At 63.1% G+C, this 111,558-nt stretch carries 113 protein-coding genes, 1 other RNA gene and 1 riboswitch (1 of these 115 cut by a window edge); of the genes, 44 read left to right on the top strand and 70 right to left on the bottom strand.

The features are described 5' to 3' along the window. The 5 genes from NKJ67_RS07180 to NKJ67_RS07160 form a co-directional block, all read right to left on the bottom strand. On the bottom strand, positions 1–691 hold the start of the coding sequence (locus NKJ67_RS07180) for an efflux RND transporter permease subunit (protein ID WP_352580910.1). 2,489 nt of this gene lie to the left of the window's left edge; 691 of the gene's 3,180 nt are visible here — the first part of the coding sequence; the start codon lies at positions 689–691; its stop codon lies off the left edge, out of view. A gap of 82 nt (positions 692–773) precedes the next feature. Then, positions 774–1,946, bottom strand: a complete 1,173-nt coding sequence (locus NKJ67_RS07175; RefSeq protein ID WP_127266906.1) for an efflux RND transporter periplasmic adaptor subunit — start codon at positions 1,944–1,946, stop codon at positions 774–776. A 154-nt stretch (positions 1,947–2,100) separates the two neighbouring features. Further along, positions 2,101–2,709: a hypothetical protein gene (locus NKJ67_RS07170; protein ID WP_352580909.1), complete on the bottom strand. Its 609-nt coding sequence runs from the start codon at positions 2,707–2,709 to the stop codon at positions 2,101–2,103. Continuing rightward, positions 2,706–4,979 carry a xanthine dehydrogenase family protein molybdopterin-binding subunit gene (locus tag NKJ67_RS07165; protein ID WP_352580908.1) on the bottom strand — a complete coding sequence of 758 codons (2,274 nt, stop codon included), beginning with the start codon at positions 4,977–4,979 and terminating at the stop codon, positions 2,706–2,708. Before NKJ67_RS07165 ends, NKJ67_RS07170 begins: the two co-directional genes overlap by 4 nt. Positions 4,980–4,981: 2 nt before the next feature. Beyond that, complete coding sequence (locus tag NKJ67_RS07160; protein ID WP_352580907.1) at positions 4,982–5,443, bottom strand: (2Fe-2S)-binding protein; 462 nt, start codon at positions 5,441–5,443, stop codon at positions 4,982–4,984. Between the two features lie 122 nt (positions 5,444–5,565). On the opposite strand from NKJ67_RS07160, the gene NKJ67_RS07155 reads away from it, so the two are divergent. Then, positions 5,566–6,162 carry a TetR/AcrR family transcriptional regulator gene (locus NKJ67_RS07155; protein ID WP_127322484.1) on the top strand — a complete coding sequence of 199 codons (597 nt, stop codon included), beginning with the start codon at positions 5,566–5,568 and terminating at the stop codon, positions 6,160–6,162. Positions 6,163–6,195: 33 nt separating this feature from the next. Here NKJ67_RS07155 and NKJ67_RS07150 read toward each other — a convergent pair whose 3' ends face one another. From NKJ67_RS07150 to NKJ67_RS07140, 3 genes are all read right to left on the bottom strand, one after another. Next, entirely contained in the window at positions 6,196–7,329 is a 1,134-nt protein-coding gene (locus NKJ67_RS07150) for a patatin-like phospholipase family protein (protein WP_127270167.1), read from the bottom strand. Positions 7,330–7,375: 46 nt separating this feature from the next. Next, positions 7,376–8,158, bottom strand: a complete 783-nt coding sequence (locus NKJ67_RS07145) for a 3-hydroxybutyrate dehydrogenase (RefSeq protein ID WP_352580906.1) — start codon at positions 8,156–8,158, stop codon at positions 7,376–7,378. A 186-nt stretch (positions 8,159–8,344) separates the two neighbouring features. Further along, complete coding sequence (locus NKJ67_RS07140; RefSeq protein WP_352580905.1) at positions 8,345–9,433, bottom strand: citrate synthase/methylcitrate synthase; 1,089 nt, start codon at positions 9,431–9,433, stop codon at positions 8,345–8,347. 92 nt (positions 9,434–9,525) lie between these two features. Between NKJ67_RS07140 and NKJ67_RS07135 the strand changes: the two genes are divergently transcribed. Beyond that, positions 9,526–10,665 carry a citrate synthase gene (locus NKJ67_RS07135; RefSeq protein ID WP_127270162.1) on the top strand — a complete coding sequence of 380 codons (1,140 nt, stop codon included), beginning with the start codon at positions 9,526–9,528 and terminating at the stop codon, positions 10,663–10,665. 21 nt (positions 10,666–10,686) lie between these two features. On the opposite strand, the gene phaR is transcribed toward NKJ67_RS07135, so the two are convergent. Beyond that, positions 10,687–11,298, bottom strand: a complete 612-nt coding sequence (gene phaR / locus NKJ67_RS07130) for a polyhydroxyalkanoate synthesis repressor PhaR (protein ID WP_027037157.1) — start codon at positions 11,296–11,298, stop codon at positions 10,687–10,689. Positions 11,299–11,599: 301 nt separating this feature from the next. Between phaR and NKJ67_RS07125 the strand changes: the two genes are divergently transcribed. From NKJ67_RS07125 to NKJ67_RS07100, 6 genes are all read left to right on the top strand, one after another. Then, positions 11,600–12,778 (top strand): acetyl-CoA C-acetyltransferase, encoded by a 1,179-nt coding sequence (locus tag NKJ67_RS07125; RefSeq protein ID WP_352580903.1) that lies wholly within the window; start codon positions 11,600–11,602, stop codon positions 12,776–12,778. A 127-nt stretch (positions 12,779–12,905) separates the two neighbouring features. Beyond that, positions 12,906–13,631, top strand: a complete 726-nt coding sequence (gene phbB / locus NKJ67_RS07120; protein WP_023814310.1) for an acetoacetyl-CoA reductase — start codon at positions 12,906–12,908, stop codon at positions 13,629–13,631. Positions 13,632–14,350: 719 nt separating this feature from the next. Then, positions 14,351–17,776, top strand: coding sequence for a helicase-related protein (locus tag NKJ67_RS07115; protein WP_352580902.1), 3,426 nt, complete (start codon positions 14,351–14,353; stop codon positions 17,774–17,776). Positions 17,777–17,792: 16 nt separating this feature from the next. Beyond that, on the top strand, positions 17,793–18,179 hold the full coding sequence (locus NKJ67_RS07110; RefSeq protein ID WP_127297242.1) for an RNA-binding S4 domain-containing protein: 387 nt from the start codon (positions 17,793–17,795) through the stop codon (positions 18,177–18,179). A 234-nt stretch (positions 18,180–18,413) separates the two neighbouring features. Next, entirely contained in the window at positions 18,414–18,752 is a 339-nt protein-coding gene (gene fdxA / locus NKJ67_RS07105) for a ferredoxin FdxA (RefSeq protein WP_013529180.1), read from the top strand. 367 nt (positions 18,753–19,119) lie between these two features. Continuing rightward, positions 19,120–19,701, top strand: a complete 582-nt coding sequence (locus tag NKJ67_RS07100; protein WP_013529179.1) for a CarD family transcriptional regulator — start codon at positions 19,120–19,122, stop codon at positions 19,699–19,701. A 175-nt stretch (positions 19,702–19,876) separates the two neighbouring features. Here NKJ67_RS07100 and NKJ67_RS07095 read toward each other — a convergent pair whose 3' ends face one another. Further along, complete coding sequence (locus NKJ67_RS07095) at positions 19,877–21,646, bottom strand: ATP-binding protein (RefSeq protein WP_352580901.1); 1,770 nt, start codon at positions 21,644–21,646, stop codon at positions 19,877–19,879. A gap of 129 nt (positions 21,647–21,775) precedes the next feature. Between NKJ67_RS07095 and NKJ67_RS07090 the strand changes: the two genes are divergently transcribed. Next, the gene (locus tag NKJ67_RS07090; protein ID WP_352580900.1) at positions 21,776–22,435 is read left to right on the top strand and encodes a response regulator; all 660 of its coding nucleotides are present in this window, start codon (positions 21,776–21,778) and stop codon (positions 22,433–22,435) included. A 144-nt stretch (positions 22,436–22,579) separates the two neighbouring features. Continuing rightward, positions 22,580–23,197, top strand: a complete 618-nt coding sequence (locus NKJ67_RS07085; protein WP_127267254.1) for a LysE family translocator — start codon at positions 22,580–22,582, stop codon at positions 23,195–23,197. Between the two features lie 184 nt (positions 23,198–23,381). On the opposite strand, the gene NKJ67_RS07080 is transcribed toward NKJ67_RS07085, so the two are convergent. The 3 genes from NKJ67_RS07080 to NKJ67_RS07070 form a co-directional block, all read right to left on the bottom strand. Next, positions 23,382–24,152, bottom strand: a complete 771-nt coding sequence (locus tag NKJ67_RS07080) for an amino acid ABC transporter ATP-binding protein (protein ID WP_292658635.1) — start codon at positions 24,150–24,152, stop codon at positions 23,382–23,384. Continuing rightward, a complete protein-coding gene (locus NKJ67_RS07075) occupies positions 24,149–24,829 on the bottom strand; it encodes an amino acid ABC transporter permease (protein WP_127267252.1) in 681 nt (226 codons plus the stop codon). Before NKJ67_RS07075 ends, NKJ67_RS07080 begins: the two co-directional genes overlap by 4 nt. Positions 24,830–24,967: 138 nt before the next feature. Next, positions 24,968–25,741 carry an amino acid ABC transporter substrate-binding protein gene (locus tag NKJ67_RS07070; RefSeq protein WP_127267251.1) on the bottom strand — a complete coding sequence of 258 codons (774 nt, stop codon included), beginning with the start codon at positions 25,739–25,741 and terminating at the stop codon, positions 24,968–24,970. A gap of 323 nt (positions 25,742–26,064) precedes the next feature. Here NKJ67_RS07070 and NKJ67_RS07065 point away from each other — a divergent pair, with 323 nt between their 5' ends. Continuing rightward, positions 26,065–26,928, top strand: coding sequence for an RNA polymerase factor sigma-32 (locus NKJ67_RS07065; protein WP_023814301.1), 864 nt, complete (start codon positions 26,065–26,067; stop codon positions 26,926–26,928). Positions 26,929–26,952: 24 nt separating this feature from the next. Here NKJ67_RS07065 and NKJ67_RS07060 read toward each other — a convergent pair whose 3' ends face one another. From NKJ67_RS07060 to thiB, 4 genes are all read right to left on the bottom strand, one after another. After that, positions 26,953–28,422 carry a M48 family metalloprotease gene (locus NKJ67_RS07060; protein WP_127267258.1) on the bottom strand — a complete coding sequence of 490 codons (1,470 nt, stop codon included), beginning with the start codon at positions 28,420–28,422 and terminating at the stop codon, positions 26,953–26,955. 257 nt (positions 28,423–28,679) lie between these two features. Next, a complete protein-coding gene (thiQ, locus tag NKJ67_RS07055) occupies positions 28,680–29,462 on the bottom strand; it encodes a thiamine ABC transporter ATP-binding protein (RefSeq protein ID WP_352580899.1) in 783 nt (260 codons plus the stop codon). Beyond that, a complete protein-coding gene (gene thiP, locus NKJ67_RS07050) occupies positions 29,455–31,080 on the bottom strand; it encodes a thiamine/thiamine pyrophosphate ABC transporter permease (RefSeq protein ID WP_127270156.1) in 1,626 nt (541 codons plus the stop codon). Before thiP ends, thiQ begins: the two co-directional genes overlap by 8 nt. 251 nt (positions 31,081–31,331) lie before the next feature. Further along, a complete protein-coding gene (thiB, locus tag NKJ67_RS07045; protein WP_352580898.1) occupies positions 31,332–32,330 on the bottom strand; it encodes a thiamine ABC transporter substrate binding subunit in 999 nt (332 codons plus the stop codon). Positions 32,331–32,373: 43 nt separating this feature from the next. After that, positions 32,374–32,488: riboswitch (TPP riboswitch) on the bottom strand. An 87-nt stretch (positions 32,489–32,575) separates the two neighbouring features. Here thiB and NKJ67_RS07040 point away from each other — a divergent pair. Genes NKJ67_RS07040 through NKJ67_RS07025 form a run of 4 tightly spaced genes read left to right on the top strand, consistent with a single transcriptional unit; the run spans position 32,576 to position 35,642 of the window. After that, positions 32,576–33,220, top strand: coding sequence for a thiamine diphosphokinase (locus NKJ67_RS07040; protein ID WP_352580897.1), 645 nt, complete (start codon positions 32,576–32,578; stop codon positions 33,218–33,220). 1 nt (position 33,221) lies between these two features. Further along, positions 33,222–35,042, top strand: a complete 1,821-nt coding sequence (locus tag NKJ67_RS07035; RefSeq protein ID WP_127380673.1) for an ABC-F family ATP-binding cassette domain-containing protein — start codon at positions 33,222–33,224, stop codon at positions 35,040–35,042. A gap of 58 nt (positions 35,043–35,100) precedes the next feature. Then, positions 35,101–35,343: a type II toxin-antitoxin system CcdA family antitoxin gene (locus NKJ67_RS07030; protein WP_127270148.1), complete on the top strand. Its 243-nt coding sequence runs from the start codon at positions 35,101–35,103 to the stop codon at positions 35,341–35,343. Then, positions 35,343–35,642, top strand: coding sequence for a CcdB family protein (locus tag NKJ67_RS07025; RefSeq protein WP_127327637.1), 300 nt, complete (start codon positions 35,343–35,345; stop codon positions 35,640–35,642). The genes NKJ67_RS07030 and NKJ67_RS07025 overlap by 1 nt, the downstream gene beginning before the upstream one ends. A gap of 11 nt (positions 35,643–35,653) precedes the next feature. Here the strand turns inward: NKJ67_RS07025 and NKJ67_RS07020 are convergent, their stop codons facing one another. Both NKJ67_RS07020 and NKJ67_RS07015 read right to left on the bottom strand, forming a co-directional pair. Next, the gene (locus NKJ67_RS07020) at positions 35,654–37,279 is read right to left on the bottom strand and encodes a hypothetical protein (RefSeq protein ID WP_352580896.1); all 1,626 of its coding nucleotides are present in this window, start codon (positions 37,277–37,279) and stop codon (positions 35,654–35,656) included. A 75-nt stretch (positions 37,280–37,354) separates the two neighbouring features. Next, positions 37,355–38,653 carry an adenylosuccinate synthase gene (locus NKJ67_RS07015; RefSeq protein ID WP_127267133.1) on the bottom strand — a complete coding sequence of 433 codons (1,299 nt, stop codon included), beginning with the start codon at positions 38,651–38,653 and terminating at the stop codon, positions 37,355–37,357. A gap of 208 nt (positions 38,654–38,861) precedes the next feature. Between NKJ67_RS07015 and NKJ67_RS07010 the strand changes: the two genes are divergently transcribed. Next, the gene (locus NKJ67_RS07010; protein WP_127267134.1) at positions 38,862–39,767 is read left to right on the top strand and encodes a DMT family transporter; all 906 of its coding nucleotides are present in this window, start codon (positions 38,862–38,864) and stop codon (positions 39,765–39,767) included. Between the two features lie 151 nt (positions 39,768–39,918). Next, positions 39,919–40,383, top strand: coding sequence for a DUF2231 domain-containing protein (locus NKJ67_RS07005; RefSeq protein WP_352580929.1), 465 nt, complete (start codon positions 39,919–39,921; stop codon positions 40,381–40,383). A 57-nt stretch (positions 40,384–40,440) separates the two neighbouring features. Here NKJ67_RS07005 and serA read toward each other — a convergent pair whose 3' ends face one another. The 5 genes from serA to glmM all read right to left on the bottom strand — a co-directional run bounded on the left by serA (position 40,441) and on the right by glmM (position 46,919). Continuing rightward, positions 40,441–42,042: a phosphoglycerate dehydrogenase gene (gene serA, locus NKJ67_RS07000; protein WP_127380670.1), complete on the bottom strand. Its 1,602-nt coding sequence runs from the start codon at positions 42,040–42,042 to the stop codon at positions 40,441–40,443. Between the two features lie 67 nt (positions 42,043–42,109). Then, positions 42,110–43,285 carry a phosphoserine transaminase gene (locus tag NKJ67_RS06995; protein WP_352580895.1) on the bottom strand — a complete coding sequence of 392 codons (1,176 nt, stop codon included), beginning with the start codon at positions 43,283–43,285 and terminating at the stop codon, positions 42,110–42,112. Positions 43,286–43,487: 202 nt separating this feature from the next. After that, on the bottom strand, positions 43,488–44,252 hold the full coding sequence (locus NKJ67_RS06990) for an outer membrane protein (RefSeq protein ID WP_127267137.1): 765 nt from the start codon (positions 44,250–44,252) through the stop codon (positions 43,488–43,490). Between the two features lie 206 nt (positions 44,253–44,458). Continuing rightward, entirely contained in the window at positions 44,459–45,295 is an 837-nt protein-coding gene (locus tag NKJ67_RS06985; protein ID WP_127322289.1) for an outer membrane protein, read from the bottom strand. Between the two features lie 271 nt (positions 45,296–45,566). After that, a complete protein-coding gene (gene glmM, locus NKJ67_RS06980; protein WP_127267139.1) occupies positions 45,567–46,919 on the bottom strand; it encodes a phosphoglucosamine mutase in 1,353 nt (450 codons plus the stop codon). A gap of 367 nt (positions 46,920–47,286) precedes the next feature. Between glmM and NKJ67_RS06975 the strand changes: the two genes are divergently transcribed. Both NKJ67_RS06975 and NKJ67_RS06970 read left to right on the top strand, forming a co-directional pair. Beyond that, positions 47,287–48,123, top strand: coding sequence for a hypothetical protein (locus NKJ67_RS06975; RefSeq protein ID WP_127809023.1), 837 nt, complete (start codon positions 47,287–47,289; stop codon positions 48,121–48,123). A gap of 245 nt (positions 48,124–48,368) precedes the next feature. Further along, positions 48,369–48,821 (top strand): hypothetical protein, encoded by a 453-nt coding sequence (locus NKJ67_RS06970; protein ID WP_127267141.1) that lies wholly within the window; start codon positions 48,369–48,371, stop codon positions 48,819–48,821. 421 nt (positions 48,822–49,242) lie between these two features. Here NKJ67_RS06970 and ftsH read toward each other — a convergent pair whose 3' ends face one another. From ftsH to ybgC, 10 genes are all read right to left on the bottom strand, one after another. Further along, positions 49,243–51,171 carry an ATP-dependent zinc metalloprotease FtsH gene (ftsH, locus tag NKJ67_RS06965; RefSeq protein WP_023811859.1) on the bottom strand — a complete coding sequence of 643 codons (1,929 nt, stop codon included), beginning with the start codon at positions 51,169–51,171 and terminating at the stop codon, positions 49,243–49,245. 125 nt (positions 51,172–51,296) lie between these two features. After that, positions 51,297–52,691, bottom strand: a complete 1,395-nt coding sequence (gene tilS / locus NKJ67_RS06960) for a tRNA lysidine(34) synthetase TilS (RefSeq protein ID WP_352580894.1) — start codon at positions 52,689–52,691, stop codon at positions 51,297–51,299. 57 nt (positions 52,692–52,748) lie between these two features. Then, the gene (ybgF, locus tag NKJ67_RS06955) at positions 52,749–53,858 is read right to left on the bottom strand and encodes a tol-pal system protein YbgF (RefSeq protein WP_127327632.1); all 1,110 of its coding nucleotides are present in this window, start codon (positions 53,856–53,858) and stop codon (positions 52,749–52,751) included. A gap of 224 nt (positions 53,859–54,082) precedes the next feature. Continuing rightward, a complete protein-coding gene (gene pal / locus NKJ67_RS06950) occupies positions 54,083–54,589 on the bottom strand; it encodes a peptidoglycan-associated lipoprotein Pal (protein WP_013529149.1) in 507 nt (168 codons plus the stop codon). A gap of 245 nt (positions 54,590–54,834) precedes the next feature. Continuing rightward, positions 54,835–55,212 (bottom strand): four helix bundle protein, encoded by a 378-nt coding sequence (locus NKJ67_RS06945; protein ID WP_292334499.1) that lies wholly within the window; start codon positions 55,210–55,212, stop codon positions 54,835–54,837. Between the two features lie 36 nt (positions 55,213–55,248). Next, entirely contained in the window at positions 55,249–56,559 is a 1,311-nt protein-coding gene (gene tolB, locus NKJ67_RS06940) for a Tol-Pal system beta propeller repeat protein TolB (protein ID WP_127270138.1), read from the bottom strand. A 41-nt stretch (positions 56,560–56,600) separates the two neighbouring features. Beyond that, a complete protein-coding gene (gene tolA, locus NKJ67_RS06935; RefSeq protein WP_127327924.1) occupies positions 56,601–57,758 on the bottom strand; it encodes a cell envelope integrity protein TolA in 1,158 nt (385 codons plus the stop codon). 7 nt (positions 57,759–57,765) lie between these two features. Next, complete coding sequence (tolR, locus tag NKJ67_RS06930; RefSeq protein ID WP_023811855.1) at positions 57,766–58,218, bottom strand: protein TolR; 453 nt, start codon at positions 58,216–58,218, stop codon at positions 57,766–57,768. 10 nt (positions 58,219–58,228) lie between these two features. Next, on the bottom strand, positions 58,229–58,939 hold the full coding sequence (gene tolQ / locus NKJ67_RS06925) for a protein TolQ (protein WP_013529145.1): 711 nt from the start codon (positions 58,937–58,939) through the stop codon (positions 58,229–58,231). Between the two features lie 421 nt (positions 58,940–59,360). Next, the gene (ybgC, locus tag NKJ67_RS06920) at positions 59,361–59,831 is read right to left on the bottom strand and encodes a tol-pal system-associated acyl-CoA thioesterase (RefSeq protein ID WP_127269539.1); all 471 of its coding nucleotides are present in this window, start codon (positions 59,829–59,831) and stop codon (positions 59,361–59,363) included. A gap of 57 nt (positions 59,832–59,888) precedes the next feature. On the opposite strand from ybgC, the gene NKJ67_RS06915 reads away from it, so the two are divergent. Beyond that, positions 59,889–61,139 carry a glycoside hydrolase family 5 protein gene (locus NKJ67_RS06915; RefSeq protein WP_352580893.1) on the top strand — a complete coding sequence of 417 codons (1,251 nt, stop codon included), beginning with the start codon at positions 59,889–59,891 and terminating at the stop codon, positions 61,137–61,139. 102 nt (positions 61,140–61,241) lie between these two features. Here the strand turns inward: NKJ67_RS06915 and ruvB are convergent, their stop codons facing one another. The 7 genes from ruvB to NKJ67_RS06880 all read right to left on the bottom strand — a co-directional run bounded on the left by ruvB (position 61,242) and on the right by NKJ67_RS06880 (position 65,590). Beyond that, entirely contained in the window at positions 61,242–62,279 is a 1,038-nt protein-coding gene (gene ruvB / locus NKJ67_RS06910) for a Holliday junction branch migration DNA helicase RuvB (protein WP_023811851.1), read from the bottom strand. A gap of 43 nt (positions 62,280–62,322) precedes the next feature. Then, entirely contained in the window at positions 62,323–62,943 is a 621-nt protein-coding gene (gene ruvA / locus NKJ67_RS06905) for a Holliday junction branch migration protein RuvA (protein WP_013529140.1), read from the bottom strand. Between the two features lie 27 nt (positions 62,944–62,970). Beyond that, positions 62,971–63,390 carry a type II toxin-antitoxin system VapC family toxin gene (locus tag NKJ67_RS06900; protein WP_127268491.1) on the bottom strand — a complete coding sequence of 140 codons (420 nt, stop codon included), beginning with the start codon at positions 63,388–63,390 and terminating at the stop codon, positions 62,971–62,973. Then, positions 63,368–63,637 carry an AbrB/MazE/SpoVT family DNA-binding domain-containing protein gene (locus NKJ67_RS06895; RefSeq protein WP_352580892.1) on the bottom strand — a complete coding sequence of 90 codons (270 nt, stop codon included), beginning with the start codon at positions 63,635–63,637 and terminating at the stop codon, positions 63,368–63,370. The genes NKJ67_RS06900 and NKJ67_RS06895 overlap by 23 nt, the downstream gene beginning before the upstream one ends. Positions 63,638–63,693: 56 nt before the next feature. Next, entirely contained in the window at positions 63,694–64,203 is a 510-nt protein-coding gene (gene ruvC / locus NKJ67_RS06890) for a crossover junction endodeoxyribonuclease RuvC (protein WP_127268489.1), read from the bottom strand. Positions 64,204–64,278: 75 nt separating this feature from the next. After that, the gene (gene rcdA / locus NKJ67_RS06885) at positions 64,279–64,812 is read right to left on the bottom strand and encodes a protease adaptor protein RcdA (protein WP_127320883.1); all 534 of its coding nucleotides are present in this window, start codon (positions 64,810–64,812) and stop codon (positions 64,279–64,281) included. Positions 64,813–65,209: 397 nt separating this feature from the next. Continuing rightward, the gene (locus NKJ67_RS06880) at positions 65,210–65,590 is read right to left on the bottom strand and encodes a hypothetical protein (protein WP_352580891.1); all 381 of its coding nucleotides are present in this window, start codon (positions 65,588–65,590) and stop codon (positions 65,210–65,212) included. A 324-nt stretch (positions 65,591–65,914) separates the two neighbouring features. Between NKJ67_RS06880 and NKJ67_RS06875 the strand changes: the two genes are divergently transcribed. Then, positions 65,915–66,466: a DUF2269 family protein gene (locus tag NKJ67_RS06875; protein ID WP_352580890.1), complete on the top strand. Its 552-nt coding sequence runs from the start codon at positions 65,915–65,917 to the stop codon at positions 66,464–66,466. 94 nt (positions 66,467–66,560) lie between these two features. On the opposite strand, the gene NKJ67_RS06870 is transcribed toward NKJ67_RS06875, so the two are convergent. From NKJ67_RS06870 to NKJ67_RS06850, 5 genes are all read right to left on the bottom strand, one after another. Further along, a complete protein-coding gene (locus NKJ67_RS06870) occupies positions 66,561–67,286 on the bottom strand; it encodes a hypothetical protein (protein ID WP_352580889.1) in 726 nt (241 codons plus the stop codon). Further along, on the bottom strand, positions 67,220–68,293 hold the full coding sequence (locus NKJ67_RS06865; RefSeq protein ID WP_352580888.1) for a hypothetical protein: 1,074 nt from the start codon (positions 68,291–68,293) through the stop codon (positions 67,220–67,222). Before NKJ67_RS06865 ends, NKJ67_RS06870 begins: the two co-directional genes overlap by 67 nt. A gap of 232 nt (positions 68,294–68,525) precedes the next feature. Continuing rightward, positions 68,526–69,296 (bottom strand): sulfite exporter TauE/SafE family protein, encoded by a 771-nt coding sequence (locus tag NKJ67_RS06860; RefSeq protein ID WP_352580887.1) that lies wholly within the window; start codon positions 69,294–69,296, stop codon positions 68,526–68,528. A 117-nt stretch (positions 69,297–69,413) separates the two neighbouring features. Beyond that, a complete protein-coding gene (locus NKJ67_RS06855) occupies positions 69,414–70,142 on the bottom strand; it encodes a class I SAM-dependent methyltransferase (protein WP_352580886.1) in 729 nt (242 codons plus the stop codon). Positions 70,143–70,205: 63 nt separating this feature from the next. Then, positions 70,206–70,685: an Lrp/AsnC family transcriptional regulator gene (locus NKJ67_RS06850; RefSeq protein WP_127268483.1), complete on the bottom strand. Its 480-nt coding sequence runs from the start codon at positions 70,683–70,685 to the stop codon at positions 70,206–70,208. A 134-nt stretch (positions 70,686–70,819) separates the two neighbouring features. Here NKJ67_RS06850 and NKJ67_RS06845 point away from each other — a divergent pair, with 134 nt between their 5' ends. The 9 genes from NKJ67_RS06845 to NKJ67_RS06805 all read left to right on the top strand — a co-directional run bounded on the left by NKJ67_RS06845 (position 70,820) and on the right by NKJ67_RS06805 (position 78,814). Beyond that, positions 70,820–71,725, top strand: a complete 906-nt coding sequence (locus tag NKJ67_RS06845) for a DMT family transporter (protein WP_352580885.1) — start codon at positions 70,820–70,822, stop codon at positions 71,723–71,725. A gap of 134 nt (positions 71,726–71,859) precedes the next feature. After that, positions 71,860–72,507, top strand: coding sequence for a thiamine phosphate synthase (locus NKJ67_RS06840; protein ID WP_127272276.1), 648 nt, complete (start codon positions 71,860–71,862; stop codon positions 72,505–72,507). Between the two features lies 1 nt (position 72,508). Next, complete coding sequence (locus NKJ67_RS06835; protein ID WP_352580884.1) at positions 72,509–73,549, top strand: tetratricopeptide repeat protein; 1,041 nt, start codon at positions 72,509–72,511, stop codon at positions 73,547–73,549. Positions 73,550–73,722: 173 nt separating this feature from the next. Further along, a complete protein-coding gene (efp, locus tag NKJ67_RS06830; RefSeq protein ID WP_013529127.1) occupies positions 73,723–74,289 on the top strand; it encodes an elongation factor P in 567 nt (188 codons plus the stop codon). Positions 74,290–74,374: 85 nt separating this feature from the next. Next, positions 74,375–75,175 carry an inositol monophosphatase family protein gene (locus NKJ67_RS06825; protein ID WP_013529126.1) on the top strand — a complete coding sequence of 267 codons (801 nt, stop codon included), beginning with the start codon at positions 74,375–74,377 and terminating at the stop codon, positions 75,173–75,175. A gap of 123 nt (positions 75,176–75,298) precedes the next feature. Continuing rightward, complete coding sequence (trhA, locus tag NKJ67_RS06820; RefSeq protein WP_352580882.1) at positions 75,299–75,985, top strand: PAQR family membrane homeostasis protein TrhA; 687 nt, start codon at positions 75,299–75,301, stop codon at positions 75,983–75,985. 104 nt (positions 75,986–76,089) lie between these two features. Beyond that, positions 76,090–77,115 carry a MotA/TolQ/ExbB proton channel family protein gene (locus tag NKJ67_RS06815; protein WP_027037204.1) on the top strand — a complete coding sequence of 342 codons (1,026 nt, stop codon included), beginning with the start codon at positions 76,090–76,092 and terminating at the stop codon, positions 77,113–77,115. Position 77,116: 1 nt separating this feature from the next. Next, on the top strand, positions 77,117–78,148 hold the full coding sequence (locus NKJ67_RS06810; protein ID WP_127327624.1) for a peptidoglycan -binding protein: 1,032 nt from the start codon (positions 77,117–77,119) through the stop codon (positions 78,146–78,148). A gap of 237 nt (positions 78,149–78,385) precedes the next feature. Then, positions 78,386–78,814: a hypothetical protein gene (locus NKJ67_RS06805; RefSeq protein WP_352580881.1), complete on the top strand. Its 429-nt coding sequence runs from the start codon at positions 78,386–78,388 to the stop codon at positions 78,812–78,814. Positions 78,815–78,889: 75 nt separating this feature from the next. Here the strand turns inward: NKJ67_RS06805 and NKJ67_RS06800 are convergent, their stop codons facing one another. Further along, positions 78,890–79,243: a DUF1304 domain-containing protein gene (locus tag NKJ67_RS06800; protein ID WP_352580880.1), complete on the bottom strand. Its 354-nt coding sequence runs from the start codon at positions 79,241–79,243 to the stop codon at positions 78,890–78,892. A 142-nt stretch (positions 79,244–79,385) separates the two neighbouring features. On the opposite strand from NKJ67_RS06800, the gene NKJ67_RS06795 reads away from it, so the two are divergent. Further along, positions 79,386–80,870 (top strand): carboxypeptidase M32, encoded by a 1,485-nt coding sequence (locus NKJ67_RS06795; RefSeq protein ID WP_352580879.1) that lies wholly within the window; start codon positions 79,386–79,388, stop codon positions 80,868–80,870. Between the two features lie 31 nt (positions 80,871–80,901). Here NKJ67_RS06795 and NKJ67_RS06790 read toward each other — a convergent pair whose 3' ends face one another. Beyond that, on the bottom strand, positions 80,902–82,701 hold the full coding sequence (locus NKJ67_RS06790; protein WP_352580878.1) for an ABC transporter transmembrane domain-containing protein: 1,800 nt from the start codon (positions 82,699–82,701) through the stop codon (positions 80,902–80,904). Positions 82,702–82,907: 206 nt separating this feature from the next. On the opposite strand from NKJ67_RS06790, the gene rpmE reads away from it, so the two are divergent. Next, entirely contained in the window at positions 82,908–83,129 is a 222-nt protein-coding gene (rpmE, locus tag NKJ67_RS06785) for a 50S ribosomal protein L31 (RefSeq protein WP_023811830.1), read from the top strand. A gap of 129 nt (positions 83,130–83,258) precedes the next feature. On the opposite strand, the gene NKJ67_RS06780 is transcribed toward rpmE, so the two are convergent. After that, positions 83,259–83,900 (bottom strand): TetR family transcriptional regulator, encoded by a 642-nt coding sequence (locus tag NKJ67_RS06780; RefSeq protein ID WP_352580877.1) that lies wholly within the window; start codon positions 83,898–83,900, stop codon positions 83,259–83,261. Positions 83,901–84,004: 104 nt separating this feature from the next. On the opposite strand from NKJ67_RS06780, the gene NKJ67_RS06775 reads away from it, so the two are divergent. Genes NKJ67_RS06775 through NKJ67_RS06765 form a run of 3 tightly spaced genes read left to right on the top strand, consistent with a single transcriptional unit; the run spans position 84,005 to position 85,490 of the window. Continuing rightward, positions 84,005–84,838, top strand: coding sequence for an NAD(P)H-binding protein (locus NKJ67_RS06775; RefSeq protein WP_352580876.1), 834 nt, complete (start codon positions 84,005–84,007; stop codon positions 84,836–84,838). A gap of 1 nt (position 84,839) precedes the next feature. Next, complete coding sequence (locus NKJ67_RS06770; protein ID WP_352580875.1) at positions 84,840–85,319, top strand: anthrone oxygenase family protein; 480 nt, start codon at positions 84,840–84,842, stop codon at positions 85,317–85,319. A 21-nt stretch (positions 85,320–85,340) separates the two neighbouring features. Continuing rightward, positions 85,341–85,490, top strand: coding sequence for a glycine zipper domain-containing protein (locus NKJ67_RS06765; RefSeq protein WP_352580930.1), 150 nt, complete (start codon positions 85,341–85,343; stop codon positions 85,488–85,490). Positions 85,491–85,502: 12 nt separating this feature from the next. Here NKJ67_RS06765 and NKJ67_RS06760 read toward each other — a convergent pair whose 3' ends face one another. The 3 genes from NKJ67_RS06760 to NKJ67_RS06750 all read right to left on the bottom strand — a co-directional run bounded on the left by NKJ67_RS06760 (position 85,503) and on the right by NKJ67_RS06750 (position 87,119). After that, positions 85,503–85,799: an Rdx family protein gene (locus tag NKJ67_RS06760; RefSeq protein ID WP_127218697.1), complete on the bottom strand. Its 297-nt coding sequence runs from the start codon at positions 85,797–85,799 to the stop codon at positions 85,503–85,505. 40 nt (positions 85,800–85,839) lie between these two features. Then, entirely contained in the window at positions 85,840–86,589 is a 750-nt protein-coding gene (locus NKJ67_RS06755; protein WP_023811824.1) for a YebC/PmpR family DNA-binding transcriptional regulator, read from the bottom strand. 206 nt (positions 86,590–86,795) lie between these two features. After that, positions 86,796–87,119: an ArsR/SmtB family transcription factor gene (locus tag NKJ67_RS06750; protein ID WP_127399198.1), complete on the bottom strand. Its 324-nt coding sequence runs from the start codon at positions 87,117–87,119 to the stop codon at positions 86,796–86,798. A 52-nt stretch (positions 87,120–87,171) separates the two neighbouring features. Here NKJ67_RS06750 and NKJ67_RS06745 point away from each other — a divergent pair, with 52 nt between their 5' ends. Genes NKJ67_RS06745 through NKJ67_RS06730 form a run of 4 tightly spaced genes read left to right on the top strand, consistent with a single transcriptional unit; the run spans position 87,172 to position 88,981 of the window. After that, positions 87,172–87,654, top strand: coding sequence for an SRPBCC domain-containing protein (locus NKJ67_RS06745; protein WP_352580874.1), 483 nt, complete (start codon positions 87,172–87,174; stop codon positions 87,652–87,654). Positions 87,655–87,682: 28 nt separating this feature from the next. Then, positions 87,683–88,075 (top strand): VOC family protein, encoded by a 393-nt coding sequence (locus NKJ67_RS06740; protein WP_127269213.1) that lies wholly within the window; start codon positions 87,683–87,685, stop codon positions 88,073–88,075. Between the two features lie 49 nt (positions 88,076–88,124). After that, entirely contained in the window at positions 88,125–88,487 is a 363-nt protein-coding gene (locus NKJ67_RS06735; protein WP_127269214.1) for a hypothetical protein, read from the top strand. A 26-nt stretch (positions 88,488–88,513) separates the two neighbouring features. Next, complete coding sequence (locus NKJ67_RS06730; protein WP_127269215.1) at positions 88,514–88,981, top strand: SRPBCC family protein; 468 nt, start codon at positions 88,514–88,516, stop codon at positions 88,979–88,981. A gap of 16 nt (positions 88,982–88,997) precedes the next feature. Here NKJ67_RS06730 and NKJ67_RS06725 read toward each other — a convergent pair whose 3' ends face one another. The 4 genes from NKJ67_RS06725 to ssrS all read right to left on the bottom strand — a co-directional run bounded on the left by NKJ67_RS06725 (position 88,998) and on the right by ssrS (position 91,567). Next, positions 88,998–89,759: a TerC family protein gene (locus NKJ67_RS06725; RefSeq protein WP_127269216.1), complete on the bottom strand. Its 762-nt coding sequence runs from the start codon at positions 89,757–89,759 to the stop codon at positions 88,998–89,000. 74 nt (positions 89,760–89,833) lie between these two features. After that, positions 89,834–90,658 carry a TIGR00282 family metallophosphoesterase gene (locus NKJ67_RS06720; RefSeq protein ID WP_127270387.1) on the bottom strand — a complete coding sequence of 275 codons (825 nt, stop codon included), beginning with the start codon at positions 90,656–90,658 and terminating at the stop codon, positions 89,834–89,836. 69 nt (positions 90,659–90,727) lie between these two features. Then, on the bottom strand, positions 90,728–91,315 hold the full coding sequence (locus tag NKJ67_RS06715; protein ID WP_127270386.1) for a 5-formyltetrahydrofolate cyclo-ligase: 588 nt from the start codon (positions 91,313–91,315) through the stop codon (positions 90,728–90,730). 96 nt (positions 91,316–91,411) lie between these two features. After that, positions 91,412–91,567: non-coding RNA, 6S RNA (ssrS, locus tag NKJ67_RS06710), on the bottom strand. 148 nt (positions 91,568–91,715) lie between these two features. Between ssrS and NKJ67_RS06705 the strand changes: the two genes are divergently transcribed. The 4 genes from NKJ67_RS06705 (at position 91,716) to msrB (ending at position 95,042) form a co-directional block, all read left to right on the top strand. Further along, positions 91,716–92,555 (top strand): AAA family ATPase, encoded by an 840-nt coding sequence (locus NKJ67_RS06705; protein WP_352580873.1) that lies wholly within the window; start codon positions 91,716–91,718, stop codon positions 92,553–92,555. A gap of 86 nt (positions 92,556–92,641) precedes the next feature. Continuing rightward, complete coding sequence (locus NKJ67_RS06700) at positions 92,642–93,088, top strand: GNAT family N-acetyltransferase (protein WP_127270385.1); 447 nt, start codon at positions 92,642–92,644, stop codon at positions 93,086–93,088. Positions 93,089–93,095: 7 nt separating this feature from the next. Continuing rightward, positions 93,096–94,286 (top strand): vWA domain-containing protein, encoded by a 1,191-nt coding sequence (locus tag NKJ67_RS06695; RefSeq protein ID WP_352580872.1) that lies wholly within the window; start codon positions 93,096–93,098, stop codon positions 94,284–94,286. Between the two features lie 351 nt (positions 94,287–94,637). Further along, the gene (gene msrB, locus NKJ67_RS06690; protein ID WP_127270383.1) at positions 94,638–95,042 is read left to right on the top strand and encodes a peptide-methionine (R)-S-oxide reductase MsrB; all 405 of its coding nucleotides are present in this window, start codon (positions 94,638–94,640) and stop codon (positions 95,040–95,042) included. A gap of 86 nt (positions 95,043–95,128) precedes the next feature. On the opposite strand, the gene NKJ67_RS06685 is transcribed toward msrB, so the two are convergent. From NKJ67_RS06685 to NKJ67_RS06625, 13 genes are all read right to left on the bottom strand, one after another. Then, the gene (locus NKJ67_RS06685) at positions 95,129–95,440 is read right to left on the bottom strand and encodes a hypothetical protein (protein ID WP_127270382.1); all 312 of its coding nucleotides are present in this window, start codon (positions 95,438–95,440) and stop codon (positions 95,129–95,131) included. 7 nt (positions 95,441–95,447) lie between these two features. Continuing rightward, positions 95,448–95,888: a hypothetical protein gene (locus NKJ67_RS06680; RefSeq protein WP_352580871.1), complete on the bottom strand. Its 441-nt coding sequence runs from the start codon at positions 95,886–95,888 to the stop codon at positions 95,448–95,450. Between the two features lie 175 nt (positions 95,889–96,063). After that, complete coding sequence (locus NKJ67_RS06675; RefSeq protein WP_013529099.1) at positions 96,064–96,324, bottom strand: DUF2312 domain-containing protein; 261 nt, start codon at positions 96,322–96,324, stop codon at positions 96,064–96,066. 156 nt (positions 96,325–96,480) lie between these two features. Further along, positions 96,481–99,939 (bottom strand): pyruvate carboxylase, encoded by a 3,459-nt coding sequence (gene pyc, locus NKJ67_RS06670; protein WP_256747323.1) that lies wholly within the window; start codon positions 99,937–99,939, stop codon positions 96,481–96,483. Between the two features lie 284 nt (positions 99,940–100,223). Next, entirely contained in the window at positions 100,224–101,342 is a 1,119-nt protein-coding gene (locus NKJ67_RS06665) for a branched-chain amino acid ABC transporter substrate-binding protein (RefSeq protein WP_027037229.1), read from the bottom strand. Between the two features lie 137 nt (positions 101,343–101,479). After that, positions 101,480–101,827: a DUF6867 family protein gene (locus tag NKJ67_RS06660; protein WP_023811804.1), complete on the bottom strand. Its 348-nt coding sequence runs from the start codon at positions 101,825–101,827 to the stop codon at positions 101,480–101,482. Between the two features lie 112 nt (positions 101,828–101,939). After that, positions 101,940–102,668, bottom strand: coding sequence for an ABC transporter ATP-binding protein (locus NKJ67_RS06655; RefSeq protein WP_027037230.1), 729 nt, complete (start codon positions 102,666–102,668; stop codon positions 101,940–101,942). Beyond that, positions 102,668–104,236 carry an ATP-binding cassette domain-containing protein gene (locus tag NKJ67_RS06650; protein ID WP_352580870.1) on the bottom strand — a complete coding sequence of 523 codons (1,569 nt, stop codon included), beginning with the start codon at positions 104,234–104,236 and terminating at the stop codon, positions 102,668–102,670. Before NKJ67_RS06650 ends, NKJ67_RS06655 begins: the two co-directional genes overlap by 1 nt. Beyond that, the gene (gene livM / locus NKJ67_RS06645; protein WP_127267456.1) at positions 104,236–105,831 is read right to left on the bottom strand and encodes a high-affinity branched-chain amino acid ABC transporter permease LivM; all 1,596 of its coding nucleotides are present in this window, start codon (positions 105,829–105,831) and stop codon (positions 104,236–104,238) included. Before livM ends, NKJ67_RS06650 begins: the two co-directional genes overlap by 1 nt. Before the next feature lie 4 nt (positions 105,832–105,835). Beyond that, a complete protein-coding gene (locus NKJ67_RS06640; RefSeq protein WP_127267457.1) occupies positions 105,836–106,738 on the bottom strand; it encodes a branched-chain amino acid ABC transporter permease in 903 nt (300 codons plus the stop codon). Between the two features lie 334 nt (positions 106,739–107,072). Then, complete coding sequence (locus tag NKJ67_RS06635) at positions 107,073–108,074, bottom strand: 4-hydroxyproline epimerase (RefSeq protein WP_352580869.1); 1,002 nt, start codon at positions 108,072–108,074, stop codon at positions 107,073–107,075. Positions 108,075–108,105: 31 nt separating this feature from the next. Continuing rightward, on the bottom strand, positions 108,106–109,443 hold the full coding sequence (locus NKJ67_RS06630; RefSeq protein ID WP_352580868.1) for an NAD(P)/FAD-dependent oxidoreductase: 1,338 nt from the start codon (positions 109,441–109,443) through the stop codon (positions 108,106–108,108). A gap of 45 nt (positions 109,444–109,488) precedes the next feature. Then, positions 109,489–110,382, bottom strand: coding sequence for a dihydrodipicolinate synthase family protein (locus NKJ67_RS06625; RefSeq protein WP_352580867.1), 894 nt, complete (start codon positions 110,380–110,382; stop codon positions 109,489–109,491). A 69-nt stretch (positions 110,383–110,451) separates the two neighbouring features. Here NKJ67_RS06625 and NKJ67_RS06620 point away from each other — a divergent pair, with 69 nt between their 5' ends. Next, a complete protein-coding gene (locus NKJ67_RS06620; protein WP_502905181.1) occupies positions 110,452–111,144 on the top strand; it encodes a GntR family transcriptional regulator in 693 nt (230 codons plus the stop codon). A gap of 54 nt (positions 111,145–111,198) precedes the next feature. Here NKJ67_RS06620 and NKJ67_RS06615 read toward each other — a convergent pair whose 3' ends face one another. Further along, the gene (locus tag NKJ67_RS06615) at positions 111,199–111,498 is read right to left on the bottom strand and encodes a hypothetical protein (RefSeq protein ID WP_352580866.1); all 300 of its coding nucleotides are present in this window, start codon (positions 111,496–111,498) and stop codon (positions 111,199–111,201) included. Between the last annotated feature and the right edge of the window lie 60 nt (positions 111,499–111,558).

Raw genomic sequence — 111,558 nt, 5'->3', positions numbered from 1 at the left:
GCGACGGTACCTTGACGGCGTATTTGCCCTCCGAGCCTTCGATATTGCCGGCGGCGACCAGGCTGTTGGAGTTGCCGACCGCACCGATCAGTTGATCGAGTTGCAGCCCATAGGAAGACAGCTTCATCGGATCGATGACGACCTCGACGAGATCGTCGCGCGCACCCTGCAGCGAGCCCTCGAGAACACCGGGAACCTCCTCGATGCGGTCGCGCAGTTCACGCGCGGCGGCGGTCAGCACGCGTTCGGGCAGATTTCCCGAGAGCGTGACGACGAGCACGGGAAATTCGGAAATGTTGACTTCGGTGACGACGGGTTCTTCCGCCGCCTGCGGCAGGTCGGCCTTGGCGTCCTGCACCTTGCTGCGCGTGTCCTGCAGCGCGGTGGCCAGATTGGTCTGCGGCTGGAATTCGACCAGCACGTAGCCGCCGCCCTGGAAGGCGGCCGAACGCATCTCCTTGAGGCCCTTCAGGCTTTTCAGCTTGCTTTCCATCGGCCGCAGCAGAAGCCGCTCCGAATCCTCGGGCGAAATGCCCTGGTAGATCAGGCTGACATACATCATCGGAATCGGAACGTCGGGCTCCGCTTCCTTTGGCGTCGCCTGATAGGCGACCCAGCCCGCCAGCAGAAGGAAGACGAGGACCGAAATGGTCAGGCGGGCATTGTTGATTGCGAGTCTGACGATATCCATGGCTAACGCCTGTTCTTGAATTTTCACGAGCTGCGTCGCAGCCGATTGTCCCCGCCTAGGGCTAGTCCGTCGCGATCTCTTGCTACTGCGTGCCGGCCGTCGCTTCGCCGAGCAGCTTCTTGATGATCGCCTGGTCGGCCTCGACCGGATTGACCAGATCGCCTTCCTTCACCAGTTCCTGGCCGGCGACGATGATGCGGGCGTCGGCCGGTATGCCGCCGAGGACGAGGCCTGTCGGCGTGTCGTCGACGAGGTCGATGGGGAAGAACGCCACCTTGTTGTCCTTGCTCACGGCACGGATGCCGAGGTCGCCCTTGTCGCCGAGCGTCACAACCGAGCGCGGCAGCAGCACCGCGTCGGTCGGCTGTGCGTTGAGCGCGATTTCCGCCGTCATGCCGGCCGGCACGGAGCCGTCGGCATTGGGGACGGCAACCTCGACGCGGAAGGTGCGGGTCGCCGACGAGGCGTCGCGGCTGATGTAGCGCACGGTGCCTTGGACGGTCTGGCCGCTGACCAGCCGTATGGTGGCCTTGTCGCCGAGCTTGAGGTAGCCGAGATCGCGCTCGCTGACTTCGCCGCGGGCAATCACCGGATCGAGCTTGAGGATGGTCGCCACCTCGCCGCCTTGCATGATGGAGCTGCCAAGTTCCACCGGCACCCGGTCGATAACGCCGTCGAAAGGCGCCTTCACCTCGTTGCGGTCGAGTTCGGCCTGTGCCGTTTCCAGTTGCGACTGCGCCGAGGTCAGGTTCGAGCGCGCGGTGTCGAGCTGCAGCTTCGGCAGATTGCCTGATTTCATCAGCCGCAAGGCTGCGTCCAGCTCGGCCTGACGCTGCACCACCAATTGCTTGGCGTTGTCGACCATCGAGATCTTTTCTTCCGCCGCAAGCATCAGCACCAGATCCCCCGTCTTGACGTGATCGCCTTGCTTGACAGGCAGCTTGTCGATGACACCGGCGACGCGCGTCGCCAGCACCGCCCGCTTGTCGGCTTCGGTCAGCCCGGAAATGCGGATGGCGCGTGCATAGGTCTTGCGTGGCGGCGTCACCACAGCGACCGTGCGCAGCGGTGCCTTCGGCTCGGCTTCCGCCTGCTTCGGCTTCGCCGCATCGGGCGCCTTGGCCTGTTCGGCTTCGGCTGCCTTGGCTTTGTTGGCGGCTACGCTGCCGACTGACGAAAACTCGCCTGTCGCCATCCACGCCGCGAAACCAATGAGCACAACAACGGCTGCAAGCTTGTGAAACCTGATTCTCATCGTCGTTTTTTCCACTGCGGGTTCGGCCAGCGTCCTCATAACGCGGGCGCGTCGCCGATATGGGTGCGCGCCGGGCCGTGTTCAATTTGCCGTGATCGGCGAAGCGCGCTTCTACATCAAAGTTGCACCGCAATATAGTCTGAAAGTTGCAAGATCATTGCGCCACCGGGCAAGATGCGCCCGCCGCCGCCCAGTTTTCGATCGCTTGATAGGTCGCTTCGGCGGAGCCCGGAGCCGGTTCACGACCCCATCCCGGCGCCCAGCCCCAGGCGACCAGTCTGTCGTCGCGAACATGCACCGCGATGTCCTTCAAGCTGCGGTTGCCGTTGCGCAAGGGATCCTTGATCTGGGCGCAGATTTCGGCCGAGGACTTGCCGAACCAGGCCATCTCGGCTGGCGCCAGATGCCAGTTCTCGGCCCCGGGCGGCCCGTGCAATGCCTTGGAATTGCTGGAGAAATGGCAAGTCATGCAACGCAGGCCCGGACTGCCGAAGCCCGACCCGTCAGCACCGCGCTGGACATTGAAGGCGTGCACGCGCGTGCCGCCGTAATGCGCACCCGACCAGCGCGGTCGCTCGTCCGCGACATGACAGTCAGCGCAGCGCGGATGCGAGAACACCGCATAGACCTTGTCCCATTCGGACAGGGCTTTTGCTGTGTCGACTGCCACCGGCGCCGGCGTCTGGCTCTCTTGCGCGATCGCAAACGGTGCTGCGAGCACAAGCATGGCAGCAGGCGTCAGCATGATGACGAGCTTCTTCATGCGAAGGCTACCGCTTTCGACAGCGGCAGCGTGCGGATGCGCTTTCCGGTGAGCGCGAAGATGGCGTTGGCGAGCGCCGGAGCCGCCGGCGGTGTGCCGACCTCGCCGACGCCGCCCATCCTGTGGAAGTTTTCCAGGATGGCAACTTCGAATACCGGGCACTGGAAGATCCGCATGGCGTCGAAATCGTGGAAGTTCGACTGTTCGACCATGCCGTCGGCGAAGGTGATTTCCTGCCCCATCGCCGCCGAAAGACCGTAGATGGCCGCCGAGATCAACTGCGCCTCGATGATGCCGGGGTCGAGCGCGGTGCCGACATCGGCGGCGATCCACACCTTCTCGATGCGGATGCCGGCCGGCGTGTCCGCCACCTGGACGATCTCGCCGACCCAGCTGCCGAAGGACAGCGTGAAGGCCATGCCCCTGGCCTTGCCGGCGGGCAGCGCCTCGCCCCATTTCGCCATCGCGGCGACTTTCTCCACCACCTTCACCGCCGAGGGATAAGCGGCCATCAGTCTCTTGCGCATCTCGACCTGATCGATTTTTCCGGCAATGGCGATCTCGTCCATGAAACCCTCGTGGAAGAAGCCGTTGACCGAGCTGCCGACCGAGCGCCAGGAGCCGACGGGGATGGAGACCGGCGCCGCAACACCGCTGACCCGGTAATTCGGGATGGTGTAGGGTTGGTCGTAAGCGCCATCGACGATGGTCTTGTCGGGACCGAGCGGCGATATCGAAGGGAACAGCCGGCGCAGCATGCCGGCAATCACCGATGGTGAGGCCATCTTCATGTCGACGGCCACCGGCATGCCATCGTCGCCAAGCCGCGCCTGGAACTTGCCGATAGCAGCCGGCCGGTAGGCGTCGTGGCGCATGTCTTCCTCGCGCGTCCAGGTTACCTTGATCGGACGCCCGCCCGTCTCTTTCGCCATCAACGCGGCACACAGCGCGTAATCCGTCTCGACGCGCCGGCCGAAACCGCCGCCCATGAAGGTGGTGTGCACATTGACCTTACCCTGCTCGATGCCGACCGCGTTGGCGCAAAGCTGCCGCACCAGGGTCGGCGCCTGGTTGCCGCACCAGATGTCGAGCGCACCGTCCTTGAACTGTGCCGTGGCGTTCATCGGCTCCATCGTCGCATGCGCCAGATAGGGCACGGCATAGTCTGCCTCGACGATCCTTTCGCGCGGCGCGTCGGCAAAAGCGGTATCGACGTCGCCATTGTCGCGCATCACCGACCCCTTGGTGGCAAGCGCCTGCTTCAGCACATCTGAAATGGCAGCGCTGCCGAGCGGGTATTCGGGATCGAACCACTGGGCGTCGATCGCCTCGGCCGCCTTGAATGCCGCCCATGTGTTGTCGGCGATGATGCCGAAGCCATGGCCATAATTCGTCTCAAGCGGCACGATCTTGATCACGCCGGGCATTTTTTCGGCCCTGGAAAGGTCCGCCTTGACCGGCTTGGCCCAGAAGCGCGGGCTCATCTTGACCGTGCCGTAGAACATGTCCGGCAGCCTGACATCGATGCCGAAGATCGGCGCCCCGGTGACCTTGGCCAGCATGTCGATGCGCTTTTGCGGCTTTCCCAGCAGCTTCCAGTCGGCTTTGTCCTTGAGCCTGACTTCGTCCGGCGGCGCCATCGCGGCGGCGGCCGCGGCGACCGCGCCATAGGTCAGCGACTTGCCCGACGCCTTGTGCAGGATCGAACCGTCGGCCGTTTCCAGATCGGCTGCGGCAACACCCAGTTCTTGCGCCGCAGCCGCGATCAGCATCTGCCGGGCAGCGGCACCCGCTTGCCGCATCTTGTCAAAACCATCGCGTGTCGAAGCCGAACCGCCGGTGCCCTGCAGGGCAAGGAACTTGCCAACCACGCCGAGACCCGAGCGCACCGCTTGCGCCGTCATGCTCTCGTCGAAGAAGGCGAACGGACCGCCCTGTTGAAGGATCGCGGCGTTGTAGTAGGCATGGGATGCTGGTCCATGCTCGACCTTGACCCGGTCAAGGCCGACATCGAGCTCTTCGGCGACCATGGCGGCAAGCGTCGTCGAGATGCCTTGCCCCATCTCGGCGCGCGGCGCGACGATGGTGATGGTGTTGTCGGCGCCGATCTTCACATAGGGGTTGAACGTCGCCTCGCCCTTGCCGAGTTCGGCCTCGAGCGGGTTCGGAAAGGGCTTGCGATAGTAGTAATAGCCGACGGCAACGCCGCCCGCGACAGCGGCAGCGCCAATCAGGAACGTGCGGCGGGCGATCTTTCCGACACTGGCCATGGTCAGAGACCCGCCGTCTTGAGTGCCGCGGCCTTCTTGATGGCCGAGCGGATTTTGGGATAGGTGCCGCAGCGGCAGAGATTGCCGCCCATGGCGTTGTCGATGTCGGCATCGCTTGGGTCGGCGACTTCATCGAGCAGCGCCACCGCGCTCATGATCTGGCCGGCCTGGCAGTAGCCGCATTGCGCGACCTGTTCCTCCAGCCATGCCTGCTGCACCGGATGCAGCTTCCCCGCCGTGCCGATGCCTTCAATGGTCGTGATAGCGCCGCTGACCTGCCCCACCGGGAGCGAGCAGGAACGCACCGGCTGACCGTCGATATGCACCGTGCAGGCGCCGCAGGCGGCGATGCCGCAGCCGAATTTCGGCCCGGTCTTGCCAATGAGATCGCGCAGCGCCCACAGCAGCGGCATGTCCGGATCGGCATCGATATCGAAAGACTGCCCGTCGACGGTAAGGCGCATGGGGATACCCTTTGTTGTCGTCCGCTGCCAAGGGCGAAGCGTCCTCTCGGCCATTTCACCTAATACAGATTGACAAATTTCGTCATTTTGTCAAATAGGATTTTGCAGGATAGAATTGCTCCATGAACCAGATCGAAGACATCACCGCCACAGACCCCAAACGCGTCCGTATCCTGGATGGCGCGATGAAGGTGTTTTTGGCCTATGGTTTCTCGCGCACCACCATGGACGATATCGCCCGCGCCGCAGACATGTCGCGCCCGGCGCTCTATCTCCTGTTCAAGAACAAGACCGACATTTTCCGCGCCATCGCCATGATGATCCTGTCACGCTCGGTCGAGGCGGCAAAGATTGCCCTATCCGGCGATGGCCCTTTCACCGAGCGCATGATGCGGGCCATCGACGAGGCATTCATCTCGATGATGGGCGCGGTCGTTGCTTCGCCGCACGGCGCCGAATTGCTGGACATGAAATCGAGCCTTGGCGATCTGGTAGGCTGCTGGCGCGGCGGGCTTGGCCAACACATCGGCGCCGCGATCGAGCGCGAGGCAGCCAGGAACGGCGTCGACCTGGCGGCCAGAGGCCTGTCGGCGCAACTGCTTGCCGACATGCTGCTCGACGGGCTGGAAGGCATGAAGGCGCGGATCAGAGATCCGGAGGGACAGCGGCAGGCGGCCGCTGCCCTGATCAGGGTGATCGACCTGACCTTGAAGGCATGATTGCGGACCAATCGATGCACATTGATTGGTCGCTCAGGCGCGCCGGCGCTCTGCCTCCGGGTTCTTGCGCGCCGCAAGAAATTCCTTGACCCGCCGGCCAGGTGCCGGACCGCGCACCGGCTTGAAGCCGTCATCGAGTTCGCCGGAGAGATCGAGCGTCGGTCGCTTGCCGACGGCCTCGTAATTCTCTTCCAGCCAGTCGCTGGCGGCGGTGCGGCCGAGATCACGCAGGTAGGTCAGAAACGCCCATTCGGCGTTGACCTTCGAGGACGCCGACAGGTCCTTGAACGCCTCGTCGGCATCGATGCGGTGCATGCGGATGTCGCGATACTCGCCATGCGGCAGACGGCCGGCGGCGATCAGTTCCTTGACGAAGGCGATCGAGCGGAATTCGCGCAGCAACCCGGCGTTGAAGGCGATCTCGTCGATGCGGTTCTGGATCTCGTTGGCGCTTCTTGGTGTTCCCTCCCGCACCACCGGATTGATCTGCACCAGAAGCACGTCCTCGGTCGCAGCCGTCTTGAAGAACGGATAAAGCGCCGGGTTGCCGCCATAGCCGCCATCCCAATAGGGCACCCCCTTGATCTCGACAGCACGGAACAGTTGCGGCAGGCAGGCCGAGGCCATCACCGTGTCGAGGTCGATCTCGCCATCGGAAAAGACGCGCAACTGTCCGGTCTCGACATTGGTCGCCGAGATGAACAGTTCCATCGACTTGCAGGCGCGGACATTGTCGAAATCGATCTCCTGCTGAACCACGTCGCGCAGCGGGTTGAAGCCGAGCGGATTGGCGACATAGGGCGAGAACACCCGCGACATGGTGTCGAAGAAGACATAGCCAGGCGTATTCTCGATCGACCAGTTGCCCCAGGCGACATCCCACGGCATGCGGTGTACCGGGCTGAACCGGCCCTTGGCCGCCACCGCGCGCCAGAAATCGTCAAGTTTCTGCCGCGCTCCCTCGACACCTCCGCGCACATATCCGTCGGCCAGCGCCACCGCGTTCATGGCGCCGGCGCTGGTGCCGGACACTGCTGATATCTCCAGCCGTCCGTCCTCCAGCAGGCGGTCGAGCACACCCCAGGAAAAGGCCCCGTGCGAGCCGCCGCCCTGAAGCGCGATGTTGATCTTCTTCTTTGTCTCCTCCGCCTTGCCGTTTTTGGTCATGGCGTCGTCCTTGGTTCGTTTTGGATAGATGAGAAGATTTTGCGCCTCACGCGGCGGTCCAGCCGCCATCGACCGAGAGATGCGTGCCGTTGATCTGCGCTGCCGCGTCCGAGCACAGGAACACCGCCGCTGCCGCGATCTGCTCCACCGTGACGAATTCCTTGGTCGGCTGCTTGTCCAGCATGACCTCACGGATGACGGTCTCGCGATCCATCTGATGGGCTTTCATTTGGTCGGGGATCTGCGCCTCGACCAGCGGCGTCAGGACATAGCCCGGGCAGATGGCGTTGCAGGTGATTTTTTCGCGCGCCAGTTCGAGTGCGACCGTTTTGGTCAATCCCATGATGCCGTGCTTGGCTGAGACATAGGCCGATTTGAACGGCGACGCGACCAGGCCGTGCGCCGAGGCGATGTTGACGATCCGGCCACCGCCGGCCTCCTTCATCAGCGGGATCGCGGCTGCAATGGTGTGGAACGCCGACGACAGGTTGATGGCGATAATGGCGTCCCATTTCTCGATCGGAAAGTCCTCAACCGGCGCGACATGCTGGATGCCGGCATTGTTGACGAGGATATCGACCGATCCGAATGTCTCAGCCGCCTTGGCGATCAGCGCCCGGCATTCGGCCGGTTTCGACATGTCGGCCTTGATGTAGGCGGTTTTCACCCCGTGGTGTTTGGCGATCGCATCAGTGATGGCGTGGTCGGCGGCCGTGTCGGAGAAAGAGTTGACGACGACATTATGGCCTTCGGCCGCCAACGCCTGGGCGATGGCCAGGCCAATGCCCGATGTGGAGCCGGTGATGACTGCGGTTTTTCTGGCGGCCAAGGGCGGAGTCCTCTGGTTGCGGCAAGAGCGAGCTTATGTTGCACTGCAGCATATATGCTCAATGCGACGCAATAACAGCGGCCAGAGTTTTTGAGGAGATGAAATTTTCGTCATGAGCGGCCACACGGCCGCTCACCAGGAGGATATCGTTTGGATCGCCGGTCGCTCGCCAGGCGCCAAAAGACCTCAGGCAACCAGGTCCGGCACCGGCCCGACATAGTGCGACTGCGGGCGGATCAGCCGCCCGGTCGTCTGCTGTTCACGCGCATGCGCGATCCAGCCGGCGACGCGCCCGGCGGCAAAGACATTGCTGAAAGCTTGTGGCGGAAAACCCGCCGCCTCCAACAGCAGCGCGGTGTAGAACTCGACATTGGTCTGCAGCGAGCGCGACGGCTTGGCGATCCGCAGCACCTCGAGTGCCGTTTGCTCGACCGTCTCCGCAAAGGCCAGCCGGCGGCCAGTTTCGCCCTCGCCGCCGAGTTGCCGCACGACGGCCTTCAGCACATCGGCGCGCGGATCGCGCACGCGATAGATGCGGTGCCCGAAGCCCATGATGCGCCTGCCCTGCGCGATCTCGTCGCGAAGCCAGCCGGCGGCATCGCCATGCGCCTGGATCGCATCCAGCATCTCGATCACCGGACCGGGCGCGCCGCCATGCAGCGGCCCCTTGAGCGCGCCGAGCCCGGCCAGCACGGAGGATGTCAGCCCGGCCTTCGTCGAGGCGACCACGCGGGTGGCGAAGGTCGACGCATTGAGGCCATGATCGCAGACGGTCACGAGATAGGTATCGAGCGCCTTCGCCAGCGCCGTCGAGGCGACGCTGCCGCTCAGCATCTTCAACATGTCGGCGGCATGATCGGCGCGGCTGTCCGGCGCGATCGGCTGCTCGCCGCGCTGCAGGCGCAGCAGGGCCGGCGTCAGCACGGCGGGCGCTGCGATGAGCAGCAAGGCATCGGCCAAGGTCTCGCCGTCCGGCAGCAGCGCCATGCCGGCGCGCATGGCGCTGTAAACATCGAGCGACGCCAGCAGGGGCAGCGAGGGCAAGAGCCGTTCGAACACCTCGGCGCGTGCCTGGCCCAGTGCCCGCGTCAGTTGCGCCTCATCGGGAAGGTCGTCGAAGAAGCCGTCGAGCAGCAGCCGCATCACCTGGGCATAGTTCAAGCGGCCGGCCAGCTCCGGCAGCGAATGACCTCGGATCGTCAGACGGCCACCAAGACCATCCACATCGGAAAGCACGGTTTCCGCCGCCACCACGTCATCGAGCCCATTCGCCATAGCCTGTCTCCTTGAAGCATTTCCGGATCGGAGATAGAGATGGGCAACGTTTCCATCAATCTTGATCAATACAATCAATATCAGGGCTCGATATGTCCGAGTGGTTGTCCCGGGAAGAGGCGCTTGAGCGCCTCAAGGTGCGGGCGCAGACGCTGTACGCCTATGTCAGCCGTGGGCGCATCGGCATGCGGCCCGACCGCGCCGATCCGCGCCGCAGCCAGTACCGCGCCGACGATATCGCCGCACTGGCGACCCGCCGGGCGCGCGGACGGAGCCCATCAGTCATCGCTGAAAGCGCCATTGCCTGGGGCGAACCCTCAATCGCAACGGCGATTTCGACCGTCTCGCACGGTCGGCTCATCTATCGCGGGCAGGACGCCGCAGTGCTCTCCGGGCACGCCACACTGGAAGAAGCCGCCGCCATTCTCTGGGCTCTGCCGGAACCGGTGGCTTTCGAAGCACCGTCGCCGGATGTGCCCCATCAAGCCGGCCGGGCCTCGGCTTTTGCGCAACTTGCCGTGCTTGCCGGCCAAGGGCGCCCGTCGCTTGGGCGCAACCGGGCCTCGCTGCATGCCGATGCCGCGCACGCTGTCGGCGTGCTGGTCGCCGCGCTGGGCGCACCGGCAGGACCAGATCCCGTCCATCAGCGGCTGGCGCAGGCCTGGTCGGTGGACGCCGGCGGCGCCAATGCGATCCGCCGCGCGCTTGTCCTGCTTGCCGATCATGAACTGAATGCGTCGACCTTCGCCGCGCGCGTCGCAGCCTCGACCGGCGCGCCGCTGGCCGCTTGCCTGCTGGCCGGGCTCGCGACGCTGTCAGGCCCTCGCCATGGCGGTGCCGGCGAGGCGGTGATGCAACTGGCCGAGGATGCGGCCCGACATGGCGCCGATGCGACGATCCGGCGCTGGCTCAGCCACGACCGGCCATTGCCGGGGTTCGGTCATCAGCTCTATCCCGACGGCGATCCCCGGGGCGCCGCGCTGCTGTCGGTGATCGAGGTTGACGGCACACTATCGTCGCTGCGCGATGCTGCCCTTGCCGCGACCGGCGCGCTTCCCAACATCGACTTTGGGCTGGCAGCGCTGACGCGCAGCCTTGGCTTGCCGCGCGATGCGCCGTTTCGCCTGTTTGCGCTCGCACGCAGCGTCGGCTGGGCCGAGCACACGGTCGAACAGATCACAAGCGGAAGTGTCATCAGGCCGCGCGGCCGCTATGAGGGCGTGCTGGTGTAGGGTTGCAAGAGCGCCAAGCGCTCAGGACATCGTGTCGAGCTTGCGCTGCATGGCCGCGATCTGGTCCTTCAGTTCCTGAAGATCGTCGGGTTTTTCTGACGTTTCCTTCCTGGCCGGCTCGGGCGATGGCGCGGCGGCTGGCGCGGTGCCGGCGGGCGGGAACGGCGTGAACAGCCGCATCGCATTCTGGAACATTTCCATGTTGCGGCGTGTCTGTTCCTCCAGCGCCTTGATCGGCGTGGTGATCTTCATCATGTCGAGCGGCGACTTGCCGATCGCCCCCTTCATCTGCTCGCGAAAGCGTTCCTGCTCCTTGGAAAAGGCAAGCATCGACTGTTCGAGGAAGCTCGGCACGATCATCTGCATCTGGTCGCCGTAATAAGCGATGAGCTGGCGCAGGAACGGGATCGGCAGCATGTTCTGCCCGTCCTTGTTCTCCAGTTCGAAGATGATCTGTGTCAGCACCGGATGCGTGATGTCGTCGCCGGTCTTGGCGTCCTGGACGGTGAACTCCTCGCCCTTCTTGACCATCTCGGCGAGGTCCTCGAGCGTCACATAGGTGCTGGTGCCGGTGTTGTAGAGGCGGCGATTGGCGTATTTCTTGATGATGATCGGATCGTCTTTAGCGGCCATCTACATCCTCCCGGGGACACCGGCGCGCCTCTGAGCAAGCCGCCGATAACGATTGTGCCTTTTTTTTGAGGATATGCGCAAAAGCTTCACAATTCCAAGCAGTTTGTGCAGTGCGGGATCACTAAATGCTGCATAGCAGGCAAAATATGCTGCGCAGCAATGGACGAATGGTCGCCATGGCAAGGCACGGCCTGCTTGCGGCGCATGGGCGCCATGCCCATTTCCGGTTTGACTTGGGGTTGGGAAAGGGCAAGAAAAGTCCCCAACGACAGAGCAACACCCTTGAAGTCTGGAGAAGAAAATGTCCGCTTCCATCGTCATTGCCAGTGCGGCGCGCACGCCGGTCGGCTCCTTCAACGGCGCCTTCGCCGCCACCCCGGCGCATGAACTCGGCGCCGTCGTCATCAGGGAATTGCTGTCGCGTGCCGGTGTCGAACCAGGCGAGGTCGATGAGGTCATCCTCGGCCAGGTGCTGACCGCCGCGCAAGGCCAGAACCCGGCCCGCCAGGCATCGATCAATGCCGGCCTGCCCAAGGAAACCACAGCCTGGGGCCTCAATCAGGTTTGCGGCTCGGGCCTGCGTGCCATTGCGCTCGGCATGCAGCAGATCGCCACCGGCGATGCCAAGGTCATCGTCGCCGGCGGCCAGGAATCGATGTCGCTCTCGACCCATGCCCAGCACCTGCGCGCCGGCGTAAAGATGGGCGACTTCAAGCTGATCGACACCATGATCAAGGACGGGCTGTGGGACGCCTTCAACGGCTATCACATGGGCAACACCGCCGAAAACGTCGCGCGTCAGTTCCAGATCACCCGCGAAGACCAGGACCAGTTCGCGCTGGCTTCGCAGAACAAGGCCGAGGCCGCGCAGAAGGCCGGCAAGTTCAAGGACGAGATCGTCGCCGTCACCATCAAGGGCAAGAAGGGCGACACCATCGTCGACCAGGACGAATACATTCGCCACGGCGCCACGATCGACGCCATGACCAAGCTGAAACCGGCTTTCGACAAGGACGGCACGGTGACCGCCGCCAATGCATCCGGCATCAATGACGGCGCCGCCGGCGCGCTGCTGATGAGCGAAGCGGAAGCTGTGAGACGCGGCATCACCCCGCTGGCGCGCATCGTGTCCTGGGCGACCGCCGGCGTCGATCCGCAGATCATGGGCACCGGGCCTATTCCCGCCTCGCGCAAGGCCTTGGAAAAGGCCGGCTGGTCGGTCGGCGATCTCGACCTGGTCGAGGCCAACGAAGCCTTCGCCGCGCAGGCCTGCGCCGTCAACAAGGACATGGGCTGGGATCCCTCGACCGTCAACGTCAATGGCGGCGCCATCGCCATCGGCCACCCGATCGGTGCGTCCGGCGCCCGCGTCTTCAACACGCTGGTCTTCGAAATGCGCCGGCGCGGCGTCAAGAAGGGGCTGGCCACCTTATGCATCGGCGGCGGCATGGGCGTCGCCATGTGCATCGAAGCACTCTGAAAAAGAAGTGAGTAGCAAATAGGGAGTAGTCAATAGGGAAGAATTGCGTCAGCGCGACGGGACGTAGATCCCTACTCGCTATTCGCTACTCCCTATTCGCTCTCCCGACCAAAGGGAGGGAACACGCATGACCAAGGTAGCAATCGTCACAGGCGGATCGCGCGGCATCGGCGCGGCGATCTCGATCGCATTGAAGACCGTCGGCTATTCGGTTGCCGCGAACTATGCCGGCAATGACGCCGCAGCGGCGAAATTCAAGGCCGAGACCGGCATTCCGGTCTACAAATGGTCGGTCGCCGACTATGATTCCTGCGCCGCCGGCATCAAGCAGGTCGAGGCCGATCTCGGCCCGGTCTCGGTGCTGGTCAACAATGCCGGCATCACCCGCGACGCCATGTTCCACAAGATCACGCGCGAGCAGTGGAAAGAGGTCATCGACACCAACCTGTCCGGCGTCTTCAACATGACGCATCCGCTGTGGAGCGGCATGCGCGACCGCAAGTTCGGCCGCGTCATCACCATTTCCTCGATCAATGGCCAGAAAGGCCAGGCCGGCCAGGTCAACTATTCCGCCGCGAAGGCTGGCGACATCGGTTTCAGCAAAGCCCTCGCTCAAGAGGGAGCTCGCGCGGGCATCACCGTCAACGTCATCTGCCCCGGCTACATCGCCACCGAGATGGTCAAGGCGATCGACGAGAGGGTGCTCAACGACCGCATCATCCCGCAAATCCCCGTCGGCCGCCTCGGCGAACCGGAAGAGATCGCGCGTTGCGTCGTCTTCCTCGCATCCGAAGATGCAGGCTTCATCACCGGCTCGACCATCACGGCCAACGGTGGCCAATACTTCGCCTGACGACGTGGCGATGTAAGAGATCGACGGGCCGGCACACCGGCCCGTTTCCGGCACGGTCCCTTTGACGTGCTCGCGACCGTAGCTGACCCAATTCGGCACGCGAAGGTTAACAGCCGGTAGCCGCCCTGTGCAAAAGCTCCTTGGCAACCTGTGGATTCTCGGTGGATAAGCTGTTCACAACACAAGATATTGGGGTGAACAAATCGGGAAAATCGCGCCATCGCTGATTCGTCGCCGATTCGTTCCGGCTATGAGCCGAACGTTAACGACGACAGCCGGAATCGCCTGCCCAACTGCTTAACGCAGGTTAAGAAAGATCAACAATTTCATCATGTTGGTCGAGGCGCGCCTAGCCGCCGTGATTGTTTCCAGGCAAAGGTTAACGGCAACACCCTCTTAGCATGAAACGGGCCAGTTCAGCGATTCAGCATGTGGTGCGACTCGCGGCCGCGAAATCCACATGTAGCCGTGAACAAAAGCTGAATCTGCAGGAGTCACTGATTCGTCGCCGATTCGTTCCAGACTCGTTCTATCCGTTAATCCGCAGCCGATTGGAAGCTTGACAAAACCACCTTCTCGCCGCCGGCGGAACATTCCGCTTTCGCTTCGCGCCCGAAATCCCTATGTGTCGCCTGTCATACGCGCCATTTGAGGCACGCTCCCGACAACCAGAGGCCAGAAGCCTTATTTCCAGGTCCCAGAAGCCTTATTCTAGGTTGATGAACATCCAGCCCAAACACACAGAGCCGCTGATCCTGTCGGGCCGCGACGTGACCGCCGTGCTCGGGCCGACCAACACCGGCAAGACCCATCTCGCCATCGAGCGCATGGTGGCGCATGAGAGTGGGATCATCGGCCTGCCGCTCAGACTTCTGGCGCGCGAGGTCTACGCCCGCGTCTGCGAAAAGGTCGGCGCCCACAAGGTTGCGCTGATCACCGGCGAGGAAAAGATCCAGCCGCCGGGCGCCAGATATTCGGTCTGCACCGTCGAGGCCATGCCGCGCGAGACCGACGCCGCCTTTGTCGCCATCGACGAGGTGCAGCTCGCCGGTGACCTCGAGCGCGGCCACATCTTCACCGATCGCATCCTGCACCTTCGCGGCCGTCAGGAAACGCTGCTGCTGGGTGCTGCCACCATGCATGGCATCCTGCAGCGCCTGCTGAGGGGTGTCTCGGTGGTGACGCGGCCGAGGCTGTCGCATCTTGCCTATGCCGGTTCCAAGAAGCTGACCCGCCTGCCGCGGCGCACGGCGATCGTCGCCTTCTCCGCCGACGAGGTCTACGCCATCGCCGAGTTGATCCGCCGCCAGCAGGGCGGTGCCGCCGTCGTGCTCGGCGCGCTCTCGCCGCGCACCCGCAACGCCCAGGTGGCGCTGTTCCAGTCCGGCGATGTCGACTACCTCATCGCTACCGACGCAATCGGCATGGGTCTCAATCTCGATCTCGACCACGTCGCCTTCGCCCAGAACCGCAAGTTCGATGGCTTCCAGTACCGCAACCTGACCGCGGCCGAGCTCGGCCAGATCGCCGGCCGCGCCGGCCGGCATCTGCGTGACGGCACCTTCGGTGTCACCGGCCAGGTCGACCCGCTCGACGAAGAGCTGATCAAGAAGATCGAAGGCCACGATTTCGATCCGGTGAAGGTGCTGCAGTGGCGCACCGCGCATTTCGACTTTGCCAGCCTCGACGCGCTGAAGCGCTCGATCGAGACCAACGCTCCGGTCGAGGGACTGACGCGGGCATTGCCTGCCGTCGACGCACAGGCGCTCGAGCATCTGTCGCGCGACGAAGACATCCGCGCGCTCACCACCAATGCCAAGCGCGTGGCGCTGCTGTGGGAAGCCTGCGCGCTGCCCGACTACCGCAGGATCGCGCCGGCGCAGCATGCCGACCTCATTGCCTCGATCTACACGGACCTCGCACGCCACGGCCATGTCGACGAGAATTACATGGCCGAGCAGGTGCGCCGCGCCGACACCACCGAGGGCGACATTGACACGCTGTCGCATCGCATAGCCCAGATCCGCACCTGGACATTCGTGTCGAACCGGCCCGGCTGGCTGGCCGATCAGGCACACTGGCAGGAAAAGACGCGCGAAATCGAAGACAGATTGTCGGATGCGCTGCATGAGCGGTTGACGAAACGCTTCGTAGACCGCAGGACTTCCGTCCTCATGCGGCGCCTTAGAGAAAATACCATGCCTGAAGCCGAAATTAGCCCTACCGGAACCGTCCTTGTCGAAGGCCACCATGTCGGCGAGTTGCAAGGGTTCCGCTTCACCGCCGACCAGACCGCCGGCGGCGAAGACGCCAAGGCGGTGCGCACCGCTGCCCAGAAGGCGCTGGCCGCCGAGTTCGAATCGCGCGCCGAACGCTTCGGCGCCTCGGCCAATGGCGACATCGCGCTCGGCTCGGACGGCACGCTGCGCTGGATCGGCGCGCCGATCGGCACGCTTGTATCAGGCGAAGACGCGCTGAAGCCGCGGTTGGTGCTGCTGGCCGACGAACAACTGACCGGCCCGGCGCGCGACAAGGTTGCCGCGCGTGCCGAGCGTTTCGTCAATTTCCAGATCGAGTCGCTGCTGAAGCCGCTGGTCGACTTGAAAAACGCCGACCAGATTTCCGGCATCGGCCGCGGCATCGCCTTCCAGCTGGTCGAGAATTTCGGCCTCATCAACCGCCGCGACATCGCCGAGGAGATGAAGTCGCTCGACCAGGAAGGCCGCGCCGCCCTTCGCCGGCTTGGCGTGCGCTTCGGCGCCTACCATGTCTTCGTGCCGGCGCTGATCAAGCCGGCGCCTGCCGGACTGGTGACGCTGTTGTGGGCGCTGAAGAACGACGGCAAGGACAAGCCGGGTTTTGGCGACGTGGTCCATGCGCTCGCCTCGGGTCGCACCTCGGTGGTGATCGACCCTGCTTTCGACAAGACGTTCTACAAGCTTGCCGGCTACCGCAATCTCGGCCGTCGCGCCGTGCGCATCGACATACTGGAACGGCTGGCGGATCTGATCCGTCCGGCGACCAACTGGAAGCCCGGCCTCGGCCAGCGCCCGGACGGCGCCTATGACGGCCAGTCCTTCATGGTGACGCCGCCGATGATGTCGATCCTCGGCGCCACCGCCGACGACATGGAAGAAATTCTCAAAGGTCTCGGCTACCGTGCCGAGCCCAAGCCGGCCGTCGAGGTCAAGGCGCGGCTCGAAGCGCAGGACAACGCCGCCCGCGAAGCGGCGGTCGCGAAACTGGCGACGGAAGAAGCTGCACGAGCCGAGCAGGCCAAAGCGGCGGAAGCCGCGGCAACGGATGCCGCAGCAGAGGCAGCCGTCGAAGGGTCGGAGCCGGCATCGGACGCAGTGGCCGTTTCGGAAACCACGGTCGAAATTCCCGCCGAAATCACCTCCGACGCCGCGGCGGAACCTGCTGCGCCTGCCGTGGAAGAACAGGCGGACGCTCCAGTCGAAACCGTGCAAGACGAAGCGCCTGTAGCCAAGGCTGCTGCTGAACCGGCACCGGCTGAACCGCAGGCAGAGGCTGAAGCTGCCGAGACTGAAGCCGCAGCGGCAGAAGAAGCCGCAACGGCCGACCTGGCGGCAAATGCCGCGCCCGCAACGGACGCCGCGCCGGACGAACCTGTGGCGGTGACTGAAGCAGCTGTCGGCGAACCCGCGCCGGAAGCCGAAGCACCAAAACCCATCCTGTTGTGGCGTCAGGGCCGCTTCGAACAGCGCCCGCGCAACCGCGATGACAACCGCAGGAACAATCGCCCGCGCAACGGACAAGCGCGCGGCCGAAGCGATGCGCCTGCGGATGCCGCCGGCGCACCGGCCGCTGCTGCACCCGGAGAACGCCCGGCCCATGAAGGACGGCGCGATGGAGCCGGCAAGCCGCGCTTCGACCGCTCGAAATTCAAGCCCAAGCCGCAGGCCGAAGGCGAACAGCGACGTGATGGCAGGCCGCAGGGCGAACGTTCCGACCGCCGCGAAGGCCGTCCCGACTGGAAGGGTGGCAGGCCTGATGGCAAAGGTGGTCCGCAAGGCGGCAAGCCGGCCTTCCAGCCGAAGCCGCGCGAGGAGCGTCCGGTGCGTTTCGATCCGGATTCGCCCTTCGCCAAGCTCGCCGCTCTCCGCGACCAGCTGAAGAAGTAGAACCCGGCTCGCTTCGATGGTTGCCGAAGGCCGCCAGCGCATCGACAAATGGCTGTTCTTCTCCCGCGCCGTGAAATCGCGCTCGCTGGCGGCGAAGTTGGTCGTCGCCGGCCGCGTGCGCATCAATCGCGACAAAGCAGCGCAGGCCTCCGACCAAGTCAAGCCAGGCGACGTCCTGACCATCACGCTCGAGCGTCGCATCTTCATCTGGAAGGTGCTCGGCGCCGGTACGCGACGCGGCCCGGCCGAGGAGGCTCGTACGCTCTACGAGGATATGTCGCCACCGCCCGCACCGAAGGGCGAAGCCCCTCCCGATGCAATTCCGGGGCTGCGCGAGGCCGGCAGCGGCCGCCCGACCAAGAAGGAACGTCGCCAGACCGACCGATTGCTCGGCGAAGATTGATGCCTGGCGTCCAAAAACACGCAGTGGTTCTGGGACAACGGCACGCCTGAGGCGAGAACTGAGCCCGGCAAACAGACGCTCTGCGGGACATGACTGACTTCCGCCGGGCCTGCAGTCTGGAATTCCATTCCGGAAACACCGGCACCGTCCGCAATGGCTACCCTTGCAAGCGGTCGACAAAGGCGTTACCTGACGGAAAAAGCCCAACAAAATGGGACGTCCCGGAGCCGACCGATGACCTATGTCGTGACCGACAATTGCATCAAATGCAAATACATGGACTGCATCGAAGTCTGTCCGGTCGACTGTTTCTACGAAGGCGAGAACATGCTCGTCATCCACCCCGACGAGTGCATCGACTGCGGCGTTTGCGAGCCGGAATGCCCGGCCGACGCAATCAAGCCGGACACCGAACCCGGCCTCGACAAATGGCTGCAGGTCAACACCGAATACGCCGAGAAATGGCCCAACATCACCGCCAAGAAGGAACCGCCGGCAGACGCCAAATCCTTCGACGGCGAGGCCGGCAAGTTTGAGAAATACTTCTCGGCCGAGCCCGGCGAAGGCGATTGACAACACGGCCGCAAAGGCCGGTATTACGCTGGGTAAGAGGCACGTCACATTAACCGGCTTGACAGCCGGCGCTGACCTGTGGCCTTCGCGTATGCAGCAAAACCTTGATTCTTCCGACTTTTTGTGTTACATCAGCGAAACATGCCGGTGACACAACGTCGATTTATGGCGCAGACGCCCCAAATCACTGAAAGGTGAAAATCCCATTCGGACCAGAGCGATCTGGGCCAGGCGGTCGCGATGTTGCGGTTTGCCGGTCCGGCTTTTCCGATGGGTTCATCTGTTGTGCGGCTAACGATCGGCTTCCCCGATCGCGCGAGTTCGGACCGGCAGGACGCCGGTGCCACAACAAGGAGTTCAGGGCGTAATGGCAACGATCACCCCGCAGAAGAAGTCCACCGCTGCGCGTCACGGTTTCAAGACCGGCGAGTACATCGTCTACCCGGCGCACGGCGTCGGCCAGATCGTCTCGATCGACGAGCAGGAAGTTGCTGGACACAAGCTGGAACTGTTCGTCATCGACTTTTCGAAGGACAAGATGCGCCTGAAGGTGCCGGTCGCCAAGGCGACCTCCATCGGCATGCGCAAGCTGTCGGAGGAGGATTATGTCGAGCGCGCGCTGAAGGTCGTGCAGGGCCGCGCCCGCGTCAAGCGCACCATGTGGTCGCGCCGCGCCCAGGAATATGATGCGAAGATCAATTCGGGCGACCTGATCTCGATCTCGGAAGTCGTGCGCGACCTCTACCGCGCCGACAACCAGCCGGAGCAGTCCTATTCCGAGCGCCAGCTCTATGAGGCGGCGCTCGACCGCATGGCCCGCGAGATCGCGGCCGTCAACCGCATGTCGGAAACCGAAGCCGTGCGCTTGATCGAGGTCAACCTCAACAAGGGGCCTAAGCGTGGCGCCAAGGCCGACAATGAAGAGGCCGAGCAGGAAGAAGCTGCCTGATCCTTCTCGCCTTTTCGAGAGATCCTGCCTGAAACGATTGGAGGCTCCGGTTTGACCGGGGCCTCTTTTGCTTTTGGGCGGCAGCTTCGATGTTGATGATGTACTGCGCACCAGCGTGCTGCATCGCGGCTTGCCGGCGCGCCGAACCGTGGTGCCGTCCAGCGCGCATTTTCGTTTAACGTGTGTCCCCACTTGTCGCCTTGCCAGCAAAGCAGGCCGCAGCAATGGTTTCGCGCAATTCCTCGTCGGCGATCGGCTTGTGCAGGATGCGGCTGCCGCTGGCGCTGATCTCCTTGAGGCGCGAAGGCGAGGTATCGCCGGTGATGATGATGGTCGGGACAACGCGGCCGATATGGGCGTGAAGCGCACGGATCGCGTCGGTGCCGGTGCTGTCATTCTCGAGACGGTAGTCTGCGATGATCAGGTCGACCGGCGCATCGCCGGCAGCCAGCGCCGCCGCATGGGCCTTCCGTGCCTCTGCGGCGGAGCGGCCGGGATAGACACGATGTCCCTCCAGGTTGAGCAAGCGCACCATGGCATCGAGAACGCCGCCCTCATCCTCGACCACCATGATGCCGGCGGCACTGCTGGCCGGCGATGTCGTGTCGACCTCTAAGCGAGCTTGCACCGCGCCGGCCTTCGCGACGGTGATGGAAAACAGGGAACCGCGTCCGGACGTCGAAGCCAATTTCAGCGGGTGCCCCAACAGGTCGGCGGTGCGGCGAACGATGGCGAGCCCGAGTCCCAGGCCTTGCGTGCGGTCCCGCGCCGGGTTCTGCAACTGCACGAACTCCTCGAAGACCATCCCCTGCTGATCGGCGGGGATGCCGGGGCCGCTGTCGAGGACCTGTATCTCCACACATGCGCCGCGCCGGCGACAGCCCAGCAGGACACCACCTTGCTTGGTGTAGCGAAAGGCATTCGACACCAGGTTGTTGAGAATGCGCTTCAGCATCATCGGGTCGCTGTCGACGCAGAGGCCGCTGTCGACCACGCGCCACGTAAGTCCGCGCTGTTTCGCCTCGGCGGCGAATTCATTGCGAAGATCACCAAAGAGGTCGCGCAGCGGCACCGCCTCGCTCGCGACCGTGACGATGCCCGCATCGAGCCGGGAGATATCGAGCAAAGCGTTGAGCAGCCCACTGAAGTTGCTGACAACCGATTTCGCCCGGCTGGCCAGGTCGCGCGCCTCGCCGGAGGGTACGTCGCCGCGCTGCCCCAAAACGGCAAGCGTCGAGACCAGCAGGCTCAGGGCATGGATCGGTTGGCGCAGATCGTGACTCGCCGCCGCCAGAAAACGCGTCTTGGCACGGTCGGCGGTCTGCGCCCTGTCGCGTTCCTCTTGCAGATGCTCGACCAGCGTTTCGTTCTCCAGTCGCAGGCTGACGGTTTCGCGCAGCATGCGGTAGGTGATACGGCAGTAGTAGAAATTGATCGCCACCAGCGACGCGAGCAGGAACAGGAAGGCGCCGGAAATATCGCTTTGGGTGGTCAGGCAGCGCAGGGCGACCGGCACCACCGTGGCCAGGATGGAACCAACCAGCGCCGGCGGAAAGGCCGACAGAGACGGCACGGTGCCGCAGACGAGACCAGTCAGGACGATGACCGTGAAGGACAGCACGATCGGCGCCTCGGGCATGAATCCGACCCAGCCAAGCACACCCCACAGAAGGCCTGACATGCAGGAAAATGCCGTCGCCAGCCGTGCCCAGCGCAAGATCGAGTGGCGATCCCGGGCGCGGCTGAAAAAACGGCGCGACGCCAGCACCCGGATAGCCGTCAGCAGATACAGCGCCGCTAGCCAGCCGATCAGCCAATGGGTGGAAACGGCCGTTCTCAGCACATAGACCGCCGCCATCGAGATCACGATGTTGGAGATGACCACGCCGTAGGAATTGCGATACAGGAGTTCGATCAGGGCCTGGCGTATCTTGTCTTCCTGCATCGAATCCCTCCAATTGCCCCAAGTATTCTCCGGGCGGTCTTGCCCGGTACCGTTGATCTACCGGCAACCTGTTTCGCATAAGTTGGCGATCGATCCATATACGCCGCTGCAGTCCTGGATGGTGCCCTGATGAATCGCCCGCTCACCGCCATACTCGCCGACGACCATGCCATCGTGCGCGAGGGGCTGAAGCTGCTCATCTCGGCGATGGACAATGTCTCGGTCGTCGCCGAGGCTGCGGACGGCGAGGCGCTGCTTGGCCAGCTGCGAAGCACGCGCGCCGACCTTTTGATCCTCGACCTCGGCATGCCAGGTGTCGCCGGGATGCAGTTCATCACCACCATCAGGACCTTGGCGCCACACCTGCGCATCGTGGTGCTGACGGCCAATATCGAGCCGAGGACGGTGCGCGCCGCGCTCAGTGCCGGCGCCAGCGCCTACCTGACCAAGGACGGCGATCCCGAGGAACTCGGCGCCGCCATCGAAGCGGTCAAGAACGGGGGCACCTATCTGGCGAAAACCGTTCGCTTCGCGGTCAGCGATATGGGCAGGGGCAGCGAGCCGATAGCCGCACAGGAAATCCTCTCCCCGGTTCCGCTGACGCGGCGCGAACGGCAGATCCTTCAACTGGTGGCGCAAGGCATGATCACGCGCGACATCGCCGAACGGCTGGGTATCAGCCTGCCGACCGCTCGCAAGCATCGCGAAAACCTGATGGGCAAGCTCAATCTCCACAACACCGCCGAACTGACCGCCTACGCGGTTCGTCTGGGATTGCCCGCCGGCTGACATCGCAGCCGCTCGGCAACGTCCCCTTAACCATCGGCAGATTAGCCAAGCCCGATCACGATCCAAATACGGCATCTGCCGTATGTTTTCGGCCTGACCCCCAGCCTACTCCTCCCACGGCTTGATCACATGGGAGGAGCCGTCATGCCGTCGCTGGATCTTTGGATTCCGTTCGCCCTCGCAACGCTCGCCTTCGCCTGCATGCCAGGGCCGGCGATTCTCTACATGACCGCGCAGACGCTGGCCCATGGCCGTCAGGCGGGATTGATGGCGGCACTGGGTGTTCATCTCGGCTGTTACGTGCACATCCTGGCCGCGGCGGTCGGACTCGCCGCACTGATGGAACACGCGCCGGTCGCTTTCTCGATGATCCGATTGGCGGGCGCCACATATCTCATTTCGCTGGGCCTTGCCATGTTCCTGGGATGGAACCGGATGGGCGAGGACGGTGCCAGGCCGGCCCCGAACACATTCCGCGACAGCATGGTCGTCGAGATCCTCAATCCCAAGACAGCACTGTTCTTCCTGACCTTCCTGCCGCAGTTCGTGGATCCGTCAGCCGCCATTGCCGTAGGGTTGCAATTCCTCATCCTCGGCATCGTCGTCAATCTTATCTTCTCGATGGCCGACCTGGCGGCGGTCGGCATCGCCTCGCTCGCCGTTGGCCGGTTCACTGGCGGCGGCGCCGGATGGGTGATCCCCAAGACATGCGGTTCGATCCTCATCGGACTTGGCGTGGCGCTCGTCAGCCATCATATCTGAACCTGCAAATGAAAAGCCGCGGCGTCAGGGGAGAGCCGACGGTGAAATTTTAGCGGCTGCCGGCAGCAAGGGCCAGTATGCCGGAGGGCGCCTCACGGCCTGCTCGCGCACCGGGCAAGATATCCCGGAAACCAGCGCCCCTTTTAGGGCCATCGCCCGAATCAACATACTCTGGGTCGCGCGCTTACGCGCCGCCGCCTTCCTTCTCAGCCTCCTGCTTCAGCGTTGCGATGAACCGCTTCGTCCGTTGCTGCTGCGGATTGTTGAACAGCACCGCGGCCGGCCCCTTCTCGACGACGACGCCGGCATCGAGGAACACCACTTCCTGGGCGATCTTGGAGGCGAGGCGCAGATCATGCGTCGCCATCACCATGGTCGTGCCTTCGCTGGCGAGCTTGCCAAGCACCTCGACCACCTCTTGCGCCAGTTCCGGGTCGAGCGCCGAGGTCGGCTCGTCGCAGAGCAACACTTTCGGCGACGGCGCCAACGCGCGGGCGATCGCCACGCGCTGCTGCTGGCCGCCCGACAGCGTCGCTGGCCAGGCGTCTGCCTTGTGCACCATCCCGACCTTCTCCAGCAGAGCCAGTGCCCGCTCGCGTGCCCTCTCAGGCGGCCATTTCAACACCGTCACCAGCCCTTCCATGACGTTCTCGATCGCAGTGCGATGCGGAAACAGCTGGAAGTTCTGGAACACCATGCCAGTCTGCAGCCGCAGGCGCTGGATATCCCTGGCCGGAACCCTGCCGCCGGGGTGGAATTCGAGCGTCTCGTCGCCAATGCGCACCGTGCCCGAGGTCGGGATCTCCAGGAGGTTGATACAGCGCAGCAGGGTGCTCTTTCCCCCGCCCGACGGACCGACCAGCGCCGTGACGCTGCCTTCGGCAATGGTGACCGTCACGCCCTTCAACACGAGATTGTCGCCGAAGCGCTTTTCGATGTTGCTGAGGCCGATCATGAGCGCGCCTCCAGGAAGCCGCCATAGCGGTTGAGCCGGGTCTCCAGCCGCGTCTGCAAGGCCGACAGCACCGAACTCAGCGCCAAATAGAGGATCGCCGCCTCGACATAGAGGATCAGCGGCTCATAGGTGGTGGCGACGATGCGCTGCGCCGCCTGGAACATCTCCGGCACGGTGATGGCGGCGGCCAGCGACGTGTCCTTGACCAGCGAGATGAAGGTGTTGGAGAGCGGCGGCACCGCGACCCGGCCGGCTTGCGGCAGAATGGTACGCCGCATCGCCTGGCCCCAGGTCATGCCGATCGAATAGGCGGCTTCCCACTGGCCTTTCGGCACCGAGCCTATTGCCGCGCGGATGATTTCCGACGTGTAGGCGCCGATGTTGAGCGTGAATCCGATCAACGCCGCCGTGAAGGCGTCGAGCAGGATGCCGACCGACGGCAGGCCGTAGAAGATGAGGAACAGCTGCACCAAAAGTGGCGTACCCCGGAAGATCCAGACATAGAAGCGCACAAGCGCGACCAGCGGCTTGGGGCCGAACAGCCGGGCAAGTGCTGCACCCAACCCAACGGCCAGCCCCAAGGCGAAGGACAACAGCGTCAGCGGCACGGTGAAGATCAGCGCCGCCCACAGCAGCGAAGGCAGCGACTCCAGCATCAGTTGCAGCCAGTGCGGCACGTATGACCCTCCAGATTGGTCGAAGCAGCTTGGTCAAGGCGAGAATGCGTCTGCCATATCACGACAAAAGCGGCGGGCCGTCAAAGACGGCTCGCCGCTCTATGTGTCTCATGGCCGCGGAGCGGCTCGCCTCGTAGATTACTTCGAAACATCCTGGCCGAAATAGGTGTCGGCGATCTTCTTATAGGTGCCGTCGGCCTTGATGTCGGCCAGCGCCTTGTTGATCGCGGCGACCAGCTCCGGATCGCCCTTGCGCACGATGACGCCGGAATAGTCGGCGTTTTCCTCTTGCGCGGCAATCTTCACATTGGCGTCGGGCTTGTGCTTCTTGAAGTCGAGGAACGACAGGCTGTCATTGATCGTGGCGTCGGCGCGGCCGGTCAGAAGCAGCTGGATCGACTGGTCGAAGCCATCGGTGCCGACCAGTTCAGCGCCGTTCGTTTCGGCCAGCTTGCCGAAATTCGAGGTCAACGACTGCGCCGACTTCTTGCCCTTGAGATCGGCGAAGCTCTTGATGTCGGTGTTGTCGCCGCGCACGATCAGCACCGCCTTGGAGGCGATGTAGGGATCGGAGAAGTCGTACTTGGCTTTGCGGGCATCGGTGATGCCGACCTGATTGATGACGGCGTCGTAGCGATTGGCGTCGAGGCCGGCGATCAGTCCATCCCACTTGCCTTCGAGGAACTCGGCCTGGACACCAAGCTTCTCGGCAATCGCCTTGGCAATTTCGACGTCGAAGCCGACCAGTGCACCGGACGTGTCATGGTAGGTGAACGGCGCATAGGTGCCTTCCGTGCCGATCTTGATGACACCGGCGTGCTTGATCTGGTCGAGATTGGGGCCGGCATGACCTGAAGCGACAGCCAGGGCCTGCAGCGTTCCGGCGATAATGAGCGACTTGAGCCATTTCATTTTTCTGTGATCCCGTCCTTGGCCGGCTGGCCGGCATATTTGTGAGCGCTGGAAACTGACAGATGCAAGCCGAAAAAATAAGGAACAGGATTTCAAAAACGGCGGGTTTATGAAACCATATTCTCTAAACGGCGCTTTTCCACTCGTGATCGCAGCCATCTCAGACCTCCTGAGAATCCTTCAGGCAACACAATCGCGCCGCTGCGGTCGCGGAACCTTTCCCGCGCATGGCAGTTCTGGCTGTTCTAGGGCACGACGCCGGCATTTCAACCCGGGCGGCAGCCAAGTTTGCAAAGTCATTCGCACCACCCAGGGAGCGCCTCATGATGGAAGACACGGCAGGACGGATCATGGTCCGCGCGGCAATGAAGGCTCCCTACCTCGAGCGTGACGAAGAGCATCGGCTTGCATTGCTCTGGAAAGAGGACAACGACCAGAACGCGCTGCACTCAATCACCGTCGCCCATATGCGGCTGGTCATTTCCATGGCCTCCAAGTTCCGCCATTACGGCCTGCCGCTCGGCGATCTGGTCCAGGAGGGTCATGTCGGATTGCTCGAGGCTGCCGCCCGCTTCGAGCCGGAGCGCGAGGTGCGGTTCTCGACCTATGCGACATGGTGGATCCGCGCCTCGATGCAGGACTATATCCTGCGCAACTGGTCTATCGTGCGTGGTGGCACCAGCTCGGCCCAGAAGGCGCTGTTCTTCAACCTGCGACGCCTGCGCGCGCGGTTGGCGAATGGCACGGAGCCGCTCTCCAACGCCACGCTCTATCGCGAAGTGTCGGAGGCGCTTGGCGTCTCCGAAGCCGATGTGGCGATGATGGATTCGCGGCTCTCGGCGCCCGACTCCTCGCTCAACATGCCTATTGCCGACGATGCGGGTTCGACCGAGCGCATGGATTTCCTGATTTCGGACGATCCGCTGCCCGACGAGATCGTCGGCGACAAGATCGATGTCGCGCGCCGCTCGCTCTGGCTGAGGGAGGCGCTTCGCGCGCTCAACGCACGGGAGCTGAGGATCATCGAGGAACGGCGGCTGAACGACGAGGGCGCGACACTCGAAGCGCTCGGCGAAACCCTCGGCATCTCCAAGGAACGCGTCCGCCAGATCGAGGCCCGCGCCATGGAAAAGCTCAAGGTCGCATTGGTGAAGCAGAACCCGGAGTTCATGGCGACTGCCGCCTGAACGGCGGCAGGCGTCCAGCGGCGCCTACTTGTCGGTGACGATCTTGACCTTGTCGCCGGCCGAAACGGCGGCACCGGGCGACAGCGCGTTGAGGACGCGGAACAGGTCGAGCTTGCGGTCGACGCCGACCATCTGCGCCGAAAGTGAACCCATCGTCTGCCCAGGCTGGACGGTGACGACGCGGATGTGCAGCGGCTTCAGCGCCGCCTTTTCGGCAGCACTCAGTATCCGGAACGAGCCGCTTACCGAACGGGCGATCGTGTCCAGAGACGTGCTGGCGGAAGGGGCCGCGGTCAGCAGCCGGTAGACTTGGCCGCCAGCGCGGATCACCGCTATGTCGAATTGCCAGCCTTCGGCGCCGGCATGCGCGGTCGCCGCCTCATTGCCGTTGATGGTTTCCTGCTTGACGCTACTGTCGACGAGACCAGCCACCCAGCCGCTGCGGATATAGTCCGTCAGCGCCCGGTTCTTGTCGATGGAAACGCCATCGAAACGGATCGCTATGTCGCCGGGGCCGGTGGCCGTCACCGCTGCCGCCGAATTGTCGATGATGAAGCCGTCCGGCACCGTGAACGACACGCCAAGGCCCGGGTGCAGGAAGGTTTCGCCGCGCACATAGCCTTCCTCGGGCGTGTCGCCATAGAGCAGGCCGTCTATGCCGGCGAGGAAGGAATCGCGGTCGCGCGTGCCGACGCCCGGCGCGCCGAACTGGCGGGCATGGCGCTGCGCCAGATCGATGCGCTGCGGCGTGTTGGGGTGCGTGGCCAGGAAGTCCAGGCTGGCGTCGGTGGCGCCGCTGATCGAGCGGAAATCGGTATAGGCCGACATCGATTGAAGGAAGCGGCCTGCGGCGAAAGGATCGTAGCCGGCCTCGCCGATCGACTTGATGCCGATGGCGTCGGCTTCCAGCTCCTGGTTGCGCGAAAATTGCGCCAGCCTCAGCTTGCCGCGGATCAACGCCGCCTTGGCGGTCGGGCTGTCGCCGAGCACATCGGAAACCACCTTGGTCGCCAGGCCTTCCTCTGCCTCGAGCTGTTGGCGCTGCAGGCCGTGATTGGCGGTGACGTGGCCCATCTCATGCGCGATTACAGCGGCAAGCTCGGCCGAATCATTGGCCAGCGCCAGGAGGCCGCGGGTGATGTAGAGATAACCGCCCGGCAGCGCGAATGCGTTGACGTTGGGCGAATTTAGAATGGTGATGCGATAGGTCTGTGTCGGGTTGGCGGACACCACCGTCAAACTACCGACCACCTTGGCGACCATTCGCTCGAGCTTGGGGTCGGAATATTCACCGCCGTAAGTCGCCAGGATGCGCGGGTGCTGCGCCTTGGCCAATTCGGCGAGCTTGTTGTTGGCGCCGACATTGTCCACCGTGATCGGCTTGTCGGAAGGCTGGAATCCGGATTCCTGAACTTCCGGCGGCGTGAACATCTGGCAGCTTGCCAACGCCACGGCAAAACCGGCCAGCGCGAGAAAACGCGCCAGCGGTTTCATTCCCAATGTGTTAGCGCCGATCGCCAGAACGGCTTCCTTTCGGGTCCCGGCGCATGACCACGAAAATCGGGGGCGATCTTCGGAACGTGTCATGCGCTATCTCAAACTGCTGCAGCATCCGTTGCCCGTCCCTTAGGGCGGGCGGCGGATACTGCAGGCAAATCACGGCCTGTGCCGGACCGGTAGGGCGACCTAGCCACACTCCCCCGGTCATGGCAAGCAAACGCCACATCGCCTGGAGCCGGTTTGACCGTAAATTATGTCCGCTTCCGGGCAACATCGCGTGATGTGGAATATCCAGCACCCGCGCCGATATAGCGCCGGAACGCCTCCGGACCAGCCCCGGTAAAGAAATCATCAGCCTTGCCGGTTGCGGCCACCAACCCATTGTCGACAAACACCATGTGCTCGCCGATGCGGCGTGCATCCTCGGGCTGGTGGGTGACAAATAGCACCGTCATGGCGCGTTCGGCATGAACGGCAGCAACCAGATCCAGCATCTCGTCGCGCAAAGCGGGTCCGAGCGAAGCGAAGGGCTCGTCGAGCAGCAACACCGGTCGGTCGCGCACCAGCACGCGGGCCAGTGCGACGCGCTGGCGTTCGCCCCCGGAGAGCTCGCGCGGCAGGCGTTTCTCCTTGCCCGCGAGACCGGTGCGCGCAAGCGCCTCGGCGACCGCGGCGCGGTCCGCCTCGGTCAGTCCCAGGGAGGGCGAGCGGCCGAGCCCGACATTCTGCTCGACGGAAAGATGCGCGAAGAGATTGTTCTCCTGGAACACCATCGACACCGGCCGCGTCGAGGCCGGCTCGGCGCTGACATCGGCCCCGCCGATCAGCACGCGGCCCGATTGTGGGGTCTCGAAGCCGGCGACCAGATTGAGCAGCGTCGACTTGCCCGAACCGCTCGGACCCATGATGGCGGTGATCTTCGCCGTGGCGAACTCGACGTCGAAGACAAGTGGCACCTCACCATAACTGAACGACACCTTGTCCAGCCGCACCGGCGCGCCCTTCTCGACCCTGCTGGCCGCCCTCTCACGCATCGCGGACCTTCTCCCTTCCCAGCCAGTGCGCCGCCACGATCAACGCGAGACAGACGAGGCCGAGCAGCAGTGCCAGGCCGGCGGCATCCTCGGTGCGGTAGCTGCCCATCCGTGCCAGAAGAAGGTAGGGCAATGTCTGCACGGAATCACTGCCGAACAGGGCAATGACACCGAGATCGCCCAGCGACAGCGCCATGGCGAAAGCGAAGGCCGTGGCGAGCGGGCGCCGCAGCGACGGCCAGTCGACCAGCATCAGCCGGTTCCAGCCCGCAATGCCGAGCTGTGCGCAGAGCCGTTCGTGACGCTCGCTCGCCGCATCATAGGCGGGACGCACGGCGCGCAGGGCGAATGGCATCGCCATCACCGCGTTGACGGTGACGACCATGACCGGGGCGATGGCAAAGACATCGCCGGCATGGCGCAGCAACAGGAACCAGCCGGCGCCGACGACGATCGGCGGCACGACAAGGACAAAGCCGGCGCCTGTATCGGCAGCGTGTTCGAGCAGTGTCTTTGCGCCGGCACGGCGGTTCAGCGCCAGTGCCCGCCGCGCCATGGTCAGCGCCAGCGACAGCATCACCGAGAGCAGTGCCGACAGGAAGGCCAGCACCACGCTGGTCAGCGTTGCCTGCCGGACAGTGGCCTCACCGGCCAACCGGCCGAGATCCGCACCCAACCCGGCCATCACGGTTGCCGCCATCGGCCCAACGACGAACAGCAGCGCCAGGATGATGAGTAGCGCGTTCAACCAGGTCTCGCTCCGATGGACTGAGAGATACCGACGTTGCGCGACCGGCAAATTGGTGTCGCCGACCACATTGGCGCCCAGGCGCGTCAGGGCCAGCACAACGATAAAGGTCAGGGCAATCTGCAACAGCGTCAGTGTAACGGCCCGCGCGGGATCGAAATCAAAGCGCAGCGCCTGGTAGATGCCGACCTCCAGCGTCGTCGCGGCCGGCCCGCCGCCGAGCGTCAGCACGATCGTGAAGGATGTGATGCAGAGCATGAACACAAGCCCGGCGACGCCGGGCAGTGCGGCGCGCAGCGTTGGCCATTCGATCAGCCGGAACGCCGGCCGCGCCGCCATGCCGAGTTGGCTCGCCAACCGCCATTGGTCGGCCGGTATGGTCTGCAGCGCCTCGAGGAACAGCCGCGTCGCCAGCGGCAGGTTGAAGAAGACATGGGCGACGAGGATGCCGGACAGGCCATAGATACCCGGCCAGCTTCCGCCGCCGATCAGGGCAAGCACGCCGGCGAAATAGCCGGCACGGCCATAAAGCGCCAGAATGCCGAGCGCTGCGACAATAGCCGGCAGCGCCAACGGCACGGCGAAGATCTGCAGGATGAAGGCGCGGCCGAAGAAACGTGGATGTCGCGACAGAGCCCGCGCCACGAACAGCGCCGGGATGGCCGAAAGCAGCGTCGAGAGCGCCGCTTGCCAGAGCGTGAAGCGAATGACGCGAAGCAGATAGGGATCGAAGGCTGCCCAGGCGCCCGAGAAATCATGGGCGCCCTCGAAAAGCAGGCCGGCAAACGCGCCGCCGATCAGCAGCGCGATCGCGGCAAGCGCGACAATGCCGGCGCTGACGCGGGGATCGGCTGGATGGCGCGTACGCATCTCGCGCTATCCAACCCTGCGACGGGTATTGATCGAGGGGAATATCTGGCGAAGGCCGAGCCCACCCCCCTCTGTCCTACCGGACATCTCCCCCTCAAGGGGGGAGATTGCGCACTCAGCCGCCTTCGCTATTCTCAAGAGTGGCAGGACTAAGAGAGGCGATAAAGCTGCCGATATCCCCCCCTGAGGGGGAGATGGCCGGCAGGCCAGAGGGGGGCGGCTTGGCGCAAACATGCGACGCGGCTCGCGCCCTACTTGCTCATCACCGCAAGCCATTCATCGACCCAGGCCTTGCGATTGGCAGCGACCTCTTGCGGGCTGAACAGCAAGGTCTTGGTCGGCTTGACCAGTTTATCAAAGGCCGGATTGAGCGGCTTGTCGGTCTTGCCGGCCGGGAACATCCAGTTGGTCTCGGGAATGGCATCCTGGAATTTAGGCCCGGTCATGAAGGCCATAAACTTGGCCGCCAGCGGATTCTTGGCTCCCGTCGTGGTGATACCCGCCACCTCGATCTGCAGATACTCGCCCTCCTCGAAGGAGGCCGCCTGGTAGCGCCCGGTGTTCTCGGCGATCATGTGATAGGCTGGCGACGTCGTGTAGGACAGCACCATCGGCGCCTCGCCCTTGGTGAACAGCCCATAGGCCTCGCTCCAGCCCGGCGTCACGGTCAGCACCTTCGGCTTGAGCTTGGCCCAGGCCTCCGGCGCCTTGTCGCCATAAACCGACTTGACCCACAGAAGCAGGCCGAGGCCCGGCGTCGAGGTGCGTGGATCCTGGATGACGATCTTGTCGTCGGCACTGCCTTCGACCAGCTCTTTCAGGCTTTTCGGCGGGTTCTTCAGCTTCTCGGTGTCGTAAACGACAGCGAAATAGCCGTAATCAAAGGGGACAAAAGTATCGTCGCTCCAGCCACCCGGCACGTTGACATCAGTTACGCCGCCATGCGGCGCGAACAAGCCTGACGCCTTGGCATCGGCGGTGAGATTGGTGTCGAGGCCAAGCACGATATCGGCCTTGGTCGATGCGCCTTCCAATCTGACGCGGTTGAGCAGCGCGACGCCGTCGGCGACCGAGACGAACTCGACATCGCAGCCGCATCCGGCCTCGAACTCCTTCTTCACCACGGGACCCGGGCCCCAGTCGGCGGTAAAGCTCTCATAGGTGTAGACGGTGAGCTTGTCCTTGGCCAAGGCCGGTCCGGACAAGGCCACGACCGTTGCTGAAACAAGAGCGTATAAAAGCGTGCGCATCGGCGCCTCCTTCGTTCGAATTGAAAGGAATTGAGGCGTCGGACTGTCCGAAACGTCTAATCCCTCCGCCGGTACAAACCGGATCAGGTTCAGCGGGTTGGCGAGACTGCCTCTCAGCCGGTCCGCGAAGATCGCGTCCGGCACCCCGTTAGAGCGTTTCGACACATAGGCCGGGCCGATCCGCCACGCAAGTGGGAGTTTGCCGCCTTCCGTTTCCCGTGCCGGGCTGGTAAGGGCCACACGATATGAGCACATTCACCATCCTGCTTGGCGGCGATCTCATCCGCACGCCACGGCTCGACCGCCAGGCCGAAGGCTCCCGCGTCATCGCCGCCGACGCCGGCATAGGCCATGCGCAGTTGCTGGGCCTCGTGCCGGAGCTGTGGGTGGGTGATTTCGATTCCGTGCCGGCGAACCTGCCGGACGATCTCGCTTCCGTGCCGCGCCGGACCTTCCCGGCGGAAAAGGACCAGACCGATGGCGAACTTGCCATCGCCGCAGCACTCGAGCGCGGCGCGACCCGGCTGGTGCTCGCCGGTGCTTTCGGCGGCAAGCGCGCCGACCACGCTTTCCTGCATCTGGCGCTTGCCTTGCGCCTGGCCGAAGCAGGGACCGATGTGCTCCTGACCAGCGGCGCCCAGGAAGGCATTCCCCTGCTGCGTGGAATGGCCGGCTTCGACTATGCCGATGGCACACTATTTTCGGTGCTCGGCTTTTCCGAACTCGCCGGCCTGACCGTCACCGGCGCCAAATGGCCGCTGAACCACGTCAAGGTGGCCTTCGGTTCGTCGCTGACCATTTCCAACGAGATCAAGGGCCGCCTCGAAATCGCGCTCGGCCATGGCCGCGCGATGCTGCTCGCTCATCCCTATCCCTTACCTGAAAGCTGACATGGCCCCGCCTCTTCTCAACCTCGACGGGATAAAACTGACCTTCGGCGGCACGCCGCTGCTCGACGGCGCCGCCTTGACGGCTTCGGCCGGCGACAAGATCGCACTGGTCGGCCGCAACGGGTCGGGCAAGTCGACCCTGCTGAAGATCGCCGCTGGCCTGATCGAGCCGCAGGACGGCGAGGTGTTCCGCCAGCCTTCGGCAACTGTCCGCTATTTGCCGCAGATGCCCGACATGGAGGGCTTTGCCACTGTCCGCGCCTATGTCGAGGCCGGGCTTGGCCCTGCCGACGATCCCTACCGCGCCAGCTATCTGATGGAGCATCTCGGACTGTCGGGTGAGGAACGTCCCAACGATCTGTCGGGCGGCGAGGCGAGGCGTGCTGCCCTTGCCCGCGTCATGGCGCCGGAGCCAGACATCCTGCTGCTCGATGAGCCGACCAACCATCTCGACCTCTCGGTCATCGAATGGCTGGAAGAAGAACTCATCCGCACCTCCTCGGCACTGATCGTCATCTCGCACGACCGCCGCTTTCTCGAACGTGTGTCGCGCGCCACCATCTGGCTCGATCGCGGCCAGACCCGCAGGCTGGACAAGGGCTTTGGCCATTTCGAGGAATGGCGCGACCTGGTCCTGGAGGAAGAAGAGCGCGAGCAGCATAAACTCGGCCGCCAGATCGTTCGCGAAGAGCATTGGCTGCGCTACGGCGTGACGGCGAGGCGCAAGCGAAACATGCGCCGGCTCGGCGAGTTGCAGACCATGCGCCAGCGTTTTCGCGGCCATCGCGGTGCCGAAGGGTCGGCGACCATGGTGGCGAGCGACGCCGCCGAGTCCGGCAAGCTGGTGATCGAGGCGAAGAACATCGAGAAGAGCTTTGGCGATCTCACCGTGGTCAAGGGGTTTTCGACCCGCATCCAGCGCGGCGATCGCGTCGGCCTGGTCGGGCCGAACGGCGCCGGCAAGACGACGCTCTTGAAGATGCTGACCGGCGAGATGAAGCCGGACGCCGGTTCGGTGCGGCTCGGCACCAATCTGGAGATCGCCACGCTCGACCAGAAGCGCGAGGCGGTCGACCCGCAGGAGACGCTGGCGCAATATCTCACCGACGGGCGCGGCGAGAACCTCGTCATCAATGGCGAGCAGCGCCACGTCGTCTCCTACATGAAGGATTTCCTGTTCAAGCCGGAGCAGGCACGCACCCCGGTGCGCGAATTGTCCGGCGGCGAGCGGGCACGGCTCTTGCTGGCGCGCGTGCTGGCGCGGCCGGCAAACCTTCTGGTGCTCGACGAGCCGACCAACGATCTCGATATGGAGACGCTGGAACTGCTGCAGGAACTGGTCGCTGGCTTTGCCGGCACCGTCATCCTGGTCAGCCACGACCGCGATTTCCTCGACCGCACCGTGACCAGCCTGATCGCACCGGATGGTGACGGCCGCTGGATCGAATATGCCGGCGGCTACTCCGACATGCTGGCGCAGCGCGGCGGCACCAGGCTGGACGACCGCAAGGCGCGCGCGAAGGCCGAAAACGGCGAAGCGCCAGTGACGGCCAAGAGTGAAGCGGCCGCGCCAAAGGGGCCAGCGAAGAAACTGTCGTTCAAGCAGAAATTCGCGCTGGAATCGCTGCCCAAAAAAATCGAGGCTGTGACGGCTTCGATTTCAAGGCTGGAGAACAACATCGCCGATCCGGCCTATTACGAGCGCGACCCGGCCTCGTTCCAAAAGACGATCGCCGCCCTCGACAAGGAGCGCGCTACGCTGGCGGCGCTCGAGGAAGAATGGCTGGAGCTGGAGATGTTGCGCGAGGAAATGGAAGGGTGAAGGATTGCGTGGGGGCTTTTATGCGCCTAGATTATGCGCATAAAAGGAGGCGATCTTTATGCTTCAATCGACGTCAAAACCTCAGCGACAATCTGTGAATACGTCCATCGACTCTCGGTTGATCAGTGATGCGAAAGCTTTGGGCATCAATATCTCACGCGCCGCCGAAGAGGGCATTGCAAAAGCAATCTCGGCAGAAAAAACGCGCCGATGGCAGGAAGAAAATAAGGAAGCCATCGACAGCTCCAATGAGTATGTCAGACGCAACGGACTGCCACTGGCCAAACACCGGCCGTTCTGATGGCGCGTTACGATTTCTATAGGAATGCCGCGGGCGGCGGTTATCTTCTCGACGTGCAATCAGACCTTCTTGAAGGACTAAGCACCAGGATCATCATTCCGCTGATGCCGCCCAAGATAGCCCCGGTTCCTGGTCGCCGATTAAACCCGACCTTCGCCATAAATGGCAAAGATCATGTGATGGTCACCCAGTTTATGTCAGCCTTCTCTGCCTCGGAATTGCCGGATCCAGAGGGAAGCCTTTCCAGGCACCATGACGAGATTGTCTCCGCGCTCGACATGCTGTTCCAAGGCTTCTGAACTGCTCCTTCTCAGCCAGCCGTCTTGGCCTGCCAGGCCTTGATCGCCTCGTCGAACACCTTCTCGCCGGGAATGCCCTTTTCCATGGTCAGCAGTGCCCGCCGTCCGGTCTTGTAGACGACAGGTACGTCGATCCAGTCCTGGCCGCGAAGCAGGGTCATGTTGGCGTCTTCGTCGGCCTTGGTATCGTTGAGCGCGACGAGGAAGAAGCCGTCGGCGATCTTCGCCGGAATGCCGATCAACGGGCTGCCGGCATCCTGTTCCGAACCCTTCATGGCGACGCGCAGGATGTTGTCGACACCGCCGCCCTCGAAACCGTCGGGCGTCAGGAAGATCATCTCGATGATATGGCTGGCCGGCAGTGTCTGATCGGTGTTGCGGCGGATGGTCATGCGCAACTGGATGTCCTTGCCGGGAATGGTGGCCTCGGCACGGATCGCCGGCTCCGGCGGCAGGTCGCCACCGGGCGATTCCTGCACCAGCGACCAGACGATATTGCCGGGCTCGGCGGAGCCCTGGGCGGTGCTGGTGCGCTCCTCGTAGAAGATCGCCTTCTGGCCGACAGGCAGAGCGGTTTCCGCAGGCGCAGCTGCCGTTGCGGGCGGCGTGCCGGCAGCATCGGGCGGCGCTGCCGGGGCAGCTCCGTTGGCAGGCGGCGTTGCGGGGGCGGCACCTGTAGCGGGGGGCGCTGCCGCGGCAGGCGTGCCTGCGGCCGGAGCGGAAATCGCCGGTGCGTTCGTCGCCGAGGGCGGCGTGGTCAGCGCGGCGACCGATTCGCCTTCGCCGATGCCGCTTTGGCCACCGGCCGGACCCGGGTCGACTTCACTGCCCTGCGGCGTCAGCCGCTGCGTGAATTTCGTGCTTTCGGCCTCCGTGCCGCCAGCCGCGGGCGCCGGAGGCGTTGCCGCGGCATCGGTTGCCGGCTTGGCAGGCGCTGGTTTCACCGGCTCGGTCTTGGCGACCTGATTGCCGCCAAGCCCAAGCATTTTGCCGAAGGCATCCTTGTTCAGCCAGATTCCGTAGCCGCCGCCGGCTACGACCAGAAGAGCGACGACGGCCGCGATCAGCCCACCATAGCTGCGCTTGCGCTCGGCGGGACGCAGGCGCTGGAAGGTGTCCGACACCGGCTCTTCGTCGCTGGAAAAGACATCTGCCTCGTCCTCCGCCTCGTCGGCATCCATACCTGGAAGAGGCGTGTCGGCGCGAGCCGGCTGGGAAGGCGCCGGCGTCGCCCTTTGCCAGCTCGGCTCGACCTTGGCGGCAGGTGGTGGCGCGGGCTGATAAGATTCAGGCTTTGCAGCGGGCGGTGCGGGCCAGGCCGATTCAGCCTTGGCCGGCTGCCGTGTATGGCTCGGCTGATTCTTGTTGCGATCGATCGACGAAAAGATGTGTTCCAGCTCCGCCAGCGGATCGGTCTCCGGCAGGCTCTTGGCATAGTCCCGCTCGACACTCGCGATCGCGTCTTCCAGCGAACGCATCTGCGTGGCTATGGCTTCGGCGGCCGGCGGCGGCGAATATTCCTCAAGCTTCTTCGCCAGCATGGTGCGAACGCTGGCATAGATGCGCGTACGCTTTTCCGGCGTCTCGTCGCCATGCTTGCCGAGCGCCTTTTTCAGAATAGCAACGTAATCTGCCATGCTTCAGTCGACCTGTATTTTGTTTCCGCGCCGGCCCCCGCAAATCGGCCGCGATGCCCGGAAAGGCTTCAGAAACTAGTCTTGAAACGGATCGGTCACAAGTATCGTGTCGTCGCGTTCCGGGCTGGTGGAAAGGAGTGCTACCGGGGCACCGATGAGCTCCTCGATGTAGCGGACATACTTGACGGCCTGGGCCGGCAGATCGTTCCAGCTGCGCGCGCCGGCAGTGGTGCCTTTCCAGCCCTCGAGCGTCTCGTAGACCGGTTCGACACGTGCCTGCGCGCCCTGGCTGGCCGGCAGATAATCGATCATCTCGCCGTCGAGACGATAACCTGTGCAGACCTTGATCTCGTCCAGCCCGTCAAGCACGTCGAGCTTGGTCAGCGCGATGCCCTTGATGCCGTTGACAGCGACGGCCTGGCGTACCAGCACCGCGTCGAACCAGCCGCAGCGGCGCTTGCGGCCGGTGACGACGCCGAATTCATGGCCGCGCGTGCCGAGGAATTCGCCGACTTCGTTCTTCTGCTCGGTCGGGAACGGACCCTCGCCGACGCGTGTCGTATAGGCTTTGGTGATGCCGAGCACATAGCCGATGGCGCCTGGGCCGACGCCGGAGCCGGCGGCAGCCTGTCCGGCAACCGTGTTCGACGAGGTCACGAACGGATAGGTGCCGTGGTCTATGTCAAGCAGCGTGCCCTGCGCGCCCTCGAACAGGATACGCTCGCCAGCCCGGCGCTTGTCGTCGAGGATCTTCCAGACCCGGTCCATATAGGGCAGGATGTCGTCGGCGACCGAGGTCAATTCCTGCATGATCGCGTCATGCGTGACTTCCGCATGGCCAAGCCCCCGACGCAGCGCATTGTGGTGCGTCAGCAGCCTGTCGACCTTCACGGGCAGTGTTTCCAAATCCGCCAAGTCCATCACCCTGACCGCGCGCCGGCCCACCTTGTCCTCATAGGCGGGGCCGATGCCACGACGGGTCGTGCCAATCTTCGTCCCGGAATTGGATGCGGCGTCCTCACGGAATCCGTCCAGCTCCCGATGCAGGGACAGGATAAGCGCTGTGTTTTCGGCTATTTTCAGGCGATCCGGTGCGACTTCGACACCTTGCGCCTTGAGCTTGGCCACCTCGGCGACGAAAGCATGCGGGTCGAACACGACGCCATTGCCGATGATGGACAGCTTGCCCTGGCGCACGACGCCCGACGGAAGCAACGACAGCTTGTAAACCTTGCCGTCGACGACCAGCGTATGGCCGGCATTGTGGCCGCCCTGGAAACGCACCACGACATCGGCCCGCTCCGACAGCCAGTCGACGATCTTGCCCTTGCCTTCGTCACCCCACTGCGAGCCGACGACCACCACATTGGCCATGTTTCTTTTCCCTTGAGACGCCGCCAAGCGGCTTGAATATGGTTCGAAACGACAGGCCTCTATAACGTCAAGACCTCGCGAGCGCGACCTTTCTTTGCCGTCGAAAATGCCCTGAGGCACAACAATTTTCGGCTTTGACATCATTTACTTGGGCGAGCGAGGGCAATAGGCCGGCAAACACCGCAGCTCCGGCGACTGGAATCCCGCGATGCATCGAAGCGCCTACATATTCCTGCTGCTCACCACCTTGCTCTGGGGCGGAAATTCGGTGGCCGGCAAGCTGGCGGTCGATCACGTTTCGCCGATGACGCTGGTCTTCCTGCGCTGGGTGCTGGCCGTGGCGATCATGCTGCCCATCGGCTGGAAGACCATCCAGAAGGACTGGCCGGTCGTCCGCAAGCACTGGTTCGTGCTGGTCGCCCTTGGCGCCAGCGGCTTCACCCTGTTCAACACCATCTTCTACACGGCGCTCAACTACACGACAGCGATCAATGTCTCGATCGAACAGGCGGCGATGCCGATCCTGATCATGACTGCCAATTTCGTCTTCTTCCGCCTGCGTGTGAACTGGGCGCAGATTGTCGGCGTCGTGCTGACCATCGCCGGCGTGATCCTCACCGCCTGCCATGGCGACCCGCGCCGGCTGTTGACGCTGGAACTCAATTTCGGCGATGCCATCATGCTGGTCGCCGTGTTTCTCTACAGCGGTTATTCGGTCGGGCTGCGGCTGAAGCCGGTCATGCACTGGCAGAGCCTGATGCTGGCCCTGTCGGTTGCGGCACTCGTCACTTCGCTGCCGTTCTTCCTGTGGGAGGTCGTCGCCGGCAAGGTCATCATGCCCGATGCGCGCGGCTGGACCGTCATCGTCTATACGGCGATCGGCGCCTCCGTCGTTTCGCAGATCTTCTACATCAGAGGCAACGAACTGATCGGCGCCAACCGCGCCGGCCTGTTCATCAATCTGGTGCCGATCTTCGGCACGCTGCTGTCGGTGCTGATCGTCGGCGAGACGTTCCACCTCTATCAGGCACTGGCTTTGGTGCTCGTGCTGGGCGGCATCGGGCTTGCCGAATACAGCGGGCGCAAGATGGCGGTGGCGGACCACCGCAGATGACATGTGGCGGCTGACGCTCTCCCCGTTGCAGCGATTCACGCGAACAGCATGGATCTAGCCAATGGCCCGGAAACAGCGGCATAAACCCTGCCGCGTCCTCACTTGGAACATTTCACCTCCAGCGGAGTTTGAACGGCAGGGAGGCGACATGATGAGCCCGAACCCTCGCAGCACGGCAAGCATTGCCGGTCACCCTATCCATCCCATGCTGATTCCGTTTCCGATTGCCTTTTTTGTCGGCACCTTCGTTTGCGATCTTATCTTCTGGCGAACAGCCGATCCCGGATGGGTCACCGGGTCGCTTTGGCTTCTCGGCGCAGGCCTGATCATGGCTGCCCTGGCTGCGCTTGCCGGCCTGACGGATGTTCTCGGCGATGTTCAGATCCGCAATCTCACGACGGCATGGCTCCATGCCGGCGGCAATGTACTCGTCGTGTTGATCGAGCTTTACAACTGGTACTCGCGGTATGCCGGGGGAGCGGCGGCCGTGATGCCAACCGGCATCGTCCTATCGATGATCGTGGTTCTCATCCTGCTGTTTACGGGCTGGAAGGGCTGGGAACTGGTCTACCGACATCGCGTGGGTGTCTCCGAACGCTCGGACGAGTTGACCTGAAACCGGCTGCCGCGGCGGCCGGCATCAGCGAGGGGGTCGGCAACCGCCTGTCCTCGATCACATCGCGTTGACGTCGAACTGCAGCCGCTTGGCCGAGTCGATCGACTTATGCGCCTTGACCTTTTCCAGCACGGCCTCCGGGAACGGCGCGTCGAGATAGAGCAGCGCTATGGCATCGCCGCCCGGCCGGTTGCGGCCGAGCTGGAAGTTGGCGATGTTGACGCCGTTCTCGCCGCAGACGGTGCCGAGCAGGCCGATGATGCCAGGCGCGTCCGCATTGGTGGTGTAGAGCATGTGCTGGCCGACCTCGGCATCGAGGTTGATGCCCTTGATCTGGATGAAGCGTGGCTTGCCATCCGAGAAGCATGTGCCGGCGATCGAGCGCGTCATGTGCTCGGTCTTCACCGTAAGCTTGATGTAGCCGTCGAACACGCCCGATTTGTCGCGCTTGACCTCGGCGACGATGATGCCGCGCTCCTTCACCATGATCGGCGCCGACACCATGTTGACGTCCGAAACCTGAGGCCGGATCAGCCCGGCGAGTGCGGCGCTGATCAGCGCGCGCGTATTCATCGTCGCGGTGGAGCCGTCGAACAGGATCTCGACCTCTTTGATCGGATCCTCGGTGACCTGGCCGACGAAGGCGCCGAGCACTTCGGCAAGCTTGACGAAAGGCTTCAGCCGCGGCGCTTCCTCGGCGGTGATCGACGGCATGTTGATGGCGTTGGAGACGGCGCCCTTGATCAGATAGTCGGCCATCTGCTCGGCAACCTGCAGCGCGACATTCTCCTGGGCCTCCGTCGTAGAGGCGCCGAGATGCGGCGTCGCCACCACATTCTCCATGCCGAACAGTTCGTTGTTCTCGGCCGGTTCGACCTCGAAGACGTCAACGCCGGCGCCGGCCACCTTGCCGCTCTTCAGCGCCGCGATCAGGTCGGCCTCGACGACCAGCCCGCCACGAGCGCAGTTAATAATGCGCACGCCCTTCTTCATCTTGGCGATCGCCGCGGCATCGATGATGTTGCGCGTCTTGTCGGTCAGCGGCGTGTGCAGGGTGATGAAATCGGCGCGGGCGAACAGCTCGTCGAGCTCGACCTTGTCGACGCCAAGCTCCTCGGCACGACTGTCCGACAGAAACGGGTCGAACGCGATGACGTGCATCTTGAGGCCAACACCGCGCGTCGCGACGATCGAACCGATGTTGCCGCAGCCGATGACGCCCAGCGTCTTGCCGGTGATCTCGACGCCCATGAATCGGTTCTTTTCCCATTTGCCGGCATGGGTCGAAGCGTTGGCTTCCGGTATCTGGCGGGCAAGCGCGAAGATCATCGCCACCGCATGTTCGGCTGTCGTGATCGAATTGCCGAACGGCGTGTTCATCACGATGATGCCCTTGCGGCTTGCCGCCGGGATATCGACATTGTCGACGCCGATGCCGGCACGGCCGATGACTTTGAGATTGGTAGCGGCGTTGATCAGTTTTTCGGTGACCTTGGTCGCCGAGCGGATGGCGAGGCCATCATACTGGCCGATCACTTCGGCGAGCTTTTCCTTGTCCTTGCCGAGATCGGGCAGATAGTCGACCTCGACGCCACGATCCTTGAATATCTGCACGGCGGTGGGGGAGAGTTTGTCTGAGACGAGAACGCGGGGCGCCATGGCGGCCTCCTTGAAATGGATTTGATCCTGATGGGAGTGGGCGGCCCGAAGGCCGCCGCGAATGATCTCAGGCCGCCGCTTTGAGCGACGCCTTCTGCGCGGCGAAGGCCCAGTCGAGCCAGGGCAGCAGCGCCTCGAGATCCGACGTCTCGACCGTCGCGCCGCACCAGATGCGCAGGCCGGGCGGTGCGTCGCGATAGGCACCGATATCGTAGGCGACGCCTTCCTTGTCGAGCACCGACACCAGCCCCTTGGCGAGAGCCGCCTGCCCCTCGGCGTCGAGCGCGGACACGTCCGGGTCGGTGAAGGACAGGCAGACGGACGTGTTCGACCGTGTCGCCGGCTGGACGGCGAGATGACCGAGCCAGGAGGATTTGCCGACAAAGCGATCGAGGACGGCCGCATTGGCATCCGCCCTGGCGATCAGCGCGTCGAGGCCGCCGGTCGACTTCGCCCAGTTGAGCGCATCGAGGTAATCCTCGACGCACAGCATCGAGGGGGTGTTGATGGTCTCGCCCTTGAAGATGCCTTCGATCAGCTTGCCGCCCGAGGTCAGGCGGAAGATTTTCGGCAGCGGCCATGAAGGCTTGTAGGTCTCCAGCCGCTCGACGGCTCGAGGCGACAGGATCAGCATGCCGTGAGCGCCCTCGCCGCCCAGCACCTTCTGCCAGGAGAACGTGACGACATCGAGCTTTTCGAAGTCGAGCCTCTGCGCGAATGCGGCGGAAGTCGCATCGCAGACGGTCAGGCCCTTGCGGTCCGCGGGAATGAAATCGCCGTTCGGCACGCGCACGCCCGACGTGGTGCCGTTCCAGGTGAAGACCACATCGCGGTCGAAATCGATCTTGGTGAGATCAGGCAGTTCGCCGTAGCCGGCTTCGATCTTGCGCACGTCGGCGAGCTTCAACTGCTTGACCACGTCGGTGACCCAGCCGGAGCCAAAGCTCTCCCAGGCGACCATGTCGACGCCGCGCTCGCCAAGCAGCGACCACAGCGCCATCTCGACCGCGCCGGTGTCCGACGCCGGCACGATGCCGATGCGGTAACCCGCCGGGACCTGGAGAATTTCCCGCGTCAGCTCGATCGCCTGTTCGAGCTTGGTCTTGCCGATCTTGGCGCGATGGGAACGGCCGAGCGCGGCAGCCTTCAGCGCCTCGACCGACCAGCCGGGACGTTTTGCGCAGGGACCTGAGGAAAAATTGGGATTTGCCGGACGGAGTCCGGGCTTCGTATGCGTCGTCATCGTGGTCTATCCTTCCAGATAGTGGCCCCTCGTTGGGGAGGGGTGGCCCACGGACGGCGATATGCGTTCAGACTTCGGGCGTCAAGAGGAAAGTTTTTGTCGCTGCCGGGATACCGGCGATCCCTGATCAGGATGTCGTGACTTCAGACGCAAACGGCGGACCCCGAAAGATCCGCCGTTCTGATCCACATGCTCGCTGCGCCTACCAGAGATCGTAGCGCAGCCCAAGCTTGACCTGATGATTGCTGATCCCCTTGCGGATCGGATAGGAATCTAGGCTCTCGGCGGCTACATATTCGGCGTCCGGGGCGGAGAAATACTGATAGCCCAGGTCGACGGAAACGTTCTTCGATACCTGATAGGCGAGGCCCGCATTCAGCGTGTAGGCCAGCGAGTACTGGGTCTTGCTGTCACTTACAGCAAAATCGTCCGTGTCGTCGCCATTGTCGGTGAAATAGCTTGCCGACAGGGTGCGCTTGCTGCGGACGATGCCGATACCGGCGCCGAGATAGGGTGTGATGCCGACATAGGTGCCAAGATCGACATAGCCGTTGAGTATGCCCGACAAGGCGTAGTTCTTAAGGGATGCGGACGCCACGGTCGGCTCTGCTGCAGTCGCTGAATCGTCATAGCCGACGCCGATCTCGTTGCCGGGCAGATAGCCGAGATTGAGGTCGGCGCGCAGATAGTCGTTGAAATGGTAGCCGAAGCCGATGCTGGCAAAGATCGGATCTTCCTTGTCGCTGAAGGCTGCGGTTTCGGTGGCGAAATCATGATTGTCGAAGCTCTTCTGCGCCAGATAGGAGACGTCGCCGCGCAGATACCAGCCGGAACCGACCTCGACCGGGACGTAGTCGGGCGCCTGGTCGACATAGATCGGCGGATCGTAGTCGGCCGCGTGCACCGGCGTCAGCGGCAGGAAGGCCAGTGCACCGAGCGCCAGCGCCATACGCGATGTAAGTTTCATGGTCCCCGACTCCCGAATTTGGCAGCCCGCAATCGCAGCGGCAGCCATCGTTTCAAGGAGCATTGTTAACCATAGTGGTTAAGTGCGGGTTAAGGCTAACAGAGCGTTAGCGAATTCATTTCCCCTGTCGATTCCAGGCGGCCCAACGAAAAACCGCCCGGCTGAGGCCGGGCGGTTTGTGAAGAATTCAAGTAATGTAGATGCTGTTACTTGGTGTAGATCGGCTCGGGTTCGGGCTGGTAGGCAACGACCGGCGCGGCGCAACCATTGTTGCCACCGAACTGGTAACGCAGGCCACCGCGCACTTCATGTGTGTTGATGCCACGATCGAAGCCGGGACCGGAGCTGGTGATGTTCCAGTCGAACATGCGGCCGCCCTGGATATGGGAGAAGCGGTAGCCGGCATCGAGAATGATCTTGTCGGTCAGGCAGTACGAAGCGCCGGCCATCAGACCGTAGGCGAAACGCCAGCTTGATCTGCCGGGATTGAACTCGGTGGTGTTCGGGTCGTAGACATCATCCCACTTGACGCGGGCGCCGCCGATGCCGGCGCCAACGTAAGGCGTGATGCCATGGTAGGTGCCGAGATCGACATAGGCGTTGGCAAGCAGCAGCAGGGCGCTCATCTTCGATACTTCGGTCGAAGTACCGTTGATGTCCGAGGTGCCGCCGTTGAAGTTCGACTTGAACCAATAGTCGGCCGTCAGGTCGGTCCGGAAGTGGTCGTTGATCTTGTAACCAACGCCGGCACCGAGCGAGAAACCGCCCTTGAGCTTGCCGAAATCGAAACTTCTGGTGCCGGGCGTGACCGTACAGTTACAGGGATCGACGGTGTAGGTCATATAGTCGATGCCGCGCACGGTCGACTTGTGATAATCGATATCGCCGCGGATATACCAGCCGCCGACCTCGACCGGCTGCTCGTAGATGGCCTGAGGCGGAGCCTCTTCAACCATCGGCTCCGGCAGATCGGCCGCGAACAACGGCCCTGCCAACCCTGCGAACAGGAAGGCGAGCAGGGCCTTTCTTGCTGTCTTGAACATGCTTGTCACCCCTGAGAAGCTCGGAACGGCGAACCCGCCCGAAATGCGATTGGCTTTCAGTCGTGGATAATGAATTGCAAAGGTTAAAAGGCGTTTAACCCTGTTGCTTAACCACGAATCTCGAAACTTCTAGGGATAGGCGCGAGATTTACGGACACCGAACAAAGTGGCGGCTGACAAGAAAAAGCCCGCCGAGGGGCGGGCCTTGGACCGGTTAAGGGAGCGCGGCGCGCCTGGTTGTCAGATCCACGTCCTGCTGGACGCGCTGGGATCAAGCGGCGCTGCGCGTTTCCGAGATGATGTCCACTATGCCATTGACCACGGACTCGACCAGTTGCGGGTCGTCGCCTTCGGCCATCACGCGGATCAGCGGCTCTGTCCCTGATGGCCGGATAACCAGCCGTCCGGTCTTGCCGAGGCGGTTGCGGGCGTCTTCGATGGCGGCCTTGACCGGCGCCTCCTCAAGCGGCTTGCCGCCGGAAATGTGGACGTTCTTCAGGAGTTGCGGCACGGGTTCGAATTTCTTCGACAGTTCGCTGACCGGCCGCCCCTGCCGCTTGATGCAGGCGAGCACCTGCAGCGCCGAGACCAGGCCGTCGCCGGTCGTCGAAAAGTCGGACAGCACGATATGACCCGACTGTTCGCCGCCGACATTCAAGCCATGCGCACGCATATGCTCGACGACATAACGGTCGCCGACCTTGGTGCGGTGCAATTGCAGCTTCATGTCGCCGAGGAAGCGTTCGAGGCCCAGATTGGACATCACGGTTGAGACGACACCACCGCCGGCAAGCCGCCCGCTCTGGTGCCAGGATTCGGCGATCAGCGCCATGATCTGGTCACCATCGACGATCGCGCCGTTTTCATCGACGATAACGACACGATCGGCGTCGCCGTCGAGCGCGATGCCGATGTCGGCGCGCACTTCGTGCACCTTCTTTTGCAGGCCGGCCGGATGGGTCGAGCCGCATTCCTTGTTGATGTTGAAGCCGTTGGGCTCGACATTGATGGCGACGACTTCGGCGCCCAGTTCCCACAGCGCCTCGGGCGCCACCTTGTAGGCCGCGCCATTGGCGCAATCGACAACGATCCTCAAGCCGGCGAGCGACATCGAGCGCGGCAAGGTGCGCTTGGCGAATTCGATGTAGCGGTCATGCACCCCGTCGACGCGCTTGGCGCGGCCAAGCCCGTCGGAATCGGCGAGCGCCAGTTCGATATCCTTGTCGAGCATGCTCTCGATGCGCTCCTCGATTTCGTCGGAGAGCTTGTAGCCGTCGGGTCCGAACAGCTTGATGCCGTTGTCGTAATAGGGGTTGTGCGAGGCCGAGATCATGACGCCGATATCGGCGCGCAGCGAACGCACCAGCATGGCGACAGCCGGCGTCGGGATCGGGCCGAGCAGGAACACGTCCATGCCGGCGGCACAAAGACCGGCGACCATGGCATTCTCGATCATATAGCCGGAAAGCCTGGTGTCCTTGCCGAGCACGACACGATGTCGATGGCTGCCGCGCTGGAAGGAAAGGCCGGCGGCCATGCCGACCCGCATAGCGATTTCAGCCGTCATCGGAAACTTGTTGGCGCGTCCGCGAATGCCGTCCGTGCCGAAATAATTCCCTGCCATGCTAGTCAGCTTCCTCGACGTTTCTTCCCCGGCACGTCATGCCACAATTGGCCAGGGCGCTATGATCACATTGTGTGATTATACGTTACCAATCCTTAGAAAACCATTGTTGTGCACTGCACACACGTGGCCGCAACCTGACATGCCCAGACTGCCATGTTGCAATATACAAGTCATGCGAGCCTTTCAGCGCGGATGCACCAGGAAAATCTTGCTCTGAACCAGACAACGGACAACGATTTCATCACCTTATCGGGAGAAACCGGTTTTCGGCGATATATACGCCACTTAGCATCTGGCGCAACCGCCCGTTGAGCGATATTGATCTGCAGGGACGTATCATGGGCTGCTGCAACGGAGAAACGCTATGCTCATCCACCGACTTGCCACTTTGACCGGCCTCGCCGTCGCGACCTTGTTCCTGGCCGCGCCAGCCAACGCACTGACGATGGCCGAGTGCAGCACGAAATACAACGCCGCCAAGGATGCGGGGACACTCGCCGGCGCGACCTGGAACCAGTTCCGCAAGGCTCAGTGCGGCACCGACGCCGCCGCGACGACCGACGCCAAGCCGGCCGATACCAAGAAGGCTGCCGAGACGAAGCCGGCCAAGGCGGCCAAGGCTGCCGCCGCTGCGGACGACAGCACGGCCAAGGGCCTGACGGCGAAGGAATGCAGCACCAAATACCAGGCGGCGAAGGCTGCCGGCACGCTGAACGGCATGAAGTGGAACGACTTCCGCAAGTCCGAATGCGCCGCCGGTGCATCCGCCGCTGCCGCCGCCAAGCCGGCAACCACCAAGGCTGCCGCGGCCCCCGCCGACGGCAAGGGTCTGAGCATGGCCGAATGCAGCACCAAGTATCAGGCCGCCAAGACGGCCAACACGCTGAAGGGCATGAAGTGGAACGACTTCCGCAAGACCGAATGCGGCGCCGGCGCATCGGATGACGACACGGTGCCGGCCGCCGACGAGGCCAGCTACACCAAGGAGCCGGCGAAGCCGACGACGGCTGCGCCCAAGGGCGTCAAGTTCCCGTCCGCGATCTCGGCGAAATATGCCAGCGAGACCCCCGGAAAGGGCCGCATGCACACCTGCCTCGACCAGTACTATGTCCTCAAGGACGCCAACGCGCTCGGCGGCCTGAAGTGGATCCAGAAGGGCGGCGGCTTCTACAGCCTGTGCAATGCCAAGCTGAAGGGCTGATCGCTTAGCCATAGTCTCCAAACAAAGGCCCGCGCATCGCAAGATGCGCGGGCCTTTTTTGTTGCGCGAAGACGCACGCTGCCTTGCTCGCATCTGCATGTCGCTGGGCTGCTGGCATCATCAATTCGCCTACACTGCCCACCGCCAAGCTCATCGGTAGTCCGTAAAGATTCTGGTTGAACATATAGAGAACAACAAACCATATACAAAAAGACGCCAAACTTATTATCAACCAGGAGGGTCTTATGCACGGTTTGAAATTGGCGGTATTGGCTGCGACCGCATTTGTCGCTTGGAGCGTCGCCCCCGCAAGCGCACTGACGATGAAGGAATGCGGCGAGACCTATCGAACAGCCAAGGAAGGCGGCACTCTGAACGGCATGGACTGGACGGCTTTTCGCAAGGAGAAGTGCGCGACATCAGCAGCGGACAGTGTCAGCGAGGATACGGTCAAAACCGAGCCGCAGACGAAAAAGGAAACCAGCGCGGCGGTCGCCCCCACTGTAGCGCCCGCGGGCGTGACATTCCCGACCACGCTGGCCGGCGAGTTCAAGACCGAAAAGCCCGCGAAGGCGCGCATGAAGACCTGTCTGCAGGGCTACCATGGCAACAAGGACGCGGGCACGTTGAACGGCCTTCGCTGGATCCAGAAGGGCGGCGGTTATTACAGCCTGTGCAATGCCAAGCTGAAGAGCTGAGCGACAAGACATCTGAAGAAGAGAAGGCCTGCGAACCGCAGGGTTCGCGGGCCTTTTTGTTGCCTTCGAGGGCACGCCAGCGGCGACGTTGCCAATCTCCCCCCTTGCGGGGAGATGTCCGGCAGGACAGAGGGGGGTGCTGTCCCGCCGACCAGTCAACAGTCACAGCCTACGCCTTCATCGATTACGGATAAAGAAAGAACGGGATTAATTGGAAGGGTAGGCGATCCTTCACACCACCTCTGCCCTGCCGGGCATCACCCCCGCAAGGGGGGAGATTAGCTATCACCTAGGCTATCACCTAGGCTTTCGCCAATCGTCACCGTCGCAGATGCGAGGTCGCGGACAACTCCTCCCCAACGCCAAAAACAAAAAACGCCGCGGAGCAAGCCGCGGCGTTCGATGAAATCAGTGGTCAAGCTCAGCTCGACGGTTGCGGTTCCATGCCGCCTTCGGGCTCAGGACCCTTCTTTCGCCGGCCGCCGGACTTCGGAACGGCCGAGCCACGGCTCGGCGGCGTATCGTCGCCGAGGTCGCGCGCGGGCTTGTGGCCGGCGATCAACTGCTTAATCTCCTCGCCGGACAGCGTCTCGTATTCCAGCAGGCCCTGCGCCAGCGCGATCCATTCCTTCTTCTTCTTGGTCAGGATGGACTTCGCCGACGAATAGGCCTCGTCGATCAGGCGGCGCACTTCGGCATCGATGATCTGCGCCGTTTCTTCCGAGACATTCTGCGTGCGCGCCACCGAATGGCCGAGGAACACTTCTTCCTGGTTGTCGCCATAGGCGACATGGCCGAGCTTGTCGGAAAAGCCCCAGCGCGTGACCATGGCGCGGGCCAGCTTGGTCGCCTGCTCGATATCCGAAGAGGCTCCGGAGGTGATGTTCTCCTTGCCGAACTTGAACTCCTCGGCGACGCGGCCGCCCATCATGATGGCGAGACGCGAGATCATGTATTTGTAGCTCATCGAATAGCGGTCGCCTTCGGGCAACTGCATGACCATGCCGAGCGCGCGACCGCGTGGGATGATCGTGGCCTTGTGCAGCGGATCGGCCGATGGCACGTTGAGCGCGAGAATGGCGTGGCCGGCCTCATGGTAGGCGGTCAGCTCCTTCTCGGCCTGGGTCATGGCCGACGAGCGGCGCTCGGCGCCCATCATGATCTTGTCCTTGGCGTCCTCGAATTCGGCCATGGTGACGAGGCGCTTGTTGCGCCGTGCCGCCATCAGCGCGGATTCGTTGACGAGGTTCATCAGGTCGGCGCCGGAGAAGCCCGGCGTACCGCGCGCGATCACCTTGAGGTCGACATTGGGCGCCAGCGGCACGTTGCGCACATGCACCTTGAGGATCTTCTCGCGGCCGACGATGTCAGGGTTCGGCACCACGACCTGGCGGTCGAAGCGGCCTGGCCTGAGCAGGGCGGGGTCAAGCACGTCGGGCCGGTTGGTGGCGGCGATCAGGATGATGCTTTCGTTGGATTCGAAGCCGTCCATCTCGACCAGCAGCTGGTTCAGCGTCTGCTCGCGTTCGTCGTTGCCACCGCCGAGGCCGGCGCCGCGATGACGGCCGACAGCGTCGATTTCGTCGATGAAGATGATGCAGGGTGCGTTCTTCTTGGCCTGGTCGAACATATCGCGGACGCGGCTTGCACCAACGCCTACGAACATCTCGACGAAGTCAGAACCGGAAATGGTGAAGAACGGCACATTGGCTTCGCCGGCAACCGAGCGGGCGAGCAGCGTCTTGCCGGTTCCCGGAGGGCCGACGAGCAGCACGCCGCGCGGAATCTTGCCGCCGAGCCGCTGGAATTTCTGCGGATCGCGCAGGAACTCGACGATCTCTTCCAGATCTTCCTTGGCTTCGTCGACGCCGGCAACATCCTGGAAGGTGACGCGGCCATGCGCTTCGGTGAGCAGCTTGGCCTTCGACTTGCCAAAGCCCATCGCGCGGCCGGAGCCGGACTGCATCTGGCGCATGAAGAATATCCAGACGCCGAGGATGAGGATCATCGGCAGCCAAGAGATCAAATAGCCGAACAGCGAATTGGAACCGTCTGTTTCAGGCCGCGCATTGATGGTGACGTTCTTGTCCTGCAGCCGCGAGACCAGCGAAGGATCGCCGGGCGAATAGGTCTGGAAGCCGCTGGCATTGTCGGTGTAGGTGCCGCTGATGCGGGCGCCCGCGATGGTCACCGTCTTGACCCGGCCCGCCGCGACATCCTGCAGGAACTGCGAATAAGGCACATCGCTGGAAGCCCCTCGCGTCTGCGGCGTCTGGAACAGATTGAACAGGGCTATGAGCAGGACCGCTATGATCGCCCAGAGCGCGAGGTTGCGATAGTTCGGATTCATCAATTGTCCCGTTGGCGTCCGCGGGGCGGACACGCGTCATGAGAGGAAACTTGCGCCTAACATAGGGAGAGCACCTCCCCTTGCCAAGCATAACAGCACGTCTGGGTTAAGCTTTCGCGCAACCATCAGCCGGCACTATGGCCGCTGAAAGGCAAGGGCGGGACCGGGGCCGCGCCAATCAGCCCGGCGACGGCCTGCGCCGGCGCCAGGTCGAAGGACGGCAGGAAGCGGGCAAAGGGACTAACGACCGGCCGCACTTCCATCATCGCAGACTTCAGTCCATATCCAGGCAAACCAAGGCATTCCCCGGCGTGCCACAACGCCGGTTCGGCCGCGAGCGCGGCGCGCATCAGGCTCGGCGGGGCTTTTCCTTGGCCCGTCGCCAGCCGCTTCGCCGCTGCCGTGCCTAGCGGGGCAATCAACAATGCGCTGCTGCTGTCGTTCAATGTGATGCGCCGGCGGCCATCCCACAGGGTGCTGCCAGTAAGGGTTGCGGCGGCGGGCAGGCCGCGCGCCTCGCGGCGCAGGAAGATGCCGGAGCGCCGGGAATCGACAACCGTCCGCGACAATGTGGCGCAAAGAAATCCAGCCCTCAGCCGACCGAACAGAGCCTCGCTGCGGGCCTGATCCGGCAGGAAGGCAATTCCGCCGGTCATGGCCAGCAGGATACGCAACGCATAGACGGCCGCTCGCTCGTCGCCTGTGTTCAGCAAGAGCGGATCAAGACGAATGAGCCCGCAGGACAGCCTGGTCGCGAAATCGCCGATCAAACTTGCGGCGGCGAGGCCGAGTTGACTGCGCGCGCGGCCCTCATGCGCGGCCAGCGCCAGTGCATCGTCGATGCGCTGCGCACCGTTGCTGTCGGCAAGGGCGGCCCGCACACGCGGCCGCTCGAAGGCCGCGTCGATATTGGTGGGGTCGTCGGCCCAGCCGACATTCTCACGCCGCAGGACGTCGCGCAGCGCCTCGCGCCGCAACCCGAGAAGCGGCCGAACGATCCACTCGCGCCAGTCATACAAGGTGGCCGGCGCCATGCCGGCAAGTCCCCGGCCTGCCATTTCGGCATGGCCTTGGCCCCCGTCCCGCGCCAATCCTTCCTCGCGCGCTTGCCGCATCAGCACCGTCTCTGCCTGGTCATCGGCGGTATGGCCGGTGAGGATCAGGCCGATGCCTTCGGCTTGTGCCGCCTCGGCCAGCAGCCGGTAGCGCGCCTCGCGAGCGGCGGCGGGCAGGCCGGTCGATGGCTTGGGGCCCGACCATGTCAGGATGCGGTGTGAAATTCCGAGTCTGGCGCACAGCTTCGCCACTGTTTGCGCTTCCGCAGCCGAACCGGACCGCAAACCGTGGTCGATCGTTACCGCCAGCAGCCTGGTTGCCGGCGCCTTACGGTCGAGATGGTGTCTGAGAAGAAGGAGCAGGGCGGTCGAGTCGCTGCCGCCGGACACGGCCGCAACAGCGCCGCTGGTAAAATCGATATGCGAAAAAGGGTTAGTCGAAAGGTCCGGCTCGGTGTCGAGCATAATGCATGTCGCCCAAAAGTGATCCCGGTTTCAGGACAACGACATGTAGGACAAGGATCAGCAGGCAGCCAGAGCCTTCTCCTGCTTGACGCGTTCCTTGAGCGCACTGGAAATATCAGGGTAGCGCTTGCCGACCTCGCTGAAGGTGGCACAGGCAACATCATGCTGCTTGAGGCCGACCAGCGACACGCCGAGCTTCAGCAACATGTCGGGAGCCTTCTTGGCCTTGGGGTAGTCCTTGCTGGCGGCAAGGAACGTCTCGGCCGCGTCGCGGTATTTCTGCTGGCCGAGCAATGACTCGCCCAGCCAGTAATGCGCGTCCGCCGCCTTCGCATCCTTGGGGAAGCGGGCGATGTGATCGCGAAAACCCTGCTCGGCGGTGCCGTAGTCGCCCGAGAGGATGAACTGGTAGGAGTTGCGGTAAAGCTCTTCCGGGTTGTTGGTGGCGGGCAACGCCGCGACCACCGTATCGGATTTGCCCGCCTTGGGCGCCGCCCCGGCGACTGGCGCGGTGTCCTGCGCCGGCGCGGTCGATTGTGTGTTGCCGCCGGCATCGATGACATTGCCATTCTTGTCGACGGTGATGGTGCCGAAATTCTTTTCCGGTGCTCCCGTACCGGGAATAACCTTTCCGGGGTCGCCGTCGGGAGATTCGACGATGACGTCCTCGACCGTCTTGCCGCCTGCCGACTGATCGTTGGCGGGCGCGGCGCCGGCATCGGCCGGCGCCCGTATTGCCGGGGCCGCCGCCACATCGTTGTCGGTGCCGGTGGTGGCGTCCGATTTCTTCTGCGCCGGCGGCTGCCCGCCTTGCGTGCCGCCGCCTTCCAGCTGCTGGAAGCGGAATTCATTGTCTTCCTGCTGCTTGCGGATCTGCTCCTGCATCTGCAGGACCTGGAAATTGAGTTCCTCGATCTTGCCGTTCATCTGCCGCAGCTGCTCTTCCAGGCTGGTGACAGCGGCAGGATCGGATTGCACCAGCTGAACCTGGTCCGGTTTCTTCTTTTGACCGAAAAGGCTGGGCAATTCGATACTGGGAAGATGGAAGGTAAAGCCGCTGTCGGTTGATTGCCCCGTGCCGCTCGCCCCGGTGCCGCTGGCCAGGGCGGTGACGCCCGATAGGAGCAGCAGCGCAAGCGTGCCGCTCAGAACCGATCTCAAATGCATGTGCCTCTCGCAGTGATTTCGTTAGCTTGTTCGCGCCTTCCAATCAGCATGGGACCAGCCAAGCGCCCTCGGCTCATAGCAGGAGCCGAGACTTCGGCCAAATTTTGTTTCGGGCATCCGGATGTGAAAAAGGCGGCCCCCAGGGCCGCCTTTCGCACAGGTATGTTGCATTTTTACCGCTAGACGGCCGCCGTTCTTGACGCGCCGGTCGGCTGCGTGATGCTTCAGGAGCCAGCGCCGCTAAGCGTGGTGACCGCGCGGCGGTTCTGCGACCAGCAGGAGATGTCGTCGCAAACCGCGACCGGACGTTCCTTGCCGTAGGAAATTGTCTTGAGACGGCTGGCCGAAACGCCCTTGGCAACGAGGAAGTCGCGGGTGGCGGCGGCGCGGCGGGCGCCGAGCGCCAGATTGTATTCACGCGTTCCGCGTTCGTCGGCATGACCTTCGACGACGATGGCATACTGCTTGTACTGGTTCAGCCACTGCGCCTGGCGCGAGAGCGTCGTCTGCGCGTCGGCACGGATCGAGGTCGAGTCCGTATCGAAGAAGATGCGGTCGCCAATGTTGACGGTGAAGTCCTGCGCCGATCCGGGTGTTGCCGCGCCGGCGCCGTTAAGGCCAAGATCGGCCGCATTGTTCGGCGTCTTCTTCGAGGCGCAACCTGCGATGGCGAGCATCGCCACCAGCGCGATCATGACCGGGTTTCTGGTAAGTGCTGCAATACGGCCCATGCCGCCTCTCCTTCGTATTTCGAGTGGTCTAATTTGAGTGATTTCGTTGATCACCCAGTAACCACGTTTGGGTTAACCGGCATTCAAGAAACACGGTTAATTTTGCTTTAAGCTGCCCGTCCGCAGCCTCTTTGTCCGGGGGCCACAGTTGGCGCGGACCCTAGGCGGAAATGCGGCTAAAACGCGACAAAGAGATGGAAATGAGGAATTGAAGAGTTGGGGAATTGAGGAACTGAAGAGAGAATTCACTTCAGCTTTTCTCTCAGATTGATCAGCATGCCGTAGATATGGGCATAGGATCGCAGCCAATCGTCGTGTTGTGCCTGGCTGATGTATCCAAGGTCGAACGCATAGGAAATCCACGTCTCCACCTCGCTGCATGACCCCATTGCCATCGAAATGAACCGCGCGAATTCGGGTTTGGAGTGAGTCTGCTTGGCAAATCCCTCAGCCAAATTGGCGCAGATTCCTTTGCTGGAGCGACGCAACTGATCAGCCAGTGCGTATTGCTCCATTTTCGGGAAAGCGAGCGTAGCTTTATGGACGTCAAGAGAAATCACATAAGCGCGTTTGTATACCTCTAGATCCTTCGCGCGATTAATGTGGCCGCCCGCCTTCTCCATTCTTCAGTTCTTCAATTCCCCAGTTCCTCAATTCCTCTATTCAAGCAGCGGCGACCAGGCCGGGTCCGAAGCGAAGTTCGCCGTCGGGATCGATTGCTCGTTGCGTCCGGTCAGATCGACCGAAACCAGTTTGGGGCCGCCGGCGGAATCGCGGAAGAACATCAGCACGCGGCCATTCGGCGCCCAGGTTGGCCCCTCCTGCTGGAAGCCGGAGGACAGGATGCGCTCGCCCGAGCCGTCGGTCTTCATGACGCCGATCTGGAATTCGCCGCCGGTCTGCTTGGTGAAGGCTATGAGGTCGCCGCGCGGCGACCATACCGGCGTCGAATAGACGCCGTCGCCAAAGGAAATGCGGGTCTGGCCCGAGCCGTCGGCTCCCATCACGTAGATCTGCGCGCGGCCGCCACGGTCGGAGGTGAACACCACCTTGCTGCCGTCGGGCGAATAGGACGGCGAGGTGTCGATGGCGGTCGAGTTGGTCAGCCTCGTCGTCGAGCGGCTGCGCAGGTCCATGGCGAAGATGTTGGAATTGCCGTCGTCGCGCAGCAGGCTCATGATCACCTTCTGGCCGTCGGGCGAAAAGCGCGGCGCAAAGGTCATGCCCGGAAAGTTGCCGACCAGTTCGCGCTGCCCCGTTTCGATCTGCAGCAGGTAGACCCGCGGCTGGCCGCTTTCATAGGACATGTAGGTGATTTCCTGCCGGTTCGGCGAGAAACGCGGCGTCAGCACGATCGACCTGCCGTCCGAGAGATAGCGCACGTTGGCGCCGTCCTGGTCCATGATCGCGAGGCGCTTCTTGCGCGCATTCTTGGCGCCGGATTCGTCGATGAAGACGACGCGGGTGTCGAAATAGCCTTTTTCGCCGGTCAGCCGCTCATAGATGGCGTCGGCGATGATGTGGGCGACACGCCGCTGATTGGCGTCGTTGGCGAAGAACTGCTCGCCGGCCATCTGCTGGCCGGCAAAGGTATCCCACAACCGGTACTGGGCGCGGATGCGGCCGTCGGCTTCCTTGCTGACGCTGCCGGTGACCAGCGCCTGCGCGTTGATCACCTTCCAGTCGTCGAAGCGCGGTGCTGCATCGGGGTTGGTGATCTTCTCGATAAAGGCGCTCTTGTCGATCGGAGCGAACAGACCCGAACGCTTCAAATCGGCGGTGACGATCTGCGAAATCTGCGCCCCAAGCGCGTCGCCGCCCTGGAAATCCGTGATGGCGATCGGCAGCGGCTCGACGTTGCCCTTGTTGACGTTGAGCTCGACCAGCGCCAGCGCCGGCAACGTGCTGGCCGCGGTCATGCCCATCGCCATTGCTGCGACCATCAGGAGCGGCTTGAGGATTGATTTCATGTCTTCTCGCTTCTCGTACTGATTTTCCGGATGCCCGGGCCTTAGAGGCCCAGCATCTCCCTTGGATCGAAGGTGACGCGGACGTCGGCCCAGATGTCCTGCTTGCCGGCGGGAACTTGCAGGCCAGTGACATCGCATTTTTGCACCGCACGAACGGCACTTTCGTCGAACTGGCGGTTTCCGCTCGACGTTTCGACCGCCGGGCGTCCGTCCAGCTTGCCGGAGGCATCCAGGTTGAACCGCACCACGACGACGAAGTTCTCGGAACCTTCAAGGCCCGCGGGAAGGGTCCAGCAGCCGCCAAGCTGGCTTTCCAGAGCACCCATTTCGGACCTGGAAAGCTTCTGGCCCTGATCCTTGTCGCCGCCGAGCGACGCCTGCTGGGTCGAGCGCTTGGCGCCGCCGCCGGATGGTTTCTGCTTGTCTAGGAGCGCCGAAATCTCGTCGGCGTTGAATTGCTTGTCGTCGGACTTCGGCTTCGACGACGCTTCCTTGACCGGCTTGTCGGCGTTCTTGCGTTCCGGCGCCTTGGCGCTTTCGGCCTGCGCCGGCTGCGGCTTCGGCCGCGCTTCCGGCGCGGGAGCGGAATCCGGCAGCTGCGTCGCCTCGGCGGGCGGCTCCTGCGCTATGGCTTCAGCGACGGCGTCAGGCTTGACCTCGGGCGTCGGATCGATGGCAGCAGTCTTGTCCTGCGGTGGCGGGGTTGGCGCCGGCTTGGCCGGTGTCGGCTTGGGGTCGGCCTGCTTGACCGGCTCGGGCTTGACCTCTTCCTTGGGCGTCGGCGCCGGCGCCACTTCCGTTGCCGGGGTGGGCTTGGGCTTCTCCTGCGGCTTCGGCACGTCCTCGGGCTTCGGCTTTTCGATCGGGGTCGGCGCGGGCGGCGGCGCCGAGGTCGTGTCGACGGGCTTCGGCTTGGCTTCCGGCGTTATCGGCTTGTCGGTGTCGACGCTGTTCTCGCCGACCTTCTGCGCGTCCGGAACGATGTCCGGGCGCTGCGTCGGCACAGGTGCCGGCTTTTCATGCATCACGGCCTTCTTGTCGCCCTGCAACGTCTGCGCAATGGCTTCCATGGGCACGATATCGACCGCCACCGACTCGACGTCGGACGACGGAAGTGCCGCCGGCGCTGTCAGCGTGAACAGGCCGAAGGTCAGCGCCGCCGTATGCAAGATCACCGATGTGGTGAGGCCGGTCTTCATCGCGCGTCTATTGGTCCTGTTCCTGCAGTGAAACCAAGCCGATGTTCTTGTAGCCAGCGGCCGAAATGCGGGCCATCACCTTCATCGCCGTACCATAGTCGGTGGACTTGTCGCCGCGGATGAAGATGCGCTCCTCATAGCCGGTCTTCGAGATCGCCTGCAGCTTGGCCACCAGCTCCTCGATCGGGATCTCGGTTTCCTGCAGATAGATCTGGCCGGCGGCGTTGATCGAGACGGTGATCGGCTGCGTGTCGGCATTCATCGCCTTGGCCTGCGTATCCGGCAGGTCGATCGGCACGCCGACCGTCAGCATCGGTGCGGCGACCATGAAGATGATCAGCAGCACCAGCATCACGTCGACCATCGGCGTGACGTTGATCTCGGACATCAGCGCATGGTGACGGCCGCGCCGCCTGTGGCCGCGCCCGCCGCGCCCTCCCATGCCCATGGACATACCCATCTGCTACTCCTCAGGCCTTGGGGGCCACTTTTTCATCGATTTGGCGCGAGAGTATGGCGGAGAACTCGTCGGAGAACCCTTCCATGCGCACGGCTATCTTGCTCGCATCGGACGACAGCTTGTTGTAGGCAATGACGGCCGGAATGGCGGCCAGCAGGCCGATGGCCGTCGCCAGCAGCGCTTCGGCGATGCCCGGCGCAACCACCGCGAGACTGGTGTTCTTGGAGCCGGCGATCGCCTGAAACGACGTCATGATGCCGATGACGGTGCCAAACAGGCCGATGAAGGGTGCCGCCGAGCCGGTGGTGGCAAGGAAACCGAGGCGCCCTTCCAGCTTTTCCATCTCGCGGGTCAGCGCCAGGTCCATCGCCTTGTCGATGCGGGTCTGCAGGCCGAGCGGCGACTTGGCGCCCTTCTCGAAACTCTTCTTCCACTCGCGCATGGCGGCGACGAAAATGGCGCCCATGCCGGTGGTCTTGCGATCGGCGAGTGTGCGGTAAAGCTCCTCCAGCGACTGCCCCGACCAGAACACCTGTTCGAACCGGTTGAGCGCCAGCCGCATGCGGGCATAGGAAACCAGCTTGTCGACGATGATCGCCCAGGTCCAGACCGAGGCGCAGAGCAGGCCGATCATGACCAACTTGACGACCCAGCTGGCCGAAACGAACAGCGACCAAACCGACAATTGCGCGCCCGGGTCGGCGAGTGCGATATTTTCCATCGTTACGTCCTTAAGATTTTCCGGGCGAAGCTGGCGGCTGGCCCCTGGCATCCCTTGTGGTCGGTTCGCACGAAGCTACCGGAACAACCCCAAACTGTGCCGTTATCGGCCTTTTCGGGGCAAATATTGGTGAAAGGAAGGCGTTCGATAACGCCAATCTTCACCAATCTCTTCATGAACCGTTATGGTTAAGGATGGGTTAGTATATAAGGCGCGGCGCATTGCCACGCCCAATGGCAAGGCCATCAATTCAATGGCTGCGCCTAGGGTGTGCTGAGATTCAGGTCAGGCCGAGCCGAAAACGGTAGATTCCGAGAACCGGAGCGGAGCGTACTTTTCGTACGTGAGCACCGTTCTACCGCGATGCGAAGAACGGGGAAGCGCAGGAAGCTGCTGTTTGCAGGCCGGCATCACCTGAATATCAGCGCACCCTCGGCATGAATGCCGCCACCCATTCCCTGGGAAACCGCCTTGGGCGGCCATTCTCACCGATGATCGCCGCCTCGACCTTGGCCTCGACCAGCAGTTCGTCGCCACGCTTGAGCTGCTGCGCCATGAAGATGCGCGCGCCGGAAATCTCCTCGGTGCGGGTGTCGACCGTCAGGATGTCATCGATACGGGCGGGGCCGCGAAAGTCGATCTCCATACGGCGCACCACCCAGACTATTCTTTCGCCATGCTTGCCATCGGCAAGCTCTGTGTGGTGCACGCCGGTCAGCCGGAGATAGTCGGAGCGACCGCGTTCGAAGAATTCGAGATAGCGCGCATGGTAGACGACGCCGGAGAAATCGGTGTCGGCATAATAGACCCGCGCCATCAGCCGGTGGCCGAACGTGGTCAGCGCGCCGGAAAGCCCGGCCAGCAGCGTCGCCGATTCACCATGATCGCCCATTGCGCTTCCTTTTTCAGCCCCGACCAGGCACCAGTTTCCCGCGGAACATAACATCGGATGGCACTGTTGACGGCGATGATCAAGAGTTTGACGGCGGCGCTGTTCGTGCTCGTGGCTTTGGCGCTGCCTGGCCAGGCCGCGACATTCTCGATGAAGCGCGGCCTCAACCTCGACCAATGGGTCACATGGCCCGGCGAAGACCAGTGGGGCGACGCCAAGGCCATCCTGCCCTATCCGGAATGGCGCAAATTCCTTGGGGAGAACGACCTCAAGGCGCTGAAGGATGCCGGCCTCGATTTCCTGCGCATGCCGGTCGACCCTTCGCCTTTCCTGTCCGACCAGACCGTGGCCTTGCGTGACGACCTCTATGCCAGCGTGCTGGACTCCGTGCGCATGATCAACCGCGCCGGGCTGAAGGTCGTCGTCGACATGCACCTGATCCCTGCCGGCGGCAGCCGCAAGATCGGCATGGCGCAAGTGATGGACGACCCGCGGACCTTCGACGCCTATGTCGAGATGGTCCGCAAGATGGCCCGCACGCTGGCCGGCGAAGACCCCACCCAGGTTGCCTTCGAGCCGATGAACGAACCGATCGTCGACTGCGACAGCGACGGCACCAGCCTGTGGCCGGACCGCCAGCGCAAACTGTTCGCCGCGGCGCGATCCTCGGCGACGAAACTGACCCTCGTGCTGACCGGCGCATGCTATTCCGCGGCGAGTTCGCTGGAGAAGATCGATCCCAAGACGATCCCTGACGACAATGTCATCTGGACGTTCCACTCCTACGATCCGTTCCTGCTCACCCATCAGGGCGCGACCTGGGCCGGCGACTTCATCCCCTATGTGACCGGCCTGCCTTACCCGCTGAGCGCGGTGCCCAAGGCACAGCTCGACGTGACGCTCGACACCATCCGCGCCAGGATCAAGGCCGAGGCGCCGTGGACACGGCAGAGCGGCCTGCTTGCCTATCTCGACGAACAGGTCGCCAGCATGGACAGTCCCGACAAGTTGCTGGGCCTCATGGATGCGCCGTTCAAAAAGGTCGAGGCATGGGCGAGTGCCAATGGCGTCAGGCCTGAAAACATCACGCTGGGCGAGTTCGGCATGATCCGCCAGGAATATGGCAATTCCTATGTGATGCCCGCCGGGTACCGGGCCGCCTATGTCAGGGACATGATCGGGCGTGCCGAAGCACATGGCTTCTCATGGTCGGTGTGGAGTTATGGCGGCGCCTTCGGCATCGTCGACGCCTTCAATGGCGACAAAGCCGAGCCGGATGTGATGGACGTGATCCGCGGGCTGCATTGATCGCTCAGCCAAGATCGACCGAGAAGATTCCGGGCGCATTCAAAAAACGTACCGACGCAATGCTGAGCCAATACCCGAGACGACGGGCGGCGCACTGGAAAATTACTCTTCCTGGAACAGGTTGATCTGCTGCTGTGCCAGATCCTTCGGCGCGTCGAGGCCGAGATGGCGCCAGGCATTGGCCGTCAGCATGCGGCCGCGCGGCGTGCGCTGGATGAAGCCCTGCTGGATCAGATAGGGCTCGATGATGTCCTCGATGGCATCGCGCGGCTCTGACAGGCCGGCGGCGATCGTCTCGATGCCGACCGGCCCGCCGCCGAAATTGCGCGCGATCATGCTGAGATACCGCCGGTCGAGCGCGTCGAGGCCGAGCGCATCGACCTCCAGCCGGGTGAGCGCCTCATCGGCGATCTTGCGGTCGACATGGCCGTCGCCGGCCACCGAGGCGAAATCGCGCACACGGCGTAAGAGCCGGCCGGCGATGCGTGGCGTGCCGCGCGCACGCCGCGCGATCTCCAGCGCACCGTCGTCGCCAAGCGGCATTTGCAGGATGCGCGCGCCGCGCCGCACGATCTGCTCCAGCTCCTCGACCGTGTAGAAATTGAGCCGTACCGGAATGCCGAAACGGTCGCGCAGCGGATTGGTCAGCAGGCCGAGCCGCGTGGTGGCGGCGACGAGCGTGAAGCGGGCAAGGTCGATCTTGACCGAACGCGCCGCCGGTCCTTCGCCGATGATCAGGTCGAGCTGGAAATCCTCCATCGCCGGATAAAGGATCTCCTCCACCGCCGGGCTCAGCCGATGGATCTCGTCGATGAACAGCACGTCGCCTTCCTCGAGATTGGTCAGCAGCGCGGCAAGATCACCGGCCTTGGCGATGACCGGACCCGAGGTCGAGCGGAAATTGACGCCGAGTTCGCGCGCCATGATCTGCGCCAGCGTCGTTTTGCCCAGACCGGGCGGCCCGACGAACAGCACATGGTCGAGCGCCTCGTTGCGGCCTTTGGCGGCCTCGATGAACACTTTGAGATTGGCCCGCACCGCCGCCTGGCCGACGAAATCGTCGAGCGTCTGCGGCCGCAAGGTCTGCTCGGCATCCTCGCCGCGTTTTTCCGGCGCAATCAGGCGGGGCGACAGGCTCATGACGCCTTCCTTACACACGGCAAGGAGCTGAACAAGCGACGGTTCACCGCGCCAGTTCCTTCAGCCCGAAGCGGATCAGCTTTGGCGCATCGGCATCCTCGCCCGCCGTCTTCAGCGCCGCCGCCACAGCATTGGCGGCGGTGTCGCGCGAATAGCCGAGATTGACCAGCGCCGAGACCGCGTCGGTGATGGGCGCGGATGCCACGCCGTCACCGAGTTCCTGTTTCAGGCCGATGGTGCCCGAGGCGGTTCCGGCATAGGCCGGCGCCTTGTTCTTCAACTCGGTGACGATGCGCTCGGCCACCTTCTTGCCGACGCCGGGTGCGCGCGACACCATGGCAATGTCGCGCAGCGCAATGGCGTTGGCGAGGTCGGCCGGCGCCAGCGTCGACAGGATAGCCAGCGCCACCTTGGCGCCGACGCCCGGAACATTGTTCATCAGCAGCCGGAACCACTCGCGTTCCAGCACCGACTGGAAGCCGTAGAGGCGCAGCATGTCCTCGCGCACATAGGTCTCGATGAACAGCACCACCGCTTCGCCGGGCGAAGGCAGCGCCGCCAGCGTGCGCGCCGAGCAATAGGCGACGTAGCCGACGCCATGGATGTCCACGAGGCAATGATCCTCGTCGACCTCGTCGAGCGTGCCCTTGAGCTTGCCGATCATGCCAGATCTTTCATGGAAGATAGGCCCTCATGGGTGCGTTTCAGGAGAGATGATGTCGAGGTCGGGAAAATAGCTGCGGTAGCGAGCAGCGTCGCGGGTCAAAAGACGATGTCCAGCGACGGTCGCGTGAGCGCCGATAAAGAAATCGGGCAAGGTTCTTTCCCTGACGCCACCGGCCCGGCGATAGCGGGAATGCGTGACGCCGGCAAGGAACGCCGCGTCCCAAGATACAAGTTCGCGATCCATCCCAAGCATGTCGACTGCTTTTCGAAGCGCCGTTTCCGTCGCAATCAGCGGCGCCAACTCGGACCAGACGATCGTGTTGACCACCAACGCGCCGTCGCGGCGGCAGGAGGCGATTGCCGATGCCGACCATCCTTTCATCGGTCCGGCTGGACCCCAAACGTCGATCAGGACATTTGTGTCAATCAACGTCGAGATCTTCACGCGGCCCCCTCAACCACTCCATGTACTGATCGGTGGTCATGCCTCCCAGATCCAACGTCCCCTCCATCCGGTCGAGGACATCGCTGAACCTGCGCAATTTCTCTTCCTGGGAGAGGTGCTCGTTGACGGCAACCAGCCGAACGCCCTCGTCGGTGGCCACGAACTCCACCTCGGAGCCCGGGGCGATGCCCAGACGGTCCCTTATCGGCTTGGGGATTGTGACTTGCCCCTTGGTGGTCACACGCATGGTAATACCTCTGCGGTATTACCTATTCCTGCAACGTGAACAAGTCAAGAACGTAGCTAGCCGGCCAGCGCCATCCTGTAGGCCACGCTTTGCCGATGATGCGCGTGGCAGATGGCGATGGCCAGTGCGTCGGCGGCATGTTCGGTATCGAAGACGGCTTTTGGCAACAGCACCTTCACCATCATGTGGATCTGCTTCTTGTCGCCATGGCCGACGCCGATCACCGCCTTCTTCACCGCGTTGGGCGCATATTCTGCAACGACAAGCCCCGCACGCGCCGGCACCAGCATGGCGATGCCACGCGCCTGGCCGAGCTTCAGCGTTGCCACCGCGTCCTTGTTGACGAAGGTCTGTTCGACCGCCGCCTCGTGCGGCATCGCGCTGTGCAGGATTTCGGCGAGCCCGTCATGCAGCTGGCACAGCCGCGTTGCCAGCGCCGCCTTGTCGTCGGACTTCACGGTGCCGGAAGCAATGAAGCGCAGCGAATTGCCGAGGCTTTCGACGATGCCCCAGCCGGTGCGCCGAAGCCCAGGATCGATACCGATGATGCGAATCGCTTCCGCCATTTGCCGAGTTTACCTCCGGCCCACAGCGATGCCAGCGAAATGTGAACAAACCGGAAACAGAAGACAGACCGAGGTCTAACCCCGAGCGAAAGCCGTGTTGAGCAGGCTGATCTGGTCGGAAACCGGATTGAGGCGGCGAGCCATCGGTTGCATGTCGACCAAGGCGCCCGAGCCATAGATCTCCTCGTCCATGCGGCGCACCAGTGCTTGCAGGCGCAGCGAGCGGGTGACGAGATCGAGGAAATCCTCGGGCAACTCGGCCCAGCCGGCGGCTTCGTCATGGGCGGAAGCGGTGTCGAGACGCACCTTGGACTTTTCCGACGCGACCTGGTCGCGGGTCATCTCGCCGGAATTGGCGGCGCGCTGCAAAAGCAGCCAGGACGCAACCTGCATCAGCCGGGTGGTCAGCCGCATCGATTCGGCCGCATAGAGCGTGGCGCCCAGCCGCGACAGTTTCTTTGCCTCGGCCCGGCCCTTGCCGTCGAGATATTCGGCGGCCTGTTCGACCAGGCCCATGCCTTCCTGGTAAAGCGGCTTGAAGGATTGCGAGAAAACCCGGCGCTCCGCCAGCTTGACGGTTTTCGCACTGCCCTTCGAAGGCTCGTTCATTGATACGCCCCTGCACTTGCAACCGGCCGATTCGGCTCCCTGCCGATACACCCGGAACCCTATCTGACTGAAGCTTGAAAATGCGCTTCGTCACCGGCGAAGGCAAGCACATGTTTAACAGAAGGTTAACGGCGAGCCGCCATTGGGCGGCCCCGCTGAGACGCGGACAAAAAGGGAAATGAAGACAAAAAAAGAGCCGCGGATAAGGCGGCTCTCAGGAGTTTAACAGGGAGGCGTCAAACAAAGTGGCTCCAACCACTCGGTAAGAATCCAGATCACTGGATGAACATAGTAAACACCTGTAAAGCTTAATGAAGCCTTAACGGCGCGGATGTTTTTTGACCGAACGCCGCCATACTGTGCCGTAACAGGACAGCATCTCCTGCGTCAGGCTAGCTCAGGCTGTCCTCCAGATCGCCGGCAAGGCGATGAAGGCGAACAGCAGCATGGCTGCGTAGAAGCCCATCGAGGAGGCCGCCACCAGCGGTTCGATCGCGGCATTGCCGGCAAGCAGGAAATAGAGGCCGATCAGCAGGCCGATGCCGCTGATTGCGGTCAGCCAGAAATGAACGGTGGCGAGCGTCTTCTGCCCGATGGCAGGGAACAAATGGTAGAAGAAGGCGAAGACCGCCGACATCAGCCATCCGGCCACCATCGTGTGGGCGTGAGTCGGCATCTGACCGTGATCCTGGCTGATCGACATGTGCAGGCCGAGCGCCATGCCGCACAGCGAATAGATGACGGCCAGTGTGAAGAAATTCCGTGCTACCCCTTGCATGTCTGTCCCCCGAATTGCCTTTTCCCGTTGTGGGAATGGGTTGATCGTCAGGCGATTGTTGTCGCCACCGGGCTCCCGGCGTTAGCGCGCTAGCATCGGCGATGTTTCCGGACGATGTCGCGCCAACCCCCTCCCGACGATTCGTACATTAGCAGGAAATCAGATAGCGCGTTCACTATCTCAGCCGCTTCTTCATTGCCTGAAACAGATCCGGTTTTTCGCGACATCGTTCCGAAACAGGCGCCACGCTAAACGCCCGCTCCTCTGACGGCCGGCGCAAATCAGCGCCGCCGCAACCTGACCGGAACACTGCAGGAGCGACCCATGGACTGGTACACGATCGTCAAATTCCTCCACGTCACTACCGCCATTCTGTGGGTCGGAGGCGGCTTCGTGCTGTTCCTGCTGGGCATACTTGCCGAGCGGGCGGGCAACATCGAGGAAAAACTGCAGGCAATGCGCGCCAGCGGTCAGCTGGGCGGCAGGTTCTTCGCGCCGATGTCGATGCTGACGCTGATTTTCGGCCTCATCATGTGCTGGTTCTGGGTCGGCTTCTCCGACCTGTGGATCCTCATCGGCCTGGCCGGCTACGCCACGACCTTTTCGATCGGCATGTTCATCTTCAAACCGACCGGCGAGCGCATGGGCGCAATGATCGCCAAAGAGGGCGTCACACCAGAGGTTCTTGCCATCGGCCAGCGTATGATGAGCGCGGCGCGCTTCGACTATGCCGTGATGGTGGTCATCATTGCCGACATGGTGCTCAAGCCGACCGTGCATGACATCGGCATCCTTGCCGGGATGGTGCTAGCCGTCTTGATCGGCGCCACACTGGCCTTTGGCGGCAACCGCCGTCTCGTGCCGAGCGCTGCCTGAAGTCAGACGCCGCCCTGCCCTGAGGTCGTGCCGGTGCAAGTGTCGCATGGTCGCGATCCGACCCAAAGGTGATTTCGGACGGCTGCGCCTACGATCATGCTACAAAGTCGGGACAACGGACCCTGCCATCGACGGTGGCGTGCTTCAAAATTAGCTTCAAGCGATTTCTCGCTTCGACAGGCTGGCGTTCGATCTCCTGCTCGGCGGCGCCCACGCCGCTCATGGCCGCGAGCGCAACGATCAGGTAGTCGGTCTCTTGGCCTTTCCCGGACAACATGGTGCTGATCGCTGGCAAGATGTAAGGAGCAACCTCCATCGGCGAGCGGCAAGCAGCGCCTATGGCGTCGATGCGGACGATGTTGTCGTCGGAGACCATGCCGGCCAGCACAGCCGGCGTCCCTTCGGCGCCGAGCCCGACAGCCGCAACCAACAACGGCGAGGTGTTGCGCGACAGATGGTCCCGCACGACCGCAAGCACCGCCGCCGAGTGATCTGCCAGGAAGGCGTCATCCTGGCGCGCCACCAGCATCGCCAGTTGCCGGTCCTGATCGTAGTTTGGAGCACTCACAGGCCATGCCAGCCGTGTCAGGATCGGTTCGGCCAGCAACGCCACCAGATCTGGACGGCCGCGCCACAGCACATTTAGACCACCAATCCGCGACATCCGACGGTCGAGCGTGACGGCAGACAGGGCCGAACGGTCGTCACGGTCCAAATCAACCGCACCGGACCAGAACCTTTCCGTCCATTGGTTTACTGCGGCCTCCAGATCATAGTCGAAGCGATCCGCTCCAGGCTGGGCAAGGATCGACAGCACCATATCCCTGTCGGGTTGCAGCGGGTCATCGGCAAAGAAGACCATTGCCTGGACCGGTATGTTAGGCCGTCGTTTTCCTTCGGGACAAGCGAAAAGCCGAGTTCGTCCATCAACGCCAGCAAGGGTTGTTGATTGACCGCGCGGTCGCTTTTCGAGATTCCAGTCCCGCTTACCGTCGTCAGCAGCCCGGCATACGGAAAAATCAGGAAGGGCGCCGTCGCGCTGCCGATCTCCACTTCTGTGGCGCGCAGGAGAGGAACGTCCTTTCCCTGCCGTCTTTCCGAGACTTCTACCCGCCGCGCCCGTTGGACAGTGGTCAACGAGAATGTGGGGATCGAACGGTTGGCGACTTCCCTCTGGCTGATACTGATGCCATCCATCATGCCGATTCCGCGCGACGGCATGATGCAAATTCCGGCAATCTTTGCCTTTGTTGTCGATCGAAGGACCCTTGTGTGGCGGCTGTCAAAGGCTGTAGGGCACCTCGCCATCGCCGTAAGGGAGTAGCTGACCACGACGTTCGGCTCGCCGTGCCGGGCGTGGGCGATGACGGCAACGGTTGTGACCTGACGTGTCAGCAGCAGGTGCTGGCAGATCTCGTCGCAGGCGGCATGCTCAATAGGATCGTCGCCTTTGCGGACAAATGCCACTTGGTCGCGGATCAGCTCAATCTGTTCCGGCCTGCGCGGCAAAGGCTTGCGGAAATCACCTGAGGTAAGCTCGATCAGGGTCCGCTCCGCGCGCGGTGCAGCGATCCTGGCGGGTATGATGGCCAGCGCGGATGCCGCGCCGATACTGACGAGCGCGGCAAGCGACCAGTGAACGCCTCTTCGGTACAGCAACAGCCCTGGCATCATTGCCGTGACGTAGAGCCAGATCGAGGGGATCAACACTCCGATGCCAAGGGTCAGAATGCCGACAACGATCACTAGCGGCGGCATTGCAACCAACAGTACCGTCACTGCGGTCAAGGCCGCATAGGTGATAAAGAAGGGGCGACCGACGATCATGGAGCAGTAATACGCACGGGAGCATTAATCGTTCGCCAAGCTCAGGCTTGAAATTCTAATTGAGGTGGCATCCACGTTGGGCAGAACTGGACTTGAACGATGGTCCGCTCTGAAATGGCGCGACGAGTGTCTGGATATCGCGCAATGTGCCCGTTCTGACGGATGGGCCGAACCGCAACTTCCCGCTCTGAACGGACTGTCGTCGTTGGTACCAAGCGTCAGATTTTGACTACTAGATAAGACCTGCGATGCCATCCCACAGCAGCTTCAGTGCAACGACCGCGACGGTTGCATAGGTGAAGGGATAGAAGGTTTCCGGCCGCATCCGCCGCACCAGCCAGGCCCCGGCAATGGTCGACAGCGGCGCCAGCGGCATCAGCACCGCCGATGCCGTCAGATTGGCGGTGTCGAACTGGCCGAGCGCGAAATAGGGCACCAGCTTCAGCGCATTGGTGGCGGCAAAGAAGATCGCGGCGGTGCCCGATAGAACCTTCGGATCGAGCCGGATCGGCAAGGCATAGACTTGGAAGGGCGGGCCGCCGACATGGGCTACGAAGCTGGTGAACCCGGCGACCGTGCCCCAGACCGCGGCGGCGACGCGGTTGGGCGCGGCAGCGTGATCGGCGCCATGGCGGAACTGCAGATAGAGCCAGCGCAGGACGAAGATGATGGCGACGGCGCCGACGATCAGCCGCACCGCCTCTTCGGTCACCAGTGCCGCCGTCAGCCAGCCAAGGCCGATGCCGATGACGGCACCCGGCATCATGTCGACCAGCATCTTTCTGTTATAAACGCCCCACCATGTCCATACCGAGACGATGTCCATCAGGCACAGGATCGGCAGCAGGATGGCCGCCGCCTGCACCGGCGGCATGGTCAGCGCCATCAGCGGCACGCCGACGAAACCGACGGCGCCGCCAAAGCCGCCCTTGGACAGGCCGACCAGAATGACCGCCGGAATGGCAGCCGCATAGAACCACGGATCGAGAAGCAGGCCTGACATGGGAGGGGACTGGTCCGGAGGGAAAGCGGGTCGACGCTTGAATAGCCCAGAATCTCGGGCGGAGCGACAGCAAATATGAGCGTGGCGGCCGCACACTCGGCCGACGCCGGCCAGTGCCTAGCGCCGAGCCGAGACCAGCAGGAACATCGGCCGCTCGAGCTCTTCCGCCAGTTCCGGCTTGGCTGCGATTTGCGCATCGGTCGGCCGGAATTCCTCGACATGGCCGATGGTGAAGCCGGACCGGATCAGTGCGTTGAGGGTGGTGCCGATCGTGCGGTGATGTTTCACCACGCCCTTGGCCAGCCAGTCGGTGCTGCGCGGTCCTTCCACCAGATATTGGTCGACAGGCCACGTCTTGCGGCCTTCGCTATCGATCACCCAGCCGGGTTTGGTCGGCGCCATGAAGATCGGATGTTCCGTCGAAAAGACGAAACGCCCGCCAGGCGCCAGGGCCCGATGCACGGTCCCGAACAGACGCGACACATCCTCGACATAGTGCAAGGCGAGCGAGCTGTAGACGAGATCAAAGCTGGCTTCCGGCAGGCTGAGCCGATCGAGATCGGCCGTCTCATAGCTTATGCCAGCATCGGGGCCGGCGGCCCTTGCCCGGGCAAGCATCTTCTCCGACAGATCCAGGCCAAGCACCTGCGCCGCCCCATGCTCGCGGGCCCAGCGGCAGAACCAGCCGAAGCCGCAGCCGAGATCGACGACCCTCAAGCCGCCGACATCGGGCAGCATGGCGCGCAATACCGGCCACTCGGCGGCACCCTCCAGCCCTTCGACCGAACGGCCGAGCTGGCTGTAGCCTGCGAAGAAATCCTCACGATCGTATATATACTGCGCCATGGTTCCGGCCTCGTTTGGGCCGGCACACTAACCAACCGGCCACCGGCTTTCCACCCAACTCGATCAGGAGGCCTGCAAGACCTTTGCCCTATCCCGAGAGGCGGTTGCGTCAAGCGGCGGCGGCCGCCGCCGGATCGGCTGCGCCTTGATGATGGCGGTGCTGGTCTCGGCCTTGTCGGCGATACGGTCCAAAATCCCGTCGAGATCACCGATCGAGCGCACGAACAGTCGGGCGACGAAACAATCATCGCCCGTCACCTTGTCGCATTCGCCGAATTCGGGAATTTCCTCGATCAGCTTCTGGACGATGTGCAGCTTGCCCGGCAAAGGCCGGATGCGCACGATCGCCTGCAGGGTATAACCGAGCGCCAGCGGATCGATCTCGACAGTGAACGCCCGGATGACGCCGCGCTCCTCGAGCCGTCGCAGCCGCTCCGAAACGCTTGGCGACGACAGCCCGACCTGGGCGGCCAGTTCCTTCAGCGAGGTCCGTGCATCCTTGACCAGGATTTCAAGGAGATTCCGGTCGAGATCGTCCAGCATCTTTTTCTTTCCCCGATAGTTTGGAGTTTTCTCCTAATATAATTAGGCCAACAGGCCATACACCCTTTCCAATCAGATGGAAAGCTTCGCGGCAGCATGAGATTATGGCGGCTCAACCGATATGGAGGTTTGTTGTGAACGAAACGGTGCGCGGCACGGTCGAAATGTCAGCCGCAATGGCCATCCTGGGAACGATCGGATGGTTCGTCGTCCTGTCCGGCCAGCCGATCATGGATGTGGTGTTCTGGCGTTGCGCTTTCGGTGCGCTGACGCTGCTCATCATCTGCGCCGGGCTGGGATTGCTGCGCAACAGGCTGTCGCTGCGCATCATCGGCATCGCCGCGCTCGGCGGCGTCGCCATCGTCGTCAACTGGCTGCTGCTGTTCAGCGCATTCTCGCGCGCGTCGATCTCGATCGCCACCGCTGTCTACAACACGCAGCCTTTCATGCTGGTCGGCTTCGGTGCGCTTTTCTTCGCCGAGCGGCTGACCCTGACCAAGCTGACCTGGCTGGCCATCGCCTTCGCCGGCATGGTTCTGATCGTGCAGTCGGCTCCCGATGCCGGCGATATCGGCACGGATTATTTCACCGGCATCGTCATGGCGTTGGGCGCGGCTTTCTTCTGGGCCGTCGCCGCCATCGTCACCAAGAAGCTCAAGGGCACGCCGCCGCACCTCATCGCGCTGATCCAGGTCTGCGTCGGCGTCGTCATGCTGGCGCCTTTCGCCAATCTTGCAGAGCTTCCGGCCGATGCCTGGAGCTGGACCATGCTGGCGACGCTCGGCATCGTCCATACCGGCCTGATGTACATACTGATGTACGGCGCCATCCAGAAGCTGCCGACGCATCTGCAGGGATCGCTGTCCTTCATCTATCCGGTCGTCGCCATCCTGGTCGATGTCGTCGCCTTCGGCCATCGGCTGCATCTGAGTCAGGTCGTCGGCGCCACCGCCATCCTGATCGCCGCCACCGGCATGAATCTCGGCTGGACGCTGTGGAAGGGCAAACCGTCCGTGGCGAGCCCGCACCCGATCAAATGAAGCGCCCCGCCGGATGCCCGGCGGGTCAAACATCGCGATCCCGGCTGCCCGCCTGTTCAAAGCGGGCACTTTGCTCTATGCCGCAATCCAACCATCTTCGCCCGGCATAGGCGAAACGCGGGACCCGAAGAACCATGAATGAAGCAACGCCCCCCAATCGCTGTCGCATCGTGCTGATCGCGCCGTCCGGCGTGCCGGCGGCCCGTATTGTCGCGGCATTCGATGGCGGCGATGTCGCTTCGCTGATCCTGCCCGAGAACGGCATGGATGAAGCCTCCTTCCAGGCTTTCGCCGAACAGATCGTGCCGGCAGCGCAAGCCGCCGGCGTTGCTGTCATCATCGCCGGCGACACCCGCATAGCCGGCCGCGTCCAGGCCGACGGCATCCATGTCGAGGTCTCCAAGGCCGAACTTGCCGAGACGATCGAGCATTTCCAGGCAAAGATGATGGTCGGCACCGGCGGCGCCAAGACACGTGACGACGCGCTCGAGCTTGGCGAGACGCGGCCAGACTACATCTTCTTCGGCCGCTTCGGTTACGACAACAAGCCCGAACCGCACCCGCGCAACCTGTCGCTCGGCGCATGGTGGGCGGACATGATCCAGATCCCTTGCATCGTCATGGCCGGATCCGACATCGCCTCGGTCGAAGCGGTGGGCGCCACCGGCGCTGAATTTGTGGCGCTGTCGAGCGCCGTGTTTGCCGACGGCACCGATCCCAGGACAGCGGTCGCCACCGCCAACGCGCTGCTCGACGAGACCGCGCCGCGCTTCGAGGACTGAAATGTCCTCGGCGACGCTTCCCCTCCAGGCTCTGCTTGCGGTGCTGATGGTCCAGGCTGCCGCCGCGGAGACCATCCCCCTGCCGCAGCCCAAGCCGAAAATCGGCGTCCACACCGACAAGCCGATCGACAAGCCGTTGCCGCAGCCCGCTACCACGGCCGAGCCCGCGCCGCTGCCGTCGGCCGACACGGTCAATCCCGACCGCTTCGGCGCAAAACCCGCCGACGCGGCCTATGGCGCCTTCCAGCGCGGTCTCTACAAGACAGCTTACAATCTGGCATTGGTCCGGGCGCAAAACGGCGATCCGGCGGCGCAGACCTTGGTGGCCGAGATCCTGTCGCGGGGGCTCGGTGTGCCGGTCAATTCGGCGCAAGCGGCGAAATGGTACGCGCTGGCCGCCGAACAGGGTGTGCCGGAATCGCAGTTCCAGTATGCGCTGATGCTGCTCGACGGCCGCTACGTCAAAAAGGATGGAAAAGAGGCCTACGCCTTGATGCAGGCCGCCGCCGAAGCCGGCAACCGGCTGGCGCAATTCAATTTCGCGCAGATGCTGGTCCAGCAGGACCCCGGCGACGCCGGCATGGCCAAGGCGGTTTCCTACTATGAGCGCGCCGCCGCGACCGGCCTCGCGGACGCGCAATATGCAATGTCGCAGATCTACGCCAACGGTGTCGGTGGCAAGCCACGTGACGACGCCCAGGCAAGGCGCCTGCTGGCGCAGGCCGCAAGGCAGAACTACGACACCGCGCAGATCGATCTCGCCGCCTGGATGATCGAAGGCCGCGGCGGTGCGCGCGACCTGAAATCCGCCTTCGGCTGGATGAAGCAGGCGGCGGAGGGCGGCAATGTCGCCGCCCAGAACCGCCTGGCCAAGCTCTATATGCAAGGCATCGGCACCGATCCGGACCTTGTGCTTGCCGGCGCCTGGTACATCGTCGCCCGCCGTGCCGGCCTCATCGACCCACAGATGGACGACTTCCTGCAGGGGCTGGACGACGACCAGACCAAGCAGGCGCTGCAGAAGGCCAACCGGCTGCCTTGACGGCGGTTCTCGCGGTCATTGCAAGTGTAACCTCGGCTCCCCTCGCCTGGCACCGACCTGCCCGCTCCCTTGCCTCTTCTGGCGATTTGTGGTCTTGGGAGCCCGAAATCGCTTTCCCAGCGAACATCCATACCGACGGCGTGGCCGTTGGCATCATTCCGGATCATCTCATCATGGCCAAGATCAATGGCAACGAAATCCGTCCCGGCTATGTCATCGAGCATGATGGCGGGCTTTGGGTGGCGGTCAGGACCAACACCGTCAAGCCCGGCAAGGGCGGCGCCTACAATCAGGTCGAACTGAAGAACCTCATCAACGGCACCAAGCTCAACGAGCGCTTCCGCTCGGCCGAGACCGTCGAACAGATCCGGCTCGACCTGAAGGATTTTTCCTTCCTTTACGCGCAGGAAGACGCACTGGTGTTCATGGACACCCAGAGCTACGAGCAGCTCGAATTGAACAAGGACTTCGTCGGCGATCGCGCCGCCTTCCTGCAGGACGGCATGATGGTGACGGTCCAGCTCTACGAAGAGCGGCCGATCGGCATTTCGCTGCCCGACTATGTGACGCTGACCATCACCGAGGCCGACCCGGTGGTGAAGGGTCAGACGGCGGCATCGTCCTACAAGCCGGCGATCCTGGAGAACGGCATCCGCGTCCTGGTGCCGCCCTTCATCGGCGCCGGCGAGCGCATCATCGTCGACACCAACGAAATCACTTACGTGCGCCGCGCCGACTGACGCATGTCGCCCAGAAGTGGCCGGGTTCCGGGTCACCGACATGCATCGAGGCAGAATTTAAAGCGCAGCACCGGGAAAAAGCACTATGGCACGCTCAGCCCTTCTCAACGTCATGGTCCAGGCCGCAATGAAGGCCGGCCGCTCGCTGTCGCGCGACTTCGGCGAGGTGCAGAACCTGCAGGTCTCGATGAAGGGCCCCGGCGATTATGTCAGCCAGGCCGACCGCAAGGCAGAGGACATCGTCTTTGCCGAATTGTCCAAGGCTCGGCCCGGCTATTCCTTCCTGATGGAAGAGCGCGGCGTGGTTGAAGGCGACGACGGCCAGCATCGCTGGATCGTCGACCCGCTCGACGGCACCACCAATTTCCTGCACGGCATCCCGCTCTTTGCCGTTTCGATCGCGCTGGAACGCCAGGGGCAGATCGTTGCCGGCGTCATCTACAATCCGGCGATGGACGAGCTCTACACCTGCGAACGTGGCGGCGGCGCCTTCATGAACGACCGCCGCTTGCGCGTCGCCGGCCGCATCAAGCTGGTCGACACGGTGATCGGCTGCGGCATGCCGCATCTCGGACGCGGCCACCACGGCAATTTCCTCGTCGAGCTGCGCAATGTCATGGCAGAGGTTTCCGGCGTCCGCCGCCTCGGCTCAGCATCGCTCGATCTCGCCTATGTCGCTGCCGGCCGCATGGATGGCTTCTGGGAAACCGGCCTGTCTGCCTGGGACATCGCCGCCGGGCTGCTTTTGATCCGCGAGGCGGGCGGCTTCGTCTCCGACATGGATGGCGGCCAGGACATGCTCGACAACGGCTCGGTTGTCGCTGGCAACGAGATCATCCAACGCGCTTTGCTGAAGGTCGTGAAGAAGCCGCTCTCCTCTCGTTGACAGGCAAGCCGCGCTGACAGCCACGCCGCGCTGATGCGCCGCAGTCGCAAAACCGCAATGGAAGCTTGAAATACTGCCCGGCATGCGCCCAGATTGGAGGGCGCGGTGCAGGAACCCGGCTTAGTGAGAGACAACCAACCCTACCCCGATATCCCGTTCATCGGACGCTGGCACTATTCGCGCGCCGAGATGATCGCAGACGGTATCGTCCACGCGGTCGGCATCGTACTGGCGATATCAGCCGGTTCCGCACTGCTGGCACTGGCCGCGTTTCGTGTCGGACCGGGCGAATACATCGCCGCCGCCTTCTACGTGGTTTCGCTGCTCACCGTGCTGTCGGTGTCGATGACCTACAATCTGTGGCCGGTGTCGTCGCCTGCAAAATGGGTGTTGCGGCGTTTCGACCACGCCGCGATCTATCTGCTGATCGCCGCGACCTATACGCCTTTCCTGGCGCAGCTCGAAGGCTCGCCGCTGGCGCGCTGGATGATCGTGCTGGTCTGGACCGCGGCAGTGCTGGGCATTGCCATCAAGGTGTTCTTTCCCGGCCGTTTCGACCGGCTGGCGATCGGCTTCTATCTCGCCATCGGCTGGAGCGGCATCATCCTGGTCAAGCCGCTTGTCCAGACGCTGCCGACGACATCGATAGCGCTCATCGTCGCCGGCGGCATCGTCTACTCCTGCGGCGTCATCTTCTTCGCCTGGAAGGGGCTGCGCTTCCACAACGCGCTGTGGCACGGTTTCGTCGTCACCGGCGCCGGCCTGCATCTGGCCGCCATGGTCGACTGTCTGGTCATCAATCGCCTCTGACATTCTCGACGCGGCAATATTGCCAAGCGCCATTCAATTTGGTCACAATTCCGTTTAGAGTCGCGGTTTACGTGATCGGCGGCGGCATCGGAAACGGGGCACGGATGGCTTTTCTCAGATCCTTCGGCATGGGCAGACGTTCTGATGTCCTGATCTACGACCCGCATAAATTATCGAGCCCGCAGGTCTTTCTGCTGACCATGGTGATCTTCCTGGTCATCGTCGCCTTCATCGCCGCCATCCTCACCCGACAGATCTCAACCGCTTTTGGCAGCAATCCCGGCCTCAATGGCCTGATCGTCGGCGTGCTGGTGGTCGGCATCCTTTTGGCCTTCGCCCAGGTCGGGCGACTGTTTCGCGAAGTGCGCTGGGTCAACTCCTTCCGTGCCGGCTCGGAAACGACAGAACCAGTGCTTCTGGCGCCGATGAAGGCGATGATCGGCCGCTCCTCGGCGACGGCCTTCTCGACCAGTTCGATGCGCACCATGCTCGATTCCATCGCCACCCGCCTCGACGAAAGCCGCGACACCTCGCGCTATCTCGTCGGCCTGCTGGTGTTCCTCGGCCTGCTCGGCACTTTCTGGGGACTGTTGAACACCATCGGTTCGATCCGCGAGACCATCGAATCGCTCGATCCCGGCACCGGTGACGCCGCCGCGGTGCTCGATTCCCTGAAGCAGGGGCTTTCGGCGCCGCTGGCCGGCATGGGCACCGCCTTCTCGTCCTCGCTGTTCGGCCTCTCCGGCTCGCTGGTGCTCGGCTTCCTCGACCTGCAGGCCGGTCGCGCCCAGACACGCTTCTACACCGAACTGGAAAACTGGCTGTCCTCGGTGACCGACCTGTCGTCGGACATCGTCGTCGCCGACCCAGCCAAGACCGAATCCTCCGACGAGATCCGGGTGCTGTCGGAACGGCTGCGCTCGATGCAGGAGAATGGCGGCGGCTCCAACCCGCGCGTCGCCACCGCCATGGCCAATCTCGCCGACGGCATTTCCGGCCTGGTCAAGAACATGCGCTCGGAACAGCAGATCATGCGCGACTGGGTCGAAGCCCAGTCCGACGAGCAGAAGGCGATGCGCAACACGCTGGAAAAGATCGCCGATGCTCTGAAGAAGCCCGGAGTTCACTGAAGTGGCACTCGCCAGGGGCCGGCGCACCGATCGCCGCATCGACTACTGGCCGGGTTTCGTCGACGCGCTGTCGACGCTGCTTTTGGCCATCATGTTCCTGCTCACGGTCTTCGTGCTGGCGCAGTTCCTGCTGGGACGCGAAATCTCCGGCAAGGATACGGCACTCTCGCGCCTCAACTCGCAGATCAACGAGCTGACCCAGTTGCTGGCGCTGGAGCGCTCGACGGCGCAGGACAAGGATGATTCACTGGCCAATCTGCAGGCGTCGCTGTCAGCCGCGCAAGCGGAAAGGAGCCGGCTCCAACAGTTGCTGGCGCAAGGCGCCGGTGCCGGCGACGCCGCCAACCAGCGCGCCGCGGCGCTCGGCGGCGAACTCGACAGCCAGCGCCAGATCAGCCAGCAGGCGCTGAGCCAGGTCGAGATCCTCAACCAGCAGATCGCGGCACTGCGCAAGCAGATCGGCGCGCTCGAGGATGCGCTCAACGTCTCCGAAATCCGCGACCGCGATTCCAACACCAAGATCGCCGACCTCGGCCGACGCCTCAACGTCGCTCTGGCACAGCGCGTGCAGGAGTTGAACCGCTACCGCTCCGACTTCTTCGGCCGCTTGCGCGAAATCCTCGCCGACCGAGAGAACATCCGTATCGTCGGCGACCGCTTCGTCTTCCAGTCGGAAGTGCTGTTCCCGACCGGCTCCGAGGTGATCAACGATGCCGGCAAGGTCGAGATGAAGAAGCTCGCCGACGCCATCATCGAGTTGCAGAAGGAAATCCCGCCCGAGATCAACTGGGTGCTGCGCGTCGACGGCCACACCGACAACAAGCCGCTCTCCGGCGCCGGCCGCTACCGCGACAATTGGGAGCTGTCGACGGCGCGTTCGACCTCGGTGGTGAAATTCCTGATCGAGAACGGCGTGCCTGCCAACCGGCTCGTAGCCGCCGGTTTCGGTGAGTTCCAGCCGCTCGACCCCGCCGACACTGAAGAGGCGCGCAATAAGAACCGCCGTATTGAACTGAAGCTCACCGAACGTTGATCCAAAATCACGCGAACTTGTTCGTCGGCTCAACTCTAGGGCGCAGATAGAGGCCGACAAGGCCTGAAAAGATTATCTTTTTTTAATTACACATTGTCGCAGGGCGATCCTAGCTTGCCGCCCGGGCCGAGAACCGCCGGCGATGAACCCCCTCATCGCGACGCGACGGAACCGGACGGCCTAAGGCCGGAAGGCAGGCGGACAACCGCCGCCTTCCTCTACAAGAGGAGACGCGTGATGCGCTCTTTCAAGACCTCGCTTAGAACTGCTACACTCACGGCGCTCCTCATCGCCGTTCCGCTTGCCGGCGCCTATGCCGCGGGCCATCACAAGGGCGCTCTCGACGCGGCCGATCCGACCGACATGACTGGCTCGCGTGTCGAGGCGCTTATCGCACAGGTGCAGGGCGTCCGGCAGGGCATCGTGGACGCAAGACAGGCCAACAACATCACCCCGGCCGTGGCGGAACGCCTGGAAATGCGCACGGCCCACATCGGTCAAGCGGCAGAGAAAGTCGCCGCGTCCGATCACGGCAGGATACCGGCCGCGCAATATCATGACCTGCTGCGCCGGCTCGACAATGTCGACCAGCGCCTGAGGGTCGATACCGGCAGCGGTTTCCTGATGGGCGACGGCGACGACGGCGGCAACTACCCGAACGGCTGAGGCCATAGCGCCCGAAACGGTCCAAGAGGAAGGGATCACCTGACGCTTTCGGGAGCCATCCCACGGGCGTCCTTTTTACCAGCCCAGCCAGACCGCGATCAGCGCGGCAATCGCCGGCACGGTCTGGATAAACAGGATTTTGCGGCCAACCGTTGCCGCGCCATAGAGGCCGGCAATAGCCACGCACAGCAGGAAAAACACCTTGACCTGGAAACCGGCCGCCCCGAGGTAAAGCCCCCAGATGAAGCCGGCGGCGAGGAAACCGTTATAGAGCCCCTGATTGGCGGCGAGCACTTTCGAGGCACTGGCGAATTCCGGGGTCAGGTTGAAAGCCTTGTGTCCGCGCGGCGTGTCCCACAGCACCATCTCCAGATAGACGATGTAGGCATGGATCAAGGCCACCAGCCCGACAAGGATGTTGCCGATCATTTTTTTCCCCCTTGATGTGTTGCCGGCAGCATTTCATGCGCGGCCTCGCCTGCGCAAGGTGCATCTGCCGGACGGCATCCGAGGGTTGCCAACGCATTTGCGTTGGTGTCTTTTCGCGCCGTCTCCAATCACGGAAGCCGCCATGTCCTTTCAGAAACTCGATGACCTCGGCCACAAGCTCGAAGCGCTTGAGCATGCGCTGGCCATTCTCGGCGCCGATGAGGCCACCCACATGGCTGTCGGCGGTGGCGAGAAACGTGCCGAGGCGATGTCGGCACTGGCCGGCATGTATCACACCAGGGCAACGGCACCGGAGATAGCCGACTGGATCGCTGCTGCCGAACAGGAAGCATTGGGTGAAGAGCAGCGCACCGCCGTTTCGGAACTGCGGCGCCAATACACCAACCTGACCTGCCTGCCGGTCGAATTCGTCGAACGCCAGACGACCGCGCGCATGCGTTGCGAGCAGCTGTGGCGCGGCCTGCGCGCCAAGAACGACTGGGCAGGCTTTCAGCCGGCGCTGGAGGGCGTCGTGGCGCTGGTGCGCGAGGAGGCGGCGCTGCGTGCCGATGTGCTCGGCCTAGCCCCCTATGACGCGCTGATGGAGCAATACGATCCTGGCAACCGCACCGCCGACATCACGCCTGTGTTCACCGACCTGAAGGCTTTTCTGAAAGGCTTCGTGCCTGAGGCGCTGGCTATCCAGGACGCACGGCTGCGCAAGCGCCCGCTGAAGCCGCTCTCAGGCACCTATGCGATCGACCGGCAGCGCGAGCTCGGCCTTGCCATGATGGCGGCGGTCGGCTTCGACCTGACGCACGGATCGCTGTCGGTGTCGCGCCATCCTTTCTGCGGCGGCGTGCCGAGCGACGTGCGCATCACCACCCGCTACAAGACTACAGACTTCCTGTCGGCGCTGATGGGCGTGCTGCACGAGACCGGCCATGCGCTCTACGAACAGAACCTGAAGTCATGGTCGCACTGGCCGCTCGGCAAGGCGCGCGGCATGGCCGTGCATGAAAGCCAGAGCCTGTTCGTCGAGAAACAGCTCGGCCGCAACCCGGCCTTCTGGAACTGGGCGCTGCCGGTGGTCGAAAAGCATCTCGGCGAAGCCTGGTCGCTCGACGACATCCTGCCGCATGTGCATCGCGTCGAGCGCGGCCTGATCCGTGTCGATGCCGACGAGGTGACCTATCCCCTGCATGTCATCCTGCGCTACGAACTGGAGCAGGAACTCGTCGCGGGCCGGCTGGAGGTGGCTGATCTGCCCGAAGCCTGGGACGCCAAGATGCGTGACTATCTCGGCCTCTCCACCATCGACAACCCCGCCGACGGACCGATGCAGGACGTGCACTGGCCGGGTGCGGCCTTCGGCTATTTCCCATCCTACACGCTGGGCGCGATGATGGCGGCGCAGCAATGGGCGGCGCTGACGCGGGATCATCCTGCCGCCGACGAGGATCTCGCCAAAGGCAATTTCGAGGCGATCAACGACTGGCGCCGCGAAAAAATCTGGTCGCAGGGATCACGCTGGTCGACGCCGGACCTGCTCGAACGCGCCACCGGCGAAAAGCTCAACGCCACTTATTTCGTGAACCATCTGAAGCAGCGATACGGAGCCGTATAGCGGCTGCCGGCACAGCGGCAGATGTTTCTGCCTACTCAGCCGCGCCCCTGAAAGCACTGGCTCCGGTTTCGAACTGCAGCTTGGCCAGCCGCGCATAGATGCCGCCCTTGGCGACAAGGCTTTGATGCGTGCCTTCCTCGACGATCGAGCCGCCATCCATGACCAGGATCCTGTCGGCCTTCAGCACCGTTGCCAGGCGGTGGGCGATGACGATCGTGGTGCGGCCCTGCATCAGGCGTTCCAGCGCCGTCTGCACCAGCGTCTCGCTTTCGGCGTCGAGGGCCGAGGTGGCCTCGTCGAGCAGCAGGATCGGGGCGTCGCGCAGGATGGCGCGGGCGATCGCAACCCGCTGGCGCTGGCCACCTGACAGCGTCACGCCGCGCTCGCCGACCTGGCTGTCATACCCGTTCTCGAGCTTGAGGATGAATTCGTCGGCAAGCGCATCCTTCGCCGCCGTCTCGATCTCGGCCTTGCTGGCTCCCGGCCGGCCGAAACCGATATTGTCACGCGCGCTTGCCGCGAAGATGGTGACGTCCTGCGGCACGATCGCGATGCGCTGGCGGACCGAAACGGGATCGGCCTCGCGCACATTGATGCCGTCGATCAGGATCTTGCCCGTTTCGGGATCGTAGAAGCGCAGGATCAGTGAAAACACCGTGCTCTTGCCGGCCCCTGACGGCCCGACGATCGCCACCGTCTCGCCCGGCATGACCTGAAAGCTCAAGCCATGCACGGCGGCGCGGTCCGGCCTTGCCGGGTAGGAGAAGGAGACATTGTCGAAGGCGATCGCGCCCTTGGCGACGGCCGGCAGCGGCTTCGGATCGGCGGGAGCCTGGATCGCCGGCTTCTCGGCCAGGATTTCGGTCAGCCGTTCAGCAGCACCCGCCGCCTGCGCAAGCTCGCCCCAGACTTCCGACAACGCGCCCAACGCGCCGGCGGCGAACACCGAATAGAGCAGGAATTGGCCGAGCGTACCGGGCGATATCGAGCCTTCGAGCACGTCGCGCGAGCCAAACCACAGCACCGCCACGACGGACGAGAAGATGGTGAAAATGGCGAAGAAGGTAAGGAAGGAGCGCGCGAAGATCGAGGAGCGTGCCGCCTCGAAAGCAGCTTCCACCGCGGCCGAGAAATGCCCGGTGACCAGCTTCTCATTGGTAAAGGCCTGCAGCGTGCGCACCGCGCCGATCTGCTCGCTGGCATAGGCGGTGGCATCGGCCAGCGTATCCTGCGCCTGGCGTGATTTGCGTCGCACCGAACGGCCGAAAGCGACCAGCGGCAGCACGATGACAGGAATAGCGGCAATGACCAACCCGGACAGTTTCGGGCTGGTGATGACCATCATCCCCACCGCGCCAAGGCCGAGGATGACGTTGCGCAGCGCCACCGAAGCCGTCGCGCCGACCGCCGACTTGACCTGCGTCGTGTCGGCGGCAAGCCGCGACACGATCTCGCCCGACTGGGCGGTGTCGAAGAAGGCAGGCGACAGCGTCGTCACATGGGCAAACACATCGCGCCTTATATCGGCGACGACGCGCTCGCCCAGCGTGATGACGAAATAGTAGCGGCCGGCCGATGCCGCCGCCAGCACGGCGGCCATCGCCACCAGGGCGGCGAAATATTCGGCAATGAAGGTGGTGCTGGACGACGAGAAACCATGATCGATCATGCGTCGCACCGCCAGCGGCAGCGCCAGCGTGGTTGCCGCCGCGATGACCAGCGAGATGATGGCGCCGACGACCAGTGTGCGATAGTGCGTGATGTAGGGGAACAGGCGCCGGAGCGGCTTGAGCGAACGCCGGCGCTCGTCTGCGCTGGTGATTTGCGCCATCCCGATGTTTCCTCCAGCCGCCCTTGGGGTCTGCGCCTCAATATGCGCTTGCCGCGGCCTTGTGATTCAATTCCGGCTGATGTATAGGCTCGCCGACCGTTTTAGAAGCCGTGGCTCCTCAATAGCTGCGGCTTCGAGTTTTAAAAAGAGGCGCATCGACGCAGGCTTATGCCCGTCAGCCGCGCCGGCAAGCCAGGAACCGAGCCATGAAGAGCGCTATTCATCCCGATTACCACACCATCAAGGTCGTCATGACCGACGGCACCGAATACACGACCCGTTCGACCTGGGGCAAGGAAGGCGATACGATGAACCTCGATATCGACCCGACCACCCATCCGGCCTGGACCGGCGGCCAGCAGACCCTGCTCGACCGCGGCGGCCGCCTGTCGAAGTTCAAGAAGCGTTTCGAAGGTTTCGGCATCTAAGTGCATGTCGCCCAAAAGTGCGAAGCGGTTTTGGGATAATGACTTGCACCAAGTAAGATCTTAAACCAAACGAGCTTTTTACAGATCAAAAACCCGCCTTCGTGGCGGGTTTTTTGTTGCGGCGCGTTGCTACTCGGCCAGCAATTCCCTCAGCGCCATGCGCTTGTAGGCCGCGACCAGCCTGTCGCCCTCCTGGCGCTCAACCGAGATCGCCAGCCGCATGGCGGCTTCGCCCATCTGCCAGATGAGGAACGCCGTCGTTTCCAACGCCACCGGATCGGCTGCCGGCCGCAGCCGTTTCAGCACCGCGGTTAGAAACTCGGCATTGGCCCGGCTGTCGGCGAGTTCGAGTTGGCGCAGCGCCTTGTCGGCTTGCGTGCCCGACCAGATGTCGCGCATCACCGGTTCGGCCAGGAACAGCCGGTAATAGATATCGACCAGTTCCGAAAACGCCCGGCCCAGCCCTTCGGCGTCGCTGACACCAGCCACTGCGGCTGAGATGCAGGCCTGGCTTTCGGCGGTGTAGCGCTCGGCCAGCGCCCAGATGATCGCCCGCTTGTCCGGAAAGAACTGGTAGAGCGACCCGATCGACACCCCTGCCCGTTCCGCCACCTCCCCCATGCGCATGGCGTCGCTGCCTTGCTCGGCGATCAGCGCTGAGGCGGCAGTCAGCATGCGCTCGACCCGCTCGCGGCTGCGCTGCTGGCTGGGCGCCCGGCGCGGCGAAGCAATCTGCTCCCGCGGGGAAACCGGCGCGGCCGTGTCTTCCATGACCGACTCCAATGCCAGCAAAATCGCTTGACTCGCAAAATACGAGGGTTTATCACATTTTGCAAATGTGAGGATTATTCATATTTCAAACAGAGGAAACGGTTATGACTGACCCGACAACCAAACCAATTCTGATCCTCGGCGGCACCGGCAAGACCGGCCGCCGTCTCGCCGAGCGGCTGACGGCGCACGAGCTGCCGGTGCGGATCGGCTCGCGCTCCGGTACACCGCGCTTCGACTGGGAAGTCCCAGCGACCTGGGGACCGGCAATGCAAGGCGTCAGCGCCGTCTACATCAGCTACTATCCCGACATCGCCGTGCCGGGCGCCGCTGAAACCGTCGACGCCTTCGCCAGGCTCGCGGTGCAAAACGGTGTCACCCGACTGGTGCTGCTGTCGGGGCGCGGCGAAACGGAAGCCCAGCGCGCCGAAGAGATGCTGAAGGCCTCGGGCGCCGACTGGACCATCCTGCGCTGCGCTTGGTTCTCGCAGAACTTCAGCGAAGGCTTCTTCACCGGGTCCCTGGCTGAAGGCGAAGTGGCGTTGCCGATCGGCAATGTCGGCGAGCCCTTTGTCGATGCCGACGACATCGCCGACGCCGCCTTTGCCGTGCTGACGGAGCCAGGCCATGTCGGCCAGCTCTATGAGTTGACCGGGCCGCGGCTGCTGAGCTTCGCAGACGCGGTCGCCGAGATTGCCAAGGCGGCCGGACGCGACATCCGCTTTGTCAGGATCTCGCATGACGAATTCACTGCCGCAGTGGCCGCGCATGAGCTGCCGCCCGAATTCGGCTGGCTGCTCAATGAGCTGTTCACCCAGGTGCTCGACGGCCGCAACGAGTCGCTCACCGACGGCGTCCAGCGCGTGCTTGGTCGCCAGCCAAGAGACTTCTCCGCCTACGCAACGCAAACCGCCGCAACCGGCATCTGGAGCAACTGACATGATCGCGAAGCTTCTTCCCACCCTCATCTTCATCGCCGCAATCGGCTCAGGCGTCGTCGGCGGCGTCTTCTTTGCTTTCTCCAGCTTCGTCATGCCGGGTCTCGCCCGCATGCCCGCTGCCGGCGGTCTCGCCGCGATGAATTCGATCAATGTCACCGCGGTGACGCCGCTGTTCATGACCGCCCTGTTCGGCACGGCGCTTGTCTGCGTCCTTGTCGCCATCGGCGCGGTGATGGGCTGGAGCCAGCCGGGCTCGCTCTGGCTGATTGCCGGCAGCCTGCTCTATCTCATCGGCATCGTGGTGGTGACGATGATCTTCAACGTCCCGCTGAACGATGCGCTCGCCGCCGTCGATCCGGCCAGCAGCAATGGCGCAAGCCTGTGGTCGCGCTACCTCAATGAATGGGTGATGTGGAACCATGTCCGCACCATCAGCGGCATAGCCGCGCTGGCATCCTTCTGGTTCGCCACGCGTTAATGATGGGATGGGGAGGCACGGATGAAGGATCAGTACTCCAATATGGCCTTCGGCATGGCAATCGGAGTTGGTGTCGGCACGGCGATCGGCGCCGCCTTGGATGATCTGCCAATCGGCATCGCTATGGGCATCGCCATCGGCGCCGCCTTCGGAGCGTTGCGACGCAAGTGACGGTGCCGATCTTCAGGCCTTTGTTTTTCGATCCGAATGGCCGAGGTCGCGGTCCGGATCAATGACATCGCGGACCAGTTGCTTCAGTTTGGCCGCGTCCGGAAAGCCGCCGTCGCGCTTGCGATCCCAGACAAGCACGTCATTGCAGGAAATGGTGAAGATGCCGCCGGTGCCGGGCACCAGCGTCACTTCACCAAGGTCCGTGCCGAAGGTCGACAGCAGTTCCTGCGCCATCCAGCCGGCGCGCAGCAGCCACTGGCACTGCGTGCAGTAGGTGATGCGGATGGCGGGGAGGATCTGCTCGCTCATGTCAGACTAAGCTCCGCTTATGTCTCGGGCTGAGCTCCGCTCATGCCGCGCTGAGCTTGGCCATGGTCTCGTCGTCGACTTCGAAGTTGGCGTAGACGCTCTGCACGTCGTCGTCGTCCTCGAGCGTGGCGACCAGCTTCATCAGCGACTGTGCCCGCTCCTCGTCGACCGGAACGTTGTTTTGCGGCCGCCAGATCGGCTTGACCGATTCAGCCTCACCGAGTGCGCCTTCCAGCGCCTTCGACACTTCGCCCATGTTCTCAAAGCCGCAATAGATGGTGTGGCCTTCCTCGTCGGATTCGACATCGTCGGCGCCGGCTTCGATCGCCGCATCCATGATCTTGTCGGCGCTGCCGGCCGATGCCGGATAGTAGATCTCGCCGGCACGGTCCCACATGAACGACACCGAGCCGGTTTCGCCCATCGCGCCGCCGGCCTTGGTGAAGGCGGCGCGCACATTGGATGCCGAACGGTTGCGGTTGTCGGTCAGCGCCTCGACAATGACGGCGACGCCGCCCGGGCCATAGCCCTCGTAGCGCACGGCTTCGTAGTTCTCGGCATCGCCCATCGAGGCCTTGTTGACGGCGCGTTGGATGTTGTCCTTCGGCATCGACACCGCCTTGGCGTTCTGAATCGCCAGCCGCAAGCGAGGGTTCATCGATGGATCGGGCGTCCCGCTTTTGGCGGCGACGGTGATTTCGCGCGCCAGCTTGGAAAACATTTTAGACCGCACCGCATCCTGGCGGCCCTTGCGGTGCATGATGTTCTTGAACTGTGAATGGCCAGCCATGGTGTCGTCTTCTCGGCTAGAGCATCCCGAAGCGAAGTGATCTGACCTCGTTTCCGCAATGCCCGAATTCAAAATTTCAGAGCGTCTCAGGTGCACCTCGTGGAAGCACGGCGTTCTCTGTCGGAATGGCCGGCTTATAGATAAATCGGCTCAATTCGTCCAGCCGCACCGCGCATGCGGCGTAAGACATGACCTGCTGCGGCCGCTCATGCCTCGAGGTCCGACTTCAGCCGGTCGATGATGCTGAGGGCATGCCCGGCATACTGGCTGATCCAGCGGTCGTGGATCTGCTTGATCGGCAGCGCGTTGAGATGGTTCCAGCGCTCGCGGCCGTCGCGCCGCGCAACGATCAGGTCGGCCTCCTCCAACACCTTGAGATGCAGCATCACGGTGCAGCGATCGATGTCGGGAAAGGCCTCGCACAGCATGCCGGTCGTCTTCGGCGTGTCCTTCAGCTGATCCAGCATTTCACGCCGGCGCGGATGCGCCAGCGCCTTGAAAACATTGTCGTCTTGCGATTGGCTTGACATGTTATGTTTTTATAACATATTGTTGGGTCGATCAAGGGAAGGAGTTGTGGATATGTCACTTGGATTCAGTGTTTCCGGACGCATCGGCAAGCCGGTCGCCGACGTCTTCGACGCGGTCGTCAATCCGAAGAAACTGAGCGGCTATTTCACCACGATCGGCGGCGCCAGCGCCCCGCTGGAAGCTGGCGCCGGCGTCGTCAGGTGGGGCAAGGTGCCGGTCGAGGTCGACGAAGTGGTCAAGGACAGCCGCATCGTGCTGCGCTGGGATGCCACCGACGCCGACGGCAAACCCGCCTACAAGACCCGCATCGAGATGAATTTCGAGCCGCTCGACGATGGCGGCACCTTCGTCACCATCGCCGAGAGCGGTTGGCAGGAAGGCGCGGTCGGCCTGAAGAAGTCCTACCTCAATTGCGAGGGCTGGTCGCAGATGCTGGCCTGCATGAAGGCCTATGTCGAATACGGCATCAATTTGCGCGACGGCTACTATCGCAGCGAGATGAGGGGCGAACCCGCCAACGAGACCAATATCTGAGCGACTATGGGGAGGATGGAGATCCGCAATGAAGAAAGTAACGCCATTCCTGATGTTCGAGGGCAAGGCCGAAGAGGCAATGACCCTCTATTGCGAGACCATTCCCGGCAGCAGCGTGCTTGACGTCACGAATTACGGCCCCGGCGAAGACGGCCCGCAAGGAACGGTCAAGCTGGCGCGGGTGTCGATCGCTGGGCTGGAAGTCATGGTCTTCAACAGCCCCGTGCACCACGCCTTCACGTTCACGCCATCGGTCTCGCTCTATGTGGACTGTTCCTCAGAAGAAGAGCTGAACCGGATTGTCGAGACACTGGGCGAGGACGGCGCGTTCCTGATGCCACCGGACAATTACGGCTTCAGCCGCCGTTTCGCATGGCTCAACGACAGGTTCGGGGTCTCCTGGCAGATAAATCTCGCATGACCAGCCTGAGCAAAGGCGACAACAGCCGAACACGACAACGGAGCCAGCTATGACCACGAAAATCACCGGCGGCATCAACATCGCCATGAAGGTACCGCCGCACCAATATGAGGCGACGATCGCCTTCTACCGCGACGTCGTCGGCCTGAAGCCGTTCACAGACAAAGCACCGGCCATCGGCTTCGAGCTTGGCCCCAACCGCCTGTGGATCGATGAGGCGCCGATGATGAGCCAGGCCGAGGTGTGGCTGGAGCTGTTCACCAAGGATTTCCCCATGGCTGCGGATCATTTCGCCAAGGCCGGTGTTGTGCGTTGCGACGCCATTGAGCCCTTGGGCGAGGGCTTCCGCGGCGGCTGGATCACCAACCCTGCCAACATTATTCACATGCTGCGCGAACCGGACGCCTGGTGAGCGCCGAATCCCGAAAGGAGCATCCGATGGACATCCGCGAAAAACCATTCGCCGAAGCCGGCATGCTGATCCGGCGGCCTGTCGCCGATGTATTCGAGGCCATCGTCGATCCGGCCATAACCACGAAATTCTGGTTCACCCATGGCAGCGGCCGGCTGGACAGCGGCAAGCAGGTCCTCTGGGAGTGGCGCATGTACGGCGTCTCGACGACGGTCGACGTCAGCGAGATCGTCGCGAATGAAAAGATCGTCATGCAATGGAGCGATCCGCCAACCACCGTGGTCTGGACATTCACCGAAATGCCTGGCGAGACGACCTTTCTCGAGGTTCGCAATTTTGGCTTCGCCGGGGATGGCGACGAGCAGGTGAAAGAGGCCGTCGGCTCAACCGGCGGCTTCACGCTGGTGCTGGCCGGCGCCAAGGCGTGGCTGGAACAGGGCCTGACGCTCGGCCTGATCGGCGACCGTCACCCGAAGGGCGTGCCAGGACATTAGGTATTCAGGGTCTGCCTCAATGCCCGCCGCCCGACTTCTTACGTCGCCGCGCCAGCATGTTGAGCCCCTCGACCAATGCCGAAAAGCCCATCGCCGCATAGATGTAGCCCTTGGGCACATGGTAGCCCATGCCGTCTGCGATCAGCGTCATGCCGATCATCAGAAGGAAGCCCAGCGCCAGCATGACGATGCTCGGGTTCTTGGCGATGAAGTTGGCCAGCGGCCCGGCCGCCAGCATCATCACGGTGACCGCGACGATCACGGCGATGTACATGATGGCGATCTCGTCGGTCATGCCGACGGCGGTGATGATCGAATCGATCGAGAAGACCAGGTCGAGCAGCAGGATCTGGAAGATCGCGCCGGCAAGGCTGATCTGCAGCGTCTCGCCCATCATCGTATCCTTGTGGTCGTCGGGATCGACGGTGTGATGGATCTCCTTGGTCGCCTTCCAGACCAGGAACAGGCCGCCGGCGATCAGGATCAGGTCGCGCCAGGAAAAACCGTGACCGAAGGCCGTGAACACCGGCGTGGTAAGCTGGACGATGATCGAAATGGTGGCCAGCAGCACCAGCCGCATGATCAGGGCCGCCGAGATGCCGAGCCGGCGGGCACGGGCCCGTTGTGCTTCCGGCAGCTTGTTGGTCAGGATCGAGATGAAGATCAGATTGTCGATTCCGAGCACGACCTCGAGCACAATCAGCGTCAGCAGCGCGACCCAAGCCGTCGGGTCGGAAACAAATTGAAAATGCGGCGCCAGGAATTCGATGAGCTGCATGGAGGTCGTCCCCTCTTTTAACGATCTAGAGCAGTGTCGCCGGCAGTTAGGTATTAAGCGTGCCTATATCAATGTCACGACCAGAAGGACGGTGCGGTTTCCTCCAGCCGTGGCCCGCGACGAAACGGCGCAATCCGCTCGGTCAGCCCTGTGCGGTCTGAAATATCGACGCCGACGCCGCACAAAGTCGCCGGTCCGGTCGCCGCCTCGAAGCGGCCTTTCGGCACCTTCGACAGGAACCGGTTGAGCGGCTCCTCCTTGTCCATGCCGAGCGAGGAATCATAGTCGCCGCACATGCCGGCGTCGGACATATAGCCGGTACCGCCGTTGAGGATCTGGTGATCGCCCGTCGGCTGGTGGGTGTGGGTGCCGATGACGAGGCTGGCGCGGCCGTCGACGAAATGCGCGAAGCACATCTTTTCCGAGGTCGCCTCGGCGTGGAAGTCGATAATCACGGCATCCGCCTGCTCGCCGAGCGGACAGGCGGCAAGCTCGCGTTCGCCGGCCTGGAACGGATCGTCGAGCTCGGGATGCATGAACACCCGGCCCATGATGTTGGCGACCAGCACGCGCGCGCCGCTCCTGGCGATATAGACACCGGAGCCGCGCCCGGGCGTGCCCTTGGGAAAGTTGGAGGGACGCAGGAAGCGCTCTTCGCGCGGCGCGAAGGCCAGCGCATCACGCTGGTCCCAGACATGGTTGCCGGTGGTGACGACATCGGCACCGGCCGCGATCGTCTCGCGAAAGATGTCTTCGGTGATGCCGAAGCCGCCGGCGGCGTTCTCGCCGTTGACGATGACGAAATCGAGTTTGAAGTCGGAGATCAGTCCGGGCAGCTGTTCCCACACCGCCGTGCGTCCTGTCTTTCCAACCATGTCACCGAGGAAGAGAAGTCTCATATGATCCCGCACCGAAGGTCAGCGAAAGCTGCATGACGCCAGTGAAGATCATGCGTCCCTTGTACTTATCTACAATTTTGGCGCGAAGCGGCGCAACCCGCTCTCGGTGAGTATTTCCGCAATGACGACGTCATGTTCCTCATCCGGCACCATTGCCACCTCCTGGCAGTCGAAGGCGATGCCGACCAGCCGCGGCGGCTCTCCCTTGTCGATCAGCTTGGCGATGGCGCGGTCGTAATAGCCGGCACCATAGCCGATGCGATGGCCGCGTGCATCGAAAGCGGCAAGCGGCACCAGCATCACAGAGGGGTCGAGCACCTCGGCTTCCTCGTGAGGGCCGACCGTGCCGAAACCCATCTCGACCATCGGCGCGCCGCGCACCAGTTCGCGAAAGACAATGGTGGTCTTGTCGAGAATGGCCGGCAGGCAAAGCCGCGCGCCCTTTTCGCGCAAGGCAAACATCAGCGGCCGAACGTCGACTTCCGAACGCATCGGCCAGAAGCCGGAAACGATCTGGCCCGGCTCGACATGGAGGTGATCGCGTGCCGTCTCGGCCATTTCAAGCGCGACCTCCACCCGCCAGAACTCATCGAGCGCATCGCGGCGTCCGAGGGCCTCACGGCGAAGCTGCTTTTTCAGGTCTTTGAGAGAGGTCATTCCGCCAGGGTAGAAAAGGTCAGATCTGGATGGAGTTTTGGGAGCGACGTTTTCTACCGCAATCATCCACCGAAATGCGGGACGCGTGGCAATAAGTGACGATCCACACAACCGGTGGAGAGAGCGATCCCGGGAACCTACAAAGTAGGTGGGCGCCGTGTGAGAAAACCCACGGGTCTTCCCAGGGACAGCTCCCTAAGGATCGTTAAGGCCCCGGGGAAAATGTTCTCCTGCCGGGAAGCACAGACCGTCCCGCTCAATATAGGCTGCCGGCCGGCTAAGCGCCAGTGAGACGGGCATATGTTTCCATCAGGGTTCAAGCCCATTCGCCGCGGCCGGCGCACCCTTGCACAGGGTGAGCCGCGTCCTTACGGTTGCCATGACCAACCGAGGAGCAAGAATGCGTTTCGAAGGCACGGCGGCCTATGTCGCCGACAAGGATCTGATGGTGGCCGTCAACGCGGCGATCGCGCTGGAGCGGCCCTTGCTGGTCAAGGGCGAGCCAGGCACCGGCAAGACGGAACTCGCCCGCCAGGTGGCTGCTGCACTCGGCCTCGACCTCATCGAATGGCACGTCAAGTCGACGACGCGGGCGCAGCAGGGCCTGTACGAATATGATGCCGTCTCGCGGCTGCGCGACAGCCAGCTTGGCGACGAGCGCTTCAACGACATCAGGAACTACATCAAACGCGGCAAGCTCTGGGAGGCGTTCGCCGCCGGTAGGAAGATCGTGCTTTTGATCGACGAGATCGACAAGGCCGACATCGAATTCCCCAACGACCTCCTGCAGGAACTCGATCGGATGGAGTTCTTCGTCTACGAGACCGGCGAAACCATCCGCGCCGCCGTCAGGCCGATCGTCATCATCACCTCCAACAACGAGAAGGAGTTGCCGGACGCGTTCCTGCGCCGCTGCTTCTTCCACTACATCCGCTTTCCCGACGTCGATACGCTGCACAGAATCGTCGATGTCCACTATCCCGGCATCAAGCAGAACCTGGTGCGCGCGGCGCTGACCCAGTTCTACGAAATCCGCGACGTGCCCGGCCTGAAGAAGAAGCCGTCGACCTCCGAGGCGCTCGACTGGATAAGGCTGCTGGTCGCCGACGATATCGCGCCGGAAGATCTGCGCGCCGATCCGAAGAACGCCCTGCCCAAGTTGCATGGCGCATTGCTGAAGAACGAGCAGGACGTGCATTTGTTCGAGCGGCTGGCGTTCATGGCACGAAGGCAGCAATAGGTCAGCAGCAGCGCTTTCCCTCCTGTGGACCGTTGCCCGCAGCCGAACAGGCAGGCAGCCTCGGCCAAACCTTCAGAGGAGATGACATGTCTGAGATTATCGTCCGCCCGCTCGCGCAGTCCGACCACGCCGATTGGCGGCGGCTGTGGACCGACTACCTCACCTTCTATGAGACGAAGCTGCCGGAAGAGGTCTATGCCGTCACCTGGAAGCGGCTGTTCACCGAAGGTGAGTTCGAGCCGAAAGGCTTCATCGCCACGCTGGACGGCAAGGCGGTTGGGCTCACCCACTATCTCTACCACCGCTCAGGCTGGTCGGAAAAAAACAACTGCTATCTGCAGGACCTGTTCGCCGACCCTGACGTGCGCGGCAAGGGCATCGGCGCTGCGCTGATCGAGGCGGTGAGACAGGAAGCCGAAAAAGTCGGCGTCAAGAACGTCTACTGGATGACGCACGAGACCAACACCACCGCGCGCAAACTCTACGACCACGTTGCGCGCCGCACGGGCTTCATCGAGTATGATTTGCTGTAGATAGACAATGTTCATCCCCTTCTTCCTCGAACTGAAGGCCGCGCGTGTTCCCGTTTCGCTGCGGGAATATCTGTCGCTGCTGGAAGGGCTGGAAGCCGGGCTGGTCGACTATGATGTCGAAGGTTTTTATTACCTCGCCCGTGCGGCGCTGGTGAAGGACGAACGCCATATCGACCGCTTCGACCAGGTGTTCGCGCACGTCTTCAAGGGCATCGAAGCACTGGGCGGGCCGGATGCCGTCGATGTCGCCAACATCCCCGAGGAATGGTTGCGCCGCCTCGCCGAAAAGCACCTGACCGACGAAGAGAAAAAACTGGTCGAGGCGCTGGGCGGTTTCGAGAAACTGATGGAGACATTGAAACAGCGGCTGCAGGAGCAAAAAGGCCGCCACCAGGGCGGCTCGAAATGGATCGGCACCGGCGGCACCTCGCCGTTCGGCGCCTATGGCTATAATCCCGAAGGCGTGCGCATCGGCCAGCATGAAAGCCGCAACCGTCGCGCCGTGAAAGTCTGGGACAGGCGTGAGTTCAAAAACTTCGACGATGCCGTCGAGCTCGGCACCCGCAACATCAAGATCGCGCTGAAGCGCTTGCGCCGCTGGGTGCGCGAGGGCGCCGAGGAGGAATTCGACCTGCCCGGCACCATCCACGCCACCGCCGAACATGGCTATCTCGACGTGCAGACGCGGCCCGAACGGCGCAACGCGGTGAAGCTTTTGATGTTCTTCGATGTCGGCGGCTCGATGGACGACCACATCAAGAGCGTCGAGGAGCTGTTCTCGGCCGCCCGCGCCGAATTCCGCCAGCTCGAATATTTTTATTTCCACAACTGCCTCTATGAGGGCGTGTGGAAGGACAATCGCCGCAGGCATGCCGAGGTGATTCCGACCTTCGACCTGCTCCACAAATATGGGCCGGACTACAAGGTGATCGTCGTCGGCGACGCGTCGATGAGCCCCTACGAGATCGCTCACCCCGGCGGTTCGGTCGAGCACTCCAATCCGGAGGCAGGCAGCGTCTGGCTCGGCCGCCTGCTGCAGCAATGGCCGAACGCGGTATGGCTGAACCCCGAAGACCCCAAGAACTGGGGCTACACCCATTCGATTGCGATGATCCGCGACATCTTCGGCGGCCGCATGTTCCCGCTGACTTTGGCCGGGCTCGAAGGCGCGACCAAGCAGCTTTCAAGGAAGCATTAGTTGTCAGAGGTGCGGAACCATCACCTCAGAGACCATCAATCGTGAAAGTTGGCGCCGCCCCTCACTGTCCTGCCGGACATCTCTCCCCGTAAACGGGGCGAGAGGGCCTGGCCGCAACGCCGGCGCCTTTCTTGCAACGCTGACAATTGGCGAAATCGCGGACGACAGGGCCCCTCGCCCCGTTTACGGGGAGAGGATGCCGGCAGGCAGGTGAGGGGCGGCGCAGACGCCTGAAGAAGGGGGAATTCAACCTTGGAACGTCAGACACTGGGCAGTCGTGTAACAAATGCCTATCTTGACGCGAATATCCGGTTGCAATCAACAACGAGCCGGCAAGGCTGAGGAGATCACATGGACACCCATACCTACCCTGTAACTCGCACCGACGCCGAATGGCGCGCCCGGCTGACGCCGGAGCAGTATGCCGTCATGCGCGGTCACGGCACCGAACGGCCGGGAAGCTGCGCCTTGCTCTACGAGAAGCGCGCCGGCACCTTTTCCTGCGCCGGCTGCGACCAGCCCTTGTTCGAATCCAAGCTGAAGTTCGAGAGCGGCACCGGCTGGCCGAGCTTCAACGACCCGGTGCCGGGCTCGGTCGAAAACACCGTCGACCGCAGCTACGGCATGGTTCGCACCGAATGTCATTGCGCCCGCTGCGGCAGCCATCTCGGCCATGTCTTCGAGGACGGCCCGCCGCCGACCGGCCTGCGCTATTGCATCAACGGGGTGGCGCTGAAATTCGAGCCTTCGGCCTGAGCCATCCGGGTTCGACACTATTATGAAAGGGCGGCATCTGTCGCCCTTTTCGTTTAAGTATCCATTGCCCCCCTCTGGGCAGACGATCAGACCACGATCATCGCCACCAGCCACAGCGTAGCGCCCAGCGTCATCATCCAGGCCTTGGCACCGGGTATCTTTTCGGTGGTCCGCCACACCGCCAAGGTCAGGAACAGGCTGTAGGGCACCGACGCGAAATGCACTGCCAGCACAAGCCCGAGCGGCAACTTCAATCCGAGCAGAACGAGCGCCAGCACCGATGCGGCGATGCTGACCGCGGTGCCGACGAGGACAAGGTCGCGCCAGAACAGCCGGTCGAGCGGCACCTGGCCTTGCCAGCGTGAGCGGAAAAAGGAGCCGATACCTTCTGGCAACACCGGATGTCTATTCCTGCCCCAGGACTTCGGTTACCGCGCGCTCGATACGCGAGCATTCGGTCACCAGCCAGTCGGCCATGGCTGGCCAGTTGTCCTCGGCATAGCAGTTCACCCGCCACATCGAATTGATGCCGAGGTCCTCGCAACTCTGTTCCGGCCTGAGCTTCAGCCTGGCTTCGATATCAGGCTGAAACGGCTTCAGCCGCGACCACGCCTGCGTGGCGCCGAACTTCTCGTTGCGACCGAAGAAGACGCCGACCTGGCTCTGCGCCGGCGCGACATACATAGAAAGAACCAAGGCGAAGTCGGGCAGCCCACGCTGCCAGAACCAGGGTCCGCGCCTCGCCATCAGAGCCCTTTCTTCCGGATGCCGCTCGGCGAACAGCGTCCAGAAGCCGCGCTGGCGGAATTCAGAGGCGCGGCGGGCGCCGAAGTCGAATTCGCTCATGGCTCGATGCTCGCTTCGGCATCATGCTCGGCCCGAGACTGTTTCGAAATTCGCTCTGGCGAGTCATATGGTGGTGGTTTCGAGAACCGGAGCGGAGCGTACTTAAAGTACGCGAGCACCGGAAGCGCAGAAAACGCCAACAGATGGCCGCCAGAGTAGAATTTCCAGACAGTCTCTACACCATACCGAGTGCGGCCTTGTACAGATCGAGGATGGTTTCCTCTTCCTGACGCTCGGCCTGGTCCTTCTTGCGCAGCCGGATGATCGTGCGCATCGCCTTGGTGTCGAAGCCGGTTCCCTTGGCCTCGGCGAACACTTCCTTGATGTCGTCGGAAATGGTCTTCTTCTCTTCCTCAAGCCGCTCTATGCGCTCGATGAAGGCACGCAGCTGGCCGGCGGCAACAGTCTGGCTGGTATCGGTGATATCGTCGGCCATATTTTTCTCCAAAAGAATCGGCTCCGCGACTCGCGGACGACTGCGGCAAAATTTGAGCCGGTTCGATGCCCGACCGGCGGCGGCGGGTCAAGCCGTTATCGAGCAAGCCACAAGGGGCTGCCGCCAGAAGCCGACAGCCAGTCCGTTTTGCGAACTCTAATTGAAAGCGATCAGCAGATCCTTGGCATCGATCTGGTCGCCTGCCTTGACCAGCACCTCGGCGACCGTGCCGTCGCGCTCGGCATGCAGCGCCGTCTCCATCTTCATCGCTTCGATGGAAAGCAGCACGTCACCGGCCTTCACAGCCTGGCCGGCAGCCACCGAAAGCGCCGAGACGACGCCCGGCATCGGTGCGCCGACATGCGCCTCGTTGCCGGGTTCGGCCTTGCGGCGGGCCTTGGCGGCGGACGCGCCATGCGCCCGGTCGGGCACCTTGACACGACGCGGCTGGCCGTTGAGCTCGAAGAACACGGTGACCATGCCCTTCTCGTCGACATCGCCGATGGCCAGGCAGCGCACCACCAGCGTCTTGCCCTTCTCGATGTCGACGAAGATCTCGTCTTCCGGCTTCATGCCGTAGAAATAGGTCGGCGTCGGCAGGACGCTGACCGGCCCATAGGTTTCCTGCGCGCCGGCGAAATCCGTGAACACCTTCGGATACATCAGCCACGAGGCGAATTCGAACTCCGACAGCTTGCGCTCGAGCTTCTCCTCGATTTCCTTGCGGTTGGCCTTGAGGTCGGCTGGCTTGAGCAGTGAGCCGGGCCGCACCGTGATCGGCTTGTCGCCCTTCAGCGCCTTCCTCTGCAGCGCCGTCGGCCACCCGCCTGGCGACTGGCCAAGATCGCCGCGCAGCATCGAGACGACCGAGTCCGGAAAGGCGATATCCTTGTCCGGGTTTTCGACATCGGCAACGGTCAGGTCCTGGCTGACCATCATCAATGCCATGTCGCCGACGACCTTGGACGACGGCGTCACCTTGACGATGTCGCCGAACATCAGATTGACGTCGTGATAGGTCTGCGCCACCTCGTGCCAGCGCGTCTCCAGTCCGAGCGAGCGCGCCTGTTCCTTCAGATTGGTGAACTGCCCGCCCGGCATCTCGTGCAGATAGACTTCCGAGGCCGGCCCCTTGAGGTCGCTTTCGAAGGCGGCGTACTGGTTGCGCACCGCTTCCCAGTAGAACGAGATCTTCCTGATCCATTGCGGGTCGAGACCGGGGTCGCGTTCTGTGCCCTTCAGCGCCTCGACGAGCGAGCCAAGGCATGGCTGCGAGGTGTTGCCGGAGAAAGCATCCATCGCCGCGTCTATGGCGTCGACGCCGCTTTCCACCGCCGCCAGCACCGTCGCCGCCGACAGGCCCGACGTGTCGTGGGTGTGGAAATGGATCGGCAGGTCGGTCGCCTCGCGCAGCGCCTTGAACAGCACGCGTGCCGCCGCCGGCTTCAACAGTCCGGCCATGTCCTTGACGGCAATGATGTGGGCGCCGGCCGCCTGCAATTCCTTGGCCAGGCCGACATAGTATTTGAGGTCGTATTTCGCCCGCGCCGGATCGAGGATGTCGCCGGTATAGCAGATCGCCGCTTCGATCAGCTTACCCTCGGCGCCGACCGCATCCATGGCGACGCGCATGTTGTCGACCCAGTTCAGGCAATCGAAGACCCGGAACAGGTCGATGCCACCGCTTGCTGCCTGCTTGACGAAATGCTGCACGACATTGTCGGGATAGTTGGTGTAGCCGACGCCATTGGCGCCGCGCAGCAGCATCTGCAACAGCAGATTGGGCGCCGCCTCGCGCACCAGCGACAGCCGCTCCCACGGATCCTCGGTGAGGAAGCGCATGGCGACGTCGAAGGTGGCGCCACCCCAGCATTCCAGCGATAGAAGCTGCGGCAAGGCGCGCGCATAGGTACCGGCGATGCCGGCAATGTCATGCGTTCGCACACGGGTGGCGAGCAACGACTGGTGGCCATCGCGCATCGTCGTGTCGGTGACCAGCACTTGCCTCTGATCGCGCATCCAGGCGGCGAACTTCTCCGGCCCGAGCACATCCAGCTTCTGCTTGCTGCCGCCGGGCACATTGCCGTTGAGGTAAGGCACCACGGGTGCGGCCGCATCGGCCTTCGGCTGCGGCCGGCCGCGCGTCTCGGGATGGCCGTTGACGCTGACGTCGGCGAGATAGTTGATGAGCTTGGTGGCGCGGTCCTGGCGCTTGACCTGCTGGAACAGTTCCGGCGTCGTGTCGATGAACTTGGTCGTGTAGGAATTGTCGGCGAAGCTCGGATGGTTGATGATCGCTTCGAGGAAAGTCAGGTTGGTGGCGACGCCGCGGATGCGGAACTCGCGCAGCGCCCGGTTCATGCGGGCGATCGTCTCGGCCGGCGTCGGCGCCCACGCCGTCACCTTTTCCAGCAGCGGATCGTAGAAGCGGGTGATGACAGCGCCCGAATAGGCGGTGCCGCCATCGAGGCGGATGCCGAAGCCTGTTGCGCCGCGATAGGCGGTGATGCGGCCGTAATCGGGGATGAAATTGTGTTCGGGATCTTCCGTGGTGATGCGGCACTGCAGCGCGTGGCCGTTCAGCCTTATGTCCTTCTGCGCCGGCACGCCTGATTCCGGTGTGCCGATGGCAAAGCCGTCGAGGATGTGGATCTGCGCCTTGACGATGTCGATGCCGGTCACCTGCTCGGTGACGGTGTGCTCGACCTGGATGCGCGGATTGACCTCGATGAAATAGAATTTGCCGGTGTCGGCATCCTGCAGGAACTCGACCGTGCCGGCGCCGATGTAACTGGTCTCGCGGGCGATCTTCAGCGCATGGCCGCAAAGCTCCTCGCGCTGCGACATTTCGAGATAGGGCGCCGGCGCCCGCTCGACGACCTTCTGGTTGCGGCGCTGGATCGAACAGTCGCGCTCGAACAGGTGCACCGCATTGCCATGGGTGTCGCCCAGCACCTGCACCTCGACATGGCGGGCGCGTTCGATCAGCTTTTCAAGATAGACCTCGTCCTTGCCGAAGGCGGCTTTCGCCTCGCGCTTGCCCTCGGTGACTTCACGGGCAAGGTCGGCTTCGGCGCGGATGGCGCGCATGCCGCGGCCGCCGCCGCCCCATGACGCCTTCAGCATCACCGGATAGCCGATTCCCTTGGCCAGTTTCTTGACCGCCTCCATGTCATCCGGCAACGGATCGGTGGCGGGGATCACCGGCACCCCGACCTCGATGGCGAGATTGCGCGCCGCGACCTTGTTGCCGAGTCGCCGCATTGTGTCCGGCTTCGGCCCGATGAAGGTAATGCCGGCTTCGGCACAGGCGTCGGCGAATTCGGGACTTTCCGACAACAATCCGTAGCCGGGATGAATAGCATCGGCACCCGACAGCCTGGCGACGCGGATCACCTCCTCGATCGACAGATAGCTTTCGATCGGCCCCATGTCCCGGGTCAGATGCGGCCCGCGTCCGACCTGGTAGCTCTCGTCGGCCTTGAAGCGATGCAGGGAGTATTTGTCTTCCTCGGCCCAGATCGCCACGGTTTTGAGGCCGAGTTCGTTGGCCGCGCGAAAAACGCGAATGGCGATTTCGGACCGGTTGGCGACGAGGATCTTCGTGATGGCCAAGGACTGGGCTCCAGCAACGGAAGGAAGAGAAATCGGCGCAATGATTAGCGTGAAAATGCTGCAGTGCAAACAAAATTGACGTGCGTTTAAACCGATTGAAATGGAATCATTGCGCCAGAAGCCCTTCGCATTCATCCGAACAGCAAGAAAAGCGCCGGCTTTGCAGTTAGCGCACGATCATTCACCGGCTAAGAACCCGGCTCTATCGGCCGCCCCCCGTGATGGCAAAAGAAAATGCCCGGCGCGAGCGCCGGGCATCGTACATGGTCTGGAGACTGACGAGCTTACATCTTCTGGATGTAGGTGTACTTGCCGTCGTCGCCCTTCTTCCATTCGTACATGACGTAGCCGGGCAGCGTCGGGTCGCCCTTGGCGTCATAGGACAGGTCGCCGAGCACGGTCTTGAACGGGCCGTTTTCATGCAGCGCCTTGGCAACTGCCTGCGGATCGTTCGACTTGGCAGCGGTGGCTGCCGCGGCGATCGCCTGCATGGCTGCGTAGGAGTAGAGCGTGTAGGCTTCCGGTTCGAAACCCTGCGCGCGGAACTTCTCGACGAGTTCCTTGTTGGCGGGGATCAGGCGCGGATCCGGACCGAACGTGTTGAGCGTGCCCGCAACCGCGTCGCCCGCGATCGAAGCCAACTCGTTCGACACGATGCCGTCACCGGAGACCAGCGTCGCCTTGAGGCCCTGGTCGGCGGCCTGGCGGATGATCAGGCCGGCTTCGGTGTGCAGGCCGCCCCAATAGATGATGGAAACGCCGGCTTCCTTCATCTTGGCGATCAGCGCCGAGAAGTCCTTGTCGCCGACATTGATGCCTTCGTACATGACTTCCGTCAGGCCCTTGGCATTCATCGCCTTCTTGGTTTCGTCGGCAAGGCCCTGACCGTAGGTGGTCTTGTCGTGCACGACGGCGATCTTGGCATCCTTGAAGTTGGCGGCCAGATAAGCGCCGGCAATGCTGCCCTGCTGGTCATCGCGTCCGCAGGTGCGGAACACGTTCCACAGGCCGCGTTCGGTGAACTGCGGGTTGGTTGCGGCCGGCGTCACTTCGACGATGCCGTTCTCGGCATAGACTTCCGAGGCCGGGATCGAGACGCCGGAGTTGAAGTGACCGACCACGAACTTGACGCCGTCGCCGACGAACTTGTTGGCGACCGAGATGCCCTGCTTCGGATCGGAAACGTCGTCGCCGACTTCGAGCTTGATCTGCTCGCCATTGATGCCGCCAGCCGCATTGATGTCGGCGACAGCAGCTTCGGCACCCTTCTGCAACTGCGCGCCGAAGGCGGCATTCGGACCGGTGATCGGGCCAGCGACGCCGACCATTACGTCAGCCCACGCGGCACCGCCGAACGCGACAAGCGCGGTCAGGGCGACGGCGGACAAAAGTGACTTTTTCATTTAAACGCTCCCATTAACGGAGTGGGCGTGGATGAAGCTTTCATGCGATGCCCACCCTTATCGCAGAAAGCATAGTTTGCCGATTTTCAGGCACTTGTCACGCCGATTCAATTTCGAGACGGCGTTAATGATGAACGTCAACCTTTCGGTTTCCAGCTCAAGAGTGAAGCTCTTTCGTAGAGCCAATTATACTGTGTCACCATCTGGTTGGTGCGCGTGTATTGGTAGCCGACGAAGCCGAGGATCATCAGCACGATGGTGTCGACGACATAATAGTGCAGCGAGAACATGGTGCCGCCGAACAGCGCGTGATGGATGAAGCGGATCGCGATGCCGAGGCCCAGCATATAGGCGAACAGCTGGATGAAGCTGCGCCACGTCTGAGCACTGGCCTTGCCCGTCATCCACGCCGCCCAGCCGCCGAGCAGACAGGTGACGAAGAAGAACTGCCAGATCGAGGGTTCCTCGTAAAGAATGCCCTGCATGGTGAAGTCTCCTTAGCATGACCCCGAAAAGTTGCGGACTTTCCGGACTAAGATCATGCGACAAACAAACAATTTGGAGCGGAATGGCGGATGCACGCATTCCGCTCCGAACTCAGTGGTGTCCGCCTTCGAGATAGGCGGCGCGCACTTCCGGATTGGCGAGCAGTTCCTTGCCGGTGCCGCTCATCGTCACATTGCCATTGACCATGACGTAGCCGCGCGTGGCGAGCTTGAGCGCGCCGAAGGCGTTCTGCTCGACCAGGAACACGGTCAGCCCCTGGGTGCGGTTCAGTTCGCGGATGGCGTCGAATATCTGCTTGACGATCAGCGGCGCGAGACCCAGCGACGGCTCGTCGAGCAAAAGCAGCTTCGGCCGTGCCATCAGCGCGCGTCCGATCGACAGCATCTGCTGCTCACCGCCCGACAGCGTGCCGCCGCGCTGGGTGATGCGCTCTTTCAAACGCGGGAACAGCGTGAACACCTTCTCGACGTCCTCGTCATAGTGCTTGAGGTTGTCGAGGCTGGCGCCCATCTGCAGGTTTTCCATCACCGTCATGCGCGGAAAGATCCGCCGGCCCTCGGGCGACTGGGCAATGCGCATGCGCGCGATCTCGTGCGTCGGCATCTGGGTTATGTCGGTGCCGGCAAAGGTGATGGTGCCGGCGCGAGCCCGCGGCGCGCCGAAAATGGTCATCATCAGCGTCGACTTGCCGGCGCCGTTGGCGCCGATCAGTGCCACGATCTCACCTTGGTTGACGGTGACATCGACGCCGTTCAGCGCCCGGATGTTGCCGTAATAGGTCTGCACGCCCTTGATATCGAGCAGCGTTGTCGCGGCCATCACTTGCCCCCTCCACGCTTGCCCGCCACGGGCTTGGCAGCGGTCTTGCTCGCGGTCTTTCCGGAGGCTGCCTTTGCAGTCTTTGCGGAAGCATGGCTTGTCGCCACCTTGCCCGCGTCGACGCGGCGCGAGAATTCCGTGTCCTTGCCCTGGCCGAGCAGCCTGGCCTGCTTGACCCATTCCTCGCGCGCGATACGTCCGTCAAAGGCGAGATAGGCTTCGGCGGCCTCGACGTCGGCCTTTTTCCAGGCGCCGATCTGGTCGAAGTGGAAGATGCCGTGATCGTTGAGCTTCTTCTCGTTGACCGTGCCGATGCCCTTGATGCGGGTCAAATTATCGGCCTTGCCGCCGCGAGGTGCCGCCAGCCGGTTGGAGATCTCTCCAGCCTTTGCCGGGGCCTTGGCTGCCGGCTTGGCCGACGCGGTCGACGTCGCCGCCGCGCCGGTTGCCGCCTTTGAAGCCGCTTTCGGAGCAGGCTTTGCCTTCGCTGCCGGCGCGGCTGCCAGCGAGGCTGCCTTGTTTGCCGCGGCGAGCGACCTGGCGTCAACCTGACCGGCCTTTGACGCTCCCTTGGCCACCGTAACTCGCTCGCCCGAACTATGGCCGACCGTGTCGGTCACCGGCCCGGCGAGATAGGACGACGACGTTCCCGGACCATGCGCGGCATCCGGCCCTGTATCGAGCTGTTCGATGACATCTTCGTCGCCGACTTCGGTAAGGACCGCTTCGACTTCCTCGTCGTCGACGCCGAGATAGGCGGCGATGACGCGCGGATCGGTGCGCACCGACTGCGGACTGCCGTCGGAGATCTTGCGGCCGTACTCCAGCACCACGACATGGTCGGATATCTGCATGACCACCGACATGTCGTGCTCGATCAACAGGATCGAGGTGCCGGATGTGTTCTTGATGTCGATCAGCAGCTCGTTGAGCGCCGCCGATTCCTTCGGATTGAGGCCGGCCGCCGGCTCGTCGAGGCACAGAAGCTCGGGTCCCGTGCACATGGCGCGAGCGATCTCAAGGCGGCGCTGCGCGCCATAGGGCAGGTCGCCGGCCGGGTCGTCGGCACGGTCGACAAGATCGGCCTTTTCCAGCCAATGCTTGGCGAGTTCCACCGATTCGGCCGAGGCCTTGCGATAGCCGCTGAAGCCGAAAAGGCCGAGGACCGTGTAGCCCGATGCCTTCATCAGTTTGTTGTGCTGGGCGACCAGAAGGTTCTCCAGCAGGGTCATGCCGGAGAACAGGCGGATGTTCTGGAAGGTGCGCGCCACCTTGGCGCGCGCCGGGATTTCATGGTTGGGCAGCCGCTCGAGCAGGAAGGTCGAACCATCGTTCCGGTTGAGCGTGATCATGCCTTCAGACGGCTTGTAAAAGCCGGTGATGCAGTTGAACACCGTGGTCTTGCCGGCGCCGTTGGGGCCGATCAGCGCGGTGATCTCGCCGCGCCTGGCGGCGAAAGACAGATCGCCGATGGCCACCAGGCCACCGAACTTCATCGACAGATGATCGACCTGCAGGATAGCGTCGTTCACGCCGGAATTGGCCTTCTGAACAGGGTTCGCATTCATCAGCCGTGTCCTTCCTTGGTGAAGGAGCTTGAGACAGCCTTTCGCTCCTTCAGGAAGGCGGTTGGTTCACGACTGCCGACGAAACCGCGCGGCTTCCACAGCATGACGATGACCATGGCCATGCCGAACAGAAGCATACGGTAGAGTTCCGGGGTGAAGTCCGGCCCGAAGACCTGCTTGAGGAAGTCGAGTTCGCGCAGCGCCTCGGTGCCGCCGATCATCACCATGGCGGCAACCGCAATGCCGACCAGCGAACCCATGCCGCCGAGAACGACGATGGCCAGAATGATGGCCGATTCCAGGAAGACGAAGGATTCCGGGCTGACGAAGCCCTGCCGTGCGGCGAAGAACGCGCCGGCGAAGCCGCCGAACATCGCACCCGTGGCGAAGGCTGTAAGCTTCGTGGTGGTGGTGTTGATGCCGAGCGAGCGGCAGGCGATCTCGTCCTCCCGCAACGCTTCCCAGGCACGGCCGACCGGCATGCGCCGCAGCCGGATGGTGACGAAGGCTGTCAGCAGCGCCAGCGCCAGGATCAGGTAATAGAGGAAGATCTTGTAGTAGGCGCTCGAGGTCGCGAGATTCAGCACCTTGGCGATGTAATTGGGGTCCGACACGTTGAAGGTCATCAGGCCGAAGAAGGTGACCTTCGGGATGCCGGAAATACCGGCCGAACCGTTGGTGACCTCACGCCAGTTGATCAGCACCAGGCGGATGATCTCACCGAAAGCCAAGGTGACGATCGCCAGATAGTCGCCGCGCAGGCGCAGCACCGGGAAACCGAGCAGCACGCCCCAGAAGGCGGCCATGGCGCCGGCGGCCGGCAAAAGGATCCAGAACGACAGGCCGTATTGCGTGCCGAGCAGCGCATAGGCATAGGCGCCGACCGCGTAGAAAGCGACATAACCGAGGTCGAGCAGGCCGGCGAGGCCGACGACGATGTTCAGGCCCCAGGCCAGCATCACATAGATCAGGATCTGGATGCCGAAATTGTCGACCCATTTCAGCGAACCTTGCAGCCCGCCGACGAATGACCAGGACATCAGCGACAGGATCGCCACCACCAGGATCGGATAGAGGATCAGTGCGGCAATGCCGAGTTTGGTGAAGTTGGCGTGAATGAAACCGCGGAAATAATAGATCACGCAGGCCAGCACGTAGATGATCGCCAGGGCGCGCAGGAACTGCAGATAGCCGGCCGGCACGGCTCCCACCCATCCGACGAGAGAGCTGTTGACCGCAAACAACACCACCGCCGCGACCAAGGCCACAATGAAGGCCGGCAACTGGAAGAAACGCGACGCCACGCTGGCCGGCAACAGGCCAGTGGCGATGTCGGTGATCTTCTGGTTGGCGAGGAAGGGCTGGCCATAAGCGACATAGAGGAAGCGCCCGATGGCCGTGGCGATCACCACGGCGGCAAGCAGGCCCCAGCGCGTCGTCAGGACCAGTTCATTGGAAATGTTTTGACCGGTCTTCAGGCCGATGAACAGCACGAACAGGCCGAACGATATGGCAGCGGCATAAAGTGACTCGCGCAACGCGCGCTGCATAGGCGTGGCGACGGTGTCGCGCTCCGGAGATACGGTGACGGCCATGGTCTCAGACCTTTTCGACTTCTGGCCGGCCCAATATGCCGGAAGGCAGGAAGATCAGCACGATGGCCAGGATCGAGAACGCCGCGACGTCCTTGTAGTCGATCGAGAAATATGCCGACCACATGCTCTCGATGAAGCCGATCATCAGCCCGCCGAGCACAGCACCCGGCAACGAACCAATGCCGCCCAGCACCGCCGCCGTGAAGGCCTTCACGCCCGGCGTGAAGCCATCCGAGAAGGCAATGACGCCGTAATACATCAGGAACAAAGTGCCGGCGACCGCGGCAAGGGCCGCACCCATGATGAAGGTGATCGAGATCGTGCGGTCGACATCGATGCCGAGCAGCGCCGCCATCTTGCGGTCCTGCTCACAGGCCCGTTGCGCTCGCCCGAGCGAGGTCTTGTTGACCAGATACCAGAACAGCGCCAGCAGCAGCGCCGTGACGACGACGATGATGATCTGCTTCAGCGACACGCTGATGCCGTTGATGTTGTAAACCTGGCTGACCATCGGCGGGATCGGCTTGTTGCGGGGACCCTGCGTCACCTGGACGAAGTTCGACAGCGCGATCGACATGCCGATGGCGGTGATCAGCGGGGCCAGTCGGAACGAACCGCGCAGCGGCCGGTAGGCGACTTTTTCAATCGTCCAGTTGTAGAGGCTGGTGAGCAGCATCGCCACGATCATCATGACCAGCAGCGCCAGCACAACCGGCACGGAATAGAACAGCGCGCCAAGGGCGAGGAAGACGATCAGTGCTGTGAAGGCACCCACCATGAAGATGTCGCCATGGGCGAAATTGATCATGCCGATGATGCCGTAGACCATCGTGTAGCCGATCGCGATCAGCCCATAGATCGATCCCAGCGTCAGCCCGTTGATAAGCTGCTGGACAAAGTACTGCATGTGTACATGGCTCCCCTGGAATGTCGCCCATGCAGACGCATTCCTTTTCGTATTTCCCCTAGTCGTAAAGTTTCGAGCCCGGATTGCAACGTCATTTTTCAATCGTCATGCGTGTTTTCGAAGCACGCTGTCCGATTGCCCGTTTTCCATCATCCGGCCCCTGGACTATCGCGGACCCTACCATTGGCATAACGCAATGTCTTTGACGATTCGACCGCATCATGCGCTCCGTTTCGAAGAAATCGCCGTCAAAATTAGGTGATGAAAGGAATCCTTGCGTTTTTGGCATGATCCATTTTTCAAGCCCTCGCTTTCCGCAGGGTCAGGATTCCCATCACTTGACAACAAATCCATGCGCGAACGGGTCGCGGTCGTCGATGAAGATGGTGTTCAGTCCGGTCATCCGCGCCCAGCCGCCGATCGAGGGAATGATGGCCGGTTTGCCGGCCACGGTGACGTCCTTTTCAACCTTGCCCTTGAACAGCGAACCGATGATCGATTCATGGACGAAGCTGTCGCCGGCCTTGAGTTTGCCCTTGGCATGAAGCTGCGCCATGCGCGCCGAGGTGCCGGTGCCGCAGGGCGAGCGGTCGATCGCCTTGTCGCCGTAGAACACGGCATTGCGGGCATCCGCCCCATCCACCGTCGGAGCACCGGTCCACAGCATGTGCGACAGCCGGTTGATGCCAGGATTCTCGGGATGGACGAAGGAATATTTCTCGTTGAGCCGCTGGCGCACCACCGGGCTCCAGGCGATGAAGTCGCCCGCCGAATAATCGGCCATGTCGCGATAGTTCTTCTGCGGTTCGACGATGGCGTAGAAGTTGCCGCCATAGGCGACGTCGACGGTGATTTCGCCGAGCCCAGGGCATTCGATTGTCAGCCCCTCGGCATGGAGGAAGGACGGCACATTGGTGATGCGCACCTCCTCGACATAGTCGCCGACCTGTTTGTATTCAGCGATGACAAGTCCGGCCGGCGTGTCGAGCCGAAGCACGCCCGGCGTCTTCGGCTTGATCAGACCGTGCTCGATCGCCATCGTCACCGTGCCGATGGTGCCATGGCCGCACATCGGCAGGCAGCCGGAGGTTTCGATGAACAGGATGGCGATGTCGCAATCCTCGCGCGTCGGCGGATAGAGGATCGAACCGGACATCACGTCGTGGCCGCGCGGCTCGAACATCAGGCCGGTGCGGATCCAGTCATGCTCGGCCAGAAAATGCGCACGCCGCTCCATCATCGTCGCGCCCTGCAGCAGCGGGCCGCCCCCAGCGACCAGCCGCACCGGATTGCCGCAGGTGTGGCCGTCTATGCAGAAGAAGGATTTCTTGGCCATGACGCTCCTCGAAAATCAAAACCCGAAAATATCAAAATCGTTGCGGACTGAAGGGGGCCAGTTCGATCGGTGGAGTCTGCCCCAGGACAAGATCCCTGATCAACCGTCCGGTGGCCGCCGCCTGGGTCAGGCCGAGATGGCCATGGCCGAAGGCATAGACCACCGACCGCTTTCCCGGCGCGCCGCCGATGACTGGCACTGAATCCGGCAGCGAGGGGCGGAACCCCATCCATTCGCGCCCGCCGGAGGGATCGAGCCCCGGCAGGAATTTCTGCGCCTTCTGCAGCAGCGCCTTTGACCTGGCATAATTGGGCGGCCGCTCGATGCCGCCGAGTTCGACGGCGCCACCGACACGCAGGCCCGTTGCGAGCGGCGTGACGACGAAGCCATGGCCGGAGAAGATCAGCATCCGCTTCACGTCGAAGGCACTCGTCGGCAACGTGGTGTTGTAGCCGCGCTCGGTCTCCAGCGGAATGCGATCGCCGAGTTGCTTCGCCAGCAGATGAGACCATGCGCCTGCTGCGACGACGAGGTGTCGCGCCTGTCTGGTCGTGCCGTCTGCCAATGTCAGCGTCGCACCATCCTGATCCGCCGCGACTTGGCCGATCCGGGCCATCTCAAAGCGGGCACCCTTGCTCTGTGCGTAGGCCCACACCGCCTTGCCCAGCAGTTTCGGGTCGGCGACCGTCTTCCATCCCGGCACGAACGTGCCTTTGATGAAGCGCGGCGACAGCCCCGGCTGCAAGGCGGCCAGTTCCTCGCCCTCGACATGGCGGAAACCGATGCCGAAACGCTCACGCGCCGCCCAGCCGGGCAGCCCGGCCTGGAACTCGGCTTCGCTTTCATAGAGCTCGAGCGAGCCATCCTCGCGCAACATCGACCGCGTGCCGGAGCGATCGAGCAGGCCCATCCACTCCGCCTCGGCGAGCTTCATCATGCCCGCCTGAGCAGCAAGGCTCGCCTCGTATTTTCCCGGCGCACCGGCGCGCCAGAAACGGATCAGCCAGGGCAGAAGCTTCGGCAGATAGGCGGGCGGAATGCTGAGCGGGCCGAGCGGATCGGCAAGCCATTTCGGCAGCTGCCGGATCATGCCCTTGTGGGCCAGCGGCAGCACATCGGAAAAGGCAAAGGCGGCGGCGTTGCCGGAGCTCGTCTCCTCGCAAATGCCGGTGCGGTCGAAGACGGTGACCCGGCGTCCGGCCTCGGCGAGAGACGCAGCGGCACAGATGCCGATGATGCCGCCACCGATGATGGCGATGTCCAAGCCTTCTCCCCGTTCACGGGGAGAAGGTGCCCGAAGGGCGGATGAGGGGCGGCGCGCCGCTTCTGTCGACTTGGAATTTCCTGACACGTAGGCGCTGCCCCTCATCTGGCTGCCGCCATCTTCTCCCCGTGAACGGGGAGAAGAAAGCCATCAAAATGTCGGCAGCTTCGGCCGAACCGCGAGCGCATCCTTGACGATCTTCTCGACAGCCTTGCGGCGCTCGCCCGACAGCGGCTGGCGCGGCATGCGAACGCGGTCATTTGTGTTGATCGCGAACACTTCGGCAAGCTTGATGTTTTGGACCAGATAGGTCGAGACATCGAGATCGAGCAGCGGCCGGAACCAGCGGTAGATGGCGAGCGCCTCCTCGCGGCGGCCCTGCTTCATCAGCTGGAAGATGGCGACGGTCTCGCGCGGGAAGGCTGTGACCAGTCCCGCCACCCAGCCGATGGCGCCGACCGACAGCGCCTCGAAGGCCAGATTGTCGACGCCGGTGAACAGGTCGTAGCGAGTGCCCAGGCGATTGATGATCTCGGTCGAACGACGGATGTCGTCGGAGGATTCCTTGATCGCGACAAAGCGCTTGTCCGACGCCAGCTCCTCCATCTGGTCGACGGTGACGTCGACGCGGTAGGCAAGCCGGTTGGAGTAGATCATGACCGGCAGGTCGCCCGCCTGCGCGACCGCGCGCAGCGCCGCGACCGTCTCTTCCGCATTGGTGTGGTAGATCGGGCTCGGCACGACCATGAGGCCATTGGCGCCTTCCCGGCTCGCGCGCTTGGCGATGCTGGCCGCCTCGCGTGTGCCGGCCTCGTTGACGGTCAGCAGCACCGGCTTCTTGCCGGCGACCTTCTGTGCGGTCTTCAGCACCTCGATCTTCTCGTCGGGCGACAGCATCGGCCCCTCGCCGAGCGATCCGCAGACGATGATGCCGTCGCAGCCGGCCTCCATCTGCATGCTGAAGCAGCGCTCCATCTCGGCATGATCGAGACGATCATCCGCGGTGAATTTAGTCGTGACGGCGGGAAAAACTCCGGTCCACATGATCATCTCTCCATCTGATATATCAGTGGTATATCTATTAACAAACCCGCTGTCAATGCGGATTCCGTTATGATATATTCAAGATATATCAGGAGAGCGCATTTGATATCCATGGCTGCAAGCACCTCGGCAGAGCCGGCCGCGACCAGGGCCTACCATGTGCTCGAGCACATGATCGTCACGCTCGAACTGGCCCCGGCAAGCTTCGTCACCGAGGGCGCCCTGATCGACAGGCTCGGGCTTGGCAGGACACCGGTGCGCGAGGCGATCCAGCGGCTGGCATGGGAAGGGCTGCTCGACGTCAGGCCGCGCGCCGGCATCGCCATCGCCCCGCTCCATCCCGGCGACTGGTTGCGCGTCCTCGATGCACGTCGCGGCGTCGAGGTGGTGCTGGCCCGCTCGGCCGCCCGCTTCGTCACCCGCGAAGCCGCCGACCTGTTTCACGAAGCAGCCCTTGCGATGCAGAAAGCGGTGATCTCGGGCAACGTGCTTGCCTTCATCCAGGCCGACAAGGCTCTCGACGAAGCGCTGGCGCTGGCTGCCGACAATCCCTTCGCCGCCCGTCTGGCCGCCCCCTTGCAGACCCACAGCCGCCGCTTCTGGTTCCGCTACAAGGCCGAGACCGGTCTTGCAGAATCCGCCGAGCACCATGTCGCGCTGATCCGCTCGATCCTTGCCGGCGACGAGGAGGCCGCGGCCAAGGACGCCAAACGCCTGATGGCGCTGCTGCGCGGCCACGCCGAGACGGCCGCCACGCGCTGAACGTCCTTTTATATCCGGTGCGCTTTCGTCGCCGGCGCTTCCTCGAAGCTCGGGTCAAGTCCCGGGCAAGGCAGCCGCCGCCATCAACGGACCGTCCCAGCCTTCGCCTGCCGTGATGACGCAGCTCTGACCATGCGTGTCGGTGGCAAGAATTGTCCAGGTGCCCTGGTCGGAGACGAATATCTCAAGAATCAGGCTCGGGTTGACCAGGCCGCGCGCCGCCTCGCTTTCGTGGAATTTTTCCCCGAGCGCTTTGATCATATCCGCACGGGCCGCGCATTGCTCCGCCAGCGCCGGGACGGCGGGGAACGCGGAAACCGCCGCGAAAAATAGCGTTGCCACAAGACGGGTCATCTGACACCTCCTTGCGCCAGACGATGTCCCCGAAGCTGTCGCCAGCGCCGTTGCTTGATC

This window comes from Mesorhizobium sp. M0088 (assembly GCF_040322895.1).
Taxonomy (GTDB): domain Bacteria; phylum Pseudomonadota; class Alphaproteobacteria; order Rhizobiales; family Rhizobiaceae; genus Mesorhizobium.
Note: the sequence above shows the minus strand (reverse complement) of the source record. Positions and strands in the feature narration are given on the sequence as shown.

Bases quoted from the DNA above. Each gene is read 5' to 3' on its own strand.
- NKJ67_RS07175 (WP_127266906.1), bottom strand. From the start codon at position 1,946: ATGAGAATCAGGTTTCACAAGCTTGCAGCCGTTGTTGTGCTCATTGGT.
- NKJ67_RS07170 (WP_352580909.1), bottom strand. From the start codon at position 2,709: ATGAAGAAGCTCGTCATCATGCTGACGCCTGCTGCCATGCTTGTGCTC.
- NKJ67_RS07165 (WP_352580908.1), bottom strand. From the start codon at position 4,979: ATGGCCAGTGTCGGAAAGATCGCCCGCCGCACGTTCCTGATTGGCGCT.
- NKJ67_RS07160 (WP_352580907.1), bottom strand. From the start codon at position 5,443: ATGCGCCTTACCGTCGACGGGCAGTCTTTCGATATCGATGCCGATCCG.
- NKJ67_RS07155 (WP_127322484.1), top strand. From the start codon at position 5,566: ATGAACCAGATCGAAGACATCACCGCCACAGACCCCAAACGCGTCCGT.
- NKJ67_RS07150 (WP_127270167.1), bottom strand. From the start codon at position 7,329: ATGACCAAAAACGGCAAGGCGGAGGAGACAAAGAAGAAGATCAACATC.
- NKJ67_RS07140 (WP_352580905.1), bottom strand. From the start codon at position 9,433: ATGGCGAATGGGCTCGATGACGTGGTGGCGGCGGAAACCGTGCTTTCC.
- NKJ67_RS07135 (WP_127270162.1), top strand. From the start codon at position 9,526: ATGTCCGAGTGGTTGTCCCGGGAAGAGGCGCTTGAGCGCCTCAAGGTG.
- phaR (WP_027037157.1), bottom strand. From the start codon at position 11,298: ATGGCCGCTAAAGACGATCCGATCATCATCAAGAAATACGCCAATCGC.
- NKJ67_RS07125 (WP_352580903.1), top strand. From the start codon at position 11,600: ATGTCCGCTTCCATCGTCATTGCCAGTGCGGCGCGCACGCCGGTCGGC.
- phbB (WP_023814310.1), top strand. From the start codon at position 12,906: ATGACCAAGGTAGCAATCGTCACAGGCGGATCGCGCGGCATCGGCGCG.
- NKJ67_RS07115 (WP_352580902.1), top strand. From the start codon at position 14,351: ATGAACATCCAGCCCAAACACACAGAGCCGCTGATCCTGTCGGGCCGC.
- NKJ67_RS07110 (WP_127297242.1), top strand. From the start codon at position 17,793: ATGGTTGCCGAAGGCCGCCAGCGCATCGACAAATGGCTGTTCTTCTCC.
- fdxA (WP_013529180.1), top strand. From the start codon at position 18,414: ATGACCTATGTCGTGACCGACAATTGCATCAAATGCAAATACATGGAC.
- NKJ67_RS07100 (WP_013529179.1), top strand. From the start codon at position 19,120: ATGGCAACGATCACCCCGCAGAAGAAGTCCACCGCTGCGCGTCACGGT.
- NKJ67_RS07095 (WP_352580901.1), bottom strand. From the start codon at position 21,646: ATGCAGGAAGACAAGATACGCCAGGCCCTGATCGAACTCCTGTATCGC.
- NKJ67_RS07090 (WP_352580900.1), top strand. From the start codon at position 21,776: ATGAATCGCCCGCTCACCGCCATACTCGCCGACGACCATGCCATCGTG.
- NKJ67_RS07085 (WP_127267254.1), top strand. From the start codon at position 22,580: ATGCCGTCGCTGGATCTTTGGATTCCGTTCGCCCTCGCAACGCTCGCC.
- NKJ67_RS07080 (WP_292658635.1), bottom strand. From the start codon at position 24,152: ATGATCGGCCTCAGCAACATCGAAAAGCGCTTCGGCGACAATCTCGTG.
- NKJ67_RS07070 (WP_127267251.1), bottom strand. From the start codon at position 25,741: ATGAAATGGCTCAAGTCGCTCATTATCGCCGGAACGCTGCAGGCCCTG.
- NKJ67_RS07065 (WP_023814301.1), top strand. From the start codon at position 26,065: ATGATGGAAGACACGGCAGGACGGATCATGGTCCGCGCGGCAATGAAG.
- NKJ67_RS07060 (WP_127267258.1), bottom strand. From the start codon at position 28,422: ATGAAACCGCTGGCGCGTTTTCTCGCGCTGGCCGGTTTTGCCGTGGCG.
- thiQ (WP_352580899.1), bottom strand. From the start codon at position 29,462: ATGCGTGAGAGGGCGGCCAGCAGGGTCGAGAAGGGCGCGCCGGTGCGG.
- thiP (WP_127270156.1), bottom strand. From the start codon at position 31,080: ATGCGTACGCGCCATCCAGCCGATCCCCGCGTCAGCGCCGGCATTGTC.
- thiB (WP_352580898.1), bottom strand. From the start codon at position 32,330: ATGCGCACGCTTTTATACGCTCTTGTTTCAGCAACGGTCGTGGCCTTG.
- NKJ67_RS07040 (WP_352580897.1), top strand. From the start codon at position 32,576: ATGAGCACATTCACCATCCTGCTTGGCGGCGATCTCATCCGCACGCCA.
- NKJ67_RS07035 (WP_127380673.1), top strand. From the start codon at position 33,222: ATGGCCCCGCCTCTTCTCAACCTCGACGGGATAAAACTGACCTTCGGC.
- NKJ67_RS07030 (WP_127270148.1), top strand. From the start codon at position 35,101: ATGCTTCAATCGACGTCAAAACCTCAGCGACAATCTGTGAATACGTCC.
- NKJ67_RS07025 (WP_127327637.1), top strand. From the start codon at position 35,343: ATGGCGCGTTACGATTTCTATAGGAATGCCGCGGGCGGCGGTTATCTT.
- NKJ67_RS07020 (WP_352580896.1), bottom strand. From the start codon at position 37,279: ATGGCAGATTACGTTGCTATTCTGAAAAAGGCGCTCGGCAAGCATGGC.
- NKJ67_RS07015 (WP_127267133.1), bottom strand. From the start codon at position 38,653: ATGGCCAATGTGGTGGTCGTCGGCTCGCAGTGGGGTGACGAAGGCAAG.
- NKJ67_RS07010 (WP_127267134.1), top strand. From the start codon at position 38,862: ATGCATCGAAGCGCCTACATATTCCTGCTGCTCACCACCTTGCTCTGG.
- NKJ67_RS07005 (WP_352580929.1), top strand. From the start codon at position 39,919: ATGAGCCCGAACCCTCGCAGCACGGCAAGCATTGCCGGTCACCCTATC.
- serA (WP_127380670.1), bottom strand. From the start codon at position 42,042: ATGGCGCCCCGCGTTCTCGTCTCAGACAAACTCTCCCCCACCGCCGTG.
- NKJ67_RS06995 (WP_352580895.1), bottom strand. From the start codon at position 43,285: ATGACGACGCATACGAAGCCCGGACTCCGTCCGGCAAATCCCAATTTT.
- NKJ67_RS06990 (WP_127267137.1), bottom strand. From the start codon at position 44,252: ATGAAACTTACATCGCGTATGGCGCTGGCGCTCGGTGCACTGGCCTTC.
- NKJ67_RS06985 (WP_127322289.1), bottom strand. From the start codon at position 45,295: ATGTTCAAGACAGCAAGAAAGGCCCTGCTCGCCTTCCTGTTCGCAGGG.
- glmM (WP_127267139.1), bottom strand. From the start codon at position 46,919: ATGGCAGGGAATTATTTCGGCACGGACGGCATTCGCGGACGCGCCAAC.
- NKJ67_RS06975 (WP_127809023.1), top strand. From the start codon at position 47,287: ATGCTCATCCACCGACTTGCCACTTTGACCGGCCTCGCCGTCGCGACC.
- NKJ67_RS06970 (WP_127267141.1), top strand. From the start codon at position 48,369: ATGCACGGTTTGAAATTGGCGGTATTGGCTGCGACCGCATTTGTCGCT.
- ftsH (WP_023811859.1), bottom strand. From the start codon at position 51,171: ATGAATCCGAACTATCGCAACCTCGCGCTCTGGGCGATCATAGCGGTC.
- tilS (WP_352580894.1), bottom strand. From the start codon at position 52,691: ATGCTCGACACCGAGCCGGACCTTTCGACTAACCCTTTTTCGCATATC.
- ybgF (WP_127327632.1), bottom strand. From the start codon at position 53,858: ATGCATTTGAGATCGGTTCTGAGCGGCACGCTTGCGCTGCTGCTCCTA.
- pal (WP_013529149.1), bottom strand. From the start codon at position 54,589: ATGGGCCGTATTGCAGCACTTACCAGAAACCCGGTCATGATCGCGCTG.
- NKJ67_RS06945 (WP_292334499.1), bottom strand. From the start codon at position 55,212: ATGGAGAAGGCGGGCGGCCACATTAATCGCGCGAAGGATCTAGAGGTA.
- tolB (WP_127270138.1), bottom strand. From the start codon at position 56,559: ATGAAATCAATCCTCAAGCCGCTCCTGATGGTCGCAGCAATGGCGATG.
- tolA (WP_127327924.1), bottom strand. From the start codon at position 57,758: ATGAAGACCGGCCTCACCACATCGGTGATCTTGCATACGGCGGCGCTG.
- tolR (WP_023811855.1), bottom strand. From the start codon at position 58,218: ATGGGTATGTCCATGGGCATGGGAGGGCGCGGCGGGCGCGGCCACAGG.
- tolQ (WP_013529145.1), bottom strand. From the start codon at position 58,939: ATGGAAAATATCGCACTCGCCGACCCGGGCGCGCAATTGTCGGTTTGG.
- ybgC (WP_127269539.1), bottom strand. From the start codon at position 59,831: ATGGGCGATCATGGTGAATCGGCGACGCTGCTGGCCGGGCTTTCCGGC.
- NKJ67_RS06915 (WP_352580893.1), top strand. From the start codon at position 59,889: ATGGCACTGTTGACGGCGATGATCAAGAGTTTGACGGCGGCGCTGTTC.
- ruvB (WP_023811851.1), bottom strand. From the start codon at position 62,279: ATGAGCCTGTCGCCCCGCCTGATTGCGCCGGAAAAACGCGGCGAGGAT.
- ruvA (WP_013529140.1), bottom strand. From the start codon at position 62,943: ATGATCGGCAAGCTCAAGGGCACGCTCGACGAGGTCGACGAGGATCAT.
- NKJ67_RS06895 (WP_352580892.1), bottom strand. From the start codon at position 63,637: ATGCGTGTGACCACCAAGGGGCAAGTCACAATCCCCAAGCCGATAAGG.
- ruvC (WP_127268489.1), bottom strand. From the start codon at position 64,203: ATGGCGGAAGCGATTCGCATCATCGGTATCGATCCTGGGCTTCGGCGC.
- rcdA (WP_127320883.1), bottom strand. From the start codon at position 64,812: ATGAACGAGCCTTCGAAGGGCAGTGCGAAAACCGTCAAGCTGGCGGAG.
- NKJ67_RS06880 (WP_352580891.1), bottom strand. From the start codon at position 65,590: ATGCAAGGGGTAGCACGGAATTTCTTCACACTGGCCGTCATCTATTCG.
- NKJ67_RS06875 (WP_352580890.1), top strand. From the start codon at position 65,915: ATGGACTGGTACACGATCGTCAAATTCCTCCACGTCACTACCGCCATT.
- NKJ67_RS06870 (WP_352580889.1), bottom strand. From the start codon at position 67,286: ATGGTGCTGTCGATCCTTGCCCAGCCTGGAGCGGATCGCTTCGACTAT.
- NKJ67_RS06865 (WP_352580888.1), bottom strand. From the start codon at position 68,293: ATGATCGTCGGTCGCCCCTTCTTTATCACCTATGCGGCCTTGACCGCA.
- NKJ67_RS06860 (WP_352580887.1), bottom strand. From the start codon at position 69,296: ATGTCAGGCCTGCTTCTCGATCCGTGGTTCTATGCGGCTGCCATTCCG.
- NKJ67_RS06855 (WP_352580886.1), bottom strand. From the start codon at position 70,142: ATGGCGCAGTATATATACGATCGTGAGGATTTCTTCGCAGGCTACAGC.
- NKJ67_RS06850 (WP_127268483.1), bottom strand. From the start codon at position 70,685: ATGCTGGACGATCTCGACCGGAATCTCCTTGAAATCCTGGTCAAGGAT.
- NKJ67_RS06840 (WP_127272276.1), top strand. From the start codon at position 71,860: ATGAATGAAGCAACGCCCCCCAATCGCTGTCGCATCGTGCTGATCGCG.
- NKJ67_RS06835 (WP_352580884.1), top strand. From the start codon at position 72,509: ATGTCCTCGGCGACGCTTCCCCTCCAGGCTCTGCTTGCGGTGCTGATG.
- efp (WP_013529127.1), top strand. From the start codon at position 73,723: ATGGCCAAGATCAATGGCAACGAAATCCGTCCCGGCTATGTCATCGAG.
- NKJ67_RS06825 (WP_013529126.1), top strand. From the start codon at position 74,375: ATGGCACGCTCAGCCCTTCTCAACGTCATGGTCCAGGCCGCAATGAAG.
- NKJ67_RS06815 (WP_027037204.1), top strand. From the start codon at position 76,090: ATGGCTTTTCTCAGATCCTTCGGCATGGGCAGACGTTCTGATGTCCTG.
- NKJ67_RS06805 (WP_352580881.1), top strand. From the start codon at position 78,386: ATGCGCTCTTTCAAGACCTCGCTTAGAACTGCTACACTCACGGCGCTC.
- NKJ67_RS06800 (WP_352580880.1), bottom strand. From the start codon at position 79,243: ATGATCGGCAACATCCTTGTCGGGCTGGTGGCCTTGATCCATGCCTAC.
- NKJ67_RS06795 (WP_352580879.1), top strand. From the start codon at position 79,386: ATGTCCTTTCAGAAACTCGATGACCTCGGCCACAAGCTCGAAGCGCTT.
- NKJ67_RS06790 (WP_352580878.1), bottom strand. From the start codon at position 82,701: ATGGCGCAAATCACCAGCGCAGACGAGCGCCGGCGTTCGCTCAAGCCG.
- rpmE (WP_023811830.1), top strand. From the start codon at position 82,908: ATGAAGAGCGCTATTCATCCCGATTACCACACCATCAAGGTCGTCATG.
- NKJ67_RS06780 (WP_352580877.1), bottom strand. From the start codon at position 83,900: ATGGAAGACACGGCCGCGCCGGTTTCCCCGCGGGAGCAGATTGCTTCG.
- NKJ67_RS06775 (WP_352580876.1), top strand. From the start codon at position 84,005: ATGACTGACCCGACAACCAAACCAATTCTGATCCTCGGCGGCACCGGC.
- NKJ67_RS06770 (WP_352580875.1), top strand. From the start codon at position 84,840: ATGATCGCGAAGCTTCTTCCCACCCTCATCTTCATCGCCGCAATCGGC.
- NKJ67_RS06765 (WP_352580930.1), top strand. From the start codon at position 85,341: ATGAAGGATCAGTACTCCAATATGGCCTTCGGCATGGCAATCGGAGTT.
- NKJ67_RS06760 (WP_127218697.1), bottom strand. From the start codon at position 85,799: ATGAGCGAGCAGATCCTCCCCGCCATCCGCATCACCTACTGCACGCAG.
- NKJ67_RS06755 (WP_023811824.1), bottom strand. From the start codon at position 86,589: ATGGCTGGCCATTCACAGTTCAAGAACATCATGCACCGCAAGGGCCGC.
- NKJ67_RS06750 (WP_127399198.1), bottom strand. From the start codon at position 87,119: ATGTCAAGCCAATCGCAAGACGACAATGTTTTCAAGGCGCTGGCGCAT.
- NKJ67_RS06745 (WP_352580874.1), top strand. From the start codon at position 87,172: ATGTCACTTGGATTCAGTGTTTCCGGACGCATCGGCAAGCCGGTCGCC.
- NKJ67_RS06740 (WP_127269213.1), top strand. From the start codon at position 87,683: ATGAAGAAAGTAACGCCATTCCTGATGTTCGAGGGCAAGGCCGAAGAG.
- NKJ67_RS06735 (WP_127269214.1), top strand. From the start codon at position 88,125: ATGACCACGAAAATCACCGGCGGCATCAACATCGCCATGAAGGTACCG.
- NKJ67_RS06730 (WP_127269215.1), top strand. From the start codon at position 88,514: ATGGACATCCGCGAAAAACCATTCGCCGAAGCCGGCATGCTGATCCGG.
- NKJ67_RS06725 (WP_127269216.1), bottom strand. From the start codon at position 89,759: ATGCAGCTCATCGAATTCCTGGCGCCGCATTTTCAATTTGTTTCCGAC.
- NKJ67_RS06720 (WP_127270387.1), bottom strand. From the start codon at position 90,658: ATGAGACTTCTCTTCCTCGGTGACATGGTTGGAAAGACAGGACGCACG.
- NKJ67_RS06715 (WP_127270386.1), bottom strand. From the start codon at position 91,315: ATGACCTCTCTCAAAGACCTGAAAAAGCAGCTTCGCCGTGAGGCCCTC.
- NKJ67_RS06705 (WP_352580873.1), top strand. From the start codon at position 91,716: ATGCGTTTCGAAGGCACGGCGGCCTATGTCGCCGACAAGGATCTGATG.
- NKJ67_RS06700 (WP_127270385.1), top strand. From the start codon at position 92,642: ATGTCTGAGATTATCGTCCGCCCGCTCGCGCAGTCCGACCACGCCGAT.
- NKJ67_RS06695 (WP_352580872.1), top strand. From the start codon at position 93,096: ATGTTCATCCCCTTCTTCCTCGAACTGAAGGCCGCGCGTGTTCCCGTT.
- msrB (WP_127270383.1), top strand. From the start codon at position 94,638: ATGGACACCCATACCTACCCTGTAACTCGCACCGACGCCGAATGGCGC.
- NKJ67_RS06680 (WP_352580871.1), bottom strand. From the start codon at position 95,888: ATGAGCGAATTCGACTTCGGCGCCCGCCGCGCCTCTGAATTCCGCCAG.
- NKJ67_RS06675 (WP_013529099.1), bottom strand. From the start codon at position 96,324: ATGGCCGACGATATCACCGATACCAGCCAGACTGTTGCCGCCGGCCAG.
- NKJ67_RS06665 (WP_027037229.1), bottom strand. From the start codon at position 101,342: ATGAAAAAGTCACTTTTGTCCGCCGTCGCCCTGACCGCGCTTGTCGCG.
- NKJ67_RS06660 (WP_023811804.1), bottom strand. From the start codon at position 101,827: ATGCAGGGCATTCTTTACGAGGAACCCTCGATCTGGCAGTTCTTCTTC.
- NKJ67_RS06655 (WP_027037230.1), bottom strand. From the start codon at position 102,668: ATGGCCGCGACAACGCTGCTCGATATCAAGGGCGTGCAGACCTATTAC.
- NKJ67_RS06650 (WP_352580870.1), bottom strand. From the start codon at position 104,236: ATGAATGCGAACCCTGTTCAGAAGGCCAATTCCGGCGTGAACGACGCT.
- livM (WP_127267456.1), bottom strand. From the start codon at position 105,831: ATGGCCGTCACCGTATCTCCGGAGCGCGACACCGTCGCCACGCCTATG.
- NKJ67_RS06640 (WP_127267457.1), bottom strand. From the start codon at position 106,738: ATGCAGTACTTTGTCCAGCAGCTTATCAACGGGCTGACGCTGGGATCG.
- NKJ67_RS06635 (WP_352580869.1), bottom strand. From the start codon at position 108,074: ATGGCCAAGAAATCCTTCTTCTGCATAGACGGCCACACCTGCGGCAAT.
- NKJ67_RS06630 (WP_352580868.1), bottom strand. From the start codon at position 109,443: ATGAGGGGCAGCGCCTACGTGTCAGGAAATTCCAAGTCGACAGAAGCG.
- NKJ67_RS06625 (WP_352580867.1), bottom strand. From the start codon at position 110,382: ATGTGGACCGGAGTTTTTCCCGCCGTCACGACTAAATTCACCGCGGAT.
- NKJ67_RS06620 (WP_502905181.1), top strand. From the start codon at position 110,452: ATGATATATTCAAGATATATCAGGAGAGCGCATTTGATATCCATGGCT.
- NKJ67_RS06615 (WP_352580866.1), bottom strand. From the start codon at position 111,498: ATGACCCGTCTTGTGGCAACGCTATTTTTCGCGGCGGTTTCCGCGTTC.